Source organism: Herbidospora sakaeratensis (assembly GCF_001570525.1).
GTDB lineage: Bacteria > Actinomycetota > Actinomycetes > Streptosporangiales > Streptosporangiaceae > Herbidospora > Herbidospora sakaeratensis.
Window position 1 is genome coordinate 1 of record NZ_BBXC01000013.1, and the last position, 114,485, is coordinate 114,485.

Sequence of the window (114,485 nt, forward strand, 5' to 3'; positions counted from 1 at the left end):
GTTCTAAGAAGCCCATCCGGTCCCGCGCCCGTAGCCGCCCGCCAGACTCCCGATTGAGGGCCGCACAGGACCAGCTCCCGTGGCGGTCGTGCCGGCGGGCTGCCACAACATCGACGTGGCTCCCGCTACTGGGAGACCGACCAGTAGTAGTTGGAGCTGTTGCCGTCGTCGTTCAGGACGAGGAACTCGTTCAGCGTGGTGCCGAACGGCTTGAGGGCGCGCCTGGTGGTGTAGGAGACGAACTTGGCGGTGCGCCAGTCGCCGCTGCGTTCGGGTTCGGCCCGCCACAGGAACTCATCGCCGTTGCTGCAGGTCTTGACGACGGCCGTGGGCAGTGCCCAGGCGACGCCTCCGGGCACGGCGCACTTGTTGGACTTGGAGTTGCGCATGCGGAACCAGATGTAGCCGTTCCGCGCCTGCACGTCCTCGAAGTACCACTCGTTGGCCGGCGGGGTCACGCCGCCGGTCCATGCCTGGAGGCGGCAGGGGACGGCGTCCGTGCACCCCGGAGCTGACCAAAACTCGTGGATGAGGTAGCCGCGAGTGCCGAGGTTCGCGATCACGTGTTGGCGGCCGTCCACGAACGGGGGATAGGCGCCGGGCTGGGCGGATTCGCGATCGAGGGCATGAGCGAGTCGTGCCACCTCGCCGGGAGCGGCATCGGCCGGCGCGGAGAGGAGCAGAGCGGAGCCGGCAAGCAGGAGCGTTGTCAGGCCGGCGGGCAGCGCGGTCCTGATGCGTAGTGAATTCATGGGTGGTTCCTTTTCTCGGAAGGGCGGGACTTGTCCGAATTGGCGGCCATCGCGTGTCGTGGTCATCGATAGCCCGTCAGTCCCGGCGGTCATGGGAATCTCTCGGCAGGCACGCCCGAGATCTAGGCACCGGGTGTGTCTTCCGCGCATCCCCATGGATATGACTCTGTGCTGTTGAATAACTGCTGAGAGTCATATCAGTCGCACGGCAATCCTCTTCCTGGTCCCCGCACGAATCACTTAACTTGGTGTCTTGATCGCGCAATGCTTTCGTTTGTTGTGCGCAAATCAGGGAGCATCTTCGCCCTGGGAGAGGCGCAAAGCTAATTCCCGCCCTCTGCCGAACATCGCTCCCAGCAACACCGGCTCCGGCAAGCCCGCTTAAGGCCCTATCGACCATGCGGCCCGGCCGAACGTGCTCACGCTCGCCCCTACGGGGTCACCTGCGGTGATTCCGCCGCCCCTTATGGGTGGTCCCCCCACCCGTGGCTGCCGAACTGGCTGAGACGCCCTGTGATGTCCCGAATCCCGTACAGGCGCGACACAAGCTGCGTCACCGGCACCGTGGGAAGCCGCGCGAACTCATCCAGCCCGCGATGTTTACCGGCCGGGTCCTAATCATCGGTGGCAGATGCCGCCGCCACCGCCACGACCCGGGCATGACACTTCAGCTCAGGGCATCGCCGCGACGCCTCCGGCCAGCAGGCCCGGCACGTCGGCGGGGAATTGGTGTCCCCGCAATCCAGCGGTGAATACGACATCTTGTGAAAAACACTCTGGGTCAGAATCCACGGAATACCAGCTTGCTGCGACCCGCCGCCTCCCCGCAGACCTGACACAGCTTCTTGGTCATACAGCGCCACTGCCGAACAGCATCGACCAGTCGCCACATCGGATCCCCTTGCCGGAGGTCTTCACCCGCGTCCGCAGCACGCCGTTCACCACATCAGACCGGCGACCAACCGGCGCATAAGTCCGGCCCGAGTACACGCACCTGATCGGATCGCAGACCAGTTCCTTAGATCTCGCCAGCACGTATGGGACCGCCACGCCGCCGTATCTCCTCATCCTCTGATCACATGGAAATTCCGTGAAAAGGCGGGGCAGGGAGCGCGCCGGAGGCGTGCGCGGGGGACACACGCGACAGCCCACCTCTTCGGGTCCCGCTGCAAGTACCCGAGAGGGAAGGCCACCGGCCCGGCCCATTCCGCAGACCAGAACCACGACTCCAACGACGTCGGCCCACACTCTGGGACCAGTTCCGCTGCCGCGAACACGTCCGAGGCGACCCCGACCGCGCCATGGCGCGCCCCCACGAAATACAGCCCACTCCCAACCGACGCGGCGGCTGGGGCGAACATGCTGGACCTCGTCTCTTCGGGACGCGGCCGGTCGTCCCGACCCGGGTCGGGACGACCGGCCTGTGGTGTCCGAGTCAGACGCCGATGTTGGCCTGCGGGCCCGCGTACGTGCTCACCAGGCCGGGCACCTGGGAGGCCGGGTCGAGCGTGTAGGAGTAGAACGAGCTCGGCGTGAAGGCCGACCCGCCCGTCTCCTGCTGGCCCGAGCAGCCCGAGCAGACGCTGCCCGACTGGCGGAGCTGGGCGGCGTCGTCGCGGTAGTAGGGGTCCTTCACGTTCTGGAAGTAGCTGTTCTCCAGGACCATCTTCGTCGCGCCCCGGGCGTAGTTGCCGTAGCCGGTGATGTTCTGCAGGTAGTTGTTGTAGAGGTGCGCGTAGGCGACGTTGTCGGTCGACGGGTTGCGGGAGGCGTTGTCGCGCAGCCAGTTGTGGTGGATGGTCATGCGCGCGGTGACGTTGGAGGTCCAGCCGATGCCGAACGCCTTGCGGCTCTCGGCGATGACGTTCCACGACACGGTCAGGTTGGTGGTGTCCTCGCGGCTGTCGATCAGGCCGTCGTTCATGCGGGTGATGTGGTTGTGGTCGATCCAGACGTTGCGGGCGCCGTCCATCTGGATGCCGTCGTAGTCGTAGGTGTCGTCGCCCGGGTCGTCCTCGGGCATGAGGGTGTCGCGGATGGTCAGGTTGCGGATGATGACGTTCGAGACGCCGTCGAGGAAGAAGCCGCCGCCGACGACGGAGCCGTTCCGGCCGACGCCGACGATGGTCTTGTTCGAGGCGACCCGGATCTCGTTGCCCCTGGGTGAGGCGGTGAGGGTGGCGTTGACCCTGATGACGTGGGGCTGGCTCGCGGTGGCGTACCGGACGAGATCGGCGTAGGTCGTCACGGTCACGGTCGTGCCTCCGGCGCCGCCGGTGGTGCCGCCGGTCGCGGCGAAGCCGTCGGGGGAGTCCGACCAGGTCCGGCCGCCGGAGGGGCCGTTGAAGGTCCACTGCATCCGGGCGACGTCGGAGCAGGACTCCTGGACGATCGGGTTGTTCCCGGCCGTCGAGCCGCCCTGGTTGCTGACGCACTGGCCGGTGGCGACGTTGCGGACGATGAACTTGCCGGGGGCCGCCGTGGAGGCGGTGAAGGTCCACTGCTGGTTGGGCTTGGTGCCGTCGCCGCACCCCCACTGCTGGAGCTGGGCGGTGGTGGGGGCGTCCAGGCAGCGGGTGCTGGCGCCGTTGACCAGGTTGAACACGCTTCCCTGCGGCACCGCCCTCCACTGGTGGGCGGTGCTGGTGGCCACGCACGCCACCTGGGTGGCCAGGCCGCCGTTGGCGGTGCCCGCGACGGTGAGGCACTTGCCGCTGGAGGCCGAGGCCAGGGTGTAGACGCCGTTCGCGACAGGGGCAGCGGCCTGGGCCGGAAGGGCGGTCACGCCGAGCAGGAGCGCGGCGACGAGCAGTGATCGTTTCATCGGTACGTGCCCTCTCAGAAGACGGGGTTCCAGCCGTCGGATCCGGCCAGGTAACGCTGCGGGGTGTAGTCGGCGGCCTGGGAATCGCTGAGCTGCGGCCGGTTGGAGCCGGTCCCGGCGCCGGAACCGGTGTTGCGGTATTCGCGGAAGCGCGCGTTCTGCCAGGTGTTGCCCGACATGTCGGTCCACGGTTGCGCGGTGCGGATCGTCGCGCTCAGCGTCGACTCGCGGTAGAGCACCTGCGCGTCGGGCCGCCACGGACGGCCGAGTTGCGTGGTGTTGTTCGTCGCCCCGGTGATGCGGGAGCGGTAGAAGAGGAAGCCGTAGGTCTTGGTCGCCGCCGTGCTGGCGGCGGTGATCGGGCCGCCGGTGGTGCGCTTCTCGTGGATGTCGCAGGCGTCGAACACGATGGTGCCACCGCCGAAGATGAAGTCGACGGTGCCCTCGACGTAGGAGTTCTTCACGTAGGCCCGCGCCGAGTCGTTGACCAGCAGCGTGTCCTGGTCGCCGAGCACCCGCACCCCGGTCAGGAGGGTGCGGTCGCCGTCGAGGCGCAGGGCCACGGCCTGGGCTCCGCTGGGCACGGAGCTCTCGTCGAGGTCGTTGGAGAAGGTCAGGTTGGTCGCGACGGCGTCCCGGCCGGAGATCTGGGCGGTGAAACTGCCCGAGGTGCCGTGGGTGTACGCCGAGCGGTTGTTCACGATCACCGTCGCCGACGGCGAGGACCCCAGCCCCTGGAGCGTCACGTAGGGCTTGTTAAGCGTGACGATCTCCCGGTAGGTGCCGGCCTTGATGGTGATCACCCGGCGCGTGGTGTTGTTCGAGGGCACGGCGTCGATCGCGGCCTGGACGGTCCGGTACTGCCCGGTCCCGTCGGCCGCCACGACCGCCGTCCCGCCGGCCGAGATCTGGTTGAACGTCCACTGCATGCGCGCGACGTCGGAGCAGGCCTCCTGGACGATCGGGTTGTTCCCGGCCGTCGAGCCGCCCTGGTTGCTGACGCACTGGCCGGTGGCGACGTTGCGGACCAGGAACTTGCCGGAAGCGGCGGTCGAGGCGGTGAAGGTCCACTGCTGGTTCGGTTTGGTGCCGTCGCCGCAACCCCACTGCTGGAGCTGGGCGGTCGTGGGGGCGTCCAGGCAGCGGGTGCCGGCGCCGTTGACCAGGTTGAAGCCGCCGCTCTGCGCCACCGCCTTCCACTGGTGGGCCGTGCTCGTGGCGGCGCAGGCGACCTGGGTGGCCAGGCCGCCGTTGGCGGTGCCCGCGACGGTCAGGCACTTGCCGCTGGAGGCCGACGCCAGGGTGTAGACGCCGTTCGCGGCCGGGGTGGCCGCCTGCGCCGGTGTTTGCGTTAACACAATCGGCAAGGCCAGGACCGCGAGCATTGACGCTCTGATCCTGGCCTTGAGGTGCGTGGGCATTGAGCCCTCCTCACGATGGGAGCGTTCGTGGCGCCCGCACCGTAAGATCCCTGAGAAAGTTTGTCAATCATCCAAACTAATCGCAGAGATCACCCGTGAAACGTTCACCCTGACGCCTTGACCTCGAGCAGCCCGACCGACGCCGTTCCGCTCTGCAGGGCGACCCGCAGCCGGGTCGTGGTGACGGGGGAGAAGACGGCCCGGTTGTAGGAGTCGGCCACGACGGGATAGGTCGCCGGGACGTCCACGTAGGACGACCCGTTCCACCACTGGAGTTTCCACGAGGCGGGCAGGTCGATGCCCTGGCCGTCGTCGAAGAAGTACACGTCCGCCGACCGCAGGGTCTGCGCCGAGGGCCAGGTCAGCTCGGCCCACTGGGCGCCGGTGTTCGGCCAGGCGCCCCAGCGCGGGTTGACGGTGTCGTTCGAGCCCGGCGGGTCGATCCCGTCGTTGATCGCGGCCACCGACTCCCAGGCCGAGGTGAAGGAGGCGCTCGGCGTCGCGCTCCGGGCGAGGTTGCCCGACGAGGCGCCGCCGGTCTGGATGGTGAACGTGCGGGTGACCGGGGTGCTGCGGGAGTCGTAGTCCCGGAGCTGCACGGTGAACTGCGAGGTCCCGTTGGCGGTCGGCGTGCCGGAGACGGTCCCGGTGAACCGGTCGAGGGTCAGCCCGGCGGGGAGCGCGCCGCCGGTGACCGTCCAGTCGTAGAACGGGACCCCGCCCCGGGCGGCGAGCCGCTGCGAGTACGCCGTGCCCGCGGTCGCCGAAGGCAGCGTCGTCGTGGTGATCGACGGAGCCAGGAACGGCGTCAGGTTGCGGTTGAGGCGCCAGCCCGCGTTCTCCGCGATGAGCAGCGCCAGCTTGGTCAGCGTCCAGCGCCGGGTCGGGAACGCGTGCGTCCAGCCGCCGCTCTGGCCGCTGATGCGATCCCAGTACTGCTGGGTTCCCGGGACGTGGTAGCTGGAGTCGAGCGGCACCCGGATGCCCTGGTAGGCCTCGACCTCCGCGTCGACGCCGCCCGACTGCACGTAGGAGCGCATGCCGGCCCAGTCGCTGTGGTAGGCGACGGCGTGCCCGTATTCGTGCATGACCAGGCCGTACACGTCGAGGACCGAACCGGTGATCGTGGTGCGCCACCAGTCCTCGTCGGCGAGGGAGGTGAAGAGCTGCTTGCCCGCCTCGTCGTACTCGAAGATCATCGCCGTCGAGCGGTGCAGCGGCCCCGGGACCTGCTGGCCGCCGCGGGTGGCGTAGCGGCCGTTCCTGGCCGGGTAGCCCGTCGAGTAGGGCGTCTGGATGCCCCGGAAGAACACGTAGTGGCCGGTGAACGCGCGGTCGTTGGTCACGTTGACCGTGTTCTGCCAGTCGTTGCCCGGCAGGTGGTTGGGCTCGGCCCCGGCCGCGACCGTGTCGAAGGGCGTCAGCTCGAAGTAGCGGAACCAGTCCTTCACCGCCTCCTCGGCCGCCGTCCGGAACGCGGTGTTGGTGAAGTAGCCGGTGATGGTGTCGAACCGGTAGTCGAAGGTGATCGGGATCGACGGTTCGAGCGTGGTCTTCTCGTCCTGCTGCACCCGGATCGGCATCGTCTGCGTGTACGTCGCCCCTCCGGCGTCCCGGATCGTCAGCCGGAACGTGTGGGTCTCGTCCTGCCCGGCGCCCCGTTTCGACTGGATGCCCAGCCGGAACGTGCGCTGCTCCGAGGCGCCGGAGAACGTCAGCGTCTTGGTCGCGCCGGTCGCGGTGAGCTGGCTCGGCAGATCCATCATGAACCGGGAGGTGCCCTCGGCCTTGAGGTCGACGGTGATGGGGAACCGCACGTCGCTCGGCGGCCGGACCGTGAAGGTCAGCGCGGGGTTGGCGACGTGCCCCTGCCAGTCGACGAGCTGGATGCCGTAGGAGTTGATCGTGCGCCCGAACATGTCGACGACCGTGGCCGTCGGCGCGGCGTGCGATGCGGTGGGGACGGCGATGAACGCGATGAGGAGAGTAGCGGTCAGGGCTAATCGTCTCACTGTGGATCCCTTCTGATGGAAAACCTTTTCGTCCACCTTTCGCCGGAACCTTACGCCCCAGTTAAGATCACCGAAAGCGTTTTCGTGAACGTATCTCCGCTGAGGAGGTGGAGCACGCTCCACCCTGAGTGGGCGGCGGGCCGGATGGTTGGGCCGACCGGCCGAACCTAGCCTCGGAGCATGAATTCGATCACGAAGACCGTGGCCGTCACCGCGGCGGCCGGACTCATTCTCGCGACCCTCCCGCTGCCCTCCTCCGCCTCCGCCTCCGACGACCGGCGGGGCCGGATCGTGTCGGCCGAGCGGCTGGACACGCTCTCCCCGAAGCAGGTGAGCAACAAGCTCAAGGGCGACGCCGGCGGTCCCTGGGACACCGGCAGGGTCAGGTACGGGGTGGAGACCTACCGGCTGGTCTATCGCACCCTCGACGCCAAGGGCGGCTGGACGACCGCCAGCGGTCTGGTGGCCTTACCCCGCAACGGCGACCGCCGCCTGAGAACCGTGTCGTTCACCCACGGCACCGAACTGTTCAAGGGTGACGCGCCCTCGACCGCCAAGGAGGTGTGGGGCACGGCGCCGGCGCTGACCTACGCGTCGGCCGGGATGGCCGCCGTCGCCCCCGACTACCTGGGGCTGGGCAGGGGACCCGGCCCGCATCCGTGGATGGACGTGCCGTCGGAGACGACCGCCTCGCTCGACATGCTGCGCGCGGCCCGCAGCTTCGCCGCGAGGTCGGGCCGCAGCCTGGAGCGAAAGGTGCTGGTCACGGGCTTCTCGCAGGGCGCCTCGGCGGCGCTCGGGCTGGCCCGCTCCCTGCAGGCCGGCGCCGACCCCTGGTTCGGGCTCGGCGCCGTCGCCCCGGTCAGCGGCGGCTACGCCTTCCGCGCCGCCGAACTGCCCGCCCTGCTGAAGGGCGAGACGAACCCGAAGGCGGGCGTCGTCTACGCGGCCCTGACCTTCGTCGCCTTCAACCGGCTCCACCACCTGTACGACTCGCCGGGCGAGGTCTTCCGCGCCCCCTACGACAAGCGCGTCGAAGGGCTGCTCGACGGCACCCACACGGGCATGGAGGTCGTCATGGGCACCCCGGACACCGTCGACGAGCTGCTCACCCCGCGCGGCCGGGACGCCCTCGCCGGCCCGACCGGCGGGCTGGCCGCCGCCCTGCGCGTCGCCGACTCGGTCTGCTCGTGGACGCCGAAGGTCCCGATCCGGCTCTACCTGGCCCAGGCCGACGAGCAGGCCGTGAACGCCAACAGCCACCGCTGCCGGGCCGACCTGCGCGCCCACGGGGTGGACGCCCCGCTGATCGACCTCGGCACCCCTGACTACGGCGGCTCCCGCCACCTCGGTTCCCACCAGAAGGCCACGGCGTCGGTGGTGCGCTGGTTCGCCTCCCTCGCCTGACCCGCGCGAAGGTCGTGCCGTGGCGCCGCCGGACGGCCTCGCCGAACGGCGCCGCGCGCCTCCCGGTCAGTACGGGTAGTGCACCGGCAGGTCGGTCGTCGTCAGCCAGCGGCGGGTGGTGAACTCCTCCAGGTTGTCGTCGCCGCCCGACCGGCCGCCGAGCCCCGACTGGCCGATCCCGCCGAACGGCACGCCCGCCTCGTCCTGCGGGGTGGCGTCGTTGACGTGCGCCATGCCGCCGCGCAGCCGCCGCGCCACCGACAGGCCGCGCCGCAGGTCGGCCGTCACGACCGAGTTGACCAGGCCGTATTCGGTGTCGTTGACGACCCGGATCGCCTCCTCCTCGTCGGCCACGACCAGCACCGGCGCGACCGGGGCGAAGATCTCCTCCCGCCAGAGCCGGGTGCCGGTGCCGACCGAGGTCACCACGGCGGGCCGGAAGAACGGGGCCTCGCCGGGACCGCCGGTGAGCACGGTCGCCCCGGCCGCGACGGCCTCCGAGAGCAGCTCCGCCGCCCGGGCGAACTGCCGCTCGTTGATCATCGGGCCGAGGCCGACCGGCTCGGTGAACGGGTCGCCGACCTTGATCGCCGCCGCCCGCCGCGTCAGCTCGGCGACGTACGCCTCCGCGATGCCGGCCTGGACGACGTGCCGTCCGGCCGTGATGCAGGTCTGGCCCTGGTAGTGGAAGCTCGACCAGGCGCCGATCATGGCCGCCTGCTCCAGGTCGGCGTCGTCGAGCACGATCAGGGCGTTGTTGCCGCCCAGCTCCAGCGACACCTTCTTCAGCAGCCCGCCCGCCTGGGCGGCGATGGCACGGCCGACCGCGGTCGAGCCGGTGAAGTGCACCATCGCGGTGTCCGGATGGGTGACCAGGCGTTCGCCGACCTCGGGGCCGCCCTGCACGACCCGCAGCACGTCGCCGTCGAACAGCTCGGCGAACAACGCGCCGCCGCTCAGCGGGGTCTCCGGAGACGGCTTCAGCACCACCGTGTTGCCCAGGGCGAGCGCCGGCGCGACCACCCGCATGCCGAGGACCAGCGGGAAGTTCCACGGCGTGATCGCGGCGACCACGCCGAGGGGCAGGCGTTCGGCCAGGCTGAACCGGCCCGCGTGGTTGGACGGCAGGACCTCGCCGACCGGCCGGGCGGCCAGCGCGGCGGCGGCGTGCAGCTCGCCGATCGCGGCGCCGATCTCGTAGTCGGCCTTGCCGGGGATGCAGCCGGTCTCGCGCACGATCAGGTCGCGCACCTCCGCCGCCCGCGCCTCCAGCCGCGCGGCGGCGGTCCGCAACACGGCGGCGCGTTCGGTGTACGGCAGCCCGGCCCAGCCGGGCTGGGCGGCGGCGGCCCGGCCGACCGCGGCGTCGACGTCGGAGACCGTCGACTCGGTGACCGAGCCGAGGGATTCGCCGGTCGATTTGTCCCTTGAATTCATGTCTGCTCCTCAGGTTGGAGACGCCGGGCGAGCGCGACCGCGCCGGTGACAGGGGGTTCGCTCAGGAGATGCACGGTCAGCCCCGGATGGTCGCGGGCGACCGCCTCACGGAAGGCGGAGAAGAGGTCGGGCTGGCCCGTCATGACGCCGCCCGCCGCGACGACGTCGGTGACCCCCGCGCCCCGGGCGGCCAGCACCCCGACCAGGTACGCCAGGCTTTCTGCGCCCGCCACGATGACCGCGCGGGCGTCGGCCGACCCTCGGGCGGCGGCGGCGAACACGGCCGGGGCCCTGGGCGCCCAGTGCTCGGCCGTCGGCAGGTCGTTGACGCTGCGGGCCAGCCCGACCGCGTCGGGCACCCCGAACGCCTCGACCAGCAGCGCCAGCAGCACGTCGCCGCCGTCGCCGGTGTCGTTCCTGGTCAGTGCGGCCCGCACGGCCTCCCTGACCAGGGCGGGCGCGCTGCCCTCGTCGCCGATGACCCAGCCCCAGCCGCCGGCGAACATCAGCCCGCCGCCGGGCCGCACCGCGACGGCGATCGAGCCGGTGCCGGAGATGACGCCGATGCCCGACGTCAGCCCGGCCGCCGGGACCAGCAGCGCCGCGTCGTTGGTGACCGCGGCCGGGACCCCGGCCGCCGCCGACAACGCGTGCGACAACTCGGCGCAGTGGTGCTCGTCGTCGCAACCCTGCGCGCCCACGGCGACCGCCGCGAGCGCGGCGCCCGCCGGGAGGTGCCGCTCGACCAGGCCGATGATCCACCGGGCCGCCTCGTCGACGGGGGTGGCCGACCACGTGTCGGTCGGGTCGACCACGTCGGCCAGGACGCGGCCGTCGGGGGTCTCGAACCGCAGGTGGGTCTTGGTGCCGCCGATGTCCAGCCCGGCCAGGACCGTCACAGCCACAGTCACAGGGCCGCCCCGACCTTGGTGTCGGCGTTGTCGAAGACGAACTCCTCGATGTCGACGCCGGCGTCCTCGGCCGTGCGGGCGACGAGCGCCTGGAGCACGAACGCCTCCAGCACCGCCCGCTGGTTCGGTGACACCGACGGCAGCCGGACCACCTGCAGCGCCGGGCCGGGCGCGACGTCGGCCGAGGTCACCAGGATGACCGGGTGGTCGGCGGCGGCCAGGGTGTGGGCCAGGGTGAGCTCGCGGTCGTCGCCGAACAGCACGTGCACGGTGTCGCCCGCCGACTCCATCGCGCCGTGCAGGTACTGGCGGGTGCTCATCGCCGCCGAGGGCAGCCGGACCGTCTCGCGGAACAGCAGCGCCCCGGCTTCCGCGGAACCGGCCGACGGCCCGCCGCCGACGAAGTCGCCGGCCTTCGCGGTGGCGAACGGCGTCGCCAGCGTGCCCGCCCGTCCGGCCAGCTCGGCCTCCAGGGTGTCGACGTGGCCGGGCAACCGCGCCCAGGAGGGGTCGACGGTCCCGCCGTCCCACGCTTCGGCGATCATCCCGAGGGCCACGACGGTCGCGGTGTAGCCGATCGTCGAGGCGTAGCTGTCGGGGATGCCGCCCAGCGACAGGGCGTGGCCCGCCAGGTCGGAGATGGGGGAGGGGGCGGCGTTGGTGACGGCGTACCGCAGATCGGGGTCGACGGTGCCGAGCACGGCCAGCGTCTCGGCGCTGCGCCCGCTCTGCGACACCGCGACCAGCGGGTGCCCGCTGCGCGGGAACGGCAGCGGATGGTCGCCCGCGCTGAGCCGCCAGGAGTGCACGCCCCGGCTGCGCAGCGTCCACACCGGCGCGCACGCGGCGGCGTGGCTGGCCCCGATGGCGACGAAGATCGGGCCATCTCCCCGGAACCAGCCCTCGGCCTGCCGGACCGTGACGTCCCTGCTCAGCCGCTCGATCGCGGTCCGCAGCGCGGCGGCCTGACCGGCCCGCGCGGACGCGAAGGAGATGTGACCTTCTTTCGGCGTTGACATGCTTTCCCCAGATATCGATGAGTCACGAATGGCAGTGCGTGGCGCCGCCGGACGCCGGGATGTCCAGCGTCGGGTTGCGGCCGAAGAAGCCGGATGGCTTGAGCTTGAAGCCGGTGGTGTCCACCGGCATGACCGGCCAGTCCTCCGGGCGCGGGAAGTGCGTCATGCCGAAGGTGTGCCAGAGCACGATCGGCGCGCCGTCGATGTCGCGGTCGGCGGCGACCCAGGCGGGCATGCCCGCCCCGCCCGGGTGCTGGTTGACCAGGTCGCCGGCCGGATAGAGCTCGGCGGGGTCGTAGGCGGTGACCCACAGGTGGCCGGCGGCGAAGACGGCCCGGCCGTACAGGTCGGACTCGGTGTCGGCCAGCAGCACCGGCATGCCCTCGGGGTGCAGCACGTAGGCGACGTCCTTGCCCAGCCGGTTGCGGACCTCGGGGTTGCCGACGCGCCAGACCCGGCCGCTCCGGCCGTCGGCCAGGCGGGGGGCGTCGCTCTCCCTGCGCAGGCGGGTGACCCGCTGGGTGATGCCGGTGCCGGTCGGGTTCTCCGGGCCGCGCGGCACGGCGACCGCGTCGATCTCCTCGACGTAGTTGGCGGGGCCGTCGACGGCCATCTCCAGGCGGGCGCTGAACAGGTGCTGGTGGTGCGGGGCGCCCAGGCCGGGGGCGACCTCGGTGGCGTAGGCGTAGTCGCCGCCGGGGTTCGGGTGGCCCGAGGTGAACACGACGCCGGTGGCCTTGACCTCCAGCTCGATCGTGCCGTCGAGGTAGAGGTACCAGTAGAAGCCGTAGTCGTAGTTGCCGACGGTGACGAAGAAGGAGATCACCAGGCGGCGGTTGCGGCGCACCTCGCTCGAATTGGTGAAGTGGCTGGTGTGCTTCCAGAGCACCCCGGCGTCCTCTTCGTGGATGCAGATCGCCTGGGGGATCACGCGCGGGTTGCCCGCGTTGTCGGCGACCACGGCGTCCAGATAGGTGATCTCGCCGAGGCAGTCGCAGCCGAGCTTGAGGGAGTTGGCGAAGTTGCCGAGCAGGTACTCGCCGCCGTCGAAGAAGGTCTGGAACCAGCGCTGGGGGCTCGGGTCGGCGTACGGGACGACCATCTCGGCGATCGAGGCCCGGTCGACGACCTTCCGGTCGTTGATCGACAGGTCGCGCAGCACCAGGCCCTCGCGCGAGTCGAAGCAGACCTGGACCTTCCAGCCGAGCCAGTCGAGCACCTGGTCGTCGTCGATGGTGAAGCTGGGGCCGTGCGGCTGGGTGATCTCGATCGGCTTCAGGCCCTCCCTCGCCGGTCCGGCGAAGGACGGAAGGTGGAAGTTGCCGTCCTCCTGCGGCACGTCCAGAACCGCGCTGTCGAGCACCTCGACGACCGTCTTGGCGATGACGTCCACGTAGGCGACGACGCCGTCGACCGGGTGGGCCCATGGCAGGTCGTGCTCGTCCTTCTGCAGGAAGGTCAGGGTGCGCTGGAGGCGGCGGCCCCGCTCGTCCTCTGTCATCGCCCGGCCCGCCGACAGCGGTTGCACACGCAGTTTCGACAGGTCGGTCAGGCCGCGCCGGCGCATCGCCTCAAGCCAGCGCCCGTCGGCCTGCACGATGGCCTCGACCATCGCGAACTCCAGCATGATGACCGGCACCTGGCCGTCGACCGCCGGGTCGAGCTCCACCGCCGAGACCAGGGCGGCGTCACCCGGGCGCACCACCACGTCGTGGGAGCGGCCGTCGGCCATGTCGACGAGCATCGCCCGCAACTCGCGCGGCCCGGCCGGCTCGCGCTTGTCCTGCTCCTTCAGGCCCAGGTACGACACGTGGGTCGTCTCGTTCAGCAGGCCCTCGCGGACGAGGATCTCGCGCGCCGCCGATATCTCCTCGGCGCGGAGTGTGCTGTGTTCCCTCACGATGACTCCTCTCATGACCAGATTAGTACCAAAGTGTGTACCACGCCATACCAATAGAGGCGTGGCGATACCGAATGGCTTGATTCGGGTGACCGTTAATGCCGGACGACCTGCCTGTTCATGCCGTCAGCTACCGGTTTGTCGGGATATCCGACCGGGCTAAACCAGGACTCATCTGGTCTTCTGTGGTTTGCGTACCGGAGGGTGGTTCCGCGATAATGCGAACGTGAACGCCCCGACGTCGACGTCGATCCACGCCGATCACCCCGAGCCGCTGTGGATCCAGGCGGTGAACCTGATCAAAGAACAGCTCGGCACCGGCGTGCTGAAGCCGGGCGGCCGGCTGCCCCCCGAGCGGGAGTTGTGCGAGCGGCTCGGCATCAGCCGGGTGACGCTGCGCAAGGCGCTGCGCACCCTGGTCGAAGAGGGCATCCTCAGCCCCTCCCACGGCCGGGGCTGGTACGTTGCGCCGAGCGCCGGAGCGCCCGCCCGCGAGTGGCCCAACAGCCTCGAGTCGTTCACCGAGACCGCCCGCCAGATGGGCCTGACGCCCAGCTCCACCGTGCTGCGCCACGAGGTGGTGCCGGCCAACCTCGACGAGGCCGAGCAGTTGTCCATCGCGCCCGGCACCCCGCTGTTCGTGCTGGAGCGGGTGCGCCTGCTCAACGGCGTGCCGACCGCGCTCGACCTGACCCAGGTCCCGGCCGAGCTGGTGCCCGGCTTCGCCGAGCTCGACTTCACCGGCGGCTCCCTCTACGAGCAGATCGCCTCCGTCGGCCTCCACCCGGCCCGCGCCAACGCCACCATCGAGGCCCGCGAGTCCGACGACCACCTCGCCGGCCACCTCCAGCTGGAGGTCGGCAAGCCGGTGCTGGTGATGCGCCAGCTCGTCTACAGCGCCAGCGACACCCCGCTGTTCGCCTCGACGGTCTGCTACCGCGGCGACCGCTACCGGCTGCGCACCAGCTTCCAGCGCTGAGGCGTTCACTTGCCGATGCCCGCGCTCAGGCCCTGGATGAACTGCCGCGAGAAGACCACGAACAGCACGATCAGCGGCACCGCGCCCAGCGTGAGCGCGCCGAGCAGCGCCGGGTAGTCGTTCAGGAACTGCCCCACGAACTGCTGCACGCCGAGCGTCACCGTCTGGTTCTCCTTGCTCGGCGCGAGGATGAGCGGGAACCACAGGTCGTTCCAGATCGGCAACATCGTCACCGACGCCACCGCCGCCAGGCCCGGCCGCACCATCGGCAGCGTGATCGACAGCGTGCGCAGCTCGCCCGCGCCGTCGATGCGCGCGGCCTCCTTGATCGCGCCCGGCACCGCCTTGAAGTACGTCATGAGCAGCGCGATAGCCAGCGGCAGGCTCATCGCCGTGTAGACCAGGATCAGCGCGACCAGCGTGTCCATGAGCTGCCACGAGATCATCGTCTTGATGATCGGCACGGTGCCCAGGCGGATCGGCAACATGATGCCCAGCACGAAGAACCCGCCCACGAGCGGCGCGAACCGCACCTTGTACTCGGTGAGCGCGAAGGCCGCCAGCGTCGCCAGCACCAGCGTGGCGACCGTGGCCCCGACCGTGACGATGAGGCTGTTGCCGTAGTTGGTGACGAACTGCCCGCGCGTGAACACCCGCTCGTAGCCGCCGAGGCTGAAGGTGTCGGCGTTCGGCAGCGCGAACGGCTGGCCGAAGATGCCCTGCGTGGTCTTGAACGAGTTGACCACGATCACCAGGATGGGCGCGACCGCGAGCAGCGCGAAGAAGATCAGCAGCGCGTGCGTCACGAGCGACCCGGCGCGGTCTCGGTTGTTTCTCACAGTTCGTAACTCCTGAGACGGCGGTGCAGCAGCCCGAAGTAGGCGGCGGTGACGACCAGGATGATCAGGAAGATCACGCTGGCCACCGTCGCGCCCAGGTCGAGGTCGGAGAGTTGCCCGCTCGATCCGAAGAAGGTGCGGTAGAACAGCGTGCCGAGGATGTCGGTGCTGTAGTTGGGCCCGGGGGCCGAGCCGTTCAGGGCGAAGACCAGGTCGAACCCGTTGAAGGTCCAGATGTACGTCAGGATCGCGATCAGCCCGAACTGCGGCGCGATCAGCGGGAACTTCACCCGCCAGAACGTCGACCAGGCGCCCGATCCCTCGACCCGGGCGGCCTCCAGCACGTCGTTGGGCACGGCCAGCAGGGCGGCGTACAGGAAGATCATGGGGATGCCGACGTACTGCCAGACCGACATCAGCGAGATGGTCGGCAGCGCGGTGCGCTCGTCGCCGAGCAGCGGGAAGTCGACCAGGCCCCACAGCGGGTTGATGATGAGCCGCCACACGAAGCCGACGATGACCACCGACAACGTGGTCGGGATGAACAACAACGTCCGGTAGAGGCCCGTCGACCGGCGCAGCCTGCCGGAGGTGAGCAGCGCGGCCAGCAGCAGGCCGAGCGGCACCTCCACGAGCAGGTGGATGGCGAAGAACTCCAGGTTGTTGGTCAGCGCGTTCCAGAAACGCTCGCTGGTCGTCGGGTTGGTGAACAGGTAGACGTAGTTCTCCAGGCCGACGAACCTGGCGACGCCCGAGTCGGTGTCGTACAGGCTGTACCAGATGGAGTTCACCAGCGGGAGCGCCGCGAACACCACGTAGACCGCGAGCGCGGGCAGGGTGAACACGAGGAAGTAGCGGTAGTGGGCCCGGTTCAAGACGTGCCTTTCGGATCGCAGAAGGGTGCCGGGCCCCGAGGGAGGGGGCCCGGCACGGTTCTCACTGCTGTGGCGTGTACCAGCTGGCCAGGCCCTTCTGGAGTTCCTCGGTCGCCTGCCGCGTGCTGAGGTCCTCGTTGAGCATGAGCTGGAGCACCCGCCACACCTCGTCGTCGAACGGGGGAGTGCCGGCGCTGAGGCGGTCGAGGCCGAGGCGCGGGGTGAGCTGCGCGCCGTTCTTCAGGTCGGCGAACGCCTGCGCGAGCGGGTTGGTGTACGTCACGGGCTGCTTGGCCATCGAGAAGAAGCCGGGCAGCTTGTTGACGTACAGCTCAAGGAACTCGGGGGTGGCGGTCCAGGCGAGGAACTCCTCGGCGGCGGCCTTGTTCTTGCTGGCCGCGCTGATGCCGATCGCCATGTCGGGCATCTCCTGGAGGTAACGCTGACCGCCCGCGACGTCGGCCGGCGGGCCGAAGACGCCCACGTTGAGGCCGTCGACGGCGACCTGGTTGATGTTCCACGAGCCGTCGGGCAGGATCGCCGCCTTGCCGAGCGTGAACAGCTGCGTCATGTCGGGGTACTTCAGGCTCTCGAAGCCCTTGGGCAGGTAGGGCTTCCACGCGGCGAACGCGTCGAAGGCCTTCTGGAACTCGGGGTCGGTGACCTTCTTGGTGCCCTTGATGAGGCCCTGCCGGCCCTCCTCGCCCTTCCAGTAGACCGGGCCGATGCTGTAGAGGCCGTTGTACGCCAGCTGCCACGACTCCGACGAGCCGACCGCGAGCGGCGTGTACTTGCCGTTGTCCTTGATCTTCTTGAGCACCGCCAGGAACTCGTCCTGGGTGGTCGGCACCTGGAGGCCGAGCTCGGCGAAGATGTCCTTGTTGTAGTAGAAGCCGGCCAGCACGGCGGCCGTGGGCAGGCAGTAGCGGCTGCCGGCGTCGTCCGACCACGGGTCGAGCGCGAGCGGCTCGAACGAGTCGAGCATCGGCTTGCCGTCGAGCTTCTCGAAGTAGCCCTTCTTGATCCACGAGCGGTTCACGTCGTAGGGCCGGCAGGTGATGAGGTCGGGGCCGGTGCCGCCGTCCACCTGCGACTGGATCGCCGCGTTGTACTCGTTGGTGTTGGTGGCCGCGAACTTCACGTCGATGTCCGGGTGGGACTTCTCGAAGGCGGGGAGGATCTCGTCCTCCCACATCGCCAGGTCCTCGGTCCGCCAGCTGCCCAGGGTCAGCACCGTCTTCTCGCCGGCGGCGGCCGGGGCGGTACCGCCGCCGGTGGTCACGGGTGTCGCCGACGGCGCACAGGCCGAGGTCAGGACGGCAGCCGCCACCGCGACCAACGCAACGGATGCACGTATTGCATGCATGGGCTTGCCTCTCGCTTCGTTTGATGCGGAAGCGTACACAGACGACCTGGGTGGTAACAAGAGGTATTGCTTTGGTTTACGGTGATGCTACCTTTCGAACCACGGCGTGCCCTTTGCCGCCTGGAACCGCGTCCGGAGGACCAGATGATCGGTGTCGGCCTGCTCGGTGCAGGGTTTATCGGCGAGTGTTACGCCGACGCACTCGACGACGTGAAGGGTGCGGAGCTCGTCGCGCACTACTCCCGATCCCCCGAGAGGGCCGCCGCTTTCGCCGCCCGACCGGGACGCAACACGAGACCACACGAGACCATGAAGGCGCTCTGCGAGGACCCGGCCGTCGACCTCGTCGTCGTCGCCCTGCCGAACGAGGTGCACCTGGAGGCGGTGCGGCAGGTGGCCGCCGCCGGCAAGGGCGTCGTGTGCACCAAGCCGCTCGCGCGCACCGGCCCCGAGGCCGAGGAGATCCTCAAGGTGGTGACCGAGGCCGGCGTCTGGCACGGCTACGCCGAGAGCTCGGTCTTCTCGCCCAACATCGCCAAGGCCCACGAGATCGTCGAGGCCGGCGGCATCGGCGACGTGCTCTGGATGCGCGCCCGCGAGGGCCACTCCGGCCCGCACGCCCCCCACTTCTGGGACGCCGAGACCGCGGGCGGCGGCGCGCTGCTCGACATGGGCTGCCACACGGTCGAGTCGGCCCGGCACTTCTTCGGCAAGGACAACCCGGTCGTCGAGGTCTTCGCCTGGGGCGCGACGCTGGCCCACCGGGACAAGACCACCGGCGAGGACACCGCCATCGCGCTGCTGAAGTTCGCCGGCGGCCAGGTCGCCTCGATCGAGTCGTCGTGGGTGGAGAAGGGCGGCATGCAGCTGCGGCACGAGTTCGTCGGCAGCGCCGGCCGCCTGGTCACCGACACCGCCTCGACGCCCGTATGGGGCTTCATCACCCAGCCCGTCGGCTACCTGGTGGAGAAGGCCGACGCGGACACCGGCTGGGTCTACCCGGTGCCGGAGGAGACCCGGGCGTACGGCTTCTCGCAGCAGATGCGGCACTTCGTCGACCGGTTCGCCGCCGGGGAGACGCCGCTGGAGACCTTCGACGACGGCGTGGTGGTCAACCGGATCATCGACGCCTGCTACCTGTCGATGAAGACGGGCCGCTGGGAGCCGGTTCAGCACAGGCCCTAGGGTGCCTGCATGTCCGAAATGCCGTCACGGGTGGAACTGTCCCCCTTCACCGTCGCCGACCAGGACGAGTTCTGCTCGCTCGTCGCGGCGAGCGCCGAGCTCCACCATCCGTGGATGCAGCTGCCCGCCACCCCCGAGGCGTTCCACGCCTGGATGACCCGCTTCGCCGACGGCGCCAACCTCGGCTTCCTGATCCGGGTCAGGGAGACCGGCGCCGCCGTCGGCGTGGTCAACGTCAACTCGATCATCCGAGGGCGCTACCAGGGCGCGTCCATCGGCTACGCGGCGTTCGCGCCGTCGGCCGGACGCGGGTACATGACCGAGGGCCTCACCCTCACCCTGCGGCACGCCTTCGGGGAACTGCGGCTGCACCGGCTGGAGGCCAACATCCAGCCGGGCAACGCGGCGTCGCTGGCGCTGGTCCGGCGGCTGGGTTTCCGGTACGAGGGCCTGTCGCCCGACTACCTCTACATCGACGGCGCCTGGCGCGACCACGAACGCTGGGCGATCACCGCACCGGCCCCGTGGACCCCCGACTCGACGCTGCCCGAGGTCTAGGGCGTCATTTGAAATATCACAACGCTTTCTGCGTGATGTTAACTGCCGTGCGCGCCGGTCCGGAAATCGCGTGCGAAAAAAAGTGACGACGGCAAATTGAAATGGCGTCGACCGCGGCTCACACTCAGGGTCAAGGAGGCCTGACCCCTCATTTCTTGGAGCCGCAATGGACCGAGCCGTAATCGGAATGCACAAGCGCCGGAAATCGATGTTCCGGCGCGTCGCGTCCGCCACCGTCGCCATGCTCTCCGTGGCGTTCCTCGCCGCGCCGCCCGTCGCCGCGGCCACGCTGCCGACGCCGAAGGACCTGACCGCGTACCTCGACCTGGAATGCTTCAAGACCAGCCAGTACCAGCCGCCGGCCACCGTGCTCACGCTCCGGCACCTGAACCCGGTGTTGTCGAACCTGCCGATCGAGACCGTCACGCTCGGCCCGCGTGAGCAGCTCTGCGTCCCGGTCGCCAAGAACAACCAGGTGCCGCCGTCGCCGGCGCTCGACTTCCTCCGCTTCATCGACCTGTCGTGCTACCGGATCTCGGGCGTCACCGTGAACACCGGGTTGGTCCTAAGCCACCTCAACCCGCTGTTCCAGACCTACCCGCGCACCCAGATCACGATGACCAGCCCGCAGCAGCTCTGCGTGCCGGTGGTCAAGAACAACGCGGTCCCGCCCGCCGACATCCTGCGGCTGGTCCGGCACATCGACCTGAAGTGCTACGGCATCACGCCGAACACCTCGCTGAACACGCAGCTCGGCCTGCGCCAGCTCAACCCCGTGCTGGTGCCGATCATCCCGAACCACGCCGCCGTGGTCGGCTTCGCCCGCCAGCTCTGCGTGCCGGTGCAGAAGGCCGGTGACACCATTCCCGCCGACGTCCTGAACATCATCCGCTGGATCGACCTGGAGAAGTTCGACCTGAGCGTGGCCGCCACGCCCCAGGTCGGGCTGACCCTGCGGCACATCAACCCCGTCCTGGCCAATCTCCCGGCCGAACAGGCCGTGCTGACCGGCGCCAGCCAGCTGGCCCTGCCGGTCGCCAAGAACGGCGCCTTCCCGCCGGGCTGAACCTTTTGAGAAAGCGGAGCCCTTTTCCCGTGAAAGGGCTCCGCTGTTTCTCCGGCAATTGCCGGCGATGAATTACCGCGCCCGGGCGAGCAGCAGGAGGAGGAATCCGGCGACGGCCATCGCCGTGCGGACGAGATGGAGGTTCCACCATTCCGTCCGGGCCCGCGCCCAATCGACCGGCAGCAGGTCGGGATTCCACGAGTCGGCCAGCCGGTTCAGCGCGTCGAGCCGCGTCACCGTGAGCACGATCACCGCGACGACCAGAACCGCCGCGCCGGCGCTCAGCCAGAACCCCGGCCCGCCGCGCGCGTAGCCCAGCACGCACGTCGCCACCAGCAGCGCCAGGCACGTCAGCAGCAGCACCGGCATGGACCGCCCGTAGTCGGCGTTCAGCCCCTGCCAGTAGCGCACGTAGTCGGGGCCCGGCAGCGACCGCAACGACGGCGCGAGCGCGGTGAACACGAGCCCGCCGGCGAACACCCCCAGCAGGGCCGTCGCCCCGGTCCGGACGGCTTCGAACATCGGCACCCCCATAATCGACTGGAAGCGCACCATTTCATTTGAATCGATTAAAGTCAATGTGTGGGTGACCGTCATGAACCAGAAGCGCCGGTACGTCAGCGGCGTCCGCCAGGAGAACGCGCGCGCCACCAGGGAGCGCATCGCCGCGGCGGCCCGGACCCTCATGCTCGAACGCGGCTACGCCGCCACGACCATGGCCGACGTCGCGCGGGCGGCGGGCGTGGTGGTGCAGACGCTCTACACCTCCAGCCCGGGCGGCAAGCCGGGCCTGGCCAAACTGGTCTGGGATGTCACCCTGGCCGGCGACGCCGAGCCGGTGCCGCAGAGCGAACGCCCCCAGGTCCGGGCGATCATCGCCGAACCCGACCCGGTGAAGAAGCTGGCCGCCTACGCGGCGATGGCCGTCGAGATCTACGAGCGGGTCGGTCCCGTCCACCGCGTCCTGCGCGCCGCGGCCTCCGCCGACGCCGGCCTGGCCGACCTGCTGGCCGCCACCGAACGGCAGCGCCTCACCGGCAGCCACGGCCCGGCGGCCCACCTGAAGGAGGCCGGTGCGCTGCGCGAGGGCCTGACCGTCGAGCGGGCCGCCGCCCACCTCTACGCGCTGACCTCCCTGGAGGTGTTCGAGCACCTGACGGAGGTCGCCGGCTGGACGCCGGAGGAATGCCGCGACTGGCTGGCCCGCGTGCTTCGCGACACCCTCCTGGCCTGACGCCTAGACTGCGGCCGTGATCACGACTCCTGCCGTCCGGCTGGCCCACGGCGCCGACATGCCGCGAATCGGCCTGGGCACCTGGCCCATGAACGACGCCCAGGCCGAACGCGCCGTCGCCACCGCGATCGAGGCCGGTTACCGGCTCATCGACACGGCCGAGGCCTACGGCAACGAGGTCGGCGTCGGCCGGGGCATCAAGGCGGCGGGCGTCGCCCGCGAGGACCTGTTCGTCACCACCAAGTTCGACCGCCACTGGCACGGCCGCGACCTGGTCCCGCAGGCGTACGACGCCAGTCTCGACCGCCTCGGCCTCGACTACGCCGACCTGCTGCTCATCCACTGGCCCAACCCGGGCCTCGACCGCTACGTCGCCGCCTACGAGGGCCTCGTCGACCTGCTGCAGGACGGCCGCCTCAGGGCGATCGGCACCTCGAACTTCAAGCCGGCCCACCTCGACCGCGTCATCACCGAGACCGGCGTGGTGCCCGACGTCAACCAGATCCAGCTCAGCCCCGCGGTCACCCGCGACGAGGCCCGCGCCTACCACCGGGCCCACGGCATCGTGACCGAGTCGTGGTCGCCGCTGGGCGGGCAGGGCGCCGACGTCCTGGGCCAGCCGGTGATCGGGGCCATCGCCGAGGAGATCGGCCGGTCGCCGGCGCAGGTGATCCTCCGCTGGAACCTGGAGCTGGGCCTGGTCGCCATTCCGAAGTCGGCCGACCCCGACCGTCTCCGCGAGAACCTCGCGGTCTTCGACTTCGCCCTCACCCCGGAGCAGGTCGCCGCGATCAGCGCCCTCGACCAGGGCGAGTCGGCGGCCGTCGACTCCGACGCGTTCGGCCACTGACCACGCGCGGCTACGTCGCGGGCGGGAGCGCCGCCGCGACGCAGTCGAGGACGCGCCGCAGCCCGTGCCGGAACTGGTCGTCGCGGCTGAGGTGGGGGCGGCGCGCCTCCATCACGATCTTGGTGAAGATCGGGTGGTCCCCGCTCTTCACCAGGCGGTCGACGTGCGCGTGGTTGCGCGCCATCCACTCCGGCTCGCTCAGCCCGCTGCGGCGCAGCTCCTCGGCCGCGCCGATCTCCTCGCGGACGGCGCCCTCGACGTAGCCGTTGAGCAGGCCCACTAGGCCGAGGTTCTCGTCGATGGGGACGTGCGGGTCGAGCACGCCCATCAGCCGTTCGATCAGCCGCAGCTGGTTGGGGCCCAGGCCGGGGAGTGAGCGCGGCACGGCGGCGATCCACGGGTGCCGCCGCCACATGGCCCGCAGCTCGTCGGCGTAGCGGGTCAGGTCGGCCCGCCAGTCGCCCGAGGGCACGCCCGTGAGGTCGATCTCGCCCGTCAGCCGGTCGGCCATCAGCTCGATCAGGTCGTCGCGGCTCGGGACGTACCGGTAGAGGGACATCGCGCCCGCGCCGATCTCGGCGGCGATGCGCCGCATGGTGGCGGCCTCCAGCCCCTCGGCGTCGGCGATCCGGATCGCCGCCTCGGTGATCCGGGCACGGCTGTAGACCGGTTTCGGTCCCCGGGCGGGGCGCTCGGGCGACGTCCAGATGCTCATTGCGTACATCGTACTCGGTGACCTAGCCTGGCCCGCAAATGCGTACGACGTACTCAGTGGAGGGGTCATGGCTGATCCGATCGTGGTCGCCGAAGGGCTGCGCAAGTCCTTCGGCGACGTCCGGGCGCTGCGGGGGCTGGATCTGAACGTCCGGGAGGGAACGGTCTGCGGGGTGCTCGGGCCCAACGGCGCGGGGAAGACGACGGCGGTGCGCGTCTTCGCGACCCTGGCCGTGCCCGACGCGGGGCACGCGCGCGTCGCCGGGCACGACGTCGTCCGGGCGGCCGGGGAGGTGCGCGCCCGGATCGGGCTCGCGGGCCAGCGCGCCGCCGTCGACGAGAAGCTCACCGGGCGCGGCAACCTGCGCATGTTCGGGCGGTTGTCCCACCTGTCCCGGCGCGAGGCGCACCGGCGGGCCGACGAGCTGCTCGACCGCTTCGGCCTGGCGGAGGCCGCCGACCGGCGGGTGGCCGGCTACTCCGGCGGCCTGCGCCGCCGCCTCGACCTGATCGCCAGCCTCGTCCGCCGCCCCCAGGTGCTCTTCCTGGACGAACCCACCACCGGCCTCGACCCGCGCAGCCGGGGCGAGATCTGGGACGCCGTGCGCGAACTCGTGGCCGACGGCACGACCGTGCTGCTCACCACGCAGTACCTCGACGAGGCCGACCGGCTGGCCGACGACGTCGTCGTCGTCGACCACGGGCGGGTGATCGCCACCGGCACCCCCGACGAGCTGAAGGCCACGATCGGCGACCGCCTCGACGTCGTCGTCGACGACCCCGCCGACCTGCCCCGGGCGGCGGCCGTGCTGACCCGGCTGGCGGGCGCCGAGCCCAGGGCCACCGGCGACGACCGGCTCAGCGTCGCCCTCCCGGGCGGCCTGCGACCGGCCGGGATCGTGCGCGAACTCGACCGGGCCGGGGTCGACGCCGCCGACGTGCGTTTGCGCCGTCCCACCCTCGACGAGGTGTTCCTGCGCCTCACCGACCGGACGGAGGCGGCCCGATGACCCGCCTGCGGTGGGCGCTCGCCGACGGGCTGACCCTGGTCGGCCGCGAGCTCGGCCGGTTGCGGCGCGACCCCGGCGAACTCGTCGCGGCGCTGCTGTTCCCGGCCGTCATGGTGGTGCTGTTCGGCTACGTCTTCGGCAGCGCGATCGGGGTGCCGGGCGGCGGCGACTACCGCGAGTACCTGATGCCCGGCCTGTTCGCCATGGTCACCTTCTCCTCGCTGATGGGGGTGCTGACCCGCACCGCCGCCGACGCCTCGCGCGGGGTGATGGACCGGTTCCGCTCGATGCCGATGGCCCGATCGGCGGTGCCGTTCGGGCAGACCGGCGCCGACGTGCTGATCGGGCTGCTGATGCTGGCCGTCATGGCGGGCGCGGGCCTGCTGGCCGGCTGGCGGCCGCACCTCGGGCCGGTCGCCACGGTCCAGGCGTTCGCGCTGATGGCCGTGCTGCGCTACGCCCTCGGCTGGGCCGGCGTCTACGCGGGCCTGGTGGTCCGGGACGAGCGGGTCGCCGACGCGCTGGTGCCACTGGCCCTGCCGGTCACGATGGTGTCGAACGCGTTCGTGCCGACCGGCGGCATGCCGGGCTGGTTGCGCCTGCTGGCCGACTGGAACCCGGTGAGCGCGCTCACCGCCGCCGCGCGGGAGCTGTTCGGCAACCCGGGCGCGCCGGGCCCCGACGCGGCGTGGCCGCTCGCACACCCGGTGGCCGCCGTCCTGCTCTGGTCGGCCGCGCTGCTCGCGATCTTCGTCCCGCTGTCGCTGAGAGCGCTCTCGCTCTGACCTGCACCGGGAGAGATTAACGCCCGGGTAATCAGTCAGAAACATTGACGAGCGGCGTTTCGGGCACTAGTTTCCGCGCAGAGAGCGCTCTCTGCGTTAGTGGAGAGAAGCGGTCCCCTCAGACCTCACCCCCCAACGCACACCGCCAGGTCGTCCCCCACGGAGGAAGAATGGACCAGCCCATCGGGGCTCAGTTACCCGGCACCTCGCCGCCCGGCCGCCGCCCCGCGTCGCGGTCGCTCGTGGTCAGCGTCGTGCTGGCGATGATCGCCGCGATGCTCGCGTTCGTGGCCAGCACGCCCGCCGCGCAGGCGGGCACGGTCGGCGCCGGATCGTACGCCGACACGCTGCCCGCCGGTCGCGCGCTGCCGTCCGGCTGCGGATCCCTGTCGACCAACCCGCGTCTCTACGTCACCGCCAACGCCCCCGCCGGCGCGGTCCCCACCAACGACTGGTGGTCGTCGCTGCTCTGGAAGCGGTTCGACTGCGCCTACAGCGAGCCGCTGCACGCGCACCCGACCTCCTACGACACCTTCGCCGGCGGGCTCGGCTTCTCGTACAACACCACCGCCACGATCACCGGCACCGCGACCGGCGTGGGCGAGTACCACTACCCGTACGTGCAGAACATCCTGGTCGGCGTCACCGGCCTGAACTCCCCGGACACGAAGGTGGACGGCTGGACCGACTGGACGGTCTCCCCGTACTGGAGCGACGGCACCCGGACCCTTCGTGCCACCATCGGTCACGGCCTGCCCTTCGCCTACTTCACCAAGACCGGCGGCAACGCCCAGATCACCACCAGCGGCACGCCGACCGTGTGGTCGAACAGCGGCGGGACCATCGGGTTCACCGTCAACGGCAAGGACTACCTGGGCTTCGCCCCCAGCGGCTCGACCTGGACGGTCAGCGGCACCAGCATCACCTCGACGCTGAACGGCCAGAACTACTTCTCGGTCGCCGTCCTGCCGACCACGCCGTCGACCCCGGCCGCCACCCGCACCAGCCTGGCGAACACCTACGCGCAGTACGCCCACGCGCACGTGACCGGCACCCGGGTGTCCTACTCGTACAACCCCGGGAACGCGAACGTCAGCACCACGTACACCTTCACCACCACGGCCCGTGAGGGCGGCGCGAGCGGCACCGTCATCGCGCTCTACCCGCACCAGTGGAACTACCTGACCGGTTCCACCCCGCTGGCCGAGACCTACGTGTCGGCGCGTGGCCAGATGAAGGTCGTCACCGGCGGCTCGTTCAGCACGACGATGAAGTTCCAGGGCGTGCTGCCCGAGATCCCGGCGGTCGCCGACAACTCCGGCGGCGACCTGACCACCATCACCAACTACCTGAACGCCGAGCTGGGCGACCCCACGGCGGGCCTCGGCGACGACACCTACTGGACCGGCAAGGGCCTGGGCCGGGCGGCGCGCATCGCCGAGATCGCCGACCAGCTCAACCTGACCTCGGTCCGCGACTCGGCGCTCAACCGGATCAGGACCCGGCTCAACGACTGGTTCACCGCCAGCTCCGGCAAGACCAGCCGCGTCTTCTACTACAACCAGGCCTGGGGCACCCTGCTCGGCTACCCGGCCTCCTACGGCTCCGACCTGGAGCTGAACGACCACCACTTCCACTACGGCTACTACATCGCCGCCGCGGCGACGCTGGCCAAGTTCGACCCGACCTGGGCGACCAACGCGCAGTACGGCGGCATGGTCGACCTGCTGATCCGGGACGCCAACAACTACGACCGCAACGACACCCGCTTCCCCTACCTGCGTGACTTCGACATCTACGCGGGCCACGACTGGGCGGCCGGGCACGGCGCGTTCGGCTCCGGCAACAACCAGGAGTCGTCGTCGGAGGGCATGAACTTCGCCAACGCCCTGATCCAGTGGGGGCAGGCGACCGGCAACACCGCCGTCCGCGACGCCGGCGTGTTCATCTACGCCACCCAGAGCGCGGCGATCCAGGAGTACTGGTTCGACGTGCGCAACCAGAACTTCCCGGCGGCCTTCGGCCACAACACGGTCGGCATGGTCTGGGGCTCCGGCGGCGCGTACGCCACCTGGTTCAGCGGCGAGCCCGAGATGATCCAGGGCATCAACATGCTGCCGATCACCGGCGGCCACTTCTACCTCGGCGAGTGGCCCTCGAACGTCCTGATCAACTACAACGAGCTGGTCACCAACAACGGCGGCCCGCCGACGGTCTGGCAGGACATCATCCAGGAGTTCCGGGCCCTCGCCGACGGACCGGCCGCGCTGGCGGCCTTCCAGGCCAACCCGAACTTCACCTCGGAGGAGGGCGAGAGCAAGGCGCACACCTTCCACTGGCTGCGCAACCTCGCCTCACTCGGCACGGTCGACACGACGGTCACCGCCAACCACCCGCTGGCGAAGGTGTTCGTCAAGAACGGGACGCGCACCTACGTCGCCTCCAACATCACGAGCTCCCCGCTCACGGTGACCTTCTCCAACGGCACGACGCTGACCGCGCCGGCCGGCAAGACCGTCACCTCGGGCCTGTTCACCTGGAGCGGCGGCAACGCGTCCGGCGGCGGCACCTCGTCGCCCAGCCCGTCGCCGTCCCCGTCGCCCTCGCCGAGTCCGTGCGCCACGAACCTGCTCTCGCAGGGCCGTCCGGCCACCTCGTCGAGCGTCGAGGCCGCCTACACCGCCGGCCTGGCGGTCGACGGCAACGCGGCCACCCGCTGGGCCAGCGCGTTCAGCGACCCGCAGTGGATCCAGGTCGACCTCGGCTCGACGCAGAACATCTCGCGGGTGCAGCTGAACTGGGAGGCGGCCTACGGGCGGTCGTACCAGATCCAGACCTCCGCCAACGGGACGACCTGGACCGACATCTACACCACCACCACCGGTGACGGCGGCACGGACAACCTGACCGTGTCGGGGACGGGCCGATACGTGCGGGTCTACGGCACGGCGCGCGGCACCGCCTGGGGCTACTCGCTGTGGGAGTTCCAGGTGTACGGGGGCGGCTGCCCGACCAGCCCGTCGCCCAGCCCCTCACCCTCACCGGGCGGCCCGTTCTCCGCCAACCGCTACCCGCAGTCGAACGGCACCCTGCCGGGGACGACGGGCGCGGCCGGCGCGGTCACGCTGGCGGCGGCCAACGGCAACCGCGACGGCGTGCCGACCAACGCCGCCGTCTACACCGCGACCGGCCTGACCGCGACGTACGGCGGCGCGGCCACCACGTTCGACGTGTTCGTGGACGCCGGGACCAACGTCGGCAACGCCACCCAGGTCAGGGTCTCCTACGACCTGACCGGCAACGGCAGCTGGGACCGGGTGGAGACCTACACCTACTTCGCCACCGACCCGGTGGCCGGGTATGAGCACTACACCCAGGCGGCCGGCGTGAAGAGCGCCACCGGTGCGCTCGGCAACCTGGCGAACGGCTCGGTGCGGGTCGAGATCTGGAGCGCGATCGGCTCCACCACGACCAACGTCGGGATCGGCAACCAGACCGTCGTCAGGCTGCCCTTCGCGTAATCCCATGACGGCGGCGGTCCGCACGTGCGGACCGCCGCCGTCCCTCTTGTCAGATCCCCCGTCCTGGCTTATCTCTTAGGAAAGTTTCTTTTTATTTTCGGAGAGGAAGCCTAGTGAGAAGACGTGCTCTTCGGATGGGGATCATCGCGCTCGGCCTGACCGCCGTCACCCTCACCGCCACGCCCGCCCACGCCGGCGTCGTCGGCTACTACTCCAGCAGCACCGCGTGCGAGGCCGCCGGGCAGCGCGGTCTCGGCGGTGTCTGGCCCTGGTACAGCTGCTACCCGTCGGGCAGCGTCTGGGCCCTCTGGGCGCCCGGCTTCTAGCGCCCGGGACCGGGGGCCGTCTCTCCGGGGGAGAGACGGCCTTCGGGAACCTTTGCCTTCGGCGCCGAGAAAGCGGACATTTCGGTGGGAACCTCTCTCCTTGATCGGAGAAACCCACACCGGGAGACCGCTGATGCTGAGTAAGGCCCGTTTGCCGCTGGTCGTCCCGCTGGGGGTCGGCGCCGTCATGGTCGGCGTCACCGCGCTGGGCGTGCTGAAGCCCGGACAGAGCGGCGTGCCCGCCGGCGCCGTCATCAAGAACGTGCAGGGCCAGACGGTCGGCTCGCTCCAGATCGAGGACGCCGGAAACGGCAAGTCGAAGGTCACGGTCGGCGTGACGAACCTGCCGGCCGGCTACCACGGCTTCCACGTGCACGCCAAGGGCGTCTGCGACCCCGAGTCGAAGGACCCGGCCACCGGCAGCCCCTTCTTCAGCGCGGGCGGCCACTTCGACCTCGGCTCCCATTCGCACGACCACCACACGGGAGACCTGCCCAACCTGCTGGTCGGCGCCGACGGCACCGGCACCGCCTCGGCGGTGACCGACCGCTTCCAGGTGGCCCAGCTGTTCGACGTGGACGGCAGCTCCATCATGATCCACGCCCTGGCCGACAACCACGCGAACATCCCCGACCGCTACCAGAACCAGACGGGCCAGAAGGGCCCCGACGCCGAGACCCTGAAAGCGGGCGACTCGGGCGGCCGCATCGCCTGCGGCGTGATCGCCAAGGGTTAGGTGTTCCGACCGGAGCGGCATCACCCGCGTCGGCCGCCCGGACGGCCTTCGGCCAAGGAGAACCGCTGCTAAAGAAAAAGCCCTTCCGGTCGAGCCGGAAGGGCTTTTCGCGCGTCAGGTCAGACGCAGATGGCGTAGACCTTGAGCGTGGCGCTCTTCTTGTGTTCGAGCGTGACCCGAACCGCCCAGCCGGTGGTGTTGCCGTTGATGACGGGCTTGTTCATGGACACGTTCTTGACGTTGTCGGTCCCGGAGGCGATCTCATAGCCGCCGCCGACGACCTTCTTGCCCGCGTCGCACCAGGTCAAGGTGATGTCCGAGCTGCTTTCGACCGTTTTCTCGGTGCCGGTCTTGATGACCGGCGTGACGCCGGCGGACGTGCCGTCCTTGCCGTCCTTGCCGTCGGCGCCGTTGCGGCCGTCGGCGCCCTTCGCGCCCGCCGGGCCGGCCGGGCCCGCGGGGCCGGTCTCGCCCTTCTCGCCCTTCGCGCCGGCCGGGCCGGTCGCACCCGTCTCACCCTTCGGGCCCTGCGGGCCGGCGGGGCCGGTCTCGCCCTTGACGCCCTGCGGTCCGGCCGCGCCGGTCTGACCCTTGGGACCCTGCGGGCCGGTCTGGCCCTTCGGGCCCTGGGGGCCGGTCGCGCCGGTCATGCCCTGGAGGCCCGCCGGGCCCTGTGCGCCCTGACCGCCCCAGGTGACCTTCGTCTCGGTCGCGCGGCACTTCGTGGTCGCGTTGACGATGCGCGCGTACCGGGTCTTCTTGTTGACACAGGCGTAGATGACGGTGTCAGCAGCCGAAGAAGCGGTCGCCATGCTTCCGACGGCGAAAATCGAACCCGCGAGTGCGCCGACGGTCAAAATCCCGATCGTGCGTCCGCCCGGCAACCTGATAGCCACTGAAATTCCTTCCGTGAAAAAACACGTCCTCCGTTTCTGCAGAGGATCGTGTGGTTGACGGTTCAACTGTGGGCTCGGTTCACCGCGCGAATATCACGGCTCGATATCGACCGCTACCATTCAGTAGGTGTTCACTTACGAGAAAGTCGGACCATTTGTCAGCCGTCCGATAAAGTAAGCCGACTGGACGTTCCGTCCAGCTTGGACATAGAGTCCACGCCATGGACGACGACTCCCGGGTGCGGACGTGGGCGCCGGTGTGCCAGGCCGTCGCGGCGCTGCTCGGCCCGTACGCCGAAGTGGTCCTGCACGACCCCGGCACCGACCGGATCCTGGCCGTCTGGAACCCGATGAGCGCCCGCGGCCCCGGCGATCCGTCGTCGCTGGGAGAGCTGGACAGCCTGGACCCCACCGCCCCCGACGTGTTCGGGCCCTACGAGAAGCTGCTCGCCGACGGCCGCCGCCTGTCGTCGGTCAGCGCGATCCTGCGCGACGCCGACGGCCGGGCGTCGGTCGTGGTGTGCGTCAACCTCGACCGCGGCCCGCTTGAGCAGGCCGCGGCCGTGTTGTCCGCCTTCGGCGCGCCGACCGTCGCGCGGCCGGAGCCGCTGTTCGAGCACGACTGGAGCGAGCGCGTCCAGCACGTCGTCGGGTCCTACGTACGCGAGTGCGGCCGCCCGGTGGAGCGGCTGACCCGCGCCGACCGCCTCGCCGTGCTGGCCCGGCTGGAGGAGGCCAAGGTGTTCGCGGTGCGCCGCGCCGCCCCGGTCGTCGCCGGGGCGCTGCGGGTCTCCCGATCCACCCTCTACGGCCTGCTGGCCGAGCTCAGAGCACCGAACCCGAAGGACCACGCATGACCCGGCTGCCCGACTTCCGACTCGAGACGTACTTCTCCCGGTGGGAGTTCACCGCACGTCACCACCTCACCGCCTCCGACGCCCAGAGCATGTCGCTGCGCGACCTGCTGGCGCTGGCCGGCGACGACGACCGGGCCGCGTTCGAGAACCTGTCCCTCGGCTACACCACCACCTACGGCGACCCGGCCCTGCGCGAGGCCGTCGCGGGAACCTACGACCGGGTCGACGCCGCCGACGTCCTCTGCTTCGCGGGCGCGGAAGAGGCCCTCTACCTGGCGATGAACGTGCTGCTCGACGCCGGCGACCACGCCGTGGTGGTGACCCCGAACTACCAGGCGGCCGAGACCGTGCCGCTGGCGTTGTGCGAGGTCACCGGCGTGGCCCTGGACCCCGGCGACGACTGGGCCCTGGACCTCGACCGGATCAGGGCGGCGATCAGGCCGAACACCCGGGTCGTGTCGGTCAACTTCCCCAACAACCCCACCGGCAAGGTCGTCTCCGCCGGCGACTTCGCCGAACTGGCCCGGATCTGCGACGAGCACGGCGTGTACCTGTTCAGCGACGAGGTCTACCGGGGTCTCGAACGCGACCCCGCCCGCACCCTGCCGCAGGCCGCCGACCTGTCGGAGCGGGCCCTGTCGCTGAACGTGACGTCGAAGGCGCTGGGCCTGCCGGGCCTGCGGATCGGCTGGCTGGCCTGCCGCGACCGCGACCTGCTCGGGCGGCTGGAGCGGGCCAAGCACTACACCACCATCTGCAACTCCGCGCCCAGCGAGGTGCTGGCCCGGATCGCGCTCAAGGCCCGTGACACGATCCTGGCCCGCAACCGGGCCCTGATCGCCCGCAACGTGCCGGTCTTCGACACGTTCTTCGCCGAGTTCCCCGACCTCTTCGAGTGGCGCGCGCCCGACGGCGGCTGCGTCGCCTACCCCCGCTACCTCGGGCCCGACGGCGTCGAGGAGTTCTGCGCCCGCCTCGTGGCCGAGGCCGGCGTCCTGCTGCTGCCCGCGAGCATCTACCGGTCGGAGCTCACGCCTGCGCCCGCCGACCGGTTCCGCGTCGGCGTCGGCCGCGCCGCCCCTGAAGAGGGCCTCGGGGCCTTCCGCGCCTGGCTCAGGCGAGGGAGGTGACCAGCCGGCCCAGGGTCTCGGCCAGTTCGGTCCGGCCGGTGACGGTCCGGTCGCCCTCGTTCCGGTACAGGCCGAGCCGTTCGGCGTCGTAGAGCTCGGCCAGTTCCGCCGCGATCCGCGGCGGCAGCCCCGCGTCCACCATCGCCCCGGCCCACCCCTCCCGGGGAATGGTGACGACCTGGAGCGGACGGCCGAGCGCGGCCGACAGCTCCTCGGCGACCTGGCGCTCGGTGTAACGAGGGCCTTCGAGATTGACGATCTCGCCGCCCGGGGCGGGGGAGAGCAGCACGTCGGCGGTCAGGACGCCGATGTCGCGGGTGGCCACCATGGTGACGGGCACGTCGGCCGAGTCGGCGAACACCGGGTAGACGCCCTGGCCGAGCACCGCGCCGAGCAGCATCTCGGCCTTCTCCTGGAAGTGCCACGACCGGATGGCCGTCACCCGCGTGCCGGTCGCCCGCACCACGTTCTCCAGGTGGTGCAGCCAGCGGATCGGCCCGGTGCCCTCGGCCAGCTCGGCCCCGATCGACGACAACACCACCACGTGCGGGACCCCGCTGTCGGCCACCGCCCCCGCGATGGCGTCGCCCAGCGCCCGGTGGGCGGCGTCGGGGTCGGCCGCCGTCAGATCGGTCGGCAGCAGCACGAACGCGCCCGCGCACCCGCGGAACGCCTCGGCCAGCGCCGCGCGGTCGCCCAGGTCGGCCACGGCCACCTGCGCGCCCGCCGCCGCCCAGTCGGCCCCCTTGGCCGCGTCGCGGACCACCGCCCGCACCGCCTCTCCTCTGCCCAGCAGCTCCCGCGCCGCCACGCCGCCGACGTGGCCGGTCACTCCGGTGATCGCGTACATCGTGGTTACCTCCGTCTTGGTCTTCGTGTACGACCAAGTACATCCGGCAACGGTGAGACGATCCATGTTCGTCTGACTCGATTCCATGTCTGTACGTCTACGCTGGGCCCATGGACCCCCTAGCCGACCTCCTCGACGGCGTCCGCGCGCGCAGCGCGGCCTTCTGCCGGGCGATCCTCGAGCCGCCGTGGGCGCTGCGCATCGCCGACGAGGCCCGGCTCGCCCTGGCCACCACGCTGCGCGGCCACGCCTGGATCGTCCCCGACCACGGCGAGCCGATGTTGCTGTCCGCCGGCGACGTGGCCATCGTCAAGGGCCCGAACCACTACACCGTCGGCGACGACCCGGCCACCCCGCCCGACATCGTCGTCCTCCCCGGCAACCGGCTGACCACCCTCGACCTCACCGACGTCACCGACCAGATGCGTCTGGGGCCGCGCACCAGCGGCCGTTCCGCCGAGGGCTCGGCGGTCGTGGCCAGCGGCACCTACCAGGTCAGCGGCGAGGTCAGCGACCGGCTGCTGAACGCCCTGCCGGAGATCGTGCTGGTGCCGAAGTCGAGCACGCCCTCGCCGGTCATGGAGCTGCTGGCCCACGAGGTCGACAACGAGGGCCCCGGACAGGGCGTCGTCCTCGACCGGCTGCTCGACCTGGCCCTCATCGCGACGCTGCGCGCCTGGTTCGCCCGCCCCGAGGCCCACGCCCCCGGCTGGTACGCCGCGCAGAGCGACCCCGTGATCGGCCCGGCGCTGCGGCTCATCCACGACGACCCCGCCCACCCGTGGACGGTGGCCTCCATGGCCGAGAAGGTCGGCGCGTCGAGGGCCGCGTTCGCCCGCCGGTTCGCCGTCCTGGTGGGGGAGCCGCCGCTGACGTACCTGACGGGCTGGCGCATCGCGCTCGCCGCCGACCTGCTGCGCTCGTCCGACACGACGATCGACTCGGTGGCCCGGCGGGTCGGCTACGCCAACGCGTTCGCGCTGAGCGTCGCGTTCAAACGGGTCCGGGGCGTGTCTCCCAGCGGCCACCGGGCCCGGAGCGGCGCGGTCAGCAACTGAGGGAGACCGTCGTCCGCGGCCGGCCCGAGCCGGGGTGGAGCGCTATGGGGAACCTTCGCCCGTCGCCCACCCGGATCTCCAGCGAGTCCGGCCCCGTAAACGTGACCGAGTCGAACCCGTCCCCAGGGACGTCGTCGTTGAAGCAGCCGAGATCCCGCGTGGCCACGCCAGGGCCGCGAGAGCGGCCGCGCAGAGCGCGGAAGCCGACAACACGCGTGAGCGGCCGGACATCGTGGCTCCCATCGGTGAGGCGTCGTCAAGATCATGACGGTGCCGCCGTGCCGTGGCCAGGCGGTGCACGAGATCTCGACAGAGCCCCTACAAGCTCTGCCGCCGGCGGAACGCCCTGACCTTGGCGCGGTTGCCGCATTCGGACATGCCGCACCACTGCCGGTTCTCCGCTCGCGAGGCGTCGACGTACAGGCGGGTGCACTCGGTGTTGGCGCAGCGCTTGACGCGGCCGGGGCCGGGGACCGGGGCGGCCAGCAGGTCGAGCAGGTCGGCGGCGAGGGTGGCCAGCAGCTCGCCGACGGTGCCCGACCGGCGGGTGCTTCCGTCCGGCCGCAGGGTGGGGACGAGCGCCGGGCGTCTGGCGTGGTCGTTCAGGAGGGTCACGTCGTCCTGGTCCGGCCGGCGTCCGTCGAGGCGGGCCGACGCCGTGCGGTAGACGGCCTCCCGCAGGTCGATCGCGGTGGCGAGGTCGGATTCGCCGAACGGGGGCACGACGTCGAGCAGTCCGGCGGCCTCCACCCATCTGGACAGGTCGGCGGGCGAGAGCAGCTGCTCCTCCGGCGCGTCGCCGTGCCGCCACTTGCGGGTGCCGGCGAAGTCGAGGGAGCGGCGGCCGCTCACGAACACGAACCCCATGTAACCATCTTGACAGGTTACGGAAGCGACGTGCAATCGTGTAACCATGCAAGACGGTTACATGCCTGTGGCGATCACCGGCGAGGACTTCCTCTTCTTCGCCGATCGTGCGGTCGGCGGGATGAGCACGATCCTCGGCGAGCTCGGCGACGAGCTGGCCAACACCCGGCCCGCCCTGCCCGGGGCCAACACCCCGTTCGCGCTGCTCACGCACTGCCTCGGCGTGATGGAGTACTGGGGCGGCCACCTCGTCGCCGGACGCCCCGTGCGGCGCGACCGGCAGGCGGAGTTCCACGCGGCCGGCCCGGTCGCCCTCCTGCGGGACGGGGCCGCCCGCGCGCTGGAGGTGCTCCGTGACGACGTGCGGGCCTCCCGGCCGGGGGCGCCCCTGCACGCCGAACCGGACCCCGGCGCGCTCGGCCCGCGCCGGGAACTCACCCGTGACTCGGCCCTCCAGCACCTCTACGAGGAACTGGCCCAGCATCACGGCCAGATGGAGATCATGCGGGACTGCCTGCTCGCGGCGCGTCGCCCGGCCGATCCGGTCGAGGCGCCGATCGGATGGTTGCGGGCGAAACACGGCGTCAAGTGGCACCGCCCCGGACCGTCGTTGCTGCCCGCCTGGGTGGCCGACATGGACTTCCCGCTCGCGCCCGTGATCGCCGAGGCCATCGGGGCCGCCCTCGACCGGGGCGACCTCGGCTACCCCGACTGGGACGGCCACCCGCTGGCCGGGGCGTTCGCCGAACGTATGCGCCGGCGTCACGGCTGGCGGCCCGACCCGGGTCACGTCCGGGGCGTCACCGACCTCATCCAGAGCCTTCAGCTGACCCTGACGCTCCTCACCGAGCCGGGGGACGGCGTGGTGGCCTTCACGCCCAACTACCCGCCGTTCCTGCGCACCCTGGAGTCGATGCGCCGCCCGCTCGTCGCGGCCCCGCTGGAACCCGGTCCCGGCGGGGGCTGGACCTGGGACCACGACCTGCTGGAGCACCGGGTACGCGCCGGGCGCGCCCGGATCCTGCTGCTGGTCAACCCCCACAACCCCACCGGCAAGGTCTTCACCGCCGGCGAACTGCGGCGCGTCGCCGACCTGGCCGAACGCCACGACCTGATCGTGATCAGCGATGAGATCCACGCCGACCTCGTCCACGCCCCGCACCGCCACACCCCGTTCGCCGCCCTCGACGCGGGCACGGCCGCCCGCACCGTGACCGTGACGTCGGCGTCCAAGGCGTTCAACATCGCGGGGCTGCGCACCGCGCTCGCCCACGTCGGCCCGGCGGTGCTGCGCACCGCCTGGGACGCCCAGCCGCCCGACCTGTACGGCGCCACCAACGTCCTCGGCGTGGAGGCCACCCGTGCCGCCTGGGCGCACGGCGACGCGTGGCTGGCCGCCGTCACCGCCCACCTGACCCGGCAGCGCGACCACCTCGCCGAGCGTGTCGCCGCCATGCCGGGCCTGGACCTGCTCGTCCCGGAGGCCGGCTACCTGGCCTGGCTCGACTGCCGCGACGCCGGGCTCGGCGAGGAGGCCGCCGACTGGTTCCGCCGGAACGCGGGCGTCGAGCTCAGCGCCGGGAGCGAGTTCGGCTCCGGCGCGGTGGGCTCCGTCGCAGGGTCGCGAGCCCGGCTGAACTTCGCCACCACCCGGGAGGTCCTCGACCTGATCCTCGACCGGATGGCGGGCGCCCTGGCTGAGTGAAACGGATTCCGACCCCCAGAAGCCCACCTTTCGGCCAGTGGGTGACCATGAGCGGAAGGGTCGGTGAATTGGGGCGGCGGAGGTTGCCGGGGCCGAAGCGACCGCAGCAGTGTTGGGAAACGACCGCCATTCCCCCCATGACGGAAGTGCCCCCCGTGCGCCTGTTCGCCCTGCTCGCCGCCCTCGTCGTCACGTTCCTCGCCGCGGCTCCGGCGCAGGCGCACGTCCGCGCCACCTCGGTCGCCGTCGACCTGCGGGGGCACGGCGAAGAGGTGGCGGCGGTCGTCGACGTCGAGTACGACGTCCTGGGGCGGCTGCTGAGTCTCGACGGGGTGGTGAGCCCGGACGCGGACGGCGGGGTCGCCGAGGTGCCCGCCGGGGTGCGGCGCGACTCGCTCGACGCGCACGCGGCCGAGGTGGCCGCCTACATCGGCGGGGCGTTGCGGCTGAGCCGCAGTTCGATCGGGTGCGCCGCCCAGGAGGGCGGGCGCGTCGAGCTGACCGACTCGGGAGCGGTGCGGGTCGGGCTCGCCTACGCGTGCCCGGCGTCCGGCGCGCTCACCGTGCGCAGCGACGTCTTCGACGCCGCCGACGGGCTCGTCGACGACGTCCGCACGACCGTGGCCTACGACGTGGACGGGATCCGGGGTTCGGCCCTGCTCGACCTGGCCCGCACCAGCGTGACGGCCGGGCACGCCGACCCGCTCGGGGAGATCCCGGGGTTCGTGCTGCTCGGCGCGGAGCACCTGCTGTTCGGGCTCGACCACGTGCTGTTCCTGCTGGCCCTGCTGCTGGGCGCGAAGCGGCTGCGCGACGTCGTCGAGGTCGCCACCGCCTTCACCGTCGCCCACTCGGTGACCCTCGTGCTGGCCGCGATCGGCTGGGTCAGCGTGCCCGGGTGGATCGTCGAGCCGCTCATCGCGCTCTCGATCGCGTTCGTGGCGCTCGACAACCTGCTCTCGCCCCGGACGGGCCACCGGCTGCCCGTCGTGTTCGGCTTCGGGCTGCTGCACGGGCTCGGGTTCGCGGGCTCCCTGAGCGTCGACGGGCCGGCGTCGTTGCCGATGCTGGTCAACCTGGTGTCCTTCAACGTCGGCATCGAGATCGCCCAGCTCGCGCTCATCGCGCTGGCCTTCCCGGCGCTGGTGTTCCTGCGCAGGGCCGCGACCGGGCCGGTCGCCGCCCGCGCCCTCATGCTCGGCACCGTCGGGGCGGCTGTCGCCGTCGCGGGTGCCGGTCTCATCTGGTTCGTCGAGCGTTCCCCGCTCCTCACCTGAAGGATCACGAATTGTCCGCGTTAACCGGGACACGCGCGCGCATGCGCGCCGTCCTGTACACCGTCACGCTGGCGCTCGCCGTCAGTGTCGTGGCGGGTCCGCTCACCACATATGCCGCGAACGCCATCGACCCGCCCGAGGCGATCGTCACGGGCGTCGTGTACGCCGACGCCAACGGCGACGGCCGCCGCGACGCCGGTGAGGCCGGTCTGGCCCGCGTGCGCGTGTCCGACGGCACGGTCTCCACCACGACCGCCGCCGACGGCTCCTACTCCCTGACGATCTCCACCGACCGCCGCAAGACCGACATCGTGTGGGCCACCCAGCCCCGCGGCTACCGGTTCGGCCTCGACCAGTACAAGGAGCCGAGGTTCTGGGCGAACCTCGGCGAGCTGGCCGACGACGCCACGCCGACCGCGGACTTCGCGCTCGTGCGCGACGAGCTCTCCGACGGCGACACCTTCTCCTGGGCCAACATCGCCGACCCGCACGTCAACGCGCAGCTGCCCGACCAGATCCGCGAGATCAACTCCACCGGCACCGACCTGCGCTTCATCGCGGTCAGCGGCGACCTCACCAACGACGCCAGCCAGGGGCAGTTCGACACCTACCGCCGGGGCACCCAGCAGTCGGCCGTCGGCGTGTGGCCGGCTGTCGGCAACCACGAGTACGCCGGGGGTTCGGCGTACGCGGACCGGATCGACAACTACCGCAGGAACGTCGGTCCGGAGTGGTACTCGTTCAACTACGGCAACCGGCACTTCGTCGTGCTGGAGAACAACGGTTCCGCGCCGTTCGACGAGGAGCTGAACTGGCTCAAGGACGACCTGGCCGCCAACGTGCACGACGGCATCGAGGTGGTCGTGCTGACCCACCAGCCGATGAACGTGCCGTTCGGCTCGCCGTCGACCTACGACGCCTTCGGCGACGTGCTGGAGCAGTACAAGGCGCAGCTGATCCTGGTCGGCCACGAGCACTCCAACCACGTCGAGAACAAGTCGGCGTTCGCCTCGACCGCCAAGCACATCCAGACGGTGTCGAGCTCCTACACGATCGACAACGCGCCCCGCGGCTTCCGCTACATCCACATGGCCGGCCCGGGCTTCGAGAACCCCTTCCGCATGTACGGGGAGAACGAGCGCATCACGATCGTCAACCCCGCCCCCGGTTCGAAGGTCCCGGCCGCCGGCATGCCCGACGTGCAGATCAACGCCTACGACACCGGCGACGAGGTCGTCTCGGCGCGCTTCCAGATCGCGGGCGACAAGAACTGGCGGCCGCTCTACCCGAGCGGCGAGTTCACCTGGCACGGCAACCTGCCCAACAGCCAGCAGACCCCGGGCCCGCACCGCATCGACGTCCAGGTGACCGACGCGGCGGGCAAGGTGTGGACCAAGTCGGCCGAGTTCACCCTCACCGACGAGCCGGAGCTGAAGACGGTCGCCGGTGACGACTGGACCCAGCACCACGGCGACCAGGGCCACACCGGCGTCGCGCCGGCCCAGGAGCCGGGCCGCCGCCTGGCCTGGAGCTTCCGCTCCGAGGGCACCTTCCTGACCGGCTCGCCGGTCATCCACGACGGCGTCGTGTACGCCGGCACCCGCGACGAGAACGGCGACGGCAACAGCCGCATCCACGCCATCCGGCTCAGGAACGGCCGGGAGTTGTGGAACGTCGAGGTGCCGCAGTCGATCCACGGCAGCCTCGCCTTCGGCGACGGCCTGGTCTTCGCGCCGACCCTCGGCTCGGAGTTGTACGCCGTCGACGCCGAGACCGGCGAGCTGCGCTGGAAGGCCGTGCCCGAGCAGGCCCCGGCCCCCAACAACCAGCGCACCTACGGCTACTACTCGCCGGCCGTCTCCGGCCACACGGTGCTCTGGCCCTACCAGACCCGCTTCGGCATCGGCAGCCAGGGCGTGCTGAAGGCGCTCGACACCCGTACCGGAAAGCAGATCTGGGCCTCCCCGATGTCCGGCGCGACCATGAGCGACGGCACGCCCGCCGTCATGGACGGCACCGTGTTCGTCGGCAACGAGACCGCCGACCGCGTGCTCGCCTACGACCTGGCCACCGGCGCCCGCAAGTGGACCGGCACCGAGGCGCTCGGCAGCTGGCAGGACGGCGTGCCGACGGCGGCCGAGGGCAAGGTCTTCATCGGCGCCAACAACGGCATGGTCGCCCGCGACGCCAAGACCGGCGCGACGCTCTGGACCTACCAGAGCCCGCGCTCCTCGCTCGTCTCCAGCGGCTCGACCCCGAGCGCCGCGGCCGTCAGGGACGGCGTCGTCTACATGGGCTTCCCGAGCGGCGCGGTCGTCGCCCTCGACGCCCAGACCGGCAACGTCTTCTGGGAGCGGCTGCTGCCCGGCGACATCTACCACGGCGGCGTCATGTCCAGCCCGGTCGTCGCCGGCGACACCCTCTTCGTCGGCGCCAACAACGGCCGGTTCTACGCCCTGGCCACCGACACCGGCCAGATCCTGTGGAACCACGAGATCGGCACCTGGGTCGGCGCCGGCCCGGCCGTCAGCGGCAACACCGTCGTCGCGGGCGCCTGGGACGGCAACCTGTACGCCTACGTGCCGGGCGGCGAGTCCGCGCCGCGCTGGGCGACGGTCAGCGGCACGGTCACCGACGAGGAGACCGGCGACCCGATCGCCGGCGCGAAGGTCACCGCCGTCGCCGCCGGTCAGGACACCGCGGTGACCAGCACCGACGCCAAGGGCCGTTACACCCTCGGCCTGGCGGCGGCCACCTGGAACGTCACCGCGGCCAAGCGCGGCCTGATCGCCGACGACCGCTCGGCCGTCGGCGTCACCGTCGGCACGACCGGCGACCAGAAGGCCGACCTGAAGCTGATCAAGGTCACCCATCCGGTCGCCGGCAAGTCGACGTACACGCCCGACTACGGCAACGGCAGCACCCGCACCGACTTCGTCGCGGGCAAGGAGTACTACTACCTGGCCAACGACAAGATCCGGGCCTCGATCACCCCGTACACCGCCGCCAACAACGGCGCGGGCGGTCTCGGCCAGGGCCACCTGTCCGACCTGATGCTCAACGACGCCAACGGCGCCGAGACCCTCGACTGGGGCGAGATGCTGCTGCGTCCGAGCCTCACCCCGCCCGACTCGTGGGACCGCCCGAACGACCTGATCGACCTGCCCGACCTGTCGGTCGACGGCGCGGCCGTGGTCGGCAACGGCCAGTACAAGGCCAACCCGGCGATCAAGGCCCAGGTCCGGTACGAGACCCTCCCCGGCGCCCCCATCGTGAAGATGACGGTCAAGCTGACCAACACCGGCACGACGGGCTACCAGGGCTACTTCAACTACATGATCGACCCGGACAGCTCGGTTGACAACGGCCGCATCCCGGGCTTCGCCGGCACCAACCCCGGCCTGAAGACCACCGGCTGGACCGGCAAGTACGTCTACGTCGGCGCCGACGCCGCCACTGCCAACGGCCAGGCCGCGCACGGTCTCGCCTGGGCGCTCGACACCCCGGCCGCCGTCGGCGCGTACGGCTACGTCGAGGGCCTCTACTACGACGCCACGCTGGCCCCCGGTGCGACGAAGCAGTTCAGCTTCTACCACCTGACCGACTACGCGACCAGCGGCGGCGACCCCACCCGGAACATCGCGAAGTGGGCCGGCGAGATCGACCTGCACGACGACACGGTCCCGGACGCCGCCCGCGCGGCCGGCACGGTCACCGCGGGCGGCGACCCCGTCGCGGGCGCCCGCGTCACCCTGGAGAAGGCCGGCGCGGTGGTCGCCACCACCGCCACCGACGCCCAGGGCAAGTACCTCGTGGACGCCCCCGCCGGTCCGTACGACGTCCGGGTGGCCAAGCTGGGCTACCTGACCGCCACCGCCACGGTCACCGTGCCGGCGGAGGGCAACGGCGTCGCCGACGTCTCGCTGAGCCCGGTCACGGTCGAGGCGAGCTACGGCAAGCAGATCGGCTCCGGCCTGGTCGAGGCGGGCGCCGGCGACGTCGTGATCGAGAACGACAAGCTCTCGGTCGCCGTCGCCGACGCCTACAACGACGCGCAGCTCTCCGGCGGCACGCGGGGCAAGCCGGTCGACGTGGCCGTGCGCGGCATGGCCGACCAGTTCGACTGGATCAACCTGCCCTACGTCTCGGCGACCCAGCCGACCGGCGGCAGCGCGTGGGACATCCGGACCGTGGCGGCCACCGACGTCAAGATCGTCCAGGCGACCGGCGACAAGGCCGTCGTCCGGGTGTCCGGCCCGGTCACCGGCTTCACGGGGCTGACGGCGACGACGACGTACACGCTGAAGCCGGGCGACGACTTCGCCACGGTCGCGACGGAGCTGAGCAACGCCGGCGCGACCCCGCTGAACCTGTGGACCGGTGACGCCATGGACCACGACGCGGCCGGCCAGGCCAGCGTCATCCCGGGCGCCGGGGTCGTGGTGCCGGGCACGGCGGCGGCCTACACGCCGACCAAGCCGTACATCGGCATGACCGGCACCGACCCGCAGGTCTTCGGCCTCGTCTACGGCGCCCCGGCGTCGGCCTTCGACGTCTTCGCCGCGGGCAACTGGGTGATGAGCCGGTTCAACGTCGAGGTTCCGGCGGGCGGGTCGTACACCCTGACCCGCAAGCTCGTCGTCACGCCGGGCACCGACGCGGTGGGCATCCTCGACGGGGTCTCCGCGCCGTAACCGCCGTTCACCGGGGCCGGTCCGGAATCCATCCGGGCCGGCCCTCGACGATTCTCCCGGCCAGGGCCGGCAGGTCGGGCGCGACGAAGTCGGGCCGCGGCAGCGCGGCCACCGGCAGCGGCGCGTTGCCCCGCCGGGTGATCAGCCCCGCCGAGAAGCCGGTGCTCTGGGCGCCGACGCTGTCCCAGACGTGGCAGGTGACCATGAGGCAGGCCGACGGCGGCACGCCGAGGCCCTCGGTCACCAGGCGGTAGACCCGCGGGGCCGGCTTGTAGGCGCGGGCGGCCTCGACGGTGAACGCGCGCTCGAAGTAGGACGCCAGCCCCGCGTGCTCCAGCGGGCTCGGCGCGTCAGCGGCGGCCGGCGAATTGGTCAGGGTGACCAGCCGGAAACCCGCCTCCCGCAGCCGGGCCAGGCCGGGCTCGACGTCGGGGTGGGCGGGCATGGTCCGCATCGCCTCCTTGACGTCGGCGACGTCGTGCGGGGTGATCTCGACGCCGTGGACGTCGGCCAGCATCCCGAGCACCCCTTGTCCGAGGGTGAAGAAGTCGGTCCACCGGCCGGACAACGTGGCCGTCATCGAGTACGTGATCAGCTGGCCGAACCATTCCCGGACGACCCGGGCGTCGCCGAAGATCCTCTCGAAGAGCGGGTTCATCGACTCGATGTCGATCAGGGTCTCGTTGACGTCGAACACCAGCACGCGGTCCATCCTTCGGACCTCCCCGCTAACCGGGCTGGTCAGACGTCTCCAGGGCACGCCGCAGGGCAGCGCCGAGTTCGGCGTTCTGCCGCTGGGACACCCGGGCCGACAGGATCGCCTGGGAGCCGTGGAAGGTGCCCGGCCACTGGTGCAGTTCGACCGAGACGCCCGACTGGAGGAGGCGCACCGCGTAGGCGAGGCCCTCGTCGCGCAGCGGGTCGAACTCGGCCGTGGCGATGTAGGCGGGCGGCAGGCCCGACAGGTCGGCGGCGCGGGAGGGGGCGGCGTACGGGGTCGCGGGGGCGGAGCCGAGGTTGGCCCGCCAGATGAGGGCCAGGTTCTCCGCGTCGAGCCGGGGGGTGCGGGTGAAGGCCCGCGCCGACCAGGTGTGCCTGCGGTCGTCGAGCATCGGCTGGTTGAGGAGCTGGAAGCGGATCGGCGGGCCGTCCTCGTCGCGGGCCCGCAGCGTCATGGCCGCCGCGAGGCCGCCGCCCGCGCTCATGCCGCCGACGGCGATCAGATCCGGGTCGACGCCGAGGTCGGCGGCGTGCTCGGCGAGCCAGCACAACACGGTGTAGGCGTCGTCGAGGGCGGCCGGGAACACGTGCTCGGGCGCGAGGCGGAAGCCGACCGAGACGACCAGCGCGCCCGACGCCTCGGCGAGCCGGGCCGCCGAGGGGTGCTCGGTGTCGAGGTCGCCCACGATGCCCCCGCCGCCGTGCAGCCAGACGACCGCGCCCCGCGTGTCCCTCGGCCGGTACACGCGCACCGGCACGGGCACGGCGGCGTCGGTCACCTCCAGGGCCGAGGTGTCCGGGGCGGGCAGGGAGGCGACCAGCGCGGCGGTCATCGTGCGTTCGGCCACCGGGTCGGCGTAGTTCGGCCGGGGGATCAGCGGGACGAACGGGTCGAGTTCGGGATCCATGGCGGCCATCCTCCCGGCCGCCGCGCCCGGGATCATCCGCCATCCGTCGCGTGGGCGGGCCGGAATCCGCGCCGTACTGCGGGCTTTTATCCTCGGGGCATGGAGGCACTCGCCGTACGCCTGTCGCACCTGGATTCCCAGGCCGAGGGGGCGATCAGGGTCGTCATGTTCTACGACACGCTGATGCGCCGCCGGGTCGACCTCCCGGCCCTGGCCCGCGCCTCGGCGGGCCTGGCCGAGTGCGTGGCCGGCATCCGGCTCCACGACGGCGGGCGGGTGATCCGGTTCGCGCCCGACGGCGGCCGGGCGCGGGCCCCGGCCCCGCCGCCGTCCACGGTCACGCCGATCTCCCTCGACGACGAGGAGATCGGCGCGGTCTGGCTGGAACGCCCCGGCCCGCCCGGCCCGCTCGACGAACTCCTGCTCGACCGCCTCGCCCTCGCCGCCGCGTCGGTCGTCGAGCGTTACGGCCCGGCCCGCACCACCATGGCCGACCCCGCCCTCGTCGAACTTGTGATCAGCGAGGACGCCGACGAGGCGGCCAGGGCGAGGGCGCTGCGCCTCCTGGGCTTCGCCCCCGGCCCGCCGGTCGCCGTCGCCGCCGTCGTCTCACCGGCTCCGCTCGACCGGGTCGCGCGCCTGGTCTGCCCGGCCGGTCTGGTGAAGGCCGCGCCCCTCCGCGACGTGGGCGTGCTGCTGGCCGCCGCCGTCGACCCGGCGCGATTCCCGGCCGGTTCACGGGCGGGCCTCGGCCGGTCCTGGCGGGAGGCGCGGACCGCCCTGCGCTTCACGACCCCGGGGGAACCCGTCATCCGGTACGCCGATCTCGGCGCGCTGGCCCTGCTGGCCGACGTACCGCCGGAGATCGCCCGCGCCAACGCCGACGTGGCCGCGCTCGCCCGCCTGGCCGACCACCCCGACGACCTCAGGACCCTGGACGCCTACTGCTCGACCGGCTCCCTGCGCGGCGCGGCCGAGCTCCTGCACCTGCACCACAGCAGCGTCGCCCGCCGCCTCGGCCAGCTCGGCGGGGTGCTCGGCATCGACCTGGCCGAACCCGGCGGGCGGACGCGGGTCAAGATCGCGCTCACCGTGCGGCGGCTGCTCGACGGGTAGGGCAATCCGGCCTGGTCAGCCCGTAGTAGGACATTGCGGCGACGAGCAGGCCCAGGCCCCAGAACGTGTAGCCGAACATCTCCATCGACACCTTCCACACCGGGGCCTCGGCAAGACCGCCCCTGCCGAGGAGCCATGCCGTCATCCCGGCCACGCCGAAGTAGCCGGCCAGGCCCGCGCCGACGAACAGGGCGGGCCCGAGCACGAGCCATCGCGGCACCGGACGTCCGGCAAGCGGACCCACCCAGCGCGGCCAGATCCGGCCGAACCGGTGGACCAACGCCAGCGGCAGGAGGGTGCCGGCCACGATCAGCAGGGCGATGAAGATCTCGAACGGCGAACCGGACGTGAACGGCAGCGGCCTGCCCGCCGCGACGGAGTCGACGACCAGCGCGGTCACCCGGACGGCGCACCCCCCGATCGCGACGTAGGCGGCGAGGTAGGCCCATCGCGGCGCCGGGTCGGTGCGCCGCTCCGGCGAACGCCCGTGGACCCGCCCGCAGTGCACGCAGGCCCGCCGCACCCTGCGCTGCTCGCCGACCGCACCCGCGAGCGTCAGCACGCCCGCCGCCGCCCCGGCCGCACGGGTCAGCAGGGCTCCCCAGTGGTCGACCTGACCGAAGAGCATGGTGGCCAGACTGATGACGAGCATGTACGAATAGACGATCAGCCCGGCCCCGGCCACCCACGCCACCGCCACCAGCGCCCACCGCGCGGGCGCGCCCCAGCGGTCGGCGATGCCGGCGGCGATCACCCAGCACACCGCCGCGGCCGTGAAGGCGAGCGCCACCGCGACCTGCCGGCCGGGCGAGAACGACTCCTCGGGAGGGGCGAAGCGGGACCCCGGGTCCAGCAACCACCACACGTGGGCCGCCCCATAGAGCGAGCACCACACCACCGCGATGCGGGGCCACTCGCCCGGCCCGCCTAAATCATCGGCTCTCATCCGAACTCCTCACCCCGTGACGCGACGAGTGTGCTCGGTCGGAGCTGTGATCCCGCTGAGCGGCGCTGAGAGCCCACTCAGCTGCGACGGGGCAGATGGGCGGAGAACACCACGTCGACCCGACGACGGAATGGCCGGGAAAACCACGTCGGCCTGACGAAGGCTGGGCGGGGAACATCACGTCGACCTGACGAAGGCTGGGCGGGGAACATCACGTCGACCTGACGAAGGCTGGGCGGGAATGGCACGTCGACCTGATCAAGGCTGGGGCGGCGAAGATCCCGTCGACCTGACGAAGGAGGAGCGGGGAAGACCTGCGCCGACGGTTTCGGCCCCAGGGCAGAGTCGGACATGCGGGCTCGCCGGGCCCGAGCCTCATTCCGCTGGACGGCTCACGGCGGGGGCGGTCTCCAAGCGCCAGACCTGCCGCAGGATGACGGCCAGGCACACCAGTTCCACGGCGGCCAGAAGCAGGTAGTGCGGTTTCGCCGATCCGCCGCCGATGATGAACGCCGCCGTCAGCGGGGCGGCCACCAGGGTGACCCGCCGCATCATCGCCGGTCGCGACACCCGCGACAACACCACCATCACGATCGGGATCTCGACCATGACCGCCGACCCCACCAGGAGCAACGGGGTGACGGGCACGCCCCCGGCATGCCCCGCCATGAGCCCTCGCAGGAATTCGCCGTCCAGGAAACTGAGCACATCCGCGTAGATCATGGTGAACAGGACGACGATCCACAGGGTGGAAAGTCTCGCTCGCACGTCACTCATGGCGGCCTCCGCGCCTCTTCTGGATCGTGGTCATGGGGACAGGCTGGCGCGACGAGCCGGCGCGGCGCTTCGGCCGAAGGGTGGCGGTGCGGCATCGACTTTGGTCGCATTCCGCTGGACCGAGGGCCGACGTAGCCTTTGATCGTGACGACCCCGGGACGCTCCAGGCGCGACTGGGCGGCCGATGTGGCGTTGTTCCTGCTGGCCATCGCCCTCACGGCGCTCGGCCTGGTGGAGAGCCTCGGCCAGGATCCCGCGCCGGTGCCGTTCGCCGTCGACGCCGTCCTCGGCGGGCTGAGCTGCCTGGGAGTGTGGTCGCGGAGGAGCCGGCCGGTCGGGTTCGCGGTGGTCGCGGTGGCGGTCAGCGTCTACTCGATGTCGGCCGCCGGGGTGGCGCTGATCGCGGTGTTCACCGTCGCGGCGCACCGGCGACCGGCGGTGGTCGGACCGATCGTGGCCGGGTGTGCGCTGGTGCCGTTTTTGACGCCGCTGGTCCGGCCGGACGTCCCGGTCCTGCCCTGGTGGCAGATCCTGCTCGGTTTCGCCTGCGTCGCCGCCGTGCTCGCCTGGGGCATGTTCGTGGGAGCCCGGCGGCAGTCCCTGCGTGAACGGGCCCGGCGGGTCGAATCGGAGCGGGAACTGCACCTCGCCCAGGTCCGCCAGTCCGAGCGTGACCAGATCGCCCGGGAGATGCACGACGTGCTCGCCCACCGGTTGTCCCTGCTCAGCCTGCACGCCGGGGCGCTGGAGCTGCGTACCGACGCCGCGCCCGAGGAGGTCGCGCGGGCCGCCGGGGTGATCCGCGACAGCGCGCACCGGGCGCTGGAGGAGTTGCGCGAGGTCATCGGCATGCTCCGGGCCGGCCTCGACCGGCCGGAGGAGGGGCGGCCGGAGCAGCCTCAGCCCACCCTGGCCGACCTCTCCGAACTGGTCGATCAGTCCCGCCGCGCCGGTATGCGAGTGCTGCTCGACTGCCAGGTGGGGGAGCCGCCCGCGGCGATCGGGAGGGGCGCGTACCGGATCGTCCAGGAAGGGCTCACCAACGCCCGCAAGCACGGCCGCGACGGCCAGGTGTCGGTGGCCGTCGGCGGCGCGGCGGGGGAGGGGCTCACGGTCGAGGTGCGCAACCCGGCCGGCGCGGCCGACGCCGGGATCCCGGGCGGCGGCAGCGGCCTGATCGGCCTGGCCGAGCGGGCCGGTCTGGCCGGTGGACGGCTGGAGTACGGCCCGACCGCCGCAGGTGAGTTCCGGTTGCGGGCCTGGTTGCCGTGGCCGGGGTGAACGACGTGATCCGGGTCCTCATCGTGGACGACGATCCGCTGGTGCGAGCCGGCCTGGTCATGATCATCGGCGCTTCGCCCGAGCTGAGCGTGGTGGGCGAGGCGGCCGGTGGAGCCGAGGTGCCCGCCGCGGTGGAGTCCTGCCGCCCGGACGTGGTGCTGATGGACATCCGCATGCCCGTGCTCGACGGCCTGGCCGCCACCGAGCTGCTGCGTGCCCGGCCCGACCCGCCCGAGGTCGTCGTGCTGACCACCTTCGACGCCGACGAGTACGTGCTGCGCGCCCTGCGCGCCGGGGCGAGCGGCTTCCTGCTCAAGCACACCCCGCCCGCCGACATCCTGCGCGCGATCGTCCGGGTGGCGGCCGGGGAGCCCATCCTGTCGCCGACGGTGACCCGTCAGTTGATCGCCCACGTCGCCGACACGGGCGCCGCCGCCCGGCGGCAGCACGCCGTCCGCGTGCTGGGCCTGCTCAGCCGACGCGAACGGGAGGTGGCCGTCGCCGTGGGCCGGGGCGGGTCCAACGCCGAGATCAGCGGCGAGTTGTTCATGAGCGTCGCGACCGTGAAGGCCCACATCTCCCACATTCTCGACAAACTCGACCTCAACAACCGCACCCAGATCGCCCTGCTGGCCCACGACGCCGGCCTGACCGGCTAGCCGACCGGGATGTCCAGCACCACCGCGTGGCCGCCCGATTCGTCGATCAGGTGCTCCTCCAGCGCCGGTCCCGCCACCGTCAGCCCGTGGCGGCCGATCCAGGTGAACAGGTCGTGGCCCGCCCGCACCACGCCCTCCGCCGTGGGCAGCACCGCCCTGACCACCTGGCGGACCGGAAGGGTCAGCGTCTCGCCGCCCTGGTCGGCCACGGCGGCGGAGAAGGGCCCGTCGAGCCAGGTCAGCAGGGTCCCCGAACACTGTCCGGCCAGCTCGGAGGGGTGGCTCGCCGTCAACCGGCGCACCTTCAGGCGGCGGGCCCCGGCGGTCGCGGGCCGGGGGACGACCGTCAGGGGGTCGGCCAGGTAGTGCTCCGCCTCGGCGGCCGTGGCGGTCAGGGCGGCGAGGTCGGCGCGGAGACGGTCGAGGGTCTCGGCGACGGCCCGGCGGGTCTCGGTCTCGGGGGCGTCGAGCAGGTCGGCGATGTGGCGCAGGGGCAGGCCGAGGCGTTGCAGGGCGCGGATGCGTTCGAGGCGGGAGAGCTCGGCCACGCCGTACCAGCGGTAGCCGGTGAGGTGGTCGACGGCGGCGGGCCTGAGCAGGCCGGTTCTGTCGTAGTGGCGCAGGGTGCGTTCGGACACCCCCGCCATGCGGGCCAGTCGCCCGATTCGCCACATGCTTGACCTTGTCCGTGCGTCAGGGTTCTACGGTCCCGGCATGACCGACCTGTCCAGGCTCGCCGGAGTCCTGCTGCTGTCCTCGTTCACCGCCATGGTCGCCGGAGTCGCGGTGGCCGCGCCATCGGGGTTGACCCTGAATCCCGCCGATCTCGACGCCACACTCCGGGCCGTGCACGACCTGACCGGCCTGCATCTCGCCTCGCTGGCCCTCGACCTGCTCGGGTGGCTGGCGCTGACCGCCGCCGGGCTCGCCGTGGCCGGGCTGCCGGGCGGCCTGCTGGCCGCCGCCGGGCTGGCGGGGCTGCTGCACGACGCGGGCAACCTCGCGGTCACCCAGCTCACCGATGATCCCGGGGCGGCGCTGCCCGTCCTGCTCACCGCCAAGTGGGCGGTCAACCTCGCGGGGTTGTTGTGGGTCGCCGCGACCGTCGCCGGTGCGGCGCTGCTCCCGCTGCCCCGGTGGTCGCGGGTCGCGGGCGCGCTCGCGGCCCTGTCGGGCCTGGCCGCCGTCGTCCTTCCCTGGACGACCGGGCTCGCGGGCCCCTCGGCCGCGCTGGAGCAGGCGGGCTACGCCCTGCACCTGCCCGTCATGCTCTGGTACGTCTTCCTCGGACTCCGCCTGGTGAAATAGTCGGATCGTCCAGCCCATCTCACGGTTCCACCATTCCGGCCACGCTCAGAGCACCCATAGTTTCTTCCTCACCCGCGTTCATCTGTCTAGTGAGGCGGTCCGCCCCCAACGGACGGCCCGCCGCTGACCTGGACTTATGCTCGGCCGTGGCCTGAGGCGAAGCAGCGATGGAGAAGGTGTGAGCGACGAGACGAATGGCACCCGCGCCCTGATCGGGATCACCGGCGAGGGCGTGCGGCTGACCGTGAGCCGAGGTGCGGCGACGGTCGTGGACGGGGTCGCGCTCGGCTTCTCCCTGGGCGGCACCCGGCTGGGCGTGGCCCCGGAGCAGGTGGGCGTCACCGAGCGGGTGGTGCGCGACCGGTTCACGCTCCGATCGGGCAAGGCGACCGGCCCGCACGACTACGAGCACCACGAGACCGTGCACACCTTCCGCGAGGAGGGCGTGGTCTGGCAGGCGATCCTGCGCACCGGCCCCCACGGAGTGGCCGTGCGCTACGCGCTGCCGCTCCTCGACGGCGTCGCCGAGATCACCGCCGACCACACCGCCGTGCCGCTGCCCGCCGGATCGCGGAACTGGGTGCTCGACTACCAGACCTGGTACGAGACCCCGCGCTACGGCGCCGACACCGCCGACCTGGCGGAGGGCGCCTACGGCCTGCCGTTCCTCACCCGCCTCGGCCCCGACCTGCACCTGCTGATCACCGAGTCGGGCATCGACGGCCGGTTCTCCGGCGCGCACGTGCGCTGGGACGGCGTCCTGCGCGTCACCCTCGCCGACGCGGCCGTCGAGGTCGCCCGGGGCCCGGTGACCCCGTGGCGGGTGCTCCTCGTCGGCAGCCCGGCCGAGCTGGTCTCCTCGTTGTTCGTCGAGGAACTGGCCCCGGCCGCCGCGCCCGAACTGGCGGCGGCCGACTGGGTGCGGCCGGGCCGGGCGGCCTGGTCGTGGTGGTCGGACTTCTACTCCGGCGCGCAGCTCGCCAAGCAGCGGCACTTCGTGGACGTCGCCGCCGACCTGGGCTGGGAGCACCTGCTCATCGACTGCGGCTGGGAGGAGACCTGGGTCCCGGAGATCGTCGCGTACGCGAGCCTGCGGGGTGTCCAGGTGCACCTGTGGACCATCTGGCGTGACCTCAACAGCCCCGAAGACCTGCGCAGACTCGCACTCTGGCGGTCGTGGGGGGTGGCCGGGATCAAGGTCGACTTCATGGAGTCGGAGTCGAAGGACCGCTACCGCTGGTACGACACGATCCTCACCGAGTCGGCCCGGCTCGGCCTCATGGTCAACTTCCACGGCTCGGTCATCCCGCGCGGCTGGGCCCGCACCTTCCCCCAGGTCATCGGCTACGAGGCCATCAGGGGCGCCGAATACTACGTGTTCTTCGAGAACCAGGCCCTGACCGCCGCCCACAACGTCATCCAGCCCTTCACCCGCAACGTCGTGGGGGCCATGGACGCCACCCCGGTCGCCTTCGGGGCGGCCGGCCGGACCACCGGCGACGGCCACGAACTGGGCCTCGCGGTGGCCTTCGAGTGCGGCATCACCCACTTCGCCGACCACGTCGACGCCTACACCGCCCGCCCGGCCGCCGCCCGGTTCCTGGCGGAACTCGCCCCGAGCTGGGACGAGACCGTGCTGCTGGCGGGCGACCCCGACAGCCACGCGGTCATCGCGCGCCGGTCGGGCGACCGCTGGTTCGTCGGCGGCGTCGCCACCGGCGAGGCCCGCACGATCCACGTGCCCCTCGACGACATCGCCGGGCCGGACGCCCAGGTGTGGATCGTCGGAGACGACCTCACCGAGACCACGGCCACCGGCTCCTTCGACGTCGAGATCGCCCGCGACGGCGGGTTCGCCGCCGTCGTCGCCCCGGCCGGCGCCGACCTCTTCCGCGCCCGCCCCCGGCCCCGCCTGACCCCGCCGGAGGCCGCCCCGATCGCCGAACTCGGCGCCGACGGCACCGCTACTCTCGTCACCGACCCGGACGCCCGGTTGCGGCTGCCCCCGGGCTGGACCGCCGAGCGGCGTACCGGAACGGAATGGCTGGTCCGGGCACATGGCCTGCTCCCCGGGCGGCTCGGCGTGGTCACCGTCGAACGCGACGGCGACGACGGCGTCCCGGTCGTCGCGCACACCCGCGTGATCAGCCCGCTGACCGAGGGCGGGCACGCCCTCTCCGACCTGCCCATGATCGCCTTCACCAACGCCGACGGCCCGGTCGAGCGCGACATGTCCAACGGCGGCGGCAACCCCCGCGACGGCGGCCCGCTGCGGGTGGCCGGGCGGGAGTTCGCCCGCGGCCTCGGCACCGCGCCGCCCTCGGAGGCGCGTTTCCATCTCGGCGGCTGCGCCCACCGGCTCACCGGCGCCGTCGGCGTCGACGACGAGTCGGCCGGCGACGCCCGGGTCGCGGTGCTCGCCGACGGCCGGGAGATCTTCACCGCCGACGTCACCGCCGGTCGGCCGGTCATCCCCTTCGACCTGGACGTCTCGGGCGTCCGCACGCTCGTCCTGCGCGGTTCGGGAGACGACTCCGCGCACGTCGACTGGGTCGACCCCATCGTCCACGTCAACCAGCCCCCCAGCACGAACTGAAGAGGTACGACATGAGACACACCTGGACGGCCGCCCTGGCCGTGGCGGCGACCCTCCTCACCGCCTGTTCCAGCGGATCCACGGGCGGATCCACGGGCGAGGCCGCCCCGGCGGGCGAGAAGGTCACGCTCACCTACGCCAACTGGAGCGAGGACCAGGCCCCCGCGATGGAGCAGATCGCCACCGAGTTCCAGAAGGAGAACCCGAACATCACGGTCAAGGTGCAGACCCTGCCCTGGCCCGAGTACTGGTCGACCCTCCAGGTCGGCGCGGCGGGCGGCACGGCCCCGGACGCGTTCTGGATGCTCGCCGACCACTTCCGCGAGTACGCCAAGGGCGGCGCGCTGATCGACCTGTCGGACACGGTGAAGACCGCAGGCATCGACATGACGGCCTACCCCAAGGCCGTCTCCGACTCCTACACGTACGAGGGCAAGATCTTCGCCCTGCCGAAGGACTTCGACACCAACGGCATCTGGTACAACAAGGCGCTGTTCGACGCGGCGGGCGTCACGTACCCCGACGACACGTGGGGCTGGCAGCAGGTGCAGGACGCCGCCAAGAAGCTGACCGACCCGGCCAAGGGCGTGTGGGGCATCGCCGCCCCGATCGACGCGCAGGGCGGCTACTACAACACGATCCTCCAGGCGGGCGGCGGCATCATCAAGCCGGGCGGCACGGCCTCCGACTTCGCCGGGCCCGAGGCGGTCGCCGGGCTGAAGTTCTGGACCGACCTGCAGAAGGCCGGCGTCTCGCCGACGCTCAAGCAGCTCTCCGACACCGAGGCGGTGTCGATGTTCGAGAGCCAGAAGGTCGCCATGTACTTCTCCGGCGCCTACTGGGCGCTGCGTTTCCACAAGAACGCCGACCTGAAGGGCAAGGTCGACGTCGCCCCGCTGCCGCAGGGCGTCAAGCGCGCCACCGTCACCAGCGGCATCGGCAACGCCGGGTACGCCGGCAGCAAGCACCCCGAGGAGCTGAAGAAGTTCCTGGTCTTCCTCGGCGGCGCCAAGGCGGCCGAGATCCAGGCGGCCACCGGCACCGTGCTCCCGGCCTACAAGGGCACCCAGCAGCCGTGGCTCGACTCGATGCCGGAGTTCAAGCTCCAGGTGTTCATCGACGCCATCGACTACAGCGTGCCGCTGCCGGTCGCCGGCAACACCGCCGAGTGGCAGGGCCTGGCCGCCCAGTACCTGGCCCCGGCCTGGGACGGCGTCAAGCCCGTCGAAGAGGCGGCCAAGGAGTACCAGGCCGCGGTCGACGAGGTGCTCGCCAAGCAATGACGTCCTCAGCGAAGAGCGCGAACAGGCCGGGCGTGGGGTGGGCGCTGCTGTTCGTCGCGCCCGCCACCGTCGGCCTGGTCGCGCTCTACCTCTGGCCGTTCCTGTCGACGTTCGTCAAGAGCTTCCAGGACGTCCCGGCGTTCGGGCCCGCCACGTACACGGGCCTGGACAACTACGCCGAACTCGCCGGCGACGGCGAGGTGTGGCAGGCGTTCGGGAACTCGGCGCTGTACACCGTGCTCGTGCTGCTCGGCATCCCGCTGGCGGTGGTGCTGGCCGCGCTGATCGAGCAGGTGAGCCGGGGGCGCTCGGTCTACCGGGTGTTGTTCTTCCTGCCGGTGGTGACGCTGCCGGTGGCGGTCGGCATGGTCTGGCGCTTCATCTACAACGGCGACTTCGGGCTGCTCAACTACGTGCTGTCGTGGTTCGGCGTCGACGGCCACTACTGGGTCGCCGACCCCCGGTTCACCATCTACGCCTTCGCCGCCGTCGGCGTCTGGATGGGCCTGGGCATCAACCTGATCATCCTCGGCGCGGGCCTGCAGGCGATCCCGAAGGCCGTGTACGAGGCGTCGGCGCTCGACGGCGCGGGCCGGGTGCGGCAGTTCTTCCACATCACCGTGCCGCTGCTGAGCCCGAGCATCTTCTTCGTGACGATCCTCACCGTGATCGCCGCGCTCCAGATGTTCGACCTGATCTTCATCATGCTGCGCAGCGTGAACAACACCGCGCTGGCCGACTCCAAGACGATCGTCTACCTGTTCTACGAGAAGGCGTTCGTGCAGTTCCAGCAGGGCTACGGGGCGGCCATCGCGATCGTGCTGCTGATCGTGATCATGATCGCGACGGCGCTCCAGTTCCGGCTCCAGAGATCGTGGGTGTTCTATGGGTGAGCGCCGCACGTGGCCGATCCACCTGCTGCTGATCGTCGCATCGGTGATCATGGTGGTGCCGTTCGCCTGGCAGATCCTCACCGTCTTCAAGACGACGCCCGAGGTGGCCCGGATCCCGCCGACGGTCCTGCCGGAGGAGTTCAGCCTCCACGCCTTCGAGACGTTCTTCTCGACGGTGCCGTTCTGGTCGATGTTCGCCGTCTCCACGGGCTCGCTCGTGCTGCGCGTCGTCGGCCAGGTCGCGGTGGCCGCGCTGGCGGGATACGCCTTCGCGCGGCTGCCGTTCCCCGGCCGGAACGTGCTGTTCGGGCTGTTCGTCGCGATGCTGATGGTGCCGAGCCAGCTCTTCCTGATCGGCCAGTACGGCCTGATCCGCGACTTCGGCCTGCTCGACACCCTGCCGGCCCTGGCGATCCCCGGCATGTTCTCGGCGTTCGGGACCTTCCTGATGCGCCAGGCGTTCCTGAACATGCCGGCCGACTTCGAGGAGGCGGCCCGCCTCGACGGGGCCAACCCCTTCCAGGTCTTCTGGTACGTCATGCTCCCGATGGCCAAGCCGACGCTGGCCGCGCTGACCGTGCTGACCGGCCTCTACTCGTGGAACGACCTGCTCTGGCCGCTGATCGTCTCGCCATCGGGGGAGAACCGGCCGCTGCCGGTCGGCCTGGCCGGTCTCCAGGGCCAGTTCGGCACCGACTACCCGACACTGATGGCCGGCGCGCTCGTCTGCTCGATCCCGCTCGTGCTCGTCTTCCTGCTGCTGCAGCGCCAGTTCTTCCGGGGCATCGCCAGCAGCGGACTCAAAGGATAGGAATGATGAACCCGATCCACCTGCGCGCGGGCGGCACCAGCGTGGTCGTCGCCGTCGACGGCGGACGGCTGCCGCGCGTCCTGCACTGGGGCCCCGATCTGGGCGACCTCGGGCCCGGCGCGCTGGCCGACCTCCAGCGGGCGGCGCTCCCGGCCGTCGGCGACAGCGCCGTCACCTACCCGCAGCCCGTCCCGGTGCTGCCGCAGCTCCACGAGGGCTGGCTCGGCCGCCCCGGGCTCGTCGGGGACTCTGACGGGCGGCGCTGGGCGCCCTGGTTCCGCGAGGCCGCGTACACGGTCGAGGGCACGACGCTGCGTTCGGCGGCCCGCGACCCCGAGTTCGGGCTCGCGCTCGACGTCGAGATCGAGGTGCTGCCCGGCAGCGGGCTGGTGCGGCAGCGCGCCCGGGTGGTGAACGAGGGGGCGGAGCCGTACCGGATCGGGTCTCTGGAGCTGGCGCTGCCGGTGCCGCCGGAGGCGACCGAGATCCTCGACCTGACCGGGCGCTGGGCGCTGGAGCGGGTGCCGCAACGGCGGCCGTTCCAGGTCGGCGAGCAGGTGCGCGCCTCGCGCGGCGGCAAGCCGGGGCTGGAGCACACCCTGCTGCTGGCGGCCGGGGAGCGCGGCTTCGGGTTCCGGCGGGGGCTCGTGTGGGCCACCCACCTGGCGTGGAGCGGCAACCAGGTGCTCGCCGCCGAGCTGACCCCGGCCGGCACCCGCCACCTGGCGGCCGGTGAGACGCTGCTGCCGGGCGAGGTCGTGCTCGGCCCCGGGGAGTCGTTCCAGAGCCGCTGGCAGTACGGGTCGTGGGGCGACGGCCTCGACGAGCTGGCCGGGCGCTTCCACCGCCACCTGCGGACAACGCCCCGGCCGCCCCGGCCCGTGGTGCTGAACACGTGGGAGGCCGTCTACTTCCGGCACGACCTCGACACCCTGGTCGCGCTGGCCGAACGCGGCGCGGAAGTCGGCGCCGAGCGGTTCGTGCTCGACGACGGCTGGTTCCTCGGCCGCCGCGACGACACCACCTCGCTGGGCGACTGGACGGTAGACCCCGAGGTGTGGCCCTCGGGGCTCGGACCGCTGGCCGCGCGGGTGCGCGAGCTCGGCATGGACTTCGGGCTCTGGTTCGAGCCCGAGATGGTCAACCTCGACTCCGACCTGGCCCGGCGGCACCCCGACTGGGTGTTCCAGGCCGGTCACGGCCCCGGCCTGCCCTCCCGCCACCAGCACGTGCTGGACCTCGGCCACCCCGACGCCTACGCCCACGTGTTCGAGCGGATGAGCGGGCTGGTGGCGGCGCTGGAGATCGCGTACATCAAGTGGGACCACAACCGCTACCTGCTCGACGCGGGCGAGCGGCCGGGCGTGCGCCGGCAGGTCGAGCAGGTCTACCGGCTGATGGCCGAGCTCAAGGCCGCCCATCCCGGGCTGGAGATCGAGTCGTGCGCCAGCGGCGGCGGCCGGGTCGACCTCGGCGTGCTGGAGTTCGCCGACCGGATCTGGCCCAGCGACTGCAACGACCCGCACGAGCGGCTGGAGATCCAGCGCTGGACCGGGTTGCTGGTGCCGCCGGAGATGCAGGGCACCCACATCGGCGCGGCCGAGTCGCACACCACCCACCGCGTGCACCCTCTCGACTACCGCGCCGAGAAGGCGTTGTGGGGGCACCTCGGCGTCGAGGTCGACCTGCTCACCGCCGACGCGGCGACCCTCGCCGCGCTGACCGCCTGGGTCGCCTTCCACAAGGAGCACCGCGCCCTGCTGCACTCGGGCGACGTCGTGCACGCCGACCTGCCCGACCCGGCCTTCCGGCTGGAGGGCGTGGTGGCGGCCGACCGCTCGGCGGCCCTCTACGCGTTCAGCGTGGTCGACCGGCCCGCCGTCTGGCCGCCCGGCCGCATCGCCTTCCCCGGCCTGGACGCCGACCGCGTCTACCGGGTCGAGGCGGTGTATCCCGGCCAGACGCCCGGCGGGGTGCTGCCGCCGTGGCAGCACACCGGGGTCACCCTGCCCGGCCGGGCGCTGCGGGTGGAGGCCCCGTCGCTGGACGTCGACCGCTCGGTGCTCTTCCGCGTCGTCGCGGTCTGAGCCGGGCTCAGCCCTTGGCTCGGTTGCGGTATTCGGTCGGGCTGGTCTCGTGCAGGCGGCGGAAGTGGCGGGAGAAGTAGAACGGGTCGGTGTAGCCGACCTCGCGGGCGATGTCGGCGACGGTGGCGTCGGTGGTGTCGAGCAGGTTGCGGGCCTGGGCCATGCGCAACGTGGTGTGGTGCGCCAGCACCCCGCCGCCGGTGGCCCGGCGGAACAGCGCCGACAGGTGGGAGGGAGAGACGCCCACCAGCGCGGCCAGCTCGGCGACCCGGACGGTGGTGTCGAGGCGTTCGGCCAGGTAGGCCATCGCGCGCTGGAGCGGGTCGCCCGGCACCGGCATCACCCGGTCGAGCACGATCTGGGTGAGCAGCTTCCAGGCGGCCCCGGCCGCGCCGGTCAGCGCGGCGGGGGAGTGGTCGCGCTCCATGATCGTGACGATCTCGTCGAGCAGCGCCACCGCCCGGTCGAGCCGCCGGATCGACACCACCGGCCGCGACGGCCCGGCACCGATCTCCTCCAGCAGCTCGGCGAGGTCGGTGCCGCGCAGGTGGCACCACCAGATCGTCCAGGGTGCCTCCGCCGACGCGCCGTAGGCGTGCGGCACGCCGCGCGGGATCACCAGGGCCGCGTTCGACCCGACCCGGTAGTGGACGCCGCCCACGGTCGCCCATCCGAGGCCCCCGGCGCACAGGATGAACACCGCCTCCTCGATCCCGTTGGGCCGCCTCATCAGGTGATCTGTGGCCACGGGGTAGTAGCCGGTGTCGGTGACCATGAGCCGCCGGGTGACCGGCCGGGTGCTCGCCTCGGCCACCACCCGGCGCGGCACGACGGTCAGCCGCTGGTTGCGGAACCCCTCCTGGATCGGCATGCGCCCAGTATGGCGGATCGTCCAGGTGCAGACGTGAAACAGACATTGGATTGGAAAGAGAACACTTGTTGACTAAAGGCATGGGACGCGGATTGTTGTCGGAGAAGGTCGCCGTGGTGACCGGGGCGGCGTCGGGCATCGGCGCGGCGGTGGTGGACCGGTTCCTGGCCGAGGACGCCCAGGTGATCGCCGTCGACGTGGCCGGGCAGGCCGCCCGGCCGGGCCTGGTGCCGGTCACCGGCGACGTGGCCGACGTCGCCACCTGGCGGCGGGTCGCCGATCTCGCCCGCGCGGAGTTCGGCCGCCTCGACGTGCTGCACAGCAACGCCAGCACCTCGGTCGGCGCGCCCGCCCACGAACTGGCCGAGGCCGACTGGGACCGCCAGCTCGCGGTCAACCTGAAGGCCGCCTACCTGGCCGTGCACACGTGCGCCGGCCTGCTGCGGGAGAGCGGGGGAGCCGTGGTGCTCACCTCCTCGGTGCATGCGGTGGTGGGCCTGCCCGGCCACCCGGCCTACGCCGCCGCCAAGGGCGGCCTGGTCTCGCTCGGCCGCCAGCTCGCCGTCGAGTACGGCCCGGCGGTGCGGGTGAACACCGTGCTGCCCGGCCCGATCCTGACCGCCGCCTGGGAGGGCGTCGGCGAGGAGGACCGCCGGCGCAGCGTCGCCGCCACCGTGGCCGCCCGGTTCGGCCGCCCCGACGAGGTGGCCGCCGCCGTCACCTTCCTGGCCAGCGCGGAGAGCTCGTACATCACCGGGACCACGCTGGTCGTCGACGGCGGCTGGACCGCGGTGAAGGACTCGGCGTGAAGATCACCAGGATCGAGACCTTCCTCGTGCCGCCCCGCTGGTTGTTCTGCCGGGTGGAGACCGACGCCGGCGTGGTCGGCTGGGGCGAGCCGGTCGTCGAGGGACGGGCCGAGGCGGTGCGGGCGGCCGTCCACGTGCTGGCCGAGTATCTGACCGGCCGCGACCCGCTGCGCGTCGAGGACCACTGGCAGGTCATGGCCACCGGCGGCTTCTACCGGGGCGGCCCGGTGCTCTCCAGCGCCCTGGCCGGGCTCGACCAGGCGCTCTGGGACATCGCGGGCAAGACCTACGGCGTGCCCGTGCACGCCCTGCTCGGCGGGCACGTCCGCGACCGCGCCCGCGTCTACGCCTGGACCGGCGGCGACGAGCCCGGCGAACTCGCCGACGGCATCGCCGCCCGCGTCGAGGCCGGCTTCACCGCCGTCAAGATCAACGCCTCTGGACGCATGCCCGCGCTCGCCGGTCCCGCCGCCGTGGCGGGCGTCGTCGACCGGATCGCGCTGGCCCGCGAGGTGCTCGGCCCCGATCGCGACCTGGCGGTCGACTTCCACGGCCGGATCGGCGCGGCCGACGCCCGCCGGATCCTGCCGCTCATCGCGCAGTTCCAGCCGATGTTCGCCGAGGAGCCCGTGCTGCCCGACCGGCCGCACCTGCTGCCCGGCGTGGTGGCCTGCTCGGGCGTCCCGGTGGCGGTCGGGGAGCGGCTCTACTCGCGCTGGGACTTCCGTCCGGTGCTGGAGGCCGGCGTCGCCGTGGTGCAGCCCGACCTGTCGCACGCGGGCGGCATCTCCGAGACCCGGCGCATCGCCGCGCTCGCCGAGGTGTGGGACGCCCGGCTGGCCCCGCACTGCCCGCTCGGCCCGCTGGCCCTGGCCGCGAGCCTCCAGGTGGCCTTCGCCGCCCCCAACTTCCTCATCCAGGAGCAGTCGATCGGCATCCACTACAACGAGGGGGCCGACCTGCTCGACTACGTCACCGACCCCGAGGTGTTCCGCTTCACCGACGGGTACGTCGCCCGCCCCCTCGGGCCCGGCCTCGGCGTGGAGATCGACGAGGCCGAGGTCAGGCGGGTCGACAAGGCCGGCCACGCCTGGCGCAACCCCGTCTGGCGGCACGAGGACGGCGCGGTGGCCGAATGGTGATCCCGCTCTCGGCCCGCTTCGACCTCGCCCTGGGCGGTCGCTGGACGTCGTTGTCCGGCGGCGGCCGGGAATGGTTGTGGTCCCGCCCCGACCCCGCCCGCGACCTGGTTCTCCCCGGCGGGGCGTTCGTGGACGTCGGCGGCCTGGAGGAGTGCGTGCCGACGGTCCGGGGCCGGCCCGACCACGGCGACGCCTGGAGCCGCCCCTGGACCGGCACCCCCGCCCGCGCGACGGTGAAGTGCGACGGGTTCGAGCTGACCCGCGAGGTCGGCGAGGAGGCCGGGGCGGTGGTGGCCGTCTACCGGTTGTCGGCCGACCCGGGATTCCGCTTCGTCTGGTCGGCGCACGCCCTGCTCGACCTCAGCGAGCAGGCCCGGCTGATCGCGCCGCCCGGCACGCCGCTGCGCGTCTACCCGGAGGCCGCGCCCGTGCTCGACACGGCCTGGCCCCCCGGCGCGCCCTACCTGGAGGGCCGCTGGCCCGACCCGTTCGGCCTCGGCCTCGACCGGCTCGGCCCTCCGGACGGCTCGGCGGCCGGGGCGGTGCTGCGCTGCGCGTCGGTGCGCGTGCAGGACGGGGCCGACGTGCTGGGCCTGCGCGTGGAAGCGCCGCCCGGGGTGCCGGTGGGCACCGCGTTGTGGCGCAACCTGGGCGGCTTCCCCGAGGGCGCCCCGTATCGGAGCATCGGCGTCGAACCCATGCTGGGCACGGTCTTCGACGTGACGGAGGCCGGCCCGGACGACACGGCGGAAGTGCCCGCGTCGGGGGAAGTGACGTGGCGGCTCGTCATGACGGCGGAACGGATGTGGTGATGACCTTTCTCTCTGACCTGACCGAGCACCGCCTGCTGGCGATCGTGCGCGGACCCGACCGCGCGGCGGCGCTGACCACGGTGCTCACCCTCGCCGAAGAGGGCGTGCGGCTGACCGAGGTGTCCCTGGTCACCGCCGGGGCCCTGGAGGTGATCCGCGACGCGCGGGCCGCCCTCGGGCCCGGCGCGCATCTCGGCGCGGGCACCGTCGTCACCGCCGACGACGCCCGGCGGGCGGCCGAAGCGGGGGCGTCCTTCCTGGTCACCCCGGCGGTCAGCGAGGCCGTCGGGGCCGGGGCCGAACTGGGGCTGCCGGTGCTGGCGGGGGCGCTCACCCCGACCGAGGTCGTCGCCGCCCGCGCCGCCGGGGCCGCCGCGATCAAGTTGTTCCCCGCCTCGCTCTGCGGGGTGCGGCACCTGCGGGCGCTGCGGGACCCCTTCCCGGACGTGCCCTTCGTCCCGGTCGGCGGCGTCGGACCGGCGGAGGCGGTCGGCTACCTGGCGGCCGGGGCGGTCGCGGTCGGCGTCGGTTCCCCGCTCGTGGGCGACGCGGCGGCGGGCGGCGACCTCGACGCCCTGAAGGCGCGGGTCCACGAGTTCAGGGAGCTCCTGTGACCGTCGTGACCTTCGGGGAGACGATGGCCGCCCTGCGGGCCGACGGCCCGATCCGGCTCGGCGGCGGCATGCGGTTGTCGGTCGCGGGCGCGGAGTCGAACGTCGCCATCGGCCTGGCCCGGCTGGGCCACCCGGTGCGCTGGGCCGGGCTGGTGGGCGACGACGAGACGGGCGAACTCGTGCTGCGCACCCTGCGCGCCGAAGGCGTCGACCTGGCGCACGCCCGCACCGACCGCAGGGGCCCCACCGGCCTGGTGCTGTTCGAACGCCGGGTCGGCGAACTCATCCGGGTCATTTACCACCGGGCGGGCTCGGCGGCCTCGTTCCTGTCGCCGGCCGACGTGCTGCCCGCGCTCGACCCGCCGCCCGCGTTGCTGCACGTCACGGGCGTCACCCCGGCTCTCGGCCCAGGCCCGGCCGAGGCGGTGCGTGCCGCCGTCGCCTCCGGCGTCCCGGTCTGCCTGGACGTCAACCACCGCGCCCGCCTGTGGGATCGCGCCACGGCCGCCGCGACGCTGCGCCCGCTGGCCTCCTCGCTCACGGTCGTCATCGCCTCCGACGACGAGCTCGACCTCATCGCCCCCGCCGCCGCGACCACGGAGGCCGACCGGGTGGCCGCGCTGCTCGACGCGGGGGTGCGCGACGTCGTCGTCAAACGCGGCGCCGACGGCGCGACCGGCCACACCGCGACGGAGACCGTGCACACCCCGGCCCGGCGGGTCCGGGTCGCCGACGTGGTCGGCGCGGGTGACGCGTTCGTCGCGGGGTACCTGTCGGGGATGCTCGACGACCTCGACCTGACCGGCCGGCTCGGCCGGGCGGTCACCGTCGGCGCGTTCGCCGTCGCCTCCGCCGGCGACTGGGAGGGCCTGCCCACCCGGGCCGAACTGCCCCTGCTCGACACCCTGCCCGGATCCGTCATCCGATGAGGAGAACCATGGACGTCTGGTCCGCCGCCGGCTGCGAACTCGGCGAGGGCGCCCGCTGGGTCGACGGGCGGCTGGTCTTCGTCGACATCCTGGCCGGCCGGCTGCTCACCGTCTCGGCCGACGAGCCGGGCCCGGCCGGGGAACTGTTCCGGCTCGACGTGCCGCTCGGGGCCGTCGCCCCCGTCCGCGGCCACCCCGGCGTGTGGCTGGCCGCCGCGGGCCAGGGCTTCGCCCTGCTCGACGAGCACGACGGCTCGGTGACGTGGCTCGGCCGTCCCGCGCCGCCGACCTCCCGGATGAACGACGCGGTCTGCGACCCGGCCGGCCGCATGTGGGCCGGGGCGATGCCCTACGACTCCACACCCGGCGCGGGCGTCCTCTACCGGGTCGGCCCCGACCTGGCGGTCACCGTCGTCCGCACCGGCCTGACCATCCCCAACGGCCCCGCCTTCACCGCCGACGGCCGCACGATGTACCTGGCCGACAGCGCCGAGGGCCGCATCGACCGGCACGACGTCGACCCGTCGACCGGCGACCTGGGCGCCCCTTCCGTCTTCGCCACCATCGACGAGGGCGGCCCCGACGGCCTGACCGTCGACGCCGACGACCACCTGTGGGCGGCCGTCTGGGGCGGCTCCCAGGTCCGCCGCTACACCCCGGAGGGGAAGCTCGACCGGGTGGTCGACGTGCCGACCCCCCAGCCCACGAGCGTCTGCCTGACCGACGGCCGCCTGTTCGTCACCTCGGCCGCCCTGGGCCTGACCTCAGGACCGCCGGCCGGCGCCCTCTTCGCCGCCGGCGGCATGCCCCCCGGCCGCCCGGCGGCCCCGTTCGTACGAGATCGGTAGGCGCATCGACCGATCGTGGATTTCCGATTTACTGTCACGATTTCCTGCTGATCCGTTCATCTGCCGTACATCGCAGGGCACGCGTGCCCCGGTTGTATGCGCGCTTAGGAGCAAGCGTCCATCGGGGGTGCCTTGCGAAAGACGACGGAGAAACCACGTGCCCGTATCCCGGAGCAGGACGTTCACCCGATTAAGAAGAAGAGGCAGGGTTTTGACGGCTCTGCTGGTCACCCTGTCACTGCTGCTTCAGGTCGGCTTCCAACCCGTCGCGCAGGCCGCGACGACCCGGGTCACGCTGGAGATCCCGCTTCCCGAGGGGGTGGACCGGGCCGAGGTCGCGTCCTGGGTGAACGACATCAACGGACGTAACGACCTGCTCAGCGACACGATCAGGGAGATGTCCGCGGAGCACCCGGTGGACCTGCCGGACGCCGTCCTCGATCCGCCTGATTTCGACGGCACCCTCACGATGACGGCCACCAGCCTGACACTCACGGTCGAGTCGGAGGTGAGCGCCAGCGAACTGGGGTGGTGGCAGCGGGCGCTGCTGTCCGCCCTCGCTTTCGCCGCGGGCGTCCTCCTCCGGCTGGCATGTGTGCTGACCCTCAACTCCACGGGTGTGGGAGCGGTCGTCTCCGCACCCGCCTGCGCCTTCCTGAGCACCGTCTTCAGCAACGTGGTCAACGCGGCGATCGTGTGGGCCGACGCCGGGGGGAAGGTGGACGACGACTACTGGAAGCGAGTGATGATCACCGCCGTGATGAACGGCCTGGCCCAAGCCGCCTGGGAGTCGTGGCTCGGACCGTTCTCCAAGGGAACCACGTGGAGTGAGGCCTTCACGAAGATCGGCAAGTTCTTCAGGGACGCCGCGAACTGGTTCAAGAGCTGGCCCAGGCTCTCGGCCCTGTTCTCCATGTTCGGCGGCTCGACGGGCGCCAGCACGGGCAACTCCATCAACCTGGGTCTCTGGAACGAGGCCATCCGGCGCGGCTGGGTGATCCGGACGACCCTGCGGGTCATGCCGCTCGGTGACTCCATCACCCACGGCGTCGGCGGCACCCCCGGCGGGGTCGGCTACCGGGCCCGCCTGTGGGACCTGTTGCAGGACGACACGGACTCACTCGATTTCGTCGGCTCGGTCGACTCCGGCCAGGGGCACCTCCCGGACACCGACCACGAGGGGCATCCTCGCTGGTGGGTCAGCCAGATCGACGCTCTGGCGGCCGAATGCAACATCGCCCGCTACCGGCCCAACGTCGTCGTCCTCCACATCGGCACCAACGACCTGACCAACGGCCAGGACCACAGTACGACGCTCAACCGCCTCAGCAGTCTGATCGACAACGTCCACGACGTCGCGCCGCTCACCACGATCATCGTCTCCAGCCTCGTGCCGTCGACGATCCCGGCGACCAACTCGCGGATCGACCTGTTCAACGCCTATCTTCCGCAGGCCGTCACCACCTGGCGGGCCGAGGGCAAGCGGGTCCGGCTGGCCAGACCCATCCTCACCACGGCCGACCTGACCGACACGCTGCACCCCAACAACAACGGCTATCGCAAGATGGCGGACAGCTACCACAACGCGATCAAAGCGGCCATGGAGGAAGGGCTGGTCATGCCCGCGCTCCCCGGCGACAACCGGCCGTGCACCCCGGCCTCGGGCAATCCGACGCCGGAGCCTCCCCCCGGTTCCGGTCCGGCCGGCTGGAACTACGTCGGAAAGATCGCCTCGGTCTCCGGTGCGAGCCGGGCGCAGGTGCGGTTCGCCGACCTGAACGGCGACGGCCGCGACGACTACCTCCTGGTCGGCGACCAGGGCCAGGTCAGGGCCTGGCTCAACGACCGCGCGGGGCAGGGCGGCGGCTGGCACTACGCCGGCGAGGTCGCCTCGGGCGCCGCGTCGCGTGACCGGGTCAGGTTCGCCGACATCGACGGCAACGGGCGCGACGACTACCTGTCCGTCGGTGACGGCGGCGAGGTGTCGGCGTGGCTGAACGTCGGCACCGGCAACGCGGTGAGCTGGGCGTCCAAGGGCGTGGTCGCCACCGGGGTCGGCGCGACCCGCGACCAGGTGCGGTTCGCCGACGTCGACGTCGACGGCCGCGACGACTACCTCGTCGTCGACGGGCAGGGCAGGGTGCGCGCCTGGCTGAACGGCTACACCGCCGCCGGTGGGGCGTGGACGTCACGGGGCGAGATCGCGTCGGGGGTCGGCGCCAGTGGCAGCCAGGTGCGCTTCCACGACCTCGACGGTGACGGCGACGACGACTATTCGGTGTTCGACGCCTCGGGGTACGTCCGGGCGTGGCTGAACAACGTCGGTGGCGCCCGGCCGTGGATCTACCAGGGCGCCGTCGTCGGCGGCGCGGGCGTCGGTCCCGCGGGACTGCTCATGGCCGACATCGACGGAAACGGCCGCGACGACTTCCTGACCGTCGACGACGCCGGTGAGGTCGCCGCCTGGCTGAACGACCGCTGGGGCCGTCCCGACCCGTGGGACTACCAGGGACAGATCGCCTCCACCGACGCGCCCCGCCAGGAGGTCCGCTTCGCCGACCTCAACGGCGACGGGCGTGACGACTACCTCCTGGTCAAGGACAACGGCCGGGTGCAGGCCTGGCTGAACGTCCGGGAGGGCGACGGGGTCGGCTGGAACTACCGGGGCGACGTCGCCTCCGGATCGGGCCCGCGGGACCACATCCGCTTCGCCGACCTGAACGGCGACAACCGCGACGACTACCTGGTGGTCGGTGACCAGGGCCAGGTCAACGCCTGGTTCAACACCGGCACCGGTGACGCGATCGCCTGGACCAGCAGGGGCCGGCTCGCCTCGGGCTCCGCCCCCCGCGGCCAGATCAGGTTCGCGGACGTCGACGGCGACAACCGCGACGACTACCTCGTGGTCGACGACGCGGGCAGGGTCCGGATGTGGCGCAACACCGGCGACGCCACCGGCGTCACCTGGGTCAGCCAGGGCGAGATCGCCTCCGGGGTCGGCGCATCGGGTCTCACGGTGACCTTCGCCGACGTCAACGGTGACCGCCGCGACGACTACCTGGTCTTTGGCGACGGCGGCCAGATCCGCGCCTGGATCAACAACCGGGGCGGATCCGGCTCGGCCTGGACGGCCGTCGGCGAGATCGCCTCGGGTGTCGGCGTGGCCCGCGCGAACGTCACCCTGGCCGAGATCAACAGTGACCGCAGGGCCGACTATCTCGCCCACGACAGCCTGGGCGGGGTGAAGGCCTGGTTCAACAACGGTCCGGACGGTTCGACCGGACCGACCAACCCCATGGCCGACGACCCTCAGCCGCCCCCTCCGGACGGCCTGCCGCTCTGCGTCGCCAACCGATGCTGGTGACCTGACCGGCGACGGCTCCGCCGGAAGCCTTCCGGCGGAGCCGTCCGGGCTCAGATCGTGACCGCGCCGTCCGAGGCCGAGCCCACGGTCGCCACGTACTTCGCCAGCACCCCCCGCTCGACCGGCCGCTCCGGCCGGGTCCACGCCTGGGCGCGGGCCTCCAGTTCGGCCGCGTCCACGCGCAGGTCCAGGACCCGCGCCGCCGAGTCGATCACGACGACGTCCCCGTCCTGGACGAGCGCCAGCGGGCCGCCCCGATACGCCTCCGGGGCCACGTGCCCGATGACCAGGCCGTGGGAGACGCCGGAGAATCGCCCGTCGGTCACCAGGGCGACGTCCACGCCCTGACCCACCAGCGCTCCGGTGATCGAGAGCATCTCGCGCATGCCCGGGCCGCCCGCCGGGCCTTCGTACCGGACGATGACCACGTCGCCGTCCACGATGCGGCGTTCCTGGATGGCCGCGAAGCAGGCCTCCTCGCCGTCGAACACCCGGGCCGGGCCGGTGAACACGAAGTCGGGCCTGCCGCCCAGCTTCAGCACGCAGCCGTCCGGGGCCAGCGAGCCGCGCAGGACGGCCAGCGCCCCCGGGCCCTTCACCGGGTCGGCCACCGTCTTCACGACCCGCTGGCCCGGGGCCTCCTCGGCCTGTTCGGCCACGTCGGCGAGGGTGCGGCCGTCGACCAGGATGACGTCCTCGCGGAGCAGGCCCGCGTCCAGCAGGCGGCGGACGACCAGGGACGTGCCGCCCGCGCGCCACAGGTCGGCGGCGGTGTGGGGACCGGCCGGCTTCACGCCGGCGACGATCGGGATCTGGTGGCAGATGCGGTCGACGTCGTCGATCTCCAGCGGGATCCCGGCCTCGCGGGCGATGGCGAGCAGGTGCAGGACCGAGTTGGTCGAGCCGCCCATCGCGGCGACCGAGACGATCGCGTTGTGCAGCGACGCCTCGGTGATCACCCGGGACGGGCGGGCGTCGCGGGCCAGCGCGTCCATGACGATCTCGCCGATCCGGGTCGCGGCCTCGTTCTTCGACGGGGCCACGGCCGGGATGTCGCTCACGCCGAAGGGCGACAGGCCGAGGAAGTCGCAGATGGCGCCCATCGTGTTCGCCGTGTACTGCGCGGCGCAGGTGCCGGCTCCCGGGCAGGCGTGCCGGGCCAGGTCGTCGACGTCGTCCTGGGTGAGCTTGCCGACGCTGCGTTCGCCGAGGGCCTCCCACATGTCCTGGATCGTCACGTCGCGGTCGCGCCAGCGGCCGGGCATCATGCTGCCGCTGTAGAGGATCACCGACGGCACGTCGAGGCGGCTCAGGGCCATGATCGCGGCGGGCGCGGTCTTGTCGCAGCCGACGATCGCCACGATCGCGTCGAACTGGTGGGCGCGGCCCATCAGCTCGATCGAGTCGGCGATGACCTCGCGGCTGACCAGCGAGGCGCGCATGCCGGGGGTGCCCATCGTGAGGTTGTCGGAGACCGCGATGGTGTTGAACTCCATCGGGGTGCCGCCCGCCCGGCGCACCCCTTCGGCGACGTGGGCGGCCAGTTCGCGGTGGGTGAGGTTGCACGGCATGGTGCCGGTCCACGTGGAGGCGATGCCGACCGTGGGGCGGCGCATGTCCTCGTCGGTCCAGCCCATCGCGTAGAGGTGCGAGCGCGCCGGGGCGCGGTCGGGGTCGGTCGCGATGCTCATGCGGTCTCCCTGGTGGTGGCGACGGGCAGGCCGAGGCTCAGCAGCCGCGTGGCGTTGCCCGCGAAGATCAGTTCCCGGTCGCGGGCCGACAGGTTGAGTTCGTCGACGATCCTGACCTGCTCTTCCGCGTACTTCCTGATGTATCCCCACGGGAAGTCGCACGAGTCGGTGCCGAACAGGATGCGCTCGGGGCCGAAGGTCTCGACGAACTTCCGGAACAGGGCCTTCTGGTCGAGGTCGTAGGGCACCCAGCGGGTCCACTCGTGGTTGCTGGAGCTGTCGACGTGGACGTTGGCGTTCGACCAGCCCAGGCGCAGCAGTTCGGCCGGGTAACCGCAGCCGAAGTGGGCGACCACGAAATTCACGGTGGGGAAGGCCTTGGCGACGTCGTGCAGGGCCAGCGGGTCCATGTTGGGGGCCCAGCCGAGCCCGCCGCCGCCGTTGACCGGCCCGAAGTGCAGCACGACGGGCAGCGCGTGCTCCTCGACGACCTCCCACACCGGCCAGAGCGACCGGTCGGCCAGCGGCACCGTCACCCAGGGCGCGATGACCTTGTAGCCGCGCAGCCCGATCTCCACGGCCCGGCGCAGTTCGGCGGCGGCCCCCGGCGAGCAGGGCTGGTGGTTGGCGAAGCCCACGAAGCGGTCGGGGTGGGCGGCGACGACCGAGGCCAGGCGGTCGTTGCCGCCGCCGGACATGAAGACCACCCGCTCCAGGCCGAAGTCGTCGGCCTCGGCGCGCCAGGCGGCGGCCAGGTCTTCGGTCGTGCGCGTCTCGGGCGCCGTCGGCGGCAGGCTGCGCGCCCTGCGGACCCGTTCGGCGTACCGGGCGGAGTTCTCCCGGAGCACCTCCAGCTTGGCGGGGCCGCAGACGTGCTCGTATTCGGTGTCGAGGCGGTCCTGGGTGGGTTCGTCGCCGGGGAAGTGGCAGTGGAAGTCGATGATCACTTGAATCGCACCGTGTTCCGCAGCAGTCCGACGCCCTCGACCTCGCACTCGACCACGTCGCCGTCCGTCAGCCACAACTGCGGGGTGCGGCCCATGCCGACGCCGTGCGGGGTGCCGGTGGCGATGACGTCGCCCGGGTTCAGGGTCAGGTACGCCGACAGGTAGGCGATGATCTGCGGGATCTGGAAGATCATCTCGCTGGTGCGGCTGTCCTGGACGACCTCCCCGTTGACCCGGGCCGAGATGGCCAGATCGTGGGGGTCGGCGATCTCGTCGGCGGTGACGATCCACGGCCCGAGCGGGCAGAACCCGTCGAAGTTCTTGCCCCGGAACCACTGCCCGTCGGCGAACTGCGCGTCGCGGGCGGACACGTCGTCGGCGACGGTGTAGCCGAAGACCCCGTCGGGCCCGATGACGACGGCGAGCTCGGCTTCCCAGTCGAGCTGCCCCGTGCTCCCTTCCGGCACGACGACGTCGGCGTGGGGGCCGGTCAGCGTGTGGGCGGTCTTCACGAAGGCCAGCACCGAAGAGGGGGTGTCGAGCCCGGTCTCCCGGATGTGGTCGGCGTAGTTGAGGCCGATACAGATGATCTTCTCCGGGTGGGCGACCGGGCTGAGCAACTCCACCCCGGCCAGCGGAAGGGCCGGTCCGTTCGGCGTGAACGGCCCCCCGGAGGCGATCAGATCACGGACGGCGTCGGCCATGTAGGCCGTGGACTCCTCGGCCACGGGGGCGACGACGTCCCCGTCGACGAGCCCGGCGAAGACCCGGCCGTCGGGCGTGCGGTAGCGGGCGATGCGCATAAAAAACTCCAATCCCGAAATAACGGGATAAAACGGGCAAACAGGAAGCTGAGGGTGCCTAAACGACGGCGATAAGAGCCGCCGAAAGGGGATTGCTCAGGGGACGGGCTCGGGCAACACGTGGGCGGTGTGCTGAGGCGGCGCGGTCGGGTGACGGGGCCCGGCGAGGTGCCGGGGCGAGGTGCTGAGGCGGTGTGGTCGGGTGCCGTGTCCCGAGAGGTGCTCGGGCAACGTGCCCAGACGAGGTGTTCGGAGAGGTGCTCACGCGAGGTGTTCCGGCCTGCTGCTCCCGCGGCGCGCTCAGCGATCCTTGGTCACGGGGCTCAGGCGAAGGCGGGGAGGAAACGTTTCTGTTCGGCGATCAAGGCGTCGGTGAGTTCGGCGGCGGCTGACGGGTCGGTGACCGCGCCGTCGGCGATCATCGCCTCTACCGCCAGGTCGCGGGAGCCGGTCATGGCCGCCTCCACCGCCAGGTAGACCGAGGTCAGGCGGCGCGCGAGGATCGCGGTCAGGGGGGCCGACAGGTCCGGCACCGACACCGGGCGCAGGCCCCGCGCCGTCGCCACGCCGGGGATCTCCAGCGCGGCGTCGTCGGGCAGGCCGGGGACCGCGCCCCGGTTCGGCACGTTGACCGAGAACATCGCGCGCTGGTCGAGTTCGATCGAGCGGATGATGGCGATCAGTTGTTCCTGTTCGCCCGTCGAGCGGTCGAAGACGGTCTCGTCGAGCGGGGCCTCCCCGAGGGCCTGGGCGCGCATGCCCTGGTAGCGGTTCTCGCCCCACTCCAGGATCTCCGGCACGGAGAAGGCGTCCACGCCGAGGGTCTTGCCGTAGTAGGAGCCGCCGGCCCAGCGCTCGGGGAAGAACTCCAGCACGTGGCGGTCGTTGGCGGCCGGGTAGGCGCCGTACCGCTGGAAGATCTCCCAGGAGAACGGGTTGTGCCAGGCCTTGCCGTTCTCCCAGATGGAGCCGATGTCCTGCGGCTCGGGCGCGACGGCCAGTTCGCGGGCCACCTTCTCGCGCACGCCCGGCCAGGCGTCGGCGCCGTTGTGGCGGAAGTCGTAGATGAAGGTCAGGTGGTTGATGCCGGCGTACAGGGTGGAGGTCTCCTCGAAGGGGAGACCGGCGAAGGCGGCCAGTTCGCGCTGCACGTGGTGCATGCCGTGGCACAGGCCGACGACCTCGACCCCGGCGTAGCGGGTCATCGCGTACACGTTGGCGGTCATCGGGTTGCTGTAGTTGAAGAAGAACGCCCCGGGCGCGAGCGCCTTGACGTCATGGGCGATCTCCACCATGACCGGCACGGTGCGCAGCAGCCGGGAGACGCCTCCGGGCATCACCGAGTCGCCGACCGGCTGGTAGATCCCGTGCCGGATGCAGACGTCGTGGTCGGCCTGCCAGGCGGGCCGGCCGCCGACGCCGACGCAGGTCACGACGTAGTCGGCGCCGGGCAGCAACTCCCGGCGGTCCGTCGAGGAGCGCACGGTGATGCGGTCGCCCGCGCCCCTGGCCTCGACCATCAGCCCGGCCAGGCGGGCCGCCACGGCCAGGGCCTCCTCGTTGACGTCCACGAGGCGGATCTCCCACGCCCCGAGGTCGTCGGCCGAGATCAGGTCGGCCAGCAGGCCGCGGGTGAAGACGGCCGAACCTGCTCCGATCAGGACCAGGACCTTCATGGTGCTCCTATCTCAGGTGGAAAGGACGGTGACGCCCGCGCCTTCGAGCGCGGTCACCGCCTCGACCGGCGCGGCCGTGTCGGTCACGACCGTGTCGATGCGCGACAGCGGCGCGATGCGCACGGCGCTGCGCTGGGTGAACTTGCTGTGGTCGGCGAGCACGACGAGCCGCGTGGCCGCCGCGATCATGTTGCGGTCGGTCTCGGCCTCGGCCAGGTGCGCGCCGAGCATCCCGTACGCCGGATCGAAGCCGTAGGCGCTGAAGAAGCCGACGTCGATGTGCACGTCGTTGAGGGCCTGCGTGGTCAGGTGGCCGAGCAGCGACAACTCGGCGTTGCGCATCAGGCCGCCCAGCACGAGCACCTGCGTGGTCTCCGAGGCGATGCCGATGGCGTACGCGATGGCGACCGAGTTGGTCACCACGGTGACGTCGGGCACCGCGACGAGATGGGGCACCATCTGGGCCGTCGTCGAGCCGCCGGTCAGCAGCACCGCGCTGCCGGGGGTGACCATCTGGGCCGCCGCGGCGGCGATGCGGCGTTTCTCGTCGAGGTTGCGGATGGAGCGTTCGATCATCGGCGTCTCGGCGACCTCGGGGCCGCCGTCGACGGCGACCGCGCCGCCGTGGACCCGGCGCAGCAGGCCGCGTTCGTCCATCTCGTCGAGGTCGCGGCGCACCGTGGAGACGCTCACGTTCAGCAGCGCCGCGAGGTCGTCCACGCTCACCGACCCTCGGCTGCGCACGTGGGAGAGCAGTTCGCTCCGGCGCCTCTCGCTCAGCATCAGTAGCCGGCCTTTCTGTCCACAAGATTCAGCAGGGGGCGGCCCTCGACCAGCCGCCGCAGATTCTCGGTGAACAGAACGCGGACATGATCGTGGTAGCCGGGCGCGAATCCTGCCACGTGCGGAGTGATCAGGACATTGCTTTCCGACCAGAAAGGACTGTTTTCCGGCAGCGGTTCCTCGGCGAACACGTCGGAGACGAGATAGCCGACCTGTCCGCTTCTGAGGGCGGCCAGCAGCGCGTCCTCGTCGACGACCCCGCCCCGCGCCCCGTTGATGACCACGGCGCCCGGTTTGAGCTGCGCGAACGCGTCGGCGTCCAGGAGATGGTGGGTCTCGTCGGTGTGCGGGACGGTCAGCACCAGGTAGTCGGAGCGGGCCAGCAGGCCGGGCAGGCCGTCGGGCCCGACGACCTCGGCGGGGGTCTCGTCGGCGACCTCGCTGAAACGTTCGCCGGCCCGGACCCCGCCCCGGCGCATGCCGATGACGTTCATGCCGAAGGCGTGCGCGAGGCGGCCGATCTCCTGGCCGATCCGGCCGTAGCCGACGATGCCCACGGTCGAGCCGGGGACCATGCGCGGCATCAGCCGGTTCCACCGGTAGTCGAGGTCGGGCCAGTGGCCGAGGCCGATGATGTGGGGCAGGTGGTGGGCGTGGGCGAGGATCATCATCAGCACCCACTCGGCCAGCGGCTTGGGGGAGACGCCGCCGATGGTGGTGACGTCGACCTCGCTGTCCCACAGGTCGGTGCCCTTCACATGGTCGCAGCCGCTGGTGTCGAGCTGCACCCAGCGCAACCTCGGCGCGGCGCCGCGCCGGGGGAAGGCGGTGTTGGTGTAGAGCACGTCGGTCTCGGCCAGCAGGGCGGCCGGGATCTCCTCGGCGCCGCGCGCCAGGTGCTTGCGCACCCGGACGCCGGGCACCGTCACGGCCGCCAGCCAGTCGTCGTCGAAGTCGAGGGTCACCAGCACGTTGATCATCGGGGTCGTCCTCACTTGATGCCCGATCGGGCCATGCCTTCGACGAAGTGCCGCTGGAACAGGGCGAATACGATGATCATCGGGATCATCGACAGCAGTGACATCGCCATCAGCGAGCCGTAGTCCTGGCCGTACTGGTTCTTCAGGAACAGCAGGCCGACCTGGAGGGTGTAGCTCTCCGGGTCCTTCAGCACGATGAGCGGCCAGGCGAACTCGTTCCACCGCCACATGAACGTGAAGATCACCAGCACCGCGATCAGCGGACGGCACAGCGGCAGCACCACCGTGCGGAAGATGCGCCACTGGCTCGACCCGTCGCACTGCGCGGCCTCGATCAGCTCGTCGGGGATCGCCATCATGAACTGCCGGGCCATGAACAACCCGAACGCCTCGGCCAGCCGGGGCACGATGACGCCCCAGTCGCTGCCGATCAGCCCGAAGTCCACCACCAGGTGGAACTGCGGCACCATCACGACCTGCACCGGCACCATCAGCGTGCTGATGATGAGGATGAACAGCACGTTCCGGCCGGGGAAGCGCAGCTTGGCGAAGGCGTAGCCGGCCATCAGGTTGATGACCACGGTCAGCACGACGGCCACGACCGCGATGAAGACCGAGTTCACCGCCCACATGCCGTAGGGGAACTTGCTCAGCGGGTCGGTCAGGTTCTCCCACCGCACGCTCGTCGGCCACAGGTGCAGCCCGGGGCCGCGCATGTCGGCCGACGACGAGATCGCGGTGACGACCATCCAGTAGACCGGGAACAACATCGCGACCGCCCCGGTGATCGCGAAGGCCAGGCGATAGCGCGTCATGCGACGTCCCTCCGCTTGTTCACACGCCACTGGACGATCGTCATGACCAGGACGATGAGGTAGAGCACGACGCCGATGGCCGAGGCGTAACCCTGCTGCCGCTGCTCGAACCCGGCGGAGTAGGCGTAGGTGACGAGCATGGTGGTCGAGTTGCCGGGGCCGCCGCCGGTCATGACGTACACGATGTCGAAGACCTGGAAGCTGTTGATGATGCCGATCACGATCAGGAAGAACGTGGTCGGGCCGAGTTGCGGGATCGTGATGCGGCGCAGCGTCGCCCAGCGGGAGGCACCGTCGCAGCGGGCCGCCTCGAACACCTCGCGCGGGATGCCCTGGAGGGCGGCGAGGTAGACGACCATGTTGAAGCCGAGGCCGATCCACAGGCTGATGGCCACCAGCGACAACAACGCCGGCACGCCCTCCGACTGCCACGGCACCGGGCCGAGCCCGACGACGTCGAGGATGCGGTTGACCAGGCCGATGTCCTCGTTGAACAACCACGCGCCGATGAGCGCGCTGCTCACGCCGGAGATGACCGCGGGCAGGTAGTAGATCGCCCGGATCAGCCCCCGGGCGGGCATGCGCCTGTTGAGCAGCAGCGCCGCCGCCAGGCCCGCGACCAGGCACAGCGGCACCGAGATCGCGGTGTAGAGGGCGGTGTTCCACAACGCCGTCCAGAAGATCTTGTCGCTCAGGATCTCCTGGTAGTTCTGCAGCCCCACCCATTTGGCGAGACCGAAACCGCGGGTCTGCTGGAGGCTGATCCAGAAGACCTGGATCAGCGGCCAGAACATGAAGACCGCGAAGACGGCCACCGCCGGTGCGGCGAACGCCAGGCCGGTCAGCGCCTCGCGCGCCCGCCGCGTCCGGACCGTTGCCATCGGGCCTCCTTCAGGCGGACAGCGCCTTCTCGATGGCGGTGCCGATCGCGCCGACGGTGTCGTCGGCGGACTGGCCGCCGGTGAAGTAGCCCTCCAGGTTCTGCACCAGCGCGTCGTTCACGCCGGAGAAGCCCGGCAGGGTGACGAACTGGACCAGGTCGGCGGGCATGGTGGTGGCCTGCTGCTGGAAGACCGGCATCAGGTCGGGGGAGACGGCGTAGTTCAGCTTCGCGCCGGCCAGGTCCTTGCGGGCCGGGAGCACCGTCGTCTGCTCGCAGAACAACTGCATGTTGGCCGGCTCGGCGAGGAACTTCGCGAACGCGGCGGCGGCCTCGGGGGCCTTGCTCTGCGTGGTCACCGCGACCGCGTTGCCGCCGAGGTCGGAGGCGGCGCCGCCGGGACCCTTGGGCAGGAAGGTCGCGCCGATCTCGATGCCCTTGGCGGTCTTGTTGATGTCGGGCAGCAGGAAGTCGCCGACGAACGCCATCGAGATCTTGCCGGAGCCGAACACGAGGTCGGGGCTGTTGGCCGTCTTGACCATCATGTTCTTCGGCATCAGGCCCTTGTCGTAGAACGACTTGGTGAACTCCAGGGTCTGGCGGGCCTGCGGCGAGTCGAACACGACGCTCTTGCCGTCGGGGCCCAGGGCCTTGCCGCCCGCCTGCCAGAGCCAGTTGAACCAGCGGTAGGCGCCGTACTGCTGCCAGTTGACGCCGAAGGCGGCGGTCGCGCCGGTGCCGGCGGCGTTGAGTTTCTCGGCGACCTCCAGGAACTGCTCCCAGGTCCAGGCGGTGTCGAGGGTGGTCGGCACGTCGGTGATGCCGGCCTTCTCGAAGTGCGCCTTGTTGTAGAGGATCGCGCTCGTGTCGGTGTGGTGCGGGACGCCGTAGGGCTTGCCCTCGTACTGCACGCCGGCCCACAGGGCGTCGATGAACTGGCCTGAGTCGGCGCCGACCGTCGCCGACAGGTCGGCCAGCACGCCCTGCGAGCTGTAGATGCCGATGTCGTTGTAGGTGACGCGGAACAGGTCGGGGCCCTGGCCCGACTGCAGCCGGGCGTCGAGGGTGGTGCGCATCTGGTCGTACGGAAGCTGCTCGACCTTCACCTTCACGCCCGCGTTGGCCTTCTCGAAGGCGCGGGCGATGGTGTTGAAGGCGGCCATCTCGGCGTCCGAACCCCAGACGGAGAACGTCAGGTCACCGGTCGCGGCGCCGGCGCTCGCGGCGGCGGCGGGGGCGCTGGTGCCGGCGTCACCGCCGCCACAGGCGGCGAGGGCGCTCATCGCGGCGGCGCCCGCGGCGGTCATGCCGGCCGCTCGGAGGAATTGGCGGCGGTTGAAATTCATGGGGGGCCTCCCTTGGCTCCGGCCTGGTGTGCAGTTCCTATCAACTTCACGCAGAAAACGTCAATACATCTCAAAATGGTCGCTTGACAGTCACGACGGCCGTCTCTACGGTCCTGGGATGACAGATCTGCTCGTTTTTGAGAGTTTTGAGGGGGCGGCGTGCACGGTCAGGCGGGGCGGTCACCCCACGGGCGGGTCACGCCGAGCACCGCGTCGTCTCCGCTCTCGATGAGCGCGAGGGCGGCGGCGGAGACCTCTTCGGGGGTGTGCCACCGGCCGCTCGGATGCCAGCCGAGGATCAGCCGCGGCCGTCCGGGCAGCGGGGGCCGCGGCCCGTCCGGTGCGGCGTACGCGCTGGTCAGCACCTGGACGACCCGGTCGGCGCGGGCGTCGATGACGTCCCAGGCGGCCTGGTCGCCGAACGGCAGGTACGCCAGCGCCAGGTCGAATCGACGGTCGCCCAGGGCCGTCACGAAACTGGGCACATTTGTAACGTCTGCTAGCACTATGTCGCCAATGTCTGAAGTGCGATGTTTGTTGCGCGAAACGATAGAAACGCCCATCCCTCTGGCGGCCAGGCCGACCACGGCCGGAGCCAGGATCCCCGTTCCTCCGACGACCAGGACGTGACCTGACATGGATTTCGACCTCCTCGTGGCAGGGGAGCTGAACGCCGACGTCGTCGTCGAGTGCGGCGACGTGCAGCCGACGTTCGGGCAGGTCGAGGAGATCGTGGAGGACGCCACGATCGTCCTCGGCAGCTCCGGCGCGATCACCGCCTGCGGGGCGGCCCGGCTCGGCGCCCGCGTCGCCATGGCCGGGGTGGTCGGCGACGACTGGCTCGGGGACTTCGTGCTCGACCGGCTGGCCGAGCGCGGGGTCGACACACGCTACTGCCTGCGCAGACCTGGTCGCCGCACCGGGATGACGGTGGTGCTCGGGGCGCGCGGCGACCGCGCGATGCTGACCTTCCCGGGCGAGATCGGCCGGTTGTCGGCCGCCGACGTGCCCGCCGAGGCGCTCGCCGCCGCGCGGCACCTCCACGTCAGCTCCTACTTCCTCCAGTACGACCTGTGGGCCGGCCTGCCCGCCCTGGTGAAGGAGTTCGCCGGGACGACGTCGGTCGACCCCAACTGGGACCCGTCGCGCTCCTTCGACCACGGGCTGCCCGCGCTGCTGCCGCACCTCGACTACCTGCTCCCCAACGAGCAGGAGGCCGAGCACGTCGCGCGCGCCAACGGCGGCCCGCTCACCTGCGGGCTGGTGGTGAAACGCGGCGGCGACGGCGCCACCCTTAATCTGCCCGACGGCACCGCGCTCGGCGTGGACGCCCCCGCGATCACCCCGGTCGACACGACCGGCGCGGGCGACTCCTTCGACGCCGGGTTCCTGGCCACCCTCCTGCGCGGCGGCACCCACGCCGAAGCGCTGCGCGTCGCCTCCGCCTGCGGCGCCCTCTCGACCCAGGGGCTCGGCGGCACCGCCGCGCAGCCCACCCTCCCCGAGGCGCTCGAACTCGCGGGCAGCCTCACCGTCCACGATCTCCAGGAGACCCAGAAGTGACCGCAACGACCGCCCCCGAGCTGGCCCGGCGTACGCAGGCCGAAGTGGAGTCCCAGCCGGACACCTGGCGTCGCGCCATCGACCTGGCCGCCGCGACCGGCGTGCTGCCCGGCGCCGGCGCGAACGTGCTCGGCGTCGGCTGCGGCACCTCCTATTACATCCTCGACGCCTATGCCCGCCGCCGGCAGCGGCTCGGCCAGGGCCGCACCCGCGCCGCCATCGCCACCGAACTCGACGACGACGACGCCTACGACGCGGCCATCCTGCTGTCGCGGTCGGGCACCACCAGCGACCTGGTCAAGGTCGCCCGCGACCTGTCGCGGCGCACCCGCACGATCGCGATCACCGGCACCCCCGGCTCACCGATCACCGAGGCCGTGCACGAGACGATCGTGATGGACTTCGCCGACGAGCACTCGGTCGTGCAGACCCGCTACGCCACCTCCGCGCTGACCCTGCTGCGCGCCTCCATCGGCGACGACGTGTCCGGCCTGCCCGGCCTGGCCCGCGCCGCGCTGGCCGAGCCGCTCGCCGCCGACCCGGCCGACTTCGACCACGTCGTCTTCCTCGGCACGGGCTGGGCGCGCGGCCTGGCCGAGGAGGCCGCCCTCAAGCTGCGCGAGTCGGCCCGGTTGTGGACGGAGTCGTACGCGAGCCTCGAATACCGGCACGGCCCGATCGCCTGCGCCTCGCCGCGCAGCCTCGTGTGGGCGCTCGGCCCGCTGCCCGCCGATGTGGTCGAGGCGGTGCACGCGACCGGCGCCACGCTCCGCGTCGCCACCGACGACCCGCAGGCCGAACTGGTCCGGGTGCACCGCCTGGCCGTCGCGTACGCGCGGTACCGGGGGCTGGAGTGCGACAGCCCCGAGCACCTGTCCCGTTCGGTCGTCGTGGAGTAGCCGTGCCGTTCGTCCAGTACGCCACCGCCGCCCCCGTCCCCGACGACCTGTCCGACCGGCTCGCCCGCACGGTCGCCGACGCCCTGGACCTGCCGCCCGGCGCGGTCGTCGCGCAACGGCTGGCCGCCCTCGACGGCGCCGGCGTCACGGCCGTCGTGCGCGGGCGGCTCCGCGACCCCGGGCTGATGCGCGCGGCCGTCGGCCGGGCGGCGGCGCTGCTCAGCGCCGACCTGGGCGTCGACCCCGACTACGTGTTCGTCTCGTGGCCCGATCCGGGGGTCGTCGGGTGATCCTCACCGTGACGCTCAACCCCGCCTACGACGTCACCTACCGCCTGGCCTCCCTGCGGCCGGGCGCCACCAACCGGGTCGGCGAGGTGGCGGTGCGCGCGGGCGGCAAGGGCCTGAACGTCGCCCGCGTCCTGCTGGCGCTCGGCCACGAGGTGACGGCGCTGGGGCTGGCCGACGCCCGGTTCGGCGCGTCGGCCGGCCTGCCGGCCGCGTTCACCCCGATCGCCGGGGAGACCCGCCGCACCACGGCGGTCGTCGCCGACGAGGTGACCATGCTCAACGAGCCCGGCCCGGTGATCTCGGCGGGGGAGTGGGCCGCCTTCCAGGCCGGCTTCCGGTCGTGGTTGCCGCGCGCCTCCGCCGTGGTGATGTCCGGCAGCCTGCCGCCCGGCGTCCCCGGCGACGCCTACGCGGTGCTGGCCGCGCTCGCGGGCGACGTGCCGACGATCGTGGACGCCGAGGGCGACGCCCTCGTCCACGCGCTGGCCGCCCGCCCCCACGTCGTGAAGCCCAACGCCGACGAGCTGAGCCGCACCTTCGGCGCGGCGACCTCGGTCCGCGACGGCGCGATGCGGCTGCGCGAACTCGGCGCCCGCGCCGCCGTCGTCTCCGACGGCCCCCGCGGCCTGCACGCCGACACCGCCGACGGCCTGTGGCGGGCGGTGCCGCCGTTCGCCGAGGGCAACCCGACCGGCGCGGGCGACGCCGCCGTCGCGGCCATCGCCATGGGCGTGGTCGCCCGGTGGGACTGGGCCGAGACGCTCCAGCACGCCGCCGCCCTGTCGGCCGCCGCCGTCAGATCACCCCTGGCCGGGCAGGCCGACCACGCCGCCTACCGGGCCAACCTCACCGTCGTCACCATGGAACCACTGGAGCGAGAGTGCTGACCCCCACCGCCGAGATCGTCTCCGCCGCCTACGCCGCCGGCCGGGGGGTCGGCGCGTTCAACGTGATCCAGGTCGAGCACGCCCAGGGCATCGTGGCCGGGGCCGAGGAGGCCGGCCTGCCGGTGATCCTCCAGGTCAGCGAGAACACCGTCGACTACCACGGCGGCCTGGCCGCCATCGGCGCGGCCTGCCTGGCCGTCGCCCGCGAGGCGTCGGTGCCGGTCGCGGTCCACCTCGACCACGCCACCCGGGGCGACCTCGTCGACCGGGCCGTGGAGCTGGGCTTCGGCTCGGTCATGTTCGACGCGTCGGCCTTGCCTTATGAGGAGAACGTGGCCGCCACCGCCGAGGTGGTGCGCCGGACCGGCGTCTTCGTGGAGGCCGAGCTGGGGGAGGTGGGGGGCAAGGACGGCGTGCACGCGCCCGGGGTTCGCACCGACCCGGCCGAGGCCGCCGCCTACGTCGCCACCACGGGCGTGCACGCCCTCGCGGTCGCCGTCGGCACCTCCCACGCGATGCTCACCCGCGACGCCGCGCTCGACTTCGGCCTGATCGCCGAACTGCGTGCGGCGGTGCCGGTGCCGCTGGTGCTGCACGGCTCCTCCGGCGTCGCCGACGACGGGCTCACCGAGGCCGTCGCGGCGGGCATGTGCAAAATCAACATCGCCACCCACCTGAACAAGGCGTTCACCGCCGAGGTCCGGCGGGTGCTGACCACCTCGGCGACCGTGGACCCGCGCGCGTACCTGCGGCCCGCCCGGACGGCCGTCGGAGCGCAGGTCGCCCATCTGCTGCGTGTCCTCCACCAAGGAGTCCTCTCATGAGCCTCACCCCGCACCCCGACCCCGGGGCGATCCTCGCCGAGAACGAGCGGCGTGCCCTGGAACGGGAGGGCATCCCGATGTTCCTCGCGCTGGAGGACCTGCGCGGCCCGGCACGACCGGCCGGCGACCGCGCCGAGGGCCCGGCCCTGGCCGACCTGACCGGCCGCTACGCCATGGCGGTCCGCCCCGAAGCGGCCGACGACGACCTCGCGGCCCTGGCGTCGGTGGTCACCGTCGTGGCCCGCGTCCACTTCTTCCCCACCGAGGACTGAGATGGCCTTCGCCGACTACCGCACCGCCCTCGAAGAGGGCCGTTACCTGCGGGTCGTCAACTACCACAACACCCCGTCGTCGACCGCCGGCCAGCTCCGCGAGGAGCTCACCGCCTACGGCGAGGCGTTCGCGAGCGTCACCGTGGCCGACCTCGACCACTTCTACGCCACCGGCGAGTGGCGCCTCGACCGGCCCGGCTTCATCCCGGTCTTCTACGAGGGCTACCGCAACAACCACACGGTCGCCGCCCCGATCTGCGACGACCTGGGCCTCACCGCGTGGTTCCCGATCATCACCAGGTTCGTCGACTGCCCGCCCGACGAGCAGCGCGCCTTCGCCGACGCCCACGACATCGACCTGGTGGAGGAGGAACTGTCCTACGACCGCCTGGCCCTGACGTGGGACGAGGTGGCCGAGCTCGGCGAGCGCCACGTGGTGGTCCCGCACACCGGCAGCCATGCACCGATCGGCGCGATCGTCACGGCCGCCGACGTGGAACGCGAACTGGTGGAGCCGCGCCGCCGCATCCAGGAGGTGACCGGCCAGGAGGCGGTCGCCAACGTCTACCTGTACGGCACCCCGTTCGGCACCAGCGACTTCCAGGACCGGGCGGTGCTGGACGCGGGCTACCGCTACCAGATCAGCAACACGATGATCCAGCGCATCGCCTGACCCCTAGGCGGCGGTCAGGCCCCCGTCGACGGCGAGGGCGGCCCCGGTGATGAAGGGCGCCTCGTCGCTCAGCAGGAACGCCGTGAACGCGGCGATCTCCTCGGGCCGCCCCACCCGTCCGACGGGATGCATCGCGCCGCCCGCCCGCAGCGCCGGGATCTGGTGCTTGAGGCCGTAGAAGACGCTGCTGAGGTTGAGGGCCATCTCGGCGTGCCAGGCGCCGGCGTCCAGGCCGGTCACCGGGCCGATGGCGGTGGCGGCGCCGACGTTGTTGAACACGCCGTCGAGGCGGCCGTACCGGCTCACCGCCTGCCGGATCAGCTCCGCCATCTCGGCCTCCACCGTCACGTCGGCGGACACGAACGCGGCCTCTCCTCCCTCGGCCCGGATCCCGGCCACCAGCGCGTCGCCGGCCTCCTTGCCGCGGGCGGCCAGGACGACCTTCGCGCCCTCGGCGGCGAGCCGCTCGGCGGTGGCGCGGCCCATGCCGGAGGTGGCGCCGGTGACCAGAACTACTTTGTCGGTGAAACGTGCGGACACGCTGACTCCCAGCTCAAAGACGGTTCCTGATGTATACCGAGACCTTCGCACCACGTTTCGAACCCCGCAAGAAGGCACTTCGCCATGACCAGGTATCGCCGGGAGAACCGCCCGGATCGGAACCTGGTATCAGCCGTATACTGCGGACCATGTCGCAGCCGGACACCCGCCTCGCCCTGGTCCGCGACGTGCTCGAACGCATCGGCGACAAGTGGTCGGTGGTGGTCATCTGCCAGCTCGACGACACCACCCGGCGCTTCAACGAGCTCAGCCGGATGAGCAGCCCCATCACCAAACGTATGCTCAGCGCGACGTTGCAGGGCCTGGAGCGCGACGGCCTGGTGACCAGGACCGTCTACGACACCAAGCCCCCACGCGTCGACTACGCCCTGACCCCGCGCGGGATCAGCCTGCTCCAGGTGGTCCGGGCGCTGGCCGGCTGGGCGGAGGACAACGCGGCGGGCATCCTGGAGTCGCGCTCGGGCTTCGACGCCCGCTGACGCTATTCGGGCCAGGCCGAGTTCTCGATGACCTCGACGAAGTCGCCGCGTACGAACCCCGGCACGAAGTGGGCCAGCACGTCGGCCTTCACGTTGCCGAACGTCGTGTCGGGCCGGTCCTTGATCCCGTCGGTGAACGCGGCCAGGATGCGCTTCTTGAAGTCGGGCCGGGGATGGGCCGCCACCACCGCCGCGCGCTGTTCGTCGGAGACGGCGTGGTAGCCGATGCCCAGCACGTCGAGCTCCACCCCCCGGGTGACCAGCGCGATCTCGGGCGCCATGCGCAGCGGGATCTCCGGTGTGGTGTGCAGGGCGATGGCCGTCCACACCAGGTCGGCCTCGCCGCCGGCGATCCCGTGGGCGGCGAGGAACCGCCGCGCCTCGTCGGCGCCGTCGATCTCGAACCGCTGGTCGGTACGCCGGAACCGGCCGGTCAGGCCGAGGTCGTGGAACATCGCGCCGACGTACAGGAGCTCGGGGTCGAAGGGCAGGCCCTCCGCGCGCCCGCGTAGTGATCCCCACAGGAACACCCGCCGGGAATGGTCGAACAGCAGTGGCGACGCCGCCTCCCTGACCAGCTCGGTCGCCTCCCGCGCGAGAGGGCTGTCGGGGATGCGCACACCCGCGATGGCCTCGCTCATGGTCTTCTCCTTTCTCGGTACGACTCCAGGATTCTCCGTGTGCCTAGACTGGGGCCATGTCCTTTCTGACAGATGAACCACAGATTCAGACATGAAGGTCGGCTTCGTGGTGTTCGACGGGGTGACCATGCTCGACGTCAGCGGCCCCGCCGAGGTCCTGCACCAGGCCGGTCTGGCCGGTCACCCCTACGAGCTGGTCCTGATCTCCGCGTCCGGCGGCCAGGTCACCACCTCGACCGGCCTGCCGCTGAGCGGCGTGGTGACGGCGGCCGAGGCCGGGCCGGTCGACACGGCGATCGTGGCGGGTGGTGATCTCCTGGCCGAGTGGCCCCTGGACGCCGATCTGCTCGCGACGGCCCGCGCGGTGACCGCCGGGGCCGCCCGGGTCGCCTCGGTGTGCACCGGCGCGTTCGTGCTGGCCGAGCTCGGCCTGCTCGACGGGCGGCGGGCCGCCACGCACTGGCGGCACGCCGGCCTGCTGGCCCGCCGTCATCCCCGGGTGCGGGTCGAGCCCGACGCGATCCACGTCAGGGACGGGCGGTTCGTCACCTCGGCGGGCATCAGCGCGGGCATCGACCTGACGCTGGCCCTGGTCGAAGACGACCACGGGGCCGAGGCGGCCCGCCGGATCGCCCGGGAGCTGGTCGTCTTCCTGCGGCGGCCCGGCGGGCAGTCGCAGTTCTCGGCGGCGGCCGCGCCGCCCGCGCGCCACGACGTGCTGCGGGTGCTGATCGACTCCGTGCTGGCCGACCCGGCCGGCGATCACGGCCTGCCGGCGATGGCCGCCGCGGCGGCCGTCAGCACCCGGCACCTGACGCGGCTCTTCCGCACCGAGCTGGGCACCACCCCGGCGCGCTGGGTCGAGCGGGTCCGGCTCGAACACGCCCAGCGGCTCCTCCTCGACGGGCACGGCGTCACCGCGGCGGCCCGCGACAGCGGGCTCGGCAGCGACGAGACCCTGCGCCGCGTCTTCGACCGCCACCTCGGCATCACGCCCACCGCCTACCGGCAGCGCTTCGCCACCACGACGGGTGGTACCGTTCAGATAAATGGATGACTTATCCGTTTATTGAACACGGAGGGGCACATGACGAAGACGGCTCTGGTCACGGCCGGCACGGGTGGCATCGGCCTGGAGACCGCCCTGGGCCTGGCCGCCGCCGGGTACGCGGTCACCGTGGTCGGGCGCGACCCCGGCCGGGGCGCCCGCGCGGTCGGCCTGATCGACGCCACCCGGCCGGTTCACCCGGCCCGGTTCCGGCGGGCCGACCTCGGTTCGCTCGACCAGGTCCGCGCGCTGGCCCGCGACGTCGCCGCGTCGGGGGAGCCGCTGACGGTGCTGGTCAACAACGTCGGGGCGATGTTCGCCGACCGGGCCGACCTCGACGGCGTCGAGGCGTCGTTCGTGGTCAACCACCTGTCGCCCTACCTGCTGACCGAACTGCTGCTGCCCGCGCTCACCGCCGGGGCGCCGAGCCGGATCGTGAACGTGACCTCCGGCGCGGTCCGGGCCGCGAAGCGGCGGTTCGACGCCGTCGAGCCGCCGGGCGGCTACTACGGCTTCCACTGGTACGGCCGCGCCAAGCTCGCCAACCTGGCCTACACTCTCGATCTGGCGAAGCGGCTCGACGGCACCGGCGTCTCGGTCTTCGCCGCCGATCCCGGAGGGGCCGCGACCGACATGACCGACGGAACCATGACCGACCCGAAGATCGTCTCGCCGCCCCTGCGGGTGGTGTGGCCGCTGGTCCGGCGCACGTTCGCCCGCAGCACCTCGGGCCCGGCGTCCAGCGCGGCCCGCTCGTCGATCACCGCCGCCACCGACCCGGCGCTCACCGGCCACACCGGCCTCGTCATCGGCCCCTCGGCCCGCCCGGTCGCCCCGATCCGCGCCGCGACCGACCCCCGCGTCGCGGCGGCAGTCGGCCTGCTCAGCCGGACCCACGCGCCCGTGGCATGACGACCACCCCGCTGCGCAAGGACGCCGCCCGCAACTGGGAACGGATCGTCGCCACCGCCCGCGACCTGGTCGACCAGGGCGTGCCCCTGCAGCTCAACGACGTCGCCCACCGGGCCGGTGTCGGGGTCGCCACGGTCTACCGCCACTTCGCCACCCCCGAGGCGCTGCTGGAGACCGTCGCCACACCCTGCCTCGAAGACCTGGTCGCGCACGGCGAGCAGGCCCTCACCGAGCCCGACCCCTGGCGGGCGCTGGAGGGTTTCCTGTTCCGCGTCGTCGAGGCGCAGGTCACCGACGCCGCCCTGCCCCCGGTCGCCGCCGCGGCCGCCGACGCCCTGCCGCGCACCACCGAACTGAAGACGTCGCTCGCGACGGCCGGCACCGCGCTGCTCGACCGGGCGCACGCCGCGGGAGTCGTGCGCGCCGACCTCACCGCCGCCGACGTCGTGCCGCTCATGTGCGGGGTGGCCCACGCGGTGGCCGTGCGCGGGGGCGGCCCCGGCGACCGGATCGACACCGCCCGCCGCTTCCTCGCCACCCTGCTCGACGGCGTTCAGACCTGAAGGTGGCGCAGGACCGCCAGGACCCGGCGGTGGTCGTGGTCCGACGGCGGCAGGCCGAGTTTGGCGAAGATCTGGCTGACGTGCTTCTCGACCGACCCGTACGACAGGAACAGCGCGCCCGCGATGGCGGTGTTCGACCGGCCCTGCGCCATCAGGGCCAGCACGTCGCGTTCCCTGGCGGTGAGGGCGGCCAGGGCCTCCGCGCGTTGCCCGGCGCCCATGATCTGGGTGACGACCTCCGGGTCGAGGACGGTTTCCCCGGCGGCGATCCGGTCGAGCGCCGACAGGAAGTCGCGGACGTCGGCGACCCGCTCCTTCAGCAGGTATCCCACGCCGTCCGCCCCGTCGGCGAGCAACCGGGCGGCGTAGCGCGTCTCGACGTACTGGGAGAACACCAGCACGCCCACGCCCGGATGGTCGCGGCGGATCCGGATCGCGGCCCGCAGGCCCTCGTCGGTGAACGTCGGCGGCATGCGCACGTCGACCACGGCGACGTCGGGCCGGTGTTCGGCCACGGCGGCCCGGAGCGCCTCCCCGTCGCCCACGGCGGCCACCACGTCCCGGCCCCGGGCGGCGAGCAGCATCCGCAGGCCGTCTCTGAGCATCGCCGCGTCCTCGGCGATCACGATGCGCATACGCCGTCCTTCACAGGTGGAGGGGGATGGTCACGGTGATCACGGTAGGTCCTCCTTGAGGGCTGTGGACGTCCATCGCGCCGTCGACCGCGCCGACCCGGTCGGCCAGGCCGCGCAGGCCCGACCCGGCGCCGGAGGCCGCCCCGCCGGCGCCCTCGTCGCGGACGACCAGAGTCAGCCGGCCGTCACCGCCCCGCACGTCGACGGCGGCGTGCCGGGCGCCGCTGTGCCGCACGACGTTGGCCAGCAGCTCGGTCGCGCAGAAGTAGGCGACGACCTCGATGGAGGCGTCGGGCCGCTCCGGCAGGTCGGCGTGCAGCCGGACCGGGATCGGGGTGCGGGCGGCGAGGGTGGCCAGGGCGGTCTCGAGCCCCTGGTCGAGGGCGGGCGGGAGGATGCCCCGGATCAGGTCGCGCAGTTCGGCCACCGTCTCCTTCGCGTCGCGGTGCGCGCCGTCGACCAGGGCGCGGGCGCGTTCGAGGTGGTCGGGACGGTGGCCGAGTTCGAGCTCCTCCCGGGCCAGGCCCAGGCTCATGGCCAGGGTCACCAGGCGGGCGGACGTCCCGTCGTGCAGGTCGCGTTCGACCTGGCGGAGCCGGGCGACGGCGTCGTCCACCGCGAACGCCCGCGCCCGCTCCAGCCGGCGGATCCGCGCCTCGCTCGCGGACGGGCCCAGCAGCGTCCGGGCGAGCAGCCGTTCGGGCGACAGTGCCAGGCGCAGGCCCCGGGGGGCCAGGAACAGCAGCGCCAGACCGGCCGGGCTGAGCAGCGCCGCGCTCGGCCAGCCTTCGGGCACGAGCCGCCACACGGGGGAGACGAGCAGGACCAGGCCGCCTCCCCACAGGCCGGCGGCGGTGGCGAGGGCGAGGGCGGCGGCGGGCAGCCGGATCAGGGCGTGGGCGACGGCCCGCCATCCCGTCGCGTCGACGAGCGCCGCGCCGACCCACCGGAACAGGCCCTTGCCGGGCCGGAAGGGCGCGGGATCGGTCGTCCGCGCGCCGATGAGCGCACCGGCCAGCCGGCGGTTGACCGTGCCGAGGCCGCGGGCCGCCACCAGGCTCAGGGCCAGCATCGGCACGCCGATGAGGTTGACCGTCGTGAGGACGCTCAGCAGCACCACGACGAGATGGACCAGCCCGATCCCTGCCATCAGAGGAAGGATCAGCGTGTACGCGAGCTCGCGGGCCGCGGTGACCGGCACGCCCCTCCTGCCTGACGGACACCGGTGGAGGACGTCCGGAAAAGGTCCGGAGGACGTCCTCGTGGTGCCGTCGGATCCGCGCCGACAGAGTGATCACCATGATGACAACGAAACGGCGGCGGCGACACGCCGCGCTGCTCGTCGCCCTGACGGCGGCCGCACTGACGGTGACGGCCCCGGCGGCGGCCCGGGAGCCGCTCTGGCGTGACTGCGCCGGCCGGGACCTGCCGGCCGACGCGCGGTGCGCGGCGATCCGGGTGCCCGTCGACTGGGCCGACCCCGGCGGGCCGGAGATCACGCTCGACGTGGCCCGATTACCCGCCACCGAGCCCGCGCGGCGGATCGGCGGCGTGCTGGGCATCCCCGGCGGCCCCGGGGTCAAGGGCATCGACGACCTGGCGCGTGCCGCCGCCGACCTCATCGAACTGCGGCGCAGGTTCGACCTCGTCGCCTACGACCCCCGCACCAGCGTGTGGCTCGACCGGCTGCCCCCGGCCTGCCTGCGGCCCGCGACCACGTTGTCCGAACCGGCGGGCCGGACGCAGTACCGGACCCTGGCCGCCGCGATGGCCGACGGCTTCGCCGCCTGCCGCGAGGCCGACCCGACCGGGCTGTTCGCCACCATGGACTCCCTGTCCGTCGCCAGGGACATGGACACGATCCGCCGTCTCCTCGGCGAGGAGCGGCTGAGCTTCATGGCCAACTCCTACGGCGGGGTGGCCGCCGCCGCGTACGCCCGCCTGTTCCCCACGCGCATCCGGGCGATGTACCTGGACGGCACGCCCGACCAGACCGGCGGCTGGCCCGCCCAGACGCTGGGCACCCTGCCGGTCATGGAGGAGACCTTCACCCGGTTCGCCGCCTGGTGCGCGGCCACCCCCGCCTGCGCGCTGCACGGGCAGGACGTCGAAGCCGTCTGGCGCGAGCTCACCCGCAGCGCCGACCGCAGGCCGATCCCGGTGACGTCCGCCCACTTCGGCGCGGGCGAGCTGACCGGATGGCACCTGCGGAGCCTCGGCTTCACCGCCGACCCCGGCCCGGCGAACACGCGGTGGGCGGCCTTCGCCGACGCGGTCGGCAAGGCCCGCAAGGGGGACGGATCCGGCTTCGCCGACGCCGTCCTGGGCAACGCCCGCGCCTGGGCCACCCCCGGCGTGCTGGCCATGACCTGCGGCGACGAGCGAGGCTACACCGGCTGGGCCCAGCTGGCGGAGTTCCGCCGGCAGGCCGTGCGCACGTCGCCGAACTTCGGGGGAGCGGCGTTCGACGCCCTGGGCTGCACCGGCTGGCCGCTGCGCGTCGCCAACCCGTCGCGTCCCCTGCCGGCGCGCGGCCTGCCGCCGTTCCTGGGCGCGGGCAGCACGTGGGGCGACCACGTGTGGACGGAGAGCCTGATCGGCAGGGTCCCCGGATCGGTGACCGTCGCCTACGACGGCCCGGGTCACGCGCTCTACCTGTCGGGGAAGAGGTGCCCGATCCGGCACGCGACCGCCTACCTGACCGACCTGACGCTGCCCCCTCCCGGCACCGTCTGCCCCGCCGAATGAGCGCGGCGCGCTCCTAGAGTGGGCCGCATGGACCTGTTCGCGGGCATCCCCGTCACCGACTACCGGCGGGCCCTGGAGTGGTACGAACGCTTCCTGGGCGCGCCGCCGGCCTTCTTCCCCAACGACGTCGAAGCCGTGTGGGAGCTCGCCGAGCACCGCTACCTCTACGTCGAGCACCTCCCCGAGCGTGCCGGCCACGCCCTGCAGACCCTCTTCGTCGACGACTACGACGCCCGCGTGGCGGCGATCTCCGCGCGCGGCGTCGAGCCCGTCACGCGGGAGACCTACGGCAACGGGGTGCGCAAGGCGACCTACCACGACCCCGACGGCAACGAGATCGGCATCGGCGGCGGTCCGGCCGAGAGCTGACGTCGATCCGCGGCCCGCCCGTTCGACATGGGGGTGCGGGCCGGGAGGCGGCCCGCCGGATGAGGAGGACACGATGCCGAGATACATGCTGATCATGCGGGGGACCGACGAGTCGAACGCCGCCATGATGGCCTCGATCGACGAGGCGATGGCCGCGACCGGCCGGTTCATCGAGGACCTGATGAAGGCCGGGGTGCTCCTCGCGGCCGAGGGCCTGGACGATCCGGCGCGCGGCGTCGTCGTCGACTTCGGCGGCGAGACCCCGGTCGTCACCGACGGCCCGTACGGCGAGACCCGGGAGTTGTTCGGCGGCTACTTCCTGCTCGACGTCGCCACCCAGGAGGAGGCGGTCGGGTGGGCGACGCGGATGCCGGCGGTCCGGGGCTCGAAGATCGAGGTCCGGCGGGTGGCCGAAGAGGACGAGGCGCCCCAGGGCGGCCAGGCCTGATGGCCGACGTCGAGGCGGTCTGGCGGAGCGCGTCGCCCCGGATCGTCGCCGCGCTGACCCGGTTCACCGGCGACTTCGGGCTGGCGGAGGACGCCGCCCAGGAGGCGGTGGCCGAGGCGCTGACGTCGTGGCCGCGCGCCGCTCCGGCCAACCCGGCCGGGTGGCTGATGGCGACGGCCCGGCGGCGGGCGATCGACACGATCCGCCGCCGGGCCGCCCTCCACGACAAGTACGCCCTGCTCGCGGCCGGCGAGGCGACCGAGCCGGAGATCGACCCCGACGCGATCGACGATGACGTCCTGGCGCTGATGTTCGTCAGCTGCCACCCGGTGCTCTCCCGCGAGGCCCGGGTGGCGCTGACCCTGCGCGTGGTCGGCGGCCTGTCCAGCGAGGAGATCGCCCGCGCGTTCCTGGTGCCGGTGCCGACCGTCCAGGCCCGCATCACCCGGGCGAAGAAGACGATCGCGGCGGCCGAGGTGCCGTTCGAACTGCCCGCGCCCGGCGAACGCCGGGAACGGATGGGCGGCGTGCTCAGCGTCCTCTACGTGATCTTCACCGAGGGTTCGACGGCCACCTCGGGCGACCGGCTGCTCCGCCCCGACCTGGCCTTCGAGGCGATCCGGCTGACCCGGATCCTGGCCACGCTGCAGCCCGGCGAGCCGGAGGTGCACGGCCTGCTGGCCCTGTGCGAACTGACCGCCGCCCGTTTCCCCGCCCGCACCACCGCGGCCGGCGCCCCGGTCCTGCTCGAAGACCAGGACCGCCGCCTGTGGGACCCGGCGGCGATCCATCGGGGGCTGACCGCCCTGACCAGAGCCTCGAAACACGGCCTCGGCCCCTACGCCTTGCAGGCCGCGATCGCCGCCGTCCACGCCTCGGCCCCGTCGGTCGAGGCGACCGACTGGCCCCGGATCGTGCTGCTCTACGAGGCCCTCGGCCGGGTCGCGCCCGCGCCGCTGGTCGACCTGAACCGCGCCGTCGCGGTGGCCATGGCCGGCGGCCCCGCCGAGGGCCTGGCGATCGTGGACGGCCTGATCGCCGCCGACCGGCTTTCCGGTTCGCATCTGGTGGCGACCGTGCGCGGCGAACTCCTGGCCCGGCTCGGCCGCTTCCGGAGGCCCGCGCCGAATTGGAGACGGCCGCCCGGCGGTGCGCCAACGAGCGCGAACGCGAGGTCCTGCTCCGCAAGGCGGCACACTTCTCCGACAAGTGTCGGAGAAGTGGTAGTGTCGGGGTATGACCAGAAGCACCGACCCGCGGGCCGTCCGCACCAGGAGACGGCTCGCTCAGGCGTTCACCGACCTGGCCGGGGAGGCCCCCGTCTCGGTCAGTGCGATCGTCGAGCGGGCCGGGCTCAACCGGTCGTCGTTCTACGCCCACTTCGACTCCACCAGCGAGCTCGCTCTCTACGTCCTGGAGCAGGCCCTCATCGAGATCTCCGCCGCCGACCTGCGGGCCCGCACCACCGGTGCGGCCGAGGGCGTCGCGGCCTCGCGGATCGTGGTGGGGCGCATCCTCGACCAGGTCGAAGGTCAGCGGGCCGAGCTCGTCGCGGTCTTCGCGTCGAGCGCCGGAGGGGACGCCCGCGTGCTCTTCGGGGAGCGGATCAGGGCCAACCTGACCGGATATCTCGAGGTCGCCGCCCCCGAGCGGCCGCTCGCCGAGCGCGACACGGCGGCCGTGATGGTCGGCGCGGGGCTGGCGTCGGCGGTGGTCGCGTGGCTGCTCGGCGAGATCGACTGCTCGCGCGACGACCTGCTCGACCTCCTCATCGGGCTGGTGCCCGGCTGGCTCAGCGGATTACCCCGTCCGTCCCGCTGAGACCAGGAATTCCGAGGAGAGAAGAACCATGGATTTGCAGCTGAAGGGCCGCCGCGCCCTCGTCACCGGATCGAGCTCGGGCCTCGGCGAGGCCATCGCCCGGCTGCTCGCGGCCGAAGGAGCCGACGTCGTCGTCCACGGGCGGAACGCCGCCCGGGCCGAGGCGGTCGCCGAGACGATCCGCGCCGACGGCGGCGCCGCCACGACCGTCGTCGGCGACCTCGGCACGGACGAGGGCGCCGATGACGTCGCCAGGTTCGCCGGGCCGGTCGACATTCTCGTCAACAACGCCGGCGTGTACGACCACCAGGGGTGGGGAGACCTGACCTCCGGCGACTGGGCCGACATCTACAACGTGAACGTCATCGCCTCGGCCCGCATGATCAGCCGCCTCGTTCCGGCCATGCGGGCCCGTGGATGGGGGCGGGTGATCCAGATCGGCGGCGGGCTGGCCTCCCAGCCGATGGCCGACGCGCCTCACTACAACGCGACCCTCGCCGCCCGCCACAACCTCGCCACCTCGCTGGCCCGCGCGCTCAAGGGCACCGGCGTGACCTCCAACGTCGTGTCGCCGGGGGCGATCCTCGTCGGCCACGTCCGCGACCTGGTCACGGAGATCGCGCCGGCGCGCGGCTGGACGGGGGAGTGGGCCGACCTCGAACGGGCCGCCTCGGAGGAGTGGGTGCCCAACGACACCGACCGGTTCGGCCGCCCCCACGAGGTCGCCGGGGCCGTCGCCTACCTGTGCGGCGACCAGGCCGGCTACGTCAGCGGCGCGACCCTGCGCGTCGACGGCGGGACCGTCCGCAGCGCGTTCTAGGGCTTGACGGCCACGCCGCCGTACGCCCACGCGTGCCCGCCGCCGGGGATGGGCGACTGGTACTCGTCCTCGTCGGGCCGCCAGGTGACGACTTCGGAGACGCCCGGAGGCACCAGCGTCCAGCCGTCGAAGAAGCTCGTCACCTGCGCGAGGGTGCGGGGCACCATCGCGGCCGGGCCCTTGTCGTAGGGCTTGGTGAACTCGTCCTCCTCCACCTGCGGGGCGAAGTCGAGCGTGATGTGCGACAGCAGCAGGCGGCTGCCGGACGGCACGGCCGCCTTGTAACGCTCGACGAGCTCGCCCGGCTTGTCGCCCTCGGTGATGAAGTGCAGCACCCCGGCCATGATGAGGCCGACCGGCCGGGAGAAGTCGATCACCTCGACGACCCGGGGATGCGTCAGGATGTGGTCGGGGTCGCGCAGGTCGGCCTCGATGACCGTGGTCATGCCCTCCTCGCTGCTGGTCAGCAGCGCCCGCCCGTGCACCAGGACGATCGGGTCGTTGTCGACGTACACCACCCGGGCGGCGGGGTTGGCCGCCTGGGCGATCTCGTGGGTGTTGCCCTGCGTGGGGATGCCGGTGCCGATGTCGAGGAACTGCGTGATGCCCGCCTCGACGGCGAGGTGGCGCACGCCCCGGCTGAGGAAGGCCCGGTGGGCGCGCACGCCCTCGCGGGTGCCCGGAGACAGCTTGACGAGCTGGTCGCCCGCCTCGCGGTCGGCGGCGAAGTGGTCCTTGCCGCCGAGGAGGTAGTCGTAGATGCGGGCGGGGTGAGGGATCGTCGGATCGATCCGGGTGAGCGGCGGAGCGTCACCGGCGGATTCCGCCCTGGGACCGTTGGGGAAACCGGCCATTTACTTCTCCCTCGGTTTTCGCATTATGTGTTAGCGCTCACACGGTAGCCCGTCAGGTGGTGATCCGGTGTGATCGCAGATCAATTTATGGTTGCGGTTGCCAGGTCGGAAACGGTCGGCGGACTTTCTGCCGGACATTCACCCCGCATTCCCGCGAATCCGACGACCGGGCTGATCATCGGCATTCGCGAGTGAGCCGTCAGGCGGTCGTACAGGAGGAGCCGTTGAGCGTGAAGGCCGCCGGCGAGGCGGTGTCGCCCGTGTGGGTCGCCTGGAAGCCGATGTCGATGGCCGCCCCGGCCGCCAGGTTGGCGTTGTGGGCCACGTTGGTGGCGGTCACCGCGCCGCCGGCCGGGTTGTAGACGGCGTTCCATCCACTGGTGACGACCTGACCGGGCGAGAGGATGAAGCGCGGCGCCCAGCCGTTCAGCGCCGTCGACCCGGCGTAGGTGATCTTGATCGCGGCCGTCAGCCCGGTGTTCCAGGCATTCGTCGTGTAGGACACCCGGCAGGCCCCCGTCCCCGGAGTCGGCGACGGACTGGCTGACGGCGACGGACTGGCTGACGAGGACGCGCTGGGGGACGGGGACGGGCTGGGGGACGGGGACGGGGACGGGCTGGGCGACGGGGACGGGCTGGGCGACGGCGAGGGGGTGGGCGAGGTGAACTGGGTGAAGAAGCGCCACACCTCGGCCGGCACCCAGGTCCGCGAGCCGCTGTCACCGGTCGCGCCGTCCTGCGGGGCGGCGATGTGGCCCTCGTCGAACGCCGCCCAGGCGACCGGGTAGCCCGGCTGGCGGCCGGAGCAGGTGGTGACCCGGTGCGACAGGCTGCCCTGGGAGGGCTCCGGCGGGTTCTGCGCCGTGCAGCCGTTGGCGCGGACGAACCGGTCGCGCGGCGTGCGGCCCGGCGAGATCGCCGGCACGTTGTCGCGCAGCCCGTGGACGCCGAGGTAGGCGATCGGCTGCGTGCCACCGCCGCACCCGCTCAGCTGCGCGCCCGACTGCACCGCGACCGCGCGGAAGACGCCGGGCCGCGCGCACGCCAGCGCGTTCGACATCGCGCCGCCGTAGCTGAACCCGACCGCGAACAGCTGGGCGGTGTCGACGCACAGGTCGGACTCGATCCGGTTGATGATCGTGTCGACGAGCGTGACGTCCTCGCCGCCCGAGTCGGCCCATCCGTTGTCGAGTCCCTGGGGCGCGACGAAGATCGCGGTGTTGTCGGCCAGCCGCTGGAGGCCGTAGTGGGACCACACGTCCCGCTGCCCGGTCGCGACGTCGGTGGCGGTGCCGTTCAGCCAGTGGAAGCCGAAGACCAGCCGGTGCTGCCGGGTGTCGTCGTAGTCGTCGGGGACCCGGAGGATGTACGACCGGCTCTTGCCGTTGTGCTGCAGCGAGTAGGCGCCGCTGCGCAGGGTGGGCGCCTTGCCGCACCCGGCGGTCGCGGCCATGACGGCGCCGGGCCGGTCGACGGGGCGGCGGCACCGGCGCTCAGGGCGGCGGGACCCCAGCCCAGGACGGCGAGGCCGGTTCGAGTTCGTGCGCGCACGTGAATTCCTCGGGGGGTGAGGAGTTCCTGGCGGCGCATTTTGCGCTTTCACCAGGAGACATCATGCTGTTATCGCTAACATTCCGATTTCGCGGTCACGGTAGGCAGCGGTCGGCGCGCCTGTCAACAATGGTGTTCCGGCCGATGACGGGCAGGCGTGTCACCGGCGACGCCTCGACCGCCGCCACGGAATGAGGTGAAATTTTCACCTCCGGGCACCAGATCACAGGAGGCACGATGGCGGACACGATGGCGGACATGTGGGAGACGGTTCCCCGGCTGCTCGGCGCGAGCCGCTACCTCGTTCTGGCCACCGCCGACGCGGAGGGGCGGCCGTGGGCGACCCCCGTCTTCTTCGCCGCCCTCGACGAGAACCGGCTGTTCTGGGTGTCGTCCCCCGGCAGCAGGCACTCCCGCAACATCGCCGTGCGCCCCGAGGTGGCCGTCACGGTCTTCGACTCCCACGCGCCCGTGGGCGGCGCCGAGGCGCTCTACCTCGAGGCGACCGCCGGTCCCGCCGACGACCCGGGCGCGGCCGTGGCGGCGCTCAACGCCCGCCTGCCCGAGGGCGGGGAACTCGCCGACGACGACCTCGCGCCGTCGGGCTCCCTGGTGGCCTACCGCGCCGACGTGCGGGCGCACTTCGTGCTGATCCGGGGCGGCGACGCGCGCTTCGACAACGTCACCGACGCACGGCTCCGCGTCGCCCGGCCTGGCGAGTAATGATCACTGCAAATGATCTTCCGGTGCGGCGGGGCTGCTCGGATTCCTCCTGGTCAGGGGCCGCAATGAAGGTATGACGATCATTCGGGGCGCCCGCCGCGTCTCCATGTGGGCCGCCGCGCTGGCCCTGTCCCTGGCCGCCGGAGTCGGGCTGACCGCCGCGCCCGCCGCCGCCGAGATCGCGCCCCTGGGCGCCAACATCTGGACCTGCAAGCCGTCGCCGCTGCGCCCGCGCCCGGTGGTGCTGGTGCACGGCACGTTCGAGAACATGGCGGGCAACTGGGCGACGCTCTCGCCGAAGCTGAAGCTGGCCGGCCACTGCGTCTTCGCGCTCAACTACGGCCCGGGGCCGGTCCACGGCCTCGGGGACATCCCCCAGTCGGCGCAGCAGTTGTCCGACTTCGTCGACAGGGTGCTGGCGGCGACCGGGGCGGCGAAGGTGGACGTCGTCGGCCACTCGCAGGGCGGCATGATGCCCCGCTACTACCTGAAGTTCCTGAACGGCGCGGCCAAGGTCCACCGGCTGATCGGGATCACGCCGTCGAACCACGGCACCGACTCCAACGGGCTGGTCAACCTCGCCCGGCTGCTCGGGCTCAGCCCCGCCATCGCGCTGGTCTGCCAAGCGTGTCACCAGCAGATGGCCGGCTCCGACTTCATGACGGCGCTGAACGAGGGCGGCGACACGGTGCCCGGCGTGCACTACACGGTGATCGCGACGCGGTATGACACGGTGGTCACGCCGTACACGTCGAGCTTCCTCGCCGGCGACTCCGTCAACAACATCCTGCTCCAGGACCGCGCCCCGCTCGACTTCAGCGGGCACGTGGCCGCCAGCTACGACCCGGTGGTGCACCGGATCGTGCTCGACGAACTCGCCATGGTGAACGTTTCAGCACAAGCGTGATCTTGTACGGCCGGGCGGCGCACCCGTAAGAGCAGAAGAAGGGCCCCGCCGAGGCGGACGGCCCGGAACCGCCCGAAACGGGTGCGCCTTGACGCGAATCGGCCCCCTCGTATTAGCTCCGCGCACTGCCGTCCCCGCTGAGCAGGAGCAGCGCGTCACCGAGCATTTGTTAGCGCTATCAGAGAGCGCGGTCTCTTCTCCGACACGGGAGCCGGCCCCCCACCGAACCAACGAGGAGCACCCCCATGCGCCTGCCCTGGCGAACGCGGACCGCGGTCGCGCCGACGGCGTCGTCCCGATCGGCCGTGCGCCGACGCCTCGCGATCCTCTCCCTCCCGATCCTGCTGAGCGCGGCCGGACTGGTGGCCACGCAGCCCGCCCAGGCCGCCGTCGCCTGCCGGGTCGACTACACCGTCACCTCGTCCTGGCCCGGCGGCTTCGGCGCGAACGTCACCATCAACAACCTGGGCGACGCGGTCAACGGCTGGCGGCTGACCTGGACGTTCGGCTCCGGCCAGCAGATCAGCCAGATGTGGAACGCCACGCCGTCCCAGTCGGGCACGTCGGTGACCGCCACCAACGTCAGCTACAACGCGGCGATCCCGTCGGGCGGCAGCACCGCCTTCGGCTTCAACGGCTCGTACACCGGCGGCAACGACCTGCCGACCGCGTTCTCCCTGAACGGCGTGCCCTGCACCGGCACCCCCGGCACCCCGACCCCCACGCCGACCCCGTCCCCGACCCCGACGCCCAGCCCCACGCCCACGCCGTCGCCGAGCCCGACGCCCTCGCCGTCGCCGACGTGCAACCTCCCGTCGACCTACCGGTGGACGTCGACCGGCGCGCTGGCGCAGCCGCGTTCGGGCTGGGTGTCGCTGAAGGACTTCACCGTCGCCCCCTACAACGGGCAGCAGCTCGTCTACGCCACCACCCACGACTTCGGCACCAGCTGGGGCTCGATGAACTTCGGCCTGTTCACCAACTGGTCGCAGATGGCGTCGGCCAGCCAGAACGCCATGTCGTCGGGCACCGTCGCCCCCTCGTTGTTCTACTTCCAGCCGCGCAACATCTGGGTGCTGGCCTACCAGTGGGGCGGCCCGGCGTTCTCGTACCGCACCTCGACCAACCCCACGAACCCCAACGGCTGGTCGTCGCCGCAGACGCTGTTCTCGGGCAGCATCTCCAACTCGGGCACCGGCCCGATCGACCAGGCGCTCATCGGCGACAGCCAGAACATGTACCTGTTCTTCGCCGGTGACAACGGCCGCATCTACCGGGCCAGCATGCCGATCGGCAACTTCCCCGGCAGCTTCGGCGCCAACTACACGACGATCATGACCGACAGCACGAACAACCTGTTCGAGGCGGTGCAGGTCTACAAGCTGGCCGGCCAGCAGCGCTACCTGATGATCGTCGAGGCGATCGGCTCCCAGGGCCGCTACTTCCGCTCCTTCACCGCCACCAGCCTGGGCGGCTCGTGGACCCCGAACGCCACCACCGAGTCGAACCCGTTCGCGGGCAAGGCCAACAGCGGCGCGACCTGGACCAACGACATCAGCCACGGCGAACTGCTCCGCACCAGCGCCGACCAGACCATGACCGTCGACCCCTGCAACCTGCAGCTGCTCTACCAGGGCCGCAGCCCGAGCTCGGGCGGCGACTACGGCCTGCTGCCCTACCGGCCCGGCCTGCTGACCCTCCAGCGCTGACGGCACGACGGCCGCCCGGCGGATCCGCCGGGCGGCTGTCCCGAAACGGACGATCCTGGAATCCTGGACGACGTGACGTTCCGCGACCTGATCCGGGCGGCGCGCCGCGAGCGGCGACCCGATGTGGCGCTCGACCGGTATGCGGAGGCGCTGGCGAGCTGGCCGGAGTCGGCCTCGCCCGACGACGAGTTCGTCGACGCCTGCGTGGCCGCTTCGGGGCTCGCCATCAGCCAGGGCCGGGTCGCGCGGCTGCTCGGCCCGCTGCGCCTGGCCGCCCGGATGGCGCCGCTGGACGAACACGTCCAGGCGGGCCTCATGCGCGCGCTGGCCGCCGCCGACCAGCGGGCGGAGGCCCTCGCGTTGTTCCGGCGGGTGCGCGCCCGCCTGGCCGAGGAGCTCGGCGTCGATCCCGGCCCGGCGCTGCTGGCCGCCCGCCGCACGGTGCTGGGACCCGTGTCCCCTCTGATCGGGCGCGACCGGGAACTCGCGGTGCTGCGCCGGACGCTCGCGGCGGGCACCGGGGTGGTCGTCGTGGAGGGTGAGCCGGGAGTGGGCAAGACCCGGCTGCTCGCCGAAGCCCGCGCTGAGGCCGAGGAGCGGGGCGCGCTGGTCCTGTGGGGGAACTGCCTGGAGGGCGGCGGCGTCCCGTCGATGTGGCCGTGGCCGCACGTGGTGAACGCGGCACTGGAGACGCTCCCGGCCCGGGAACGGGCCGGGTGGCGGGCCGGTGAACTCGGCCGCCTCGTGACGTCCGACCCGGGAGCGGCGGGCTCCCGGCCGGTCGACAGCGGCACCCGGTTCCGCCTGTTCGAGCAGGCGGTCGCCCTGATCGGGCAGGTCGCGGCCCGGCGGCCGGCGGTGCTCGTCGTCGACGACCTCCAGTGGGCCGACGTCGCCTCGCTGGAACTGTTCCGCCATCTGACCGAGTGGCTGCCGCGCGGCGTCGTGGTCGTCGGCGCGCTGCGCGACCGCGCGCCGGCACCCGGTTCGGAGCTGGCCAGGACGCTGGCGTCGGCGAGCCGGTCGGAGGCCCATCGCCGGATCCGGCTGAACCCGTTCGAGCCCGGCGACGTGGCCGAGCTGATCCGTCAGGAGACCGGCCGCGATCCCGATCCCGAGGTCGTCGCGGCCGTGCACGCCCGCACCGCCGGAAACGTGTTCTTCGTCCGGGAGCTCGTGGCGGGGAACCACGTGCTCGGCGACGGGGTGCCGTCGTCGGTGCGCGACGTCGTCCACGACCGGATCGCCGGGCTGCCCGGCGACGCCCTCGACCTGCTGCAGGTGGCCGCGCTCATCGGCCGCGACGCCGACCTGGTGCTGCTGGCGGAGTCCGCGCGGCTGGAGATGACGGCCTGCGTCGCGGGCCTCGAACCGCTGGAGCGCCTCGGCCTGCTCGAACCCCTGCCCGGTCATCCGCACGCGGTCCGCTTCGCGCACGACCTGGTCCGCGAGTCGGTGGCCGACCTCACCCCACGGCGGCGGGTGACCCGGCTGCACCTACAGGTGGCCGACGCGCTGGAGCGCGCGGCCCCCCACGACGACGCCACGGCCGAACGGCTGGCCCATCACCTGCGGGCCGCCGGTCCGCTCGCCGACCCGGCCCGGACGGTGGCCGCGCTGGTCCGCGCCGGACGTCGCGCCGGCGACAAGTCCGCGCTCGACGCCGCCTCCCGGCTGCTGCGCTCGGCGGCCGAGATCGCCCGGACGGCGGGCCTGACCGAAGCCGAGCTGACCGCCCTGGCGATGCTCACCGCCGTCGACGGGATGCGGGCCGGATACGCCGGCTCGGCCCCGGACGTGCTCGAACGCGCCGAGAACCTCGCCCGCGACCTCGGCCGCGAACGCCAGGCCACCGACTTCCTGTTCTGCCGCTGGGCCGCCCACGGCCAGGGGCTCCGGCTCGACCGGTCGGGCCCGCTGGCCTGGCGGCTGCTCGTCCAGGGAGAGGCGTCCGCCGACCCGATCGTGCGCGCCTACGGCCTGCACGCCTGGGGCATCCACCAGTGGGCCGTCGGCGAGATCGGGCAGGCCTACCTCTACCTCACCCGGTCGACCTCGGCCATGCGCGACGACCTGGCGCGCCGCGACGACGACCCGCTCCGGCACGACCTGCAGAGCCTCTCGCCCCTGATGCTCGCGCTGATGACCGGGCTGCGCGGCGACGTCGCGCACGCCCGCGCGATGTTCGACCGCCTGGAGTGCGGCGCGGGCGGCGACCGTTACTCGCTCACGGTCTGGTCCGCGTTCGCGGTCACGCTGGCGGCGCAGGCGGGCGACGTCGAATGGGCGTCGAGCGCGGCCGAACGCGGCATCGCGCTGGACCCCCGGTTCTCCTTCGGCTTCTTCGGCGGCTACCAGCGGCTCGCGCGCTGCTGGGCGCGGGCGATGACCGGCCACCACCCGGCCGCCGCCGCGGAGGAGGCCCAGCTGATCATCGCCGCCACGCTGTCCGACCCGCCGCGCTCGGTGCTGGGCACCTGGTGCGGGCTGCTGGGGGAGATGTGGCTGGCGGCCGACCGGCTCGACGAGGCGGAACGCGCCCTCGACCAGGGCGACCTGGTGCTCGACACCTATGGGGAGCGCGACGGCGAAGGTCTGCTGCTGCTGCTCCGGGCCCGTCTCCTACGCGCGCGCGGCGCACCCATCGCGGAGGTCAGGGCCGCCGCGGACCGGGCCAGGACGCTGGCCGTCGCCCGGGGGGCCGACCTGTTCGCCCACCGCGCCGACCGGCTGATCGCCGATCTGTCGATCATGTGATTCTATTCATGCCTGTTTGTCCGAGCTGCCGAGAAAGGGCCCGATGGTTGACGCCTCCGCTTCCCTGACCGTCCAGGTGCTCGGTCCCCTGCGGGTGTGGCGGGACGGCGTCGAGGTCGACACCGGGCCGCGCCAGCAGACCTACCTGCTCGCCCTGCTGCTGATGCGCGCGGGCCGGCCGGTCAGCTCCGCGGAACTGCTCGACCTGGTCTGGGACGACAACCTGCCGGCGTCGGCGATGAACATCGTGCAGAAGTACGTCGGCACGTTGCGACGGCTGCTCGAACCCGACCTGCCCGCGCGGGCGGCCGGTTCCTACCTCCACCGCCGCAGCGGCGGCTACCGGTTCGACGACGGCCAGGTGGCCCTCGACCTGGCCGACTTCCGCCGTCTTCTCGCCCGCGCCCGCGCCGCCGTGGAAGCGCACCGGTTCGACGACGCGGCCGACGCCTACGAGGAGGCGCTGTCACGCTGGCGCGGGTCGGCGGGCGACGGGCTGCCCGTCAGCGCCGCCGCGTCGTCGCTGTTCGCCTCGGTCAACCGCGAACTGCTCGACGCCTGCGTCGAGGCCGCCCGCGCCACGGTGCCCCGAGGTCACGGCGACCGCATCCTGCAACCGCTGCGCCTGGCCGCCTGGATCGCGCCCCTCGACGAGACGATCCAGGCCACGCTCATGACCACGCTGGCGGCGTCGGGCCGGCAGGCGGAGGCCCTGTCGGTGTTCGACACCGTGCGGGGCCGGCTGGCCGACGAACTGGGCGTCGACCCCGGCCCGGCGCTGCGCGCGGCGCACCGGCAGGTGCTCGGACCGGCCGACACCCCGTCGAGCCCGCCTCCGGAGGCGGCGCCGCGAACCGCGACCGGCGGCCGGGCCGACCGGATCGTGGGCAGGCGGGAGGAGCTCGCCCTCCTCCGCCGGGCCGTCGACGCGGCCACCGCCGGTCGCGCCCGCGTCGTCGTCGTCGAGGGCCCGCCCGGAGTGGGCAAGAGCCGGCTGCTCGCCGAGGCCGGCGGCGAGGCCGCCGCGAACGGCGCCCTCACCTTCTGGGGCCGCTGCCACGACGGGGAGGGCGCCCCGGCGATGTGGCCCTGGGTCCAGATCGCCGAGGCGGTGATCGCCGCGCTCCCCGAGGGCGACCGGGCGCCCTGGACCACCGCGCTCGCCGACCTGCTGCACCCCGCCCGCGAGATCGGAGCCCCGGCCCGGCCGGACGCCGGGGCGCGGTTCCGGTTGTTCGGCGCCGTCGTGGCCCTGTTCGGCGCGGCCGCCGCCCACCGGCCCGTGGTCGTGGTCGTCGACGACCTCCACTGGGCCGACCAGGCCACCCTCCAGCTGTTCGCGCGGCTGGCCGAGTCGCTGCCCGGCCGGAGCGTGCTGATGGGCACCCTGCGCGGCCACGCGCCGACGCCCAGCCCCGACGTGCGGCGCATGCTCGCGGCGGTCGCCCGCCAGGACGGGCACCGGCGCATCGTGCTCGGCCCCCTCGGCCCGCCGGAGGTCGCCGAGCTGGTCCGCCAGGAGACCGGGCGGTCGCCGAGCCCCGGCGTCGCGCGCGACATCCAGGCCCGCACCGAGGGCAACCCGCTGTTCGTCCGCGAGCTCGCCCGGTTCCTGGCCGAGGAGGACCACCTGTCCGACCAGGCGGCGGCCCGGTCGGCCGTCCCGTCGACGGTGCGCGACATCGTCCGCGACCGCACCAGCCGGCTCGACGACGGCGACCGCCGCCTCATCGAGATCGCCGCCCTGATGGGCCGCGACGTCGACGCCCGCCTGCTGGCGGGCGCCTCCGGCCTCGACGTGCCGGTGTGCCTCACCCGCCTGGAGGCCCTCGAAGCGCTCGGCCTGGTCGAGACGGTTTCCGGCGGCCTGGTGGAGTGGCGGTTCGTGCACGACCTGGTCCGCGAGGCGGTGGCCCGCTCGACGTCCCGATCGCGGGCGACCGGCTTCCACCTGCGCATCGCGGCCGCGCTCGCGCGGGCCGGGGAACCGGCCGAACGCCATGCCGAGGCGCTCGCCCACCACCTGTGCCTGGCGGGCCCGCTCGCCGAACCGGAGCGGAAGGTGCGGGCGATCCTCGTCGCGGCCCGCATCGCGGCCCGGCGCTCGGCCTACGCCACCGCGGAGAAGCACCTGGACGTCGCCGTCCGGATCGCCCGCGACGCCGGGCTGCCCGAGCTGGAACTGGCCGCGCTCACCGAACTGACCGCCGTCGCGGGCATCCACGCGGGCTTCGTCGGCGCGGCCATGGACCATCTCGACCGCGCCGAGGAGGTCGCGCGGTCGCTCGGCCGGGAACGGGAGGCCATCGGCTTCCTGTTCTCCCGGTTCCTGGCCCACGCCCAGGGCATCCGCCTCGACGCCGCCGGACGGCTGGCCCGCCGGCTGCTGGACCACGGCCGGCGCTCCGCCGACCCGGTCGTCCAGGCGTCCGGCCACCACGCGTGGGGGGTCCACCAGTGGAGCTCCGGCGACATCACCGCGGCCCGCGAGAACCTGAGCCGCTCCGACTCGCTCCTGCGCGCCGAACGCGACGCCGAGCCGCTGCGGCACCGGCTGCAGATGACGACCCCGGTCATGCTGGCGCTGAACACCGCCCTGAACGGCGACCTGACCGCCGCCCGCCACCTGTTCGACGTGGTGGAACTCGACGCCGGCGACGACCCCTACGCCCTCAGCGTCTGGGGCTCCTTCGCCGTCACCGCCGCGGCCGCCGCCCGCGACCCCGCCTGGGCCCTGCGGGCCGCCCAGCGCACGATCGACGCCGACCCGGGCTTCTCCTTCACCTTCTCCGGCGGCTACCCCCGGCTCGCCCGGCACTGGGCGACCGCCCTGTCCGGCGGCGACCCCGGCGCGGCCGCCACGGAGATGGCGCACATCATCGAGACCACCCTGACCGACCCGCCCCGCTCGAACCTGGCCACCTGGTACGCCCTCCTCGCCGAGATCCGGCTGCAGGCGGGCGACGTCCGCGCCGCCATGACGGCGCTCGACCGGGCCGAGAGGTTCATCGACGCCTACGGCGAACGCTACGCCGAGGGCCTGGTCCTGCTCATCCGCGCCGAGGCGCTGCACGCCGTCGGCGACGCCGCCTCCGCCGCCCGCACCGCGCACCGGGCGCTCACCCTCTCGCGGGAACGCGGCGCCCACCTCTTCGCGGCCCGCGCCGAACGCCTGCTCGCCGAACTCCCGGCGAGCAATTCGAATTATCACGCGCATTGACCTGTGGCAAGACAGTCGATTCTTTCGTTGTCATCCTCCGCGCCCTGTGATGAGTTGGTGGACGGCAAGTCGCTCGGCGCGATTTCGGTCCACCGCACGTGGGGCGTGTTCTCCCAGATGGGGGGCGGTGTGATTCGTCGCGAATCGAATTTCCTACGTCTTCGGCAAGGAGTTCAATTTCGTGTACGACAAAACCCTGACCAAGGTCTACAAGGACCGTGAATACATCTCCACGACGATGGTCCGGCACAACGGCACCGTCGTCGGTTTCGCGCTCGGCGCCGACCGGCGCGTCTACTACAGCGTGCTCAGCCTCGACCAGGCCGACCGGGCGCGCGGCGCGCTCGACGCGGCCTACTGGAACGCCGACCCGGCCGTGCTGGCGTTCCCCGCCGAGATCGTCGACGTGGGGGCCGGGACGCCCCAGGTGGCGGTCATGCCGGTCGTCAAGAAGCTGGGCTCGGCGGAGGTGCCGCCCTCGGAGAAGCTGCTGCCCGGCGAGGAGGACCCGTTCCTGTCCACGACCGCCCGGCTGACCTCCGAGTTCCCCATCCAGGTGGTCTCCGACGGCCGCCACCTGCTGGTGTTCCGCCAGTCGGTGGCGGCGGGCGCGGCCGGATCGGTCTACGAGACGACCACCGGGCGGCTGACCGGCGACGCCTCCGGAGGCAAGACGGCCAAAGTCGACGCCGCGCTGCTGTGCGACCGCTTCGTCCTGGTGGGGGCCGAGCTCAAGCCGGTGGTCGACGTGCGCTACCAGCGCAGCCGCAGCCGGATCCTGCCCGCCTCGGGCGGTGACACGCTGGGCACCCGCGACATGGAGGGCCGGCTGTTCTACGAGCCGACCATGAAGCTCTCGTTCGCCGGACGGCTCACCGGCGGTCTGTTCACCGCGCTGACGCTGCCCACGGCCGTCACCGGGCACACCCGCTGGCAGATCTTCACCGCCGACGCGTCCGGCGCCGTGCACGGCCACAACCTGGAGCAGACCGCCGACGGGCTGTTCGACCCCGCCGGAACCCAGCTGTGGACCAGCCCCGACCCCAAGTACGCCGCCTCCGTTTTGGAACGGTCCCCCGGCATCGACTCGCACACCCGCAAGCTGCTGGTCCCGGTCAAGCCACCGCAGGACCGGGCCGGGACGGCGCTGCGCTTCGACGGCACGGGCGCGCCGGTGATCGCGGGCCCGGACGCCACGGCCGCGCCCGCGGGGGCGTACACGCTGGAGGCCTGGATCAAGCCCGCCGCCGCCACCGGGACCGGGCTGATCATCGGGCGGACCAGGCGCGCCGGCATGGACAGCCCCGTGCACGTGAGCCTCCAGGCCGACGGCAAGCTGCGGTTCGGCCACGGCGCGCAGACCCTGACCTCGACGACGGCCGCGCCGGCGGGCGCCTGGGCGCACGTGGCGGCCGTCTTCGACGGAGCGGCGCTGCGGTTGTACCTGAACGGCGCGGCGGCGGGCACGCTCGCCACGACCGAGACGGTCGAGGTCAGCGCCCGGATCGTGGTCGGCGGACGCGGCCCCGGGCAGACCCCCGCCGACGTGTTCACCGGCCAGATCGACGAGGTGCGGGTCTGGACGATCGCACGCGGCGACTTCACCACCCGGGGCCGGCGGCTGTCGGGCGACGAGACCGGCCTGTACGCCTACTTCCCCCTCGACGAGGGCGCGGGCGTCGACGTCCGCGACCGGAGCGCCAACAGGTTCTCCGGCCGCTTCGAGCCCGGCCCCGTGTGGGCCGACTCCGACGCCCCCGTCCACGACGGCCCCGGCCTCACCCGCCAGTCGTTCACGGTCACCGGCCGCAAGGCCGTCGCCGGCCTGACCGCGACGTTGTACTACCAGCAGCAGTCCTCGGTGACGGGCTACGGCCAGGCGCCGGCGCCCGAGCGCAGGCAGGCGCGCGTGCTGCTGGCCTTCGCCACCTCCGGACCGCCGCCCCAAGGCGAACCGGCCGACCGTTCCTACGTCGCCACCCTCGACTTCGCCGTCTCCAAGGACGGCCGGCTGGCCCGGCTGCCCGGCGTGGTCGACCTGGCCTGGATCGGCACCCCCGACCCGACCAAGGACGCCGAGAGGGTCCGCCAGGCGGAGGACGCGGTGAGCGCGGCGCGCGCCAAGCTCTACACCGACCAGCAGCTCACCGACTGGATGCCGGCCACCCAGTCCCGGCTGAACCAGCTCGGGGAGGAGCTGCACAACGGCGGCGTCTTCAGCATGTACACCCTCAACCGGACCATCGTCGGCCCGGCCAGGAACTCGGGGCGGCAGCGGGAGGCCGAGATCATGGCCGAGGCGGTGCCGCTGACGTACAAGCTCATCCAGCAGCAGGAGGCCTCTCGCCGGCTCGGCGCCGACAAGGCGGCCCTCGACACCGCGCTCAACACCCTGGCCACGCTGACCGGCGCGCAGGCGGGCGCGGCGGAGGCGGTGCTGCCGATGCCGACCCTGCACACCGACCGCTCCGGCCTGACCACCCTCGGCGCGTTGTTGTCCTTCGCCTGGACGGCCGACGCCCCCGCGCTGCTGGACAGCTCGACCGGCCAGGTGGCGCTGTACTTCCGCGGCGGCGCCGGCCAGTACTTCGCCGCCTACTACGCCGCCACGATCGCGCCCGCCGTCAAGCAGTTCACCGTCGCCGACGGCACGTTGCGGTTGTCCGCCCGCGACATGGCGCTGCGCTCGGCCGACTTCGCGGTCAAGGTGACCGCCACCGGGGCGGGCCTGTGCACGGTGGAGGTGAGCCGCGGCACGACCAGGGAGACGTTCCCCTCGGTGCCCGACCGGGCCGACCGGCTGGCCTCGGTGCTGAACGGCACCGCCAACGGAACCGAGCTCGGCACGGTGTTATCGGTCCAGGACACGGTGGTGACGCTGATCGAGCCGCTGGCGACCGCGCTGGCCGCCGGCTCGGCCGTGACGGTCGGCGCCGACAGCCGCACGGCCGAGGCGGCCCCGGCCGGTTCGACGCAGATCACGCTGACCGGCGGCGGCCTGACCGCCGGTACGGGAGCCAAGGTGCGCACCCCCGCCTACGACTACACCAAGGCCACCTGCAGCGCCCCCGGCGTGTCGGTGGCCGCCGGTTCGCTGATCCTCAGCGCGCACCCCCAGAGCGCCACCGCGCCGGTGCCCGCCGGGACCGCCGCCGACGTCAGCCAGCCGCTCGGCCCGCGCTGGCACGGCGACGCCCCCGGCCGGGCGTTCTCCTTCGACCGCGACGCCAAGAACCGGCTGCACCTGGCGAACACCGCCAACATCGCGGCCCTGGCCGCCTCCGGCGACCTGACGCTGGAGGCGTGGATCAGGCCGACCGTGGTCAACAACGGAGACCTGATCCTGGCCACCGACACCGGCCCGACCCGGTACGCCCTGAGCCTGGAGCAGCTCATGAAGGGCGACGGCTCCTTCGCCTACCGGATCGACGCCACCGTCAACGAGCAGAGCGTGCGCAGCGTTGACCTGTTCCCGCCGGGGGAGTGGGCCCACCTGGCCGTCGCGTTCACCCAGGACTGGGCGATGCGGATGGACGGCGGCGGCTACCTGGACGCCGGCGGCCCGGGCGGCCTGGACATCGTGGAGAACCTGACCATCGAGGCGTTCGTGCAGATCGAGTCGGGCGGCAGGCACGGCCTGGTCGGCAAGGGCGTGCTCGGCGACGGCGGTCAGACGGCCGTGCCCTACTGCCTGTACGTCGACCACGACAACCGCCTCGCCTTCGCCTTCGAGGCCGGATCCGGCACGGCCGCGCCCGTCGTGCACAAGTCCACCACGGCCCTGACGACCGGCAGGTTCCACAAGGTCGCCGTCGTGCGCCGCAACCCGACGGGCATCGAGACGGGCGTGGAGATCCGCTTCTACGTCGACGGCGCCGACGCCGGGTCGCACCGCTACAAGGGCGCCAAGCCCGTGGGCAACGACGCGCCCGCCGAGCTGGGCCGCATGGTCGAGGGCAAGACCGTGTCCGGCCTGAAGGGCGTCCTGTCGGAGGTGCGGATCTGGAACGTGGCCAGGGACGCCGACCAGATCGGCGTGCCCATCAGTCCCAAGGCGCAGGGGCTGGTCGCCTGGTGGCGGTTCCCCGAGTCCAAGGGTTCCACCACGCAGGACCTGTGCGGCTCCTACCCCGCCACGCTGCGCGCCGTGACCCGCGTCCGCACCCCCGACCCGGCGGGCAACAGGTTCACCCTCTACCGCAACGGCAGCCCGGTGGCGACGGAGCCGATGACGCGGCCGGCCGTCGCCCGGTCGGTCGCGCCGCGCTCGGTGGTGGGCGAGGGGTTCACCGGCGACCTCGACGAGATCCGGGTCTGGCGGACCGTCCGTACGCAGGAGCAGATCCTCGACAACATGTTCGGCCGGGTCAAGGGCGACCGGCAGCACCTGCTCGCCTACTACCCCTTCGAGGCCGACGACACGACGGCCGGGGCGCCGGTCAAGGACGCCGGGCTGAGCGGCCAGCACCTGACCCAGTCGGCCCCCGGCCCGAAGATCGTGTTGTCCACCGCGCCGATCTCCACCGACGCAGCCCGGATCCGCTCGGCGCTGACCGGAGTCAAGACCCCCTTCCACGGCACGATCGCGACCACCCCGGCCGCCACCGAGTACGGCGACGTGCAGCGGCTCCCGGACGACTCGATCATCGGGGTGCTCAAGCGCGCCTACGGCTACCTCCAGGACGACAAGTCGTGGGTGCTGAGCACCGGCTTCAAGGTCGGCGAACTGGCCACCACCTGGGTCGGCCAGGTGCAGTTCGACCCCCAGCTCATCGGCTACATCGAGGGCGCGCCGCCGGTCCCGTCGGAGAACCTGACCGACGAGAAGAAGGACTACGCGGGCGCCTCGTCGGTCTCCTTCGTGCAGGCCGACAACGTCGTCAACACCATGTCGTCGCAGCGGGACGTCAGCGTCGACGCCGCCATGAAGCTCGCCTTCGACCAGTCGTTCGGCGACGAGGTGTGGGCCGTCGCCGCGCCGCTGGGCGCCGGCACCGCCAAGCCGATCAGCGCGATCAAGCAGGAGTGGGGCTTCTACCTGTCCCTCGACTTCTCCAACAGCTGGAGCGACACCACGGAGGTGTCCCAGGGCGCCAACACCACCCGCGCCAGCAAGGTCACCCTCGCCGGCGGCTGGGAGGACGCCGACGGCGCCAAGCACGTCAACCCCAGCGTCGGACGCCGCTGGGTGCCCGCCAACACCGGCTTCGCCGTCGTGCAGTCGGAGACCGCCGACATGTACGCGCTGCGCCTGACGCACAGCGGCGCCGTCGTCGCCTACCGGATGTTGCCCAGCCCCGACATCCCCCGCGACTGGAACCTGATCCCGTTCCCGATCAACCCCCGCTACACCAAGCAGGGCACCCTGGACGGGATCGTCGGATACCACGAGTACGGCCAGGTCCCCGGCCTGCGTCCCTTCCCCGACCCGCACTTCCCCAACGCCGCCGACGGGGTGAGCGGCGAGTACAGCTACCACCGCCCCGCCGAGGCCTACCGGATCAAGAAGCGCATCCAGCGCGAACAGCAGCAGTTACAGGGCTTCTACGACTCGGTGTCGGTGCAGACCCACACCTGGGACCCCACCCACGGTCAGGCGGCCAAGGTGCTGAACGGCATGACCGGCGGCACCGGCGCCACCACCGAGGCCGGTTCCGGCGGCGACCCCGAGGCCAAACGCGCGGCCACCCGGTCGGCCTCGCGCCGCAACATCGTCAACACGTACGTGTGGACCGCCGCCGGCGGCTTCTTCGCCGAGACGACGGCCACGACCGACCAGGTCACCGAGACCACGTCGGGGGCGTTCTCCTTCAAGTCCACCTTCGGCGGCAACTACGCCGTCAGCTTCGACATCATGGACTTCGGCAACAAGTTCGGCGTGGAGGCGTCCGTCGGCGCCGGATACAGCGTCACCCGCAAGAAGTCCAAGCAGGCCACCCGGACGTTCAGCCTCGACGTGAGCTGCGGGCCCGGCGCCGAGCTGCAGAAGTTCGCGGGCGACAAGCCGCAGTTCGACGCCGAGGGCAAGCCGATCCTGGTGCCCGGCCGGGTCGACGCCTACCGGTTCATGACCCTCTACCTCGACACCACCACCGACAACTTCGAGGACTTCTACGGCAAGGTGATCGACCCCGAGTGGCTCGACCGGGGCGCCGACCCGAACGCGCTGGCGCTCAAGCGCGCCCGGCAGACCGAGACCAAGCCGCCGTGCTGGCGCATCATGCACCGGGTCACGTTCGTCAGCCGGGTGCTCGACACCGGCGTGAGCACCCCGTCGCTGGCCCAGGCGATGGGCTCGCTCGGCATCGCCAGCGACTACGCGCTCATCACCAAGCTCCAACCGCACCTGACCGGTGCGACGAAGGACTTCGCCGCCCTCAACAAGGCGGCCAGGGCCGCGCTGGCGGGCAACTTCGCCCGGCTGGCCCCGTACGCCGACACGATCGTGGGCCGCCTGGCGGCCTACTACAACCTGCAACCGGACGACGCCCCGCTCACCCCCGCGCTGCCCGCCGCGGCGGCGGCCCCCGACGCCAAGCTCACCCTGGGCGCGACGTCGGTCCCCAGGGGCACGAGCCTGACCTTCGCCTACTCCACGCTGCCCGCGACGGTCAGCGCCAAGAACTGGATCGGCCTCTACCCGGCCACCATGACCCCCAAGGACTGCGCGTCCATCGACTGGCGCTACACCCCCGGCGCCGACGGCACCCTCGTGATGCCGATCGACAAACTCCACGGTCCGGGCGCGTACGCGGCGTACTACCTGCACGACGACGGCTACACGGTGCTGGCGGGACCCATCCGCTTCACCGTGACCTGAGGTCTCAGGGCCGCCGTCCGCCCGGCCCGATCCCGGGCGGACGGCGTCTCCCCTGAGGGGGGTCAGGCGCGGGAGCAGGTGCTCCCGTTGAGGGTGAAGCTCGACGGTGCGGACGTGTTGCCGGTGTGGGTGGCTTGGAAGCCGATGTCCACCGAGCCGCCGGCCGGGATCGCGCCGTTGTAGTTCATGTTCCTGGCCGTGACCTGGCCGCTCGTCGGCGAGTAGGTCGCGTTCCAGCCGCCCGTGATGGCCTGCCCCGACGGGAGGGTGAAGACGAGCGACCAGCCGTTGAGCGCGGTGGAGCCGGTGTTGGCGATGGTGATCGCTGCGGTGTAGCCGTTGTTCCACGCGTTGACCGCGTAGCTCACCCGGCAGGGCCCGCCCGGACTCGGCGTCGGGGTGGGCGTCGGCGTCGGGGTCGGCGTGGGGGTCGGGCTCGGAGTGGGCGTGGGGCTCGGGCTGGGGTTCGGGGTCGCCGCGTTCAGGGCGTTGAGAACCGAGGTGTACGCGGCCTTCTTGTTGCCCGAGGAGTCGAACAGCAGCGGGTTCTCACCGGTCCGCCACGAGTCGCTGTCGCGGATGCCCCATACCGTGATGCCGTTGCAGCGGGCCACGTTCATGCACGCGCGGGTCACCCCGGCGAAGACGTTGGCCTGGTTGGAGCCCTGGGCGACGTCGAGTTCGGTGATCTCGACGTCGACGCCCAGGTCGGCGAAGCGCTGGAGGTTGGCCTGGTAGTCGCTGGACAGGGAGCCGCCCAGGTGGGACTGGAAGCCGACGCAGTCGATCGGCACGCCCCGCGACTTGAAGTCGCGCACCATGTTGTAGATGCCGGTGCTCTTGGCGTTGATTCCGTCGGTGTTGTAGTCGTTGTAGCAGAGCTTGGCCCCGGGGTCGGCGGCGCGCGCAGCTCGGAAGGCCGCCTCGATCCAGTCGTTGCCGGTGCGCTGGAGGTTGGAGTCGCGCCGCCCGCCGCTGCCGCCGTCGGCGAACGCCTCGTTGACGACGTCCCAGGAGTGGATCTTGCCCCGGTAGTAGGTGGCAACCCGCGTGACGTGGTTGATCATCGCGCTGCGCAGGTCGGAGCCCTCCATGCCGCGCGCCCAGCTCGGCTGCTGCTGGTGCCAGAGCAGGGCGTGACCGCGGATCTTCATGCCGCGCGAGATCGCGTGGTTGGCGATCCGGTCGCCGTTGCCGAAGCTGAAGCTGTTCCGTGAGGGTTCGGTCGCGTCCCACTTCATCTCGTTCTCGGCGGTGACCTGGTTGAACTCCCGGTTCAGGATGTTCACGTAGGTCGAGTTGCCCATCCGGCCCGCCGCGATGGCCGCGCCGAAGTAGCGGCCCGACTGGGCGGCGGCGGCCCCCAGGGTGTCGGCCGCGGCCGAGGCCGATGGTGGGGTGACCGCCAGGACGCCGGCCCCGAGGGCCGCGGCGACGGTGACGACGAGGGCTCGTCTGACCGAGGGAGCGATGGTCAGGATCGCAGGTGGGAGCATGCCGCTTCCTTGAAAGGGGGGTTCGAAGGCGTGCCCGCGGCTTCGTGTTATCGCAAACATTTCGCCGCGGCGCCCTGACGAGCGGAGTTAATCCGACGGCCCGGCAGAGGTCAACGAGCCGCCGTCCCCGTAGGGGCCCGCCTCTCGTCGTGCCCGCGCGGCGGGCCTGGGCATTCGGCCTGGACGAAGATCGCGACGCGCGACGGAGGCCTGTGAAAATTTCACCGGAATCACCTGTT

General features: G+C 72.1%; 96 protein-coding genes and 1 pseudogene. 57 read left to right on the forward strand and 40 right to left on the reverse strand.

Annotated elements, in window-relative coordinates; translation table 11 throughout:
- Positions 1 to 125: 125 nt before the first annotated feature.
- The 4 genes from AW271_RS39895 to AW271_RS41500 all read right to left on the reverse strand — a co-directional run bounded on the left by AW271_RS39895 (position 126) and on the right by AW271_RS41500 (position 7,009).
- On the reverse strand, positions 126 to 752 hold the full coding sequence (locus AW271_RS39895; RefSeq protein ID WP_157554461.1) for an RICIN domain-containing protein: 627 nt from the start codon (positions 750 to 752) through the stop codon (positions 126 to 128).
- Positions 753 to 2,187: 1,435 nt separating this feature from the next.
- Entirely contained in the window at positions 2,188 to 3,576 is a 1,389-nt protein-coding gene (locus tag AW271_RS21215) for a pectate lyase family protein (RefSeq protein WP_062339155.1), read from the reverse strand.
- A 14-nt stretch (positions 3,577 to 3,590) separates the two neighbouring features.
- Complete coding sequence (locus AW271_RS21220) at positions 3,591 to 4,934, reverse strand: pectinesterase family protein (RefSeq protein WP_218008117.1); 1,344 nt, start codon at positions 4,932 to 4,934, stop codon at positions 3,591 to 3,593.
- 167 nt (positions 4,935 to 5,101) lie between these two features.
- The gene (locus AW271_RS41500; RefSeq protein WP_063818065.1) at positions 5,102 to 7,009 is read right to left on the reverse strand and encodes an Ig domain-containing protein; all 1,908 of its coding nucleotides are present in this window, start codon (positions 7,007 to 7,009) and stop codon (positions 5,102 to 5,104) included.
- Between the two features lie 180 nt (positions 7,010 to 7,189).
- On the opposite strand from AW271_RS41500, the gene AW271_RS42440 reads away from it, so the two are divergent.
- Entirely contained in the window at positions 7,190 to 8,416 is a 1,227-nt protein-coding gene (locus tag AW271_RS42440) for an alpha/beta hydrolase family protein (protein ID WP_063818066.1), read from the forward strand.
- 66 nt (positions 8,417 to 8,482) lie between these two features.
- Here AW271_RS42440 and AW271_RS21235 read toward each other — a convergent pair whose 3' ends face one another.
- The 4 genes from AW271_RS21235 to AW271_RS21250 are packed head-to-tail and all read right to left on the reverse strand — an operon-like array spanning position 8,483 to position 13,683.
- Positions 8,483 to 9,853, reverse strand: a complete 1,371-nt coding sequence (locus tag AW271_RS21235) for an aldehyde dehydrogenase family protein (RefSeq protein WP_062339157.1) — start codon at positions 9,851 to 9,853, stop codon at positions 8,483 to 8,485.
- Positions 9,850 to 10,764: a BadF/BadG/BcrA/BcrD ATPase family protein gene (locus AW271_RS21240; protein ID WP_063818067.1), complete on the reverse strand. Its 915-nt coding sequence runs from the start codon at positions 10,762 to 10,764 to the stop codon at positions 9,850 to 9,852. The genes AW271_RS21235 and AW271_RS21240 overlap by 4 nt, the downstream gene beginning before the upstream one ends.
- Positions 10,761 to 11,783 (reverse strand): SIS domain-containing protein, encoded by a 1,023-nt coding sequence (locus AW271_RS21245; protein WP_062339158.1) that lies wholly within the window; start codon positions 11,781 to 11,783, stop codon positions 10,761 to 10,763. The genes AW271_RS21240 and AW271_RS21245 overlap by 4 nt, the downstream gene beginning before the upstream one ends.
- A 22-nt stretch (positions 11,784 to 11,805) precedes the next feature.
- Positions 11,806 to 13,683 carry a primary-amine oxidase gene (locus AW271_RS21250; protein ID WP_245653145.1) on the reverse strand — a complete coding sequence of 626 codons (1,878 nt, stop codon included), beginning with the start codon at positions 13,681 to 13,683 and terminating at the stop codon, positions 11,806 to 11,808.
- A 226-nt stretch (positions 13,684 to 13,909) separates the two neighbouring features.
- Between AW271_RS21250 and AW271_RS21255 the strand changes: the two genes are divergently transcribed.
- Positions 13,910 to 14,662, forward strand: a complete 753-nt coding sequence (locus tag AW271_RS21255) for a GntR family transcriptional regulator (protein WP_062339160.1) — start codon at positions 13,910 to 13,912, stop codon at positions 14,660 to 14,662.
- A 5-nt stretch (positions 14,663 to 14,667) separates the two neighbouring features.
- On the opposite strand, the gene AW271_RS21260 is transcribed toward AW271_RS21255, so the two are convergent.
- From AW271_RS21260 to AW271_RS21270, 3 genes are all read right to left on the reverse strand, one after another.
- Positions 14,668 to 15,501 carry a carbohydrate ABC transporter permease gene (locus tag AW271_RS21260; RefSeq protein WP_062339161.1) on the reverse strand — a complete coding sequence of 278 codons (834 nt, stop codon included), beginning with the start codon at positions 15,499 to 15,501 and terminating at the stop codon, positions 14,668 to 14,670.
- Entirely contained in the window at positions 15,498 to 16,376 is an 879-nt protein-coding gene (locus tag AW271_RS21265; RefSeq protein WP_062339162.1) for a carbohydrate ABC transporter permease, read from the reverse strand. The genes AW271_RS21260 and AW271_RS21265 overlap by 4 nt, the downstream gene beginning before the upstream one ends.
- 61 nt (positions 16,377 to 16,437) lie before the next feature.
- Positions 16,438 to 17,706 (reverse strand): ABC transporter substrate-binding protein, encoded by a 1,269-nt coding sequence (locus tag AW271_RS21270; RefSeq protein ID WP_169806374.1) that lies wholly within the window; start codon positions 17,704 to 17,706, stop codon positions 16,438 to 16,440.
- 180 nt (positions 17,707 to 17,886) lie between these two features.
- Here AW271_RS21270 and AW271_RS21275 point away from each other — a divergent pair, with 180 nt between their 5' ends.
- The 3 genes from AW271_RS21275 to AW271_RS21285 all read left to right on the forward strand — a co-directional run bounded on the left by AW271_RS21275 (position 17,887) and on the right by AW271_RS21285 (position 20,551).
- A complete protein-coding gene (locus tag AW271_RS21275) occupies positions 17,887 to 18,927 on the forward strand; it encodes a Gfo/Idh/MocA family protein (RefSeq protein ID WP_062339164.1) in 1,041 nt (346 codons plus the stop codon).
- A gap of 9 nt (positions 18,928 to 18,936) precedes the next feature.
- Positions 18,937 to 19,485 (forward strand): GNAT family N-acetyltransferase, encoded by a 549-nt coding sequence (locus AW271_RS21280; protein WP_062339165.1) that lies wholly within the window; start codon positions 18,937 to 18,939, stop codon positions 19,483 to 19,485.
- 166 nt (positions 19,486 to 19,651) lie between these two features.
- Positions 19,652 to 20,551 carry a hypothetical protein gene (locus AW271_RS21285; protein WP_062339166.1) on the forward strand — a complete coding sequence of 300 codons (900 nt, stop codon included), beginning with the start codon at positions 19,652 to 19,654 and terminating at the stop codon, positions 20,549 to 20,551.
- Between the two features lie 72 nt (positions 20,552 to 20,623).
- Here AW271_RS21285 and AW271_RS21290 read toward each other — a convergent pair whose 3' ends face one another.
- Positions 20,624 to 21,073 (reverse strand): anthrone oxygenase family protein, encoded by a 450-nt coding sequence (locus AW271_RS21290; protein WP_245653146.1) that lies wholly within the window; start codon positions 21,071 to 21,073, stop codon positions 20,624 to 20,626.
- A 73-nt stretch (positions 21,074 to 21,146) separates the two neighbouring features.
- On the opposite strand from AW271_RS21290, the gene AW271_RS21295 reads away from it, so the two are divergent.
- On the forward strand, positions 21,147 to 21,785 hold the full coding sequence (locus AW271_RS21295) for a TetR/AcrR family transcriptional regulator (RefSeq protein ID WP_062339454.1): 639 nt from the start codon (positions 21,147 to 21,149) through the stop codon (positions 21,783 to 21,785).
- 16 nt (positions 21,786 to 21,801) lie between these two features.
- On the forward strand, positions 21,802 to 22,635 hold the full coding sequence (locus AW271_RS21300; protein ID WP_245653147.1) for an aldo/keto reductase: 834 nt from the start codon (positions 21,802 to 21,804) through the stop codon (positions 22,633 to 22,635).
- Positions 22,636 to 22,645: 10 nt separating this feature from the next.
- Here the strand turns inward: AW271_RS21300 and AW271_RS21305 are convergent, their stop codons facing one another.
- Positions 22,646 to 23,350 (reverse strand): TetR/AcrR family transcriptional regulator, encoded by a 705-nt coding sequence (locus tag AW271_RS21305; RefSeq protein WP_245653148.1) that lies wholly within the window; start codon positions 23,348 to 23,350, stop codon positions 22,646 to 22,648.
- 67 nt (positions 23,351 to 23,417) lie between these two features.
- On the opposite strand from AW271_RS21305, the gene AW271_RS21310 reads away from it, so the two are divergent.
- From AW271_RS21310 to AW271_RS21330, 5 genes are all read left to right on the forward strand, one after another.
- Entirely contained in the window at positions 23,418 to 24,359 is a 942-nt protein-coding gene (locus AW271_RS21310; protein ID WP_062339169.1) for an ATP-binding cassette domain-containing protein, read from the forward strand.
- Positions 24,356 to 25,144 (forward strand): ABC transporter permease, encoded by a 789-nt coding sequence (locus tag AW271_RS21315; protein WP_062339170.1) that lies wholly within the window; start codon positions 24,356 to 24,358, stop codon positions 25,142 to 25,144. Before AW271_RS21310 ends, AW271_RS21315 begins: the two co-directional genes overlap by 4 nt.
- 170 nt (positions 25,145 to 25,314) lie before the next feature.
- Positions 25,315 to 28,665 (forward strand): glycosyl hydrolase, encoded by a 3,351-nt coding sequence (locus tag AW271_RS42445; protein ID WP_083976994.1) that lies wholly within the window; start codon positions 25,315 to 25,317, stop codon positions 28,663 to 28,665.
- Positions 28,666 to 28,799: 134 nt separating this feature from the next.
- Positions 28,800 to 28,991 (forward strand): hypothetical protein, encoded by a 192-nt coding sequence (locus AW271_RS21325; protein WP_062339171.1) that lies wholly within the window; start codon positions 28,800 to 28,802, stop codon positions 28,989 to 28,991.
- Between the two features lie 133 nt (positions 28,992 to 29,124).
- A complete protein-coding gene (locus tag AW271_RS21330; protein ID WP_062339172.1) occupies positions 29,125 to 29,727 on the forward strand; it encodes a superoxide dismutase family protein in 603 nt (200 codons plus the stop codon).
- Positions 29,728 to 29,846: 119 nt separating this feature from the next.
- Here the strand turns inward: AW271_RS21330 and AW271_RS42895 are convergent, their stop codons facing one another.
- On the reverse strand, positions 29,847 to 30,539 hold the full coding sequence (locus AW271_RS42895; RefSeq protein ID WP_083977074.1) for a collagen-like domain-containing protein: 693 nt from the start codon (positions 30,537 to 30,539) through the stop codon (positions 29,847 to 29,849).
- A gap of 305 nt (positions 30,540 to 30,844) precedes the next feature.
- Here AW271_RS42895 and AW271_RS21340 point away from each other — a divergent pair, with 305 nt between their 5' ends.
- Together AW271_RS21340 and AW271_RS21345 are read left to right on the forward strand one after the other, a co-directional pair.
- Positions 30,845 to 31,480 carry a helix-turn-helix transcriptional regulator gene (locus tag AW271_RS21340; protein ID WP_062339174.1) on the forward strand — a complete coding sequence of 212 codons (636 nt, stop codon included), beginning with the start codon at positions 30,845 to 30,847 and terminating at the stop codon, positions 31,478 to 31,480.
- Complete coding sequence (locus AW271_RS21345) at positions 31,477 to 32,610, forward strand: aminotransferase class I/II-fold pyridoxal phosphate-dependent enzyme (protein WP_062339175.1); 1,134 nt, start codon at positions 31,477 to 31,479, stop codon at positions 32,608 to 32,610. The genes AW271_RS21340 and AW271_RS21345 overlap by 4 nt, the downstream gene beginning before the upstream one ends.
- On the opposite strand, the gene AW271_RS21350 is transcribed toward AW271_RS21345, so the two are convergent.
- Complete coding sequence (locus tag AW271_RS21350) at positions 32,594 to 33,460, reverse strand: NmrA family NAD(P)-binding protein (protein ID WP_062339176.1); 867 nt, start codon at positions 33,458 to 33,460, stop codon at positions 32,594 to 32,596. The genes AW271_RS21345 and AW271_RS21350 overlap by 17 nt on opposite strands.
- A gap of 110 nt (positions 33,461 to 33,570) precedes the next feature.
- Here AW271_RS21350 and AW271_RS21355 point away from each other — a divergent pair, with 110 nt between their 5' ends.
- The gene (locus tag AW271_RS21355) at positions 33,571 to 34,518 is read left to right on the forward strand and encodes an AraC family transcriptional regulator (protein ID WP_062339177.1); all 948 of its coding nucleotides are present in this window, start codon (positions 33,571 to 33,573) and stop codon (positions 34,516 to 34,518) included.
- Positions 34,519 to 34,836: 318 nt separating this feature from the next.
- On the opposite strand, the gene AW271_RS21360 is transcribed toward AW271_RS21355, so the two are convergent.
- Entirely contained in the window at positions 34,837 to 35,385 is a 549-nt protein-coding gene (locus tag AW271_RS21360; RefSeq protein WP_062339178.1) for a CGNR zinc finger domain-containing protein, read from the reverse strand.
- 61 nt (positions 35,386 to 35,446) lie between these two features.
- On the opposite strand from AW271_RS21360, the gene AW271_RS41520 reads away from it, so the two are divergent.
- From AW271_RS41520 to AW271_RS21375, 3 genes are all read left to right on the forward strand, one after another.
- A complete protein-coding gene (locus AW271_RS41520; protein ID WP_218008118.1) occupies positions 35,447 to 37,090 on the forward strand; it encodes an aminotransferase class I/II-fold pyridoxal phosphate-dependent enzyme in 1,644 nt (547 codons plus the stop codon).
- 137 nt (positions 37,091 to 37,227) lie between these two features.
- A complete protein-coding gene (locus tag AW271_RS21370; protein ID WP_169806375.1) occupies positions 37,228 to 38,367 on the forward strand; it encodes a HupE/UreJ family protein in 1,140 nt (379 codons plus the stop codon).
- 41 nt (positions 38,368 to 38,408) lie between these two features.
- Complete coding sequence (locus tag AW271_RS21375; protein ID WP_062339180.1) at positions 38,409 to 43,061, forward strand: outer membrane protein assembly factor BamB family protein; 4,653 nt, start codon at positions 38,409 to 38,411, stop codon at positions 43,059 to 43,061.
- A gap of 7 nt (positions 43,062 to 43,068) precedes the next feature.
- Here the strand turns inward: AW271_RS21375 and AW271_RS21380 are convergent, their stop codons facing one another.
- Together AW271_RS21380 and AW271_RS21385 are read right to left on the reverse strand one after the other, a co-directional pair.
- On the reverse strand, positions 43,069 to 43,773 hold the full coding sequence (locus AW271_RS21380; protein ID WP_062339181.1) for a haloacid dehalogenase type II: 705 nt from the start codon (positions 43,771 to 43,773) through the stop codon (positions 43,069 to 43,071).
- 16 nt (positions 43,774 to 43,789) lie between these two features.
- Entirely contained in the window at positions 43,790 to 44,689 is a 900-nt protein-coding gene (locus AW271_RS21385; RefSeq protein WP_174553108.1) for an alpha/beta hydrolase, read from the reverse strand.
- 99 nt (positions 44,690 to 44,788) lie between these two features.
- Between AW271_RS21385 and AW271_RS21390 the strand changes: the two genes are divergently transcribed.
- Positions 44,789 to 45,805: a helix-turn-helix domain-containing protein gene (locus AW271_RS21390; RefSeq protein ID WP_062339183.1), complete on the forward strand. Its 1,017-nt coding sequence runs from the start codon at positions 44,789 to 44,791 to the stop codon at positions 45,803 to 45,805.
- Here AW271_RS21390 and AW271_RS21395 read toward each other — a convergent pair.
- Together AW271_RS21395 and AW271_RS21400 are read right to left on the reverse strand one after the other, a co-directional pair.
- Positions 45,777 to 46,751, reverse strand: a complete 975-nt coding sequence (locus AW271_RS21395; protein WP_157554465.1) for a hypothetical protein — start codon at positions 46,749 to 46,751, stop codon at positions 45,777 to 45,779. The genes AW271_RS21390 and AW271_RS21395 overlap by 29 nt on opposite strands.
- A 375-nt stretch (positions 46,752 to 47,126) precedes the next feature.
- Positions 47,127 to 47,528 carry a DUF6326 family protein gene (locus AW271_RS21400; protein WP_062339185.1) on the reverse strand — a complete coding sequence of 134 codons (402 nt, stop codon included), beginning with the start codon at positions 47,526 to 47,528 and terminating at the stop codon, positions 47,127 to 47,129.
- 144 nt (positions 47,529 to 47,672) lie between these two features.
- Here AW271_RS21400 and AW271_RS21405 point away from each other — a divergent pair, with 144 nt between their 5' ends.
- Together AW271_RS21405 and AW271_RS21410 are read left to right on the forward strand one after the other, a co-directional pair.
- Complete coding sequence (locus AW271_RS21405) at positions 47,673 to 48,809, forward strand: sensor histidine kinase (RefSeq protein WP_157554467.1); 1,137 nt, start codon at positions 47,673 to 47,675, stop codon at positions 48,807 to 48,809.
- Positions 48,806 to 49,468, forward strand: a complete 663-nt coding sequence (locus tag AW271_RS21410; RefSeq protein ID WP_083977076.1) for a response regulator — start codon at positions 48,806 to 48,808, stop codon at positions 49,466 to 49,468. The genes AW271_RS21405 and AW271_RS21410 overlap by 4 nt, the downstream gene beginning before the upstream one ends.
- Here AW271_RS21410 and AW271_RS21415 read toward each other — a convergent pair.
- Entirely contained in the window at positions 49,465 to 50,142 is a 678-nt protein-coding gene (locus AW271_RS21415) for a MerR family transcriptional regulator (protein WP_083977000.1), read from the reverse strand. The genes AW271_RS21410 and AW271_RS21415 overlap by 4 nt on opposite strands.
- Before the next feature lie 40 nt (positions 50,143 to 50,182).
- Here AW271_RS21415 and AW271_RS21420 point away from each other — a divergent pair, with 40 nt between their 5' ends.
- The 6 genes from AW271_RS21420 to AW271_RS21445 all read left to right on the forward strand — a co-directional run bounded on the left by AW271_RS21420 (position 50,183) and on the right by AW271_RS21445 (position 58,446).
- Positions 50,183 to 50,776 (forward strand): hypothetical protein, encoded by a 594-nt coding sequence (locus tag AW271_RS21420; RefSeq protein ID WP_062339188.1) that lies wholly within the window; start codon positions 50,183 to 50,185, stop codon positions 50,774 to 50,776.
- A gap of 178 nt (positions 50,777 to 50,954) precedes the next feature.
- Complete coding sequence (locus AW271_RS21425) at positions 50,955 to 53,372, forward strand: glycoside hydrolase family 97 catalytic domain-containing protein (protein WP_062339189.1); 2,418 nt, start codon at positions 50,955 to 50,957, stop codon at positions 53,370 to 53,372.
- 11 nt (positions 53,373 to 53,383) lie between these two features.
- Positions 53,384 to 54,655 (forward strand): ABC transporter substrate-binding protein, encoded by a 1,272-nt coding sequence (locus AW271_RS21430; protein WP_062339190.1) that lies wholly within the window; start codon positions 53,384 to 53,386, stop codon positions 54,653 to 54,655.
- Entirely contained in the window at positions 54,652 to 55,548 is an 897-nt protein-coding gene (locus AW271_RS21435) for a carbohydrate ABC transporter permease (protein WP_062339191.1), read from the forward strand. The genes AW271_RS21430 and AW271_RS21435 overlap by 4 nt, the downstream gene beginning before the upstream one ends.
- Entirely contained in the window at positions 55,541 to 56,359 is an 819-nt protein-coding gene (locus AW271_RS21440) for a carbohydrate ABC transporter permease (RefSeq protein WP_062339192.1), read from the forward strand. The genes AW271_RS21435 and AW271_RS21440 overlap by 8 nt, the downstream gene beginning before the upstream one ends.
- Before the next feature lie 5 nt (positions 56,360 to 56,364).
- A complete protein-coding gene (locus AW271_RS21445) occupies positions 56,365 to 58,446 on the forward strand; it encodes an alpha-galactosidase (protein WP_245653149.1) in 2,082 nt (693 codons plus the stop codon).
- Positions 58,447 to 58,453: 7 nt separating this feature from the next.
- Here the strand turns inward: AW271_RS21445 and AW271_RS21450 are convergent, their stop codons facing one another.
- Complete coding sequence (locus AW271_RS21450; RefSeq protein ID WP_062339194.1) at positions 58,454 to 59,317, reverse strand: AraC family transcriptional regulator; 864 nt, start codon at positions 59,315 to 59,317, stop codon at positions 58,454 to 58,456.
- Between the two features lie 80 nt (positions 59,318 to 59,397).
- On the opposite strand from AW271_RS21450, the gene AW271_RS21455 reads away from it, so the two are divergent.
- From AW271_RS21455 to AW271_RS21485, 7 genes are all read left to right on the forward strand, one after another.
- Positions 59,398 to 60,126 (forward strand): SDR family NAD(P)-dependent oxidoreductase, encoded by a 729-nt coding sequence (locus AW271_RS21455; RefSeq protein ID WP_062339195.1) that lies wholly within the window; start codon positions 59,398 to 59,400, stop codon positions 60,124 to 60,126.
- Entirely contained in the window at positions 60,123 to 61,268 is a 1,146-nt protein-coding gene (gene dgoD, locus AW271_RS21460) for a galactonate dehydratase (protein ID WP_062339196.1), read from the forward strand. Before AW271_RS21455 ends, dgoD begins: the two co-directional genes overlap by 4 nt.
- Positions 61,262 to 62,080 (forward strand): hypothetical protein, encoded by an 819-nt coding sequence (locus tag AW271_RS21465; protein ID WP_062339197.1) that lies wholly within the window; start codon positions 61,262 to 61,264, stop codon positions 62,078 to 62,080. The genes dgoD and AW271_RS21465 overlap by 7 nt, the downstream gene beginning before the upstream one ends.
- Positions 62,080 to 62,694, forward strand: a complete 615-nt coding sequence (locus AW271_RS21470; RefSeq protein ID WP_062339460.1) for a bifunctional 4-hydroxy-2-oxoglutarate aldolase/2-dehydro-3-deoxy-phosphogluconate aldolase — start codon at positions 62,080 to 62,082, stop codon at positions 62,692 to 62,694. Before AW271_RS21465 ends, AW271_RS21470 begins: the two co-directional genes overlap by 1 nt.
- On the forward strand, positions 62,691 to 63,623 hold the full coding sequence (locus AW271_RS21475; protein ID WP_245653150.1) for a sugar kinase: 933 nt from the start codon (positions 62,691 to 62,693) through the stop codon (positions 63,621 to 63,623). The genes AW271_RS21470 and AW271_RS21475 overlap by 4 nt, the downstream gene beginning before the upstream one ends.
- Positions 63,624 to 63,631: 8 nt before the next feature.
- Positions 63,632 to 64,471: an SMP-30/gluconolactonase/LRE family protein gene (locus AW271_RS21480; protein WP_062339198.1), complete on the forward strand. Its 840-nt coding sequence runs from the start codon at positions 63,632 to 63,634 to the stop codon at positions 64,469 to 64,471.
- 211 nt (positions 64,472 to 64,682) lie between these two features.
- Positions 64,683 to 67,835, forward strand: a complete 3,153-nt coding sequence (locus tag AW271_RS21485) for an FG-GAP-like repeat-containing protein (protein ID WP_062339199.1) — start codon at positions 64,683 to 64,685, stop codon at positions 67,833 to 67,835.
- 50 nt (positions 67,836 to 67,885) lie between these two features.
- Here AW271_RS21485 and ilvD read toward each other — a convergent pair whose 3' ends face one another.
- From ilvD to AW271_RS21535, 10 genes are all read right to left on the reverse strand, one after another.
- On the reverse strand, positions 67,886 to 69,526 hold the full coding sequence (ilvD, locus tag AW271_RS21490; RefSeq protein WP_062339200.1) for a dihydroxy-acid dehydratase: 1,641 nt from the start codon (positions 69,524 to 69,526) through the stop codon (positions 67,886 to 67,888).
- Positions 69,523 to 70,473, reverse strand: a complete 951-nt coding sequence (locus AW271_RS21495) for an amidohydrolase family protein (protein WP_062339201.1) — start codon at positions 70,471 to 70,473, stop codon at positions 69,523 to 69,525. The genes ilvD and AW271_RS21495 overlap by 4 nt, the downstream gene beginning before the upstream one ends.
- The gene (locus AW271_RS21500; protein ID WP_062339202.1) at positions 70,470 to 71,276 is read right to left on the reverse strand and encodes a fumarylacetoacetate hydrolase family protein; all 807 of its coding nucleotides are present in this window, start codon (positions 71,274 to 71,276) and stop codon (positions 70,470 to 70,472) included. The genes AW271_RS21495 and AW271_RS21500 overlap by 4 nt, the downstream gene beginning before the upstream one ends.
- A gap of 323 nt (positions 71,277 to 71,599) precedes the next feature.
- A complete protein-coding gene (locus tag AW271_RS21505; protein ID WP_062339203.1) occupies positions 71,600 to 72,952 on the reverse strand; it encodes a family 4 glycosyl hydrolase in 1,353 nt (450 codons plus the stop codon).
- Positions 72,953 to 72,964: 12 nt separating this feature from the next.
- Positions 72,965 to 73,735 (reverse strand): DeoR/GlpR family DNA-binding transcription regulator, encoded by a 771-nt coding sequence (locus AW271_RS39915; protein ID WP_062339204.1) that lies wholly within the window; start codon positions 73,733 to 73,735, stop codon positions 72,965 to 72,967.
- Positions 73,735 to 74,715 carry a D-2-hydroxyacid dehydrogenase gene (locus tag AW271_RS21515; protein WP_062339205.1) on the reverse strand — a complete coding sequence of 327 codons (981 nt, stop codon included), beginning with the start codon at positions 74,713 to 74,715 and terminating at the stop codon, positions 73,735 to 73,737. The genes AW271_RS39915 and AW271_RS21515 overlap by 1 nt, the downstream gene beginning before the upstream one ends.
- 11 nt (positions 74,716 to 74,726) lie before the next feature.
- On the reverse strand, positions 74,727 to 75,530 hold the full coding sequence (locus AW271_RS21520; RefSeq protein WP_030452561.1) for a carbohydrate ABC transporter permease: 804 nt from the start codon (positions 75,528 to 75,530) through the stop codon (positions 74,727 to 74,729).
- Positions 75,527 to 76,411, reverse strand: coding sequence for a carbohydrate ABC transporter permease (locus tag AW271_RS21525; protein ID WP_062339206.1), 885 nt, complete (start codon positions 76,409 to 76,411; stop codon positions 75,527 to 75,529). The genes AW271_RS21520 and AW271_RS21525 overlap by 4 nt, the downstream gene beginning before the upstream one ends.
- A 10-nt stretch (positions 76,412 to 76,421) precedes the next feature.
- The gene (locus AW271_RS21530; RefSeq protein WP_157554468.1) at positions 76,422 to 77,756 is read right to left on the reverse strand and encodes an ABC transporter substrate-binding protein; all 1,335 of its coding nucleotides are present in this window, start codon (positions 77,754 to 77,756) and stop codon (positions 76,422 to 76,424) included.
- A 167-nt stretch (positions 77,757 to 77,923) separates the two neighbouring features.
- Positions 77,924 to 78,241 (reverse strand): hypothetical protein, encoded by a 318-nt coding sequence (locus tag AW271_RS21535; protein WP_157554469.1) that lies wholly within the window; start codon positions 78,239 to 78,241, stop codon positions 77,924 to 77,926.
- A 151-nt stretch (positions 78,242 to 78,392) separates the two neighbouring features.
- Here AW271_RS21535 and AW271_RS21540 point away from each other — a divergent pair, with 151 nt between their 5' ends.
- From AW271_RS21540 to AW271_RS21570, 7 genes are read left to right on the forward strand one after another with little or no spacing between them, the layout of a single operon-like run.
- Entirely contained in the window at positions 78,393 to 79,319 is a 927-nt protein-coding gene (locus AW271_RS21540) for a carbohydrate kinase family protein (RefSeq protein WP_062339209.1), read from the forward strand.
- On the forward strand, positions 79,316 to 80,218 hold the full coding sequence (locus AW271_RS21545) for an SIS domain-containing protein (protein ID WP_083977010.1): 903 nt from the start codon (positions 79,316 to 79,318) through the stop codon (positions 80,216 to 80,218). Before AW271_RS21540 ends, AW271_RS21545 begins: the two co-directional genes overlap by 4 nt.
- A 2-nt stretch (positions 80,219 to 80,220) precedes the next feature.
- Positions 80,221 to 80,508, forward strand: coding sequence for a hypothetical protein (locus AW271_RS21550; RefSeq protein ID WP_062339210.1), 288 nt, complete (start codon positions 80,221 to 80,223; stop codon positions 80,506 to 80,508).
- A complete protein-coding gene (locus AW271_RS21555) occupies positions 80,505 to 81,395 on the forward strand; it encodes a 1-phosphofructokinase family hexose kinase (protein WP_062339211.1) in 891 nt (296 codons plus the stop codon). Before AW271_RS21550 ends, AW271_RS21555 begins: the two co-directional genes overlap by 4 nt.
- Positions 81,389 to 82,219, forward strand: a complete 831-nt coding sequence (locus tag AW271_RS21560) for a class II fructose-bisphosphate aldolase (protein WP_062339212.1) — start codon at positions 81,389 to 81,391, stop codon at positions 82,217 to 82,219. Before AW271_RS21555 ends, AW271_RS21560 begins: the two co-directional genes overlap by 7 nt.
- The gene (locus AW271_RS21565) at positions 82,216 to 82,491 is read left to right on the forward strand and encodes a hypothetical protein (protein WP_062339213.1); all 276 of its coding nucleotides are present in this window, start codon (positions 82,216 to 82,218) and stop codon (positions 82,489 to 82,491) included. Before AW271_RS21560 ends, AW271_RS21565 begins: the two co-directional genes overlap by 4 nt.
- Position 82,492: 1 nt before the next feature.
- Positions 82,493 to 83,164, forward strand: coding sequence for a polysaccharide deacetylase family protein (locus tag AW271_RS21570; RefSeq protein ID WP_062339214.1), 672 nt, complete (start codon positions 82,493 to 82,495; stop codon positions 83,162 to 83,164).
- 3 nt (positions 83,165 to 83,167) lie between these two features.
- Here AW271_RS21570 and AW271_RS42900 read toward each other — a convergent pair whose 3' ends face one another.
- Positions 83,168 to 83,704 (reverse strand): SDR family NAD(P)-dependent oxidoreductase, encoded by a 537-nt coding sequence (locus AW271_RS42900; protein WP_063818068.1) that lies wholly within the window; start codon positions 83,702 to 83,704, stop codon positions 83,168 to 83,170.
- A gap of 149 nt (positions 83,705 to 83,853) precedes the next feature.
- Here AW271_RS42900 and AW271_RS21580 point away from each other — a divergent pair, with 149 nt between their 5' ends.
- Positions 83,854 to 84,204, forward strand: coding sequence for a winged helix-turn-helix transcriptional regulator (locus AW271_RS21580; protein ID WP_062339216.1), 351 nt, complete (start codon positions 83,854 to 83,856; stop codon positions 84,202 to 84,204).
- 2 nt (positions 84,205 to 84,206) lie between these two features.
- Here AW271_RS21580 and AW271_RS21585 read toward each other — a convergent pair whose 3' ends face one another.
- Complete coding sequence (locus AW271_RS21585) at positions 84,207 to 84,845, reverse strand: HD domain-containing protein (protein ID WP_062339217.1); 639 nt, start codon at positions 84,843 to 84,845, stop codon at positions 84,207 to 84,209.
- Between the two features lie 91 nt (positions 84,846 to 84,936).
- Here AW271_RS21585 and AW271_RS21590 point away from each other — a divergent pair, with 91 nt between their 5' ends.
- The 3 genes from AW271_RS21590 to AW271_RS21600 are packed head-to-tail and all read left to right on the forward strand — an operon-like array spanning position 84,937 to position 87,368.
- Positions 84,937 to 85,902 carry a GlxA family transcriptional regulator gene (locus AW271_RS21590; RefSeq protein WP_062339218.1) on the forward strand — a complete coding sequence of 322 codons (966 nt, stop codon included), beginning with the start codon at positions 84,937 to 84,939 and terminating at the stop codon, positions 85,900 to 85,902.
- Between the two features lie 30 nt (positions 85,903 to 85,932).
- Entirely contained in the window at positions 85,933 to 86,805 is an 873-nt protein-coding gene (locus AW271_RS21595; RefSeq protein WP_062339219.1) for an SDR family NAD(P)-dependent oxidoreductase, read from the forward strand.
- Complete coding sequence (locus AW271_RS21600; protein WP_062339220.1) at positions 86,802 to 87,368, forward strand: TetR/AcrR family transcriptional regulator; 567 nt, start codon at positions 86,802 to 86,804, stop codon at positions 87,366 to 87,368. Before AW271_RS21595 ends, AW271_RS21600 begins: the two co-directional genes overlap by 4 nt.
- Here the strand turns inward: AW271_RS21600 and AW271_RS21605 are convergent.
- Positions 87,359 to 88,003, reverse strand: coding sequence for a response regulator (locus AW271_RS21605; protein ID WP_062339221.1), 645 nt, complete (start codon positions 88,001 to 88,003; stop codon positions 87,359 to 87,361). The two genes, AW271_RS21600 and AW271_RS21605, sit on opposite strands and share 10 nt — an antisense overlap.
- 10 nt (positions 88,004 to 88,013) lie before the next feature.
- On the reverse strand, positions 88,014 to 89,204 hold the full coding sequence (locus AW271_RS21610; protein WP_062339222.1) for a sensor histidine kinase: 1,191 nt from the start codon (positions 89,202 to 89,204) through the stop codon (positions 88,014 to 88,016).
- Between the two features lie 98 nt (positions 89,205 to 89,302).
- On the opposite strand from AW271_RS21610, the gene AW271_RS21615 reads away from it, so the two are divergent.
- From AW271_RS21615 to AW271_RS21640, 6 genes and pseudogenes are all read left to right on the forward strand, one after another.
- On the forward strand, positions 89,303 to 90,751 hold the full coding sequence (locus tag AW271_RS21615) for an alpha/beta fold hydrolase (protein ID WP_157554471.1): 1,449 nt from the start codon (positions 89,303 to 89,305) through the stop codon (positions 90,749 to 90,751).
- A gap of 27 nt (positions 90,752 to 90,778) precedes the next feature.
- A complete protein-coding gene (locus tag AW271_RS21620) occupies positions 90,779 to 91,120 on the forward strand; it encodes a VOC family protein (RefSeq protein WP_062339224.1) in 342 nt (113 codons plus the stop codon).
- Between the two features lie 73 nt (positions 91,121 to 91,193).
- Positions 91,194 to 91,568 (forward strand): YciI family protein, encoded by a 375-nt coding sequence (locus AW271_RS21625; protein WP_062339225.1) that lies wholly within the window; start codon positions 91,194 to 91,196, stop codon positions 91,566 to 91,568.
- Positions 91,568 to 92,808 (forward strand): annotated as a pseudogene (locus AW271_RS38675) (RNA polymerase sigma factor). The gene AW271_RS21625 and the pseudogene AW271_RS38675 overlap by 1 nt, the downstream one beginning before the upstream one ends.
- Complete coding sequence (locus tag AW271_RS21635; protein ID WP_062339227.1) at positions 92,805 to 93,389, forward strand: TetR family transcriptional regulator; 585 nt, start codon at positions 92,805 to 92,807, stop codon at positions 93,387 to 93,389. The pseudogene AW271_RS38675 and the gene AW271_RS21635 overlap by 4 nt, the downstream one beginning before the upstream one ends.
- A gap of 28 nt (positions 93,390 to 93,417) precedes the next feature.
- Positions 93,418 to 94,209: an SDR family NAD(P)-dependent oxidoreductase gene (locus AW271_RS21640; RefSeq protein ID WP_062339228.1), complete on the forward strand. Its 792-nt coding sequence runs from the start codon at positions 93,418 to 93,420 to the stop codon at positions 94,207 to 94,209.
- Here the strand turns inward: AW271_RS21640 and AW271_RS21645 are convergent.
- The 3 genes from AW271_RS21645 to AW271_RS40775 all read right to left on the reverse strand — a co-directional run bounded on the left by AW271_RS21645 (position 94,206) and on the right by AW271_RS40775 (position 96,874).
- Complete coding sequence (locus AW271_RS21645) at positions 94,206 to 95,063, reverse strand: SAM-dependent methyltransferase (RefSeq protein WP_062339229.1); 858 nt, start codon at positions 95,061 to 95,063, stop codon at positions 94,206 to 94,208. The genes AW271_RS21640 and AW271_RS21645 overlap by 4 nt on opposite strands.
- 199 nt (positions 95,064 to 95,262) lie before the next feature.
- Entirely contained in the window at positions 95,263 to 96,516 is a 1,254-nt protein-coding gene (locus AW271_RS42465; RefSeq protein ID WP_062339230.1) for a CE1 family esterase, read from the reverse strand.
- Between the two features lie 193 nt (positions 96,517 to 96,709).
- Positions 96,710 to 96,874 carry a hypothetical protein gene (locus AW271_RS40775; protein ID WP_169806376.1) on the reverse strand — a complete coding sequence of 55 codons (165 nt, stop codon included), beginning with the start codon at positions 96,872 to 96,874 and terminating at the stop codon, positions 96,710 to 96,712.
- Between AW271_RS40775 and AW271_RS21655 the strand changes: the two genes are divergently transcribed.
- The 6 genes from AW271_RS21655 (at position 96,873) to AW271_RS21680 (ending at position 112,750) form a co-directional block, all read left to right on the forward strand.
- Entirely contained in the window at positions 96,873 to 97,337 is a 465-nt protein-coding gene (locus tag AW271_RS21655; RefSeq protein WP_169806377.1) for a pyridoxamine 5'-phosphate oxidase family protein, read from the forward strand. The two genes, AW271_RS40775 and AW271_RS21655, sit on opposite strands and share 2 nt — an antisense overlap.
- Before the next feature lie 73 nt (positions 97,338 to 97,410).
- A complete protein-coding gene (locus AW271_RS21660; RefSeq protein WP_062339232.1) occupies positions 97,411 to 98,244 on the forward strand; it encodes an esterase/lipase family protein in 834 nt (277 codons plus the stop codon).
- A 245-nt stretch (positions 98,245 to 98,489) separates the two neighbouring features.
- Positions 98,490 to 99,953 carry a glycoside hydrolase family 62 protein gene (locus tag AW271_RS21665; protein ID WP_083977012.1) on the forward strand — a complete coding sequence of 488 codons (1,464 nt, stop codon included), beginning with the start codon at positions 98,490 to 98,492 and terminating at the stop codon, positions 99,951 to 99,953.
- A gap of 72 nt (positions 99,954 to 100,025) precedes the next feature.
- A complete protein-coding gene (locus AW271_RS21670) occupies positions 100,026 to 102,710 on the forward strand; it encodes an ATP-binding protein (RefSeq protein WP_062339233.1) in 2,685 nt (894 codons plus the stop codon).
- Between the two features lie 43 nt (positions 102,711 to 102,753).
- On the forward strand, positions 102,754 to 105,930 hold the full coding sequence (locus AW271_RS21675; protein ID WP_062339234.1) for an ATP-binding protein: 3,177 nt from the start codon (positions 102,754 to 102,756) through the stop codon (positions 105,928 to 105,930).
- 181 nt (positions 105,931 to 106,111) lie between these two features.
- Complete coding sequence (locus tag AW271_RS21680) at positions 106,112 to 112,750, forward strand: laminin G domain-containing protein (RefSeq protein ID WP_062339235.1); 6,639 nt, start codon at positions 106,112 to 106,114, stop codon at positions 112,748 to 112,750.
- A 62-nt stretch (positions 112,751 to 112,812) separates the two neighbouring features.
- Here AW271_RS21680 and AW271_RS21685 read toward each other — a convergent pair whose 3' ends face one another.
- Complete coding sequence (locus tag AW271_RS21685; protein WP_062339236.1) at positions 112,813 to 114,246, reverse strand: glycoside hydrolase family 10 protein; 1,434 nt, start codon at positions 114,244 to 114,246, stop codon at positions 112,813 to 112,815.
- Positions 114,247 to 114,485: the final 239 nt, after the last annotated feature.

Excerpts from the sequence above, each read along its gene's own strand:
- AW271_RS39895 (WP_157554461.1), bottom strand. The coding sequence starts at position 752 with ATGAATTCACTACGCATCAGGACCGCGCTGCCCGCCGGCCTGACAACG.
- AW271_RS21215 (WP_062339155.1), bottom strand. The coding sequence starts at position 3,576 with ATGAAACGATCACTGCTCGTCGCCGCGCTCCTGCTCGGCGTGACCGCC.
- AW271_RS42440 (WP_063818066.1), top strand. The coding sequence starts at position 7,190 with ATGAATTCGATCACGAAGACCGTGGCCGTCACCGCGGCGGCCGGACTC.
- AW271_RS21235 (WP_062339157.1), bottom strand. The coding sequence starts at position 9,853 with ATGAATTCAAGGGACAAATCGACCGGCGAATCCCTCGGCTCGGTCACC.
- AW271_RS21245 (WP_062339158.1), bottom strand. The coding sequence starts at position 11,783 with ATGTCAACGCCGAAAGAAGGTCACATCTCCTTCGCGTCCGCGCGGGCC.
- AW271_RS21275 (WP_062339164.1), top strand. The coding sequence starts at position 17,887 with ATGATCGGTGTCGGCCTGCTCGGTGCAGGGTTTATCGGCGAGTGTTAC.
- AW271_RS21280 (WP_062339165.1), top strand. The coding sequence starts at position 18,937 with ATGTCCGAAATGCCGTCACGGGTGGAACTGTCCCCCTTCACCGTCGCC.
- AW271_RS21285 (WP_062339166.1), top strand. The coding sequence starts at position 19,652 with ATGGACCGAGCCGTAATCGGAATGCACAAGCGCCGGAAATCGATGTTC.
- AW271_RS21290 (WP_245653146.1), bottom strand. The coding sequence starts at position 21,073 with ATGTTCGAAGCCGTCCGGACCGGGGCGACGGCCCTGCTGGGGGTGTTC.
- AW271_RS21295 (WP_062339454.1), top strand. The coding sequence starts at position 21,147 with ATGAACCAGAAGCGCCGGTACGTCAGCGGCGTCCGCCAGGAGAACGCG.
- AW271_RS21305 (WP_245653148.1), bottom strand. The coding sequence starts at position 23,350 with ATGAGCATCTGGACGTCGCCCGAGCGCCCCGCCCGGGGACCGAAACCG.
- AW271_RS21310 (WP_062339169.1), top strand. The coding sequence starts at position 23,418 with ATGGCTGATCCGATCGTGGTCGCCGAAGGGCTGCGCAAGTCCTTCGGC.
- AW271_RS21315 (WP_062339170.1), top strand. The coding sequence starts at position 24,356 with ATGACCCGCCTGCGGTGGGCGCTCGCCGACGGGCTGACCCTGGTCGGC.
- AW271_RS42445 (WP_083976994.1), top strand. The coding sequence starts at position 25,315 with ATGGACCAGCCCATCGGGGCTCAGTTACCCGGCACCTCGCCGCCCGGC.
- AW271_RS21325 (WP_062339171.1), top strand. The coding sequence starts at position 28,800 with ATGGGGATCATCGCGCTCGGCCTGACCGCCGTCACCCTCACCGCCACG.
- AW271_RS21330 (WP_062339172.1), top strand. The coding sequence starts at position 29,125 with ATGCTGAGTAAGGCCCGTTTGCCGCTGGTCGTCCCGCTGGGGGTCGGC.
- AW271_RS42895 (WP_083977074.1), bottom strand. The coding sequence starts at position 30,539 with ATGGCGACCGCTTCTTCGGCTGCTGACACCGTCATCTACGCCTGTGTC.
- AW271_RS21340 (WP_062339174.1), top strand. The coding sequence starts at position 30,845 with ATGGACGACGACTCCCGGGTGCGGACGTGGGCGCCGGTGTGCCAGGCC.
- AW271_RS21345 (WP_062339175.1), top strand. The coding sequence starts at position 31,477 with ATGACCCGGCTGCCCGACTTCCGACTCGAGACGTACTTCTCCCGGTGG.
- AW271_RS21350 (WP_062339176.1), bottom strand. The coding sequence starts at position 33,460 with ATGTACGCGATCACCGGAGTGACCGGCCACGTCGGCGGCGTGGCGGCG.
- AW271_RS21355 (WP_062339177.1), top strand. The coding sequence starts at position 33,571 with ATGGACCCCCTAGCCGACCTCCTCGACGGCGTCCGCGCGCGCAGCGCG.
- AW271_RS21360 (WP_062339178.1), bottom strand. The coding sequence starts at position 35,385 with ATGGGGTTCGTGTTCGTGAGCGGCCGCCGCTCCCTCGACTTCGCCGGC.
- AW271_RS41520 (WP_218008118.1), top strand. The coding sequence starts at position 35,447 with ATGCCTGTGGCGATCACCGGCGAGGACTTCCTCTTCTTCGCCGATCGT.
- AW271_RS21370 (WP_169806375.1), top strand. The coding sequence starts at position 37,228 with ATGACGGAAGTGCCCCCCGTGCGCCTGTTCGCCCTGCTCGCCGCCCTC.
- AW271_RS21375 (WP_062339180.1), top strand. The coding sequence starts at position 38,409 with ATGCGCGCCGTCCTGTACACCGTCACGCTGGCGCTCGCCGTCAGTGTC.
- AW271_RS21380 (WP_062339181.1), bottom strand. The coding sequence starts at position 43,773 with ATGGACCGCGTGCTGGTGTTCGACGTCAACGAGACCCTGATCGACATC.
- AW271_RS21385 (WP_174553108.1), bottom strand. The coding sequence starts at position 44,689 with ATGGATCCCGAACTCGACCCGTTCGTCCCGCTGATCCCCCGGCCGAAC.
- AW271_RS21390 (WP_062339183.1), top strand. The coding sequence starts at position 44,789 with ATGGAGGCACTCGCCGTACGCCTGTCGCACCTGGATTCCCAGGCCGAG.
- AW271_RS21395 (WP_157554465.1), bottom strand. The coding sequence starts at position 46,751 with ATGAGAGCCGATGATTTAGGCGGGCCGGGCGAGTGGCCCCGCATCGCG.
- AW271_RS21400 (WP_062339185.1), bottom strand. The coding sequence starts at position 47,528 with ATGAGTGACGTGCGAGCGAGACTTTCCACCCTGTGGATCGTCGTCCTG.
- AW271_RS21415 (WP_083977000.1), bottom strand. The coding sequence starts at position 50,142 with ATGTGGCGAATCGGGCGACTGGCCCGCATGGCGGGGGTGTCCGAACGC.
- AW271_RS21420 (WP_062339188.1), top strand. The coding sequence starts at position 50,183 with ATGACCGACCTGTCCAGGCTCGCCGGAGTCCTGCTGCTGTCCTCGTTC.
- AW271_RS21430 (WP_062339190.1), top strand. The coding sequence starts at position 53,384 with ATGAGACACACCTGGACGGCCGCCCTGGCCGTGGCGGCGACCCTCCTC.
- AW271_RS21435 (WP_062339191.1), top strand. The coding sequence starts at position 54,652 with ATGACGTCCTCAGCGAAGAGCGCGAACAGGCCGGGCGTGGGGTGGGCG.
- AW271_RS21440 (WP_062339192.1), top strand. The coding sequence starts at position 55,541 with ATGGGTGAGCGCCGCACGTGGCCGATCCACCTGCTGCTGATCGTCGCA.
- AW271_RS21445 (WP_245653149.1), top strand. The coding sequence starts at position 56,365 with ATGAACCCGATCCACCTGCGCGCGGGCGGCACCAGCGTGGTCGTCGCC.
- AW271_RS21450 (WP_062339194.1), bottom strand. The coding sequence starts at position 59,317 with ATGCCGATCCAGGAGGGGTTCCGCAACCAGCGGCTGACCGTCGTGCCG.
- AW271_RS21455 (WP_062339195.1), top strand. The coding sequence starts at position 59,398 with ATGGGACGCGGATTGTTGTCGGAGAAGGTCGCCGTGGTGACCGGGGCG.
- AW271_RS21465 (WP_062339197.1), top strand. The coding sequence starts at position 61,262 with ATGGTGATCCCGCTCTCGGCCCGCTTCGACCTCGCCCTGGGCGGTCGC.
- AW271_RS21470 (WP_062339460.1), top strand. The coding sequence starts at position 62,080 with ATGACCTTTCTCTCTGACCTGACCGAGCACCGCCTGCTGGCGATCGTG.
- AW271_RS21480 (WP_062339198.1), top strand. The coding sequence starts at position 63,632 with ATGGACGTCTGGTCCGCCGCCGGCTGCGAACTCGGCGAGGGCGCCCGC.
- ilvD (WP_062339200.1), bottom strand. The coding sequence starts at position 69,526 with ATGAGCATCGCGACCGACCCCGACCGCGCCCCGGCGCGCTCGCACCTC.
- AW271_RS21500 (WP_062339202.1), bottom strand. The coding sequence starts at position 71,276 with ATGCGCATCGCCCGCTACCGCACGCCCGACGGCCGGGTCTTCGCCGGG.
- AW271_RS21505 (WP_062339203.1), bottom strand. The coding sequence starts at position 72,952 with ATGAAGGTCCTGGTCCTGATCGGAGCAGGTTCGGCCGTCTTCACCCGC.
- AW271_RS39915 (WP_062339204.1), bottom strand. The coding sequence starts at position 73,735 with ATGCTGAGCGAGAGGCGCCGGAGCGAACTGCTCTCCCACGTGCGCAGC.
- AW271_RS21515 (WP_062339205.1), bottom strand. The coding sequence starts at position 74,715 with ATGATCAACGTGCTGGTGACCCTCGACTTCGACGACGACTGGCTGGCG.
- AW271_RS21520 (WP_030452561.1), bottom strand. The coding sequence starts at position 75,530 with ATGACGCGCTATCGCCTGGCCTTCGCGATCACCGGGGCGGTCGCGATG.
- AW271_RS21525 (WP_062339206.1), bottom strand. The coding sequence starts at position 76,411 with ATGGCAACGGTCCGGACGCGGCGGGCGCGCGAGGCGCTGACCGGCCTG.
- AW271_RS21530 (WP_157554468.1), bottom strand. The coding sequence starts at position 77,756 with ATGAATTTCAACCGCCGCCAATTCCTCCGAGCGGCCGGCATGACCGCC.
- AW271_RS21540 (WP_062339209.1), top strand. The coding sequence starts at position 78,393 with ATGGATTTCGACCTCCTCGTGGCAGGGGAGCTGAACGCCGACGTCGTC.
- AW271_RS21565 (WP_062339213.1), top strand. The coding sequence starts at position 82,216 with ATGAGCCTCACCCCGCACCCCGACCCCGGGGCGATCCTCGCCGAGAAC.
- AW271_RS21570 (WP_062339214.1), top strand. The coding sequence starts at position 82,493 with ATGGCCTTCGCCGACTACCGCACCGCCCTCGAAGAGGGCCGTTACCTG.
- AW271_RS21580 (WP_062339216.1), top strand. The coding sequence starts at position 83,854 with ATGTCGCAGCCGGACACCCGCCTCGCCCTGGTCCGCGACGTGCTCGAA.
- AW271_RS21585 (WP_062339217.1), bottom strand. The coding sequence starts at position 84,845 with ATGAGCGAGGCCATCGCGGGTGTGCGCATCCCCGACAGCCCTCTCGCG.
- AW271_RS21590 (WP_062339218.1), top strand. The coding sequence starts at position 84,937 with ATGAAGGTCGGCTTCGTGGTGTTCGACGGGGTGACCATGCTCGACGTC.
- AW271_RS21595 (WP_062339219.1), top strand. The coding sequence starts at position 85,933 with ATGACGAAGACGGCTCTGGTCACGGCCGGCACGGGTGGCATCGGCCTG.
- AW271_RS21600 (WP_062339220.1), top strand. The coding sequence starts at position 86,802 with ATGACGACCACCCCGCTGCGCAAGGACGCCGCCCGCAACTGGGAACGG.
- AW271_RS21605 (WP_062339221.1), bottom strand. The coding sequence starts at position 88,003 with ATGCGCATCGTGATCGCCGAGGACGCGGCGATGCTCAGAGACGGCCTG.
- AW271_RS21615 (WP_157554471.1), top strand. The coding sequence starts at position 89,303 with ATGATGACAACGAAACGGCGGCGGCGACACGCCGCGCTGCTCGTCGCC.
- AW271_RS21620 (WP_062339224.1), top strand. The coding sequence starts at position 90,779 with ATGGACCTGTTCGCGGGCATCCCCGTCACCGACTACCGGCGGGCCCTG.
- AW271_RS21625 (WP_062339225.1), top strand. The coding sequence starts at position 91,194 with ATGCCGAGATACATGCTGATCATGCGGGGGACCGACGAGTCGAACGCC.
- AW271_RS21635 (WP_062339227.1), top strand. The coding sequence starts at position 92,805 with ATGACCAGAAGCACCGACCCGCGGGCCGTCCGCACCAGGAGACGGCTC.
- AW271_RS21640 (WP_062339228.1), top strand. The coding sequence starts at position 93,418 with ATGGATTTGCAGCTGAAGGGCCGCCGCGCCCTCGTCACCGGATCGAGC.
- AW271_RS21645 (WP_062339229.1), bottom strand. The coding sequence starts at position 95,063 with ATGGCCGGTTTCCCCAACGGTCCCAGGGCGGAATCCGCCGGTGACGCT.
- AW271_RS42465 (WP_062339230.1), bottom strand. The coding sequence starts at position 96,516 with ATGGCCGCGACCGCCGGGTGCGGCAAGGCGCCCACCCTGCGCAGCGGC.
- AW271_RS21655 (WP_169806377.1), top strand. The coding sequence starts at position 96,873 with ATGTGGGAGACGGTTCCCCGGCTGCTCGGCGCGAGCCGCTACCTCGTT.
- AW271_RS40775 (WP_169806376.1), bottom strand. The coding sequence starts at position 96,874 with ATGTCCGCCATCGTGTCCGCCATCGTGCCTCCTGTGATCTGGTGCCCG.
- AW271_RS21660 (WP_062339232.1), top strand. The coding sequence starts at position 97,411 with ATGACGATCATTCGGGGCGCCCGCCGCGTCTCCATGTGGGCCGCCGCG.
- AW271_RS21665 (WP_083977012.1), top strand. The coding sequence starts at position 98,490 with ATGCGCCTGCCCTGGCGAACGCGGACCGCGGTCGCGCCGACGGCGTCG.
- AW271_RS21675 (WP_062339234.1), top strand. The coding sequence starts at position 102,754 with ATGGTTGACGCCTCCGCTTCCCTGACCGTCCAGGTGCTCGGTCCCCTG.
- AW271_RS21685 (WP_062339236.1), bottom strand. The coding sequence starts at position 114,246 with ATGCTCCCACCTGCGATCCTGACCATCGCTCCCTCGGTCAGACGAGCC.